General features: G+C 57.5%; 87 protein-coding genes, 2 rRNA genes and 2 pseudogenes (2 of these 91 running past the window's edge). 54 read left to right on the top strand and 37 right to left on the bottom strand.

Translation table 11 applies throughout. The features are described 5' to 3' along the window. The 3 genes from AB4O11_RS28230 to mrdA form a co-directional block, all read left to right on the top strand. Positions 1 to 429, top strand: a 23S ribosomal RNA gene (locus tag AB4O11_RS28230) (it extends 2,465 nt beyond the left edge of the window). A 152-nt stretch (positions 430 to 581) separates the two neighbouring features. Next, positions 582 to 697, top strand: a 5S ribosomal RNA gene (gene rrf, locus AB4O11_RS28225). 223 nt (positions 698 to 920) lie between these two features. Continuing rightward, positions 921 to 2,813, top strand: a complete 1,893-nt coding sequence (gene mrdA, locus AB4O11_RS28220) for a penicillin-binding protein 2 (protein WP_034156458.1) — start codon at positions 921 to 923, stop codon at positions 2,811 to 2,813. 65 nt (positions 2,814 to 2,878) lie between these two features. On the opposite strand, the gene AB4O11_RS28215 is transcribed toward mrdA, so the two are convergent. From AB4O11_RS28215 to AB4O11_RS28195, 5 genes are all read right to left on the bottom strand, one after another. Continuing rightward, positions 2,879 to 3,550, bottom strand: a complete 672-nt coding sequence (locus AB4O11_RS28215) for a hypothetical protein (RefSeq protein ID WP_460129616.1) — start codon at positions 3,548 to 3,550, stop codon at positions 2,879 to 2,881. 85 nt (positions 3,551 to 3,635) lie between these two features. Further along, positions 3,636 to 3,842, bottom strand: a complete 207-nt coding sequence (locus tag AB4O11_RS28210) for a helix-turn-helix domain-containing protein (protein WP_007910409.1) — start codon at positions 3,840 to 3,842, stop codon at positions 3,636 to 3,638. 9 nt (positions 3,843 to 3,851) lie between these two features. After that, the gene (locus AB4O11_RS28205; protein ID WP_093433623.1) at positions 3,852 to 4,457 is read right to left on the bottom strand and encodes a hypothetical protein; all 606 of its coding nucleotides are present in this window, start codon (positions 4,455 to 4,457) and stop codon (positions 3,852 to 3,854) included. 604 nt (positions 4,458 to 5,061) lie between these two features. Next, the gene (locus AB4O11_RS28200; protein WP_093433626.1) at positions 5,062 to 5,466 is read right to left on the bottom strand and encodes a lysozyme inhibitor LprI family protein; all 405 of its coding nucleotides are present in this window, start codon (positions 5,464 to 5,466) and stop codon (positions 5,062 to 5,064) included. A gap of 57 nt (positions 5,467 to 5,523) precedes the next feature. Continuing rightward, positions 5,524 to 6,444 (bottom strand): ADP-ribosylglycohydrolase family protein, encoded by a 921-nt coding sequence (locus AB4O11_RS28195; RefSeq protein WP_257355674.1) that lies wholly within the window; start codon positions 6,442 to 6,444, stop codon positions 5,524 to 5,526. A 196-nt stretch (positions 6,445 to 6,640) separates the two neighbouring features. On the opposite strand from AB4O11_RS28195, the gene AB4O11_RS28190 reads away from it, so the two are divergent. After that, positions 6,641 to 7,129, top strand: a complete 489-nt coding sequence (locus AB4O11_RS28190) for an SRPBCC family protein (RefSeq protein ID WP_093433632.1) — start codon at positions 6,641 to 6,643, stop codon at positions 7,127 to 7,129. 443 nt (positions 7,130 to 7,572) lie between these two features. Here AB4O11_RS28190 and acnA read toward each other — a convergent pair whose 3' ends face one another. After that, positions 7,573 to 10,314: an aconitate hydratase AcnA gene (gene acnA / locus AB4O11_RS28185; RefSeq protein ID WP_460091634.1), complete on the bottom strand. Its 2,742-nt coding sequence runs from the start codon at positions 10,312 to 10,314 to the stop codon at positions 7,573 to 7,575. 222 nt (positions 10,315 to 10,536) lie between these two features. Here acnA and rlmM point away from each other — a divergent pair, with 222 nt between their 5' ends. Then, positions 10,537 to 11,610 carry a 23S rRNA (cytidine(2498)-2'-O)-methyltransferase RlmM gene (gene rlmM / locus AB4O11_RS28180; RefSeq protein WP_093433641.1) on the top strand — a complete coding sequence of 358 codons (1,074 nt, stop codon included), beginning with the start codon at positions 10,537 to 10,539 and terminating at the stop codon, positions 11,608 to 11,610. A 182-nt stretch (positions 11,611 to 11,792) separates the two neighbouring features. After that, positions 11,793 to 12,044, top strand: coding sequence for a sulfurtransferase TusA (tusA, locus tag AB4O11_RS28175; protein WP_007910424.1), 252 nt, complete (start codon positions 11,793 to 11,795; stop codon positions 12,042 to 12,044). 138 nt (positions 12,045 to 12,182) lie between these two features. Here tusA and AB4O11_RS28170 read toward each other — a convergent pair whose 3' ends face one another. After that, positions 12,183 to 13,592, bottom strand: coding sequence for an MATE family efflux transporter (locus tag AB4O11_RS28170; RefSeq protein WP_099756799.1), 1,410 nt, complete (start codon positions 13,590 to 13,592; stop codon positions 12,183 to 12,185). Positions 13,593 to 13,751: 159 nt separating this feature from the next. Between AB4O11_RS28170 and pdxB the strand changes: the two genes are divergently transcribed. Further along, the gene (gene pdxB / locus AB4O11_RS28165; RefSeq protein WP_460091632.1) at positions 13,752 to 14,894 is read left to right on the top strand and encodes a 4-phosphoerythronate dehydrogenase PdxB; all 1,143 of its coding nucleotides are present in this window, start codon (positions 13,752 to 13,754) and stop codon (positions 14,892 to 14,894) included. Between the two features lie 168 nt (positions 14,895 to 15,062). Here the strand turns inward: pdxB and AB4O11_RS28160 are convergent, their stop codons facing one another. Next, positions 15,063 to 15,242, bottom strand: a complete 180-nt coding sequence (locus AB4O11_RS28160; protein WP_093433652.1) for a PA1571 family protein — start codon at positions 15,240 to 15,242, stop codon at positions 15,063 to 15,065. 256 nt (positions 15,243 to 15,498) lie between these two features. On the opposite strand from AB4O11_RS28160, the gene AB4O11_RS28155 reads away from it, so the two are divergent. Beyond that, positions 15,499 to 17,304, top strand: coding sequence for an ABC transporter transmembrane domain-containing protein (locus AB4O11_RS28155; RefSeq protein ID WP_186624467.1), 1,806 nt, complete (start codon positions 15,499 to 15,501; stop codon positions 17,302 to 17,304). 82 nt (positions 17,305 to 17,386) lie between these two features. On the opposite strand, the gene AB4O11_RS28150 is transcribed toward AB4O11_RS28155, so the two are convergent. Next, complete coding sequence (locus AB4O11_RS28150; protein WP_093433658.1) at positions 17,387 to 19,315, bottom strand: transglycosylase SLT domain-containing protein; 1,929 nt, start codon at positions 19,313 to 19,315, stop codon at positions 17,387 to 17,389. A 214-nt stretch (positions 19,316 to 19,529) separates the two neighbouring features. On the opposite strand from AB4O11_RS28150, the gene AB4O11_RS28145 reads away from it, so the two are divergent. Next, the gene (locus AB4O11_RS28145; protein WP_093433660.1) at positions 19,530 to 21,452 is read left to right on the top strand and encodes an ATP-binding cassette domain-containing protein; all 1,923 of its coding nucleotides are present in this window, start codon (positions 19,530 to 19,532) and stop codon (positions 21,450 to 21,452) included. Between the two features lie 174 nt (positions 21,453 to 21,626). Here AB4O11_RS28145 and AB4O11_RS28140 read toward each other — a convergent pair whose 3' ends face one another. Then, positions 21,627 to 22,064 carry a universal stress protein gene (locus AB4O11_RS28140; RefSeq protein WP_093433662.1) on the bottom strand — a complete coding sequence of 146 codons (438 nt, stop codon included), beginning with the start codon at positions 22,062 to 22,064 and terminating at the stop codon, positions 21,627 to 21,629. Positions 22,065 to 22,167: 103 nt separating this feature from the next. On the opposite strand from AB4O11_RS28140, the gene AB4O11_RS28135 reads away from it, so the two are divergent. From AB4O11_RS28135 to AB4O11_RS28105, 7 genes are all read left to right on the top strand, one after another. Then, positions 22,168 to 22,605 carry a hypothetical protein gene (locus tag AB4O11_RS28135; protein ID WP_460129611.1) on the top strand — a complete coding sequence of 146 codons (438 nt, stop codon included), beginning with the start codon at positions 22,168 to 22,170 and terminating at the stop codon, positions 22,603 to 22,605. Positions 22,606 to 23,123: 518 nt separating this feature from the next. Beyond that, complete coding sequence (gene fadB, locus AB4O11_RS28130) at positions 23,124 to 25,271, top strand: fatty acid oxidation complex subunit alpha FadB (RefSeq protein ID WP_122607489.1); 2,148 nt, start codon at positions 23,124 to 23,126, stop codon at positions 25,269 to 25,271. 29 nt (positions 25,272 to 25,300) lie between these two features. Then, positions 25,301 to 26,476: an acetyl-CoA C-acyltransferase FadA gene (gene fadA, locus AB4O11_RS28125; protein ID WP_460129609.1), complete on the top strand. Its 1,176-nt coding sequence runs from the start codon at positions 25,301 to 25,303 to the stop codon at positions 26,474 to 26,476. 99 nt (positions 26,477 to 26,575) lie between these two features. Continuing rightward, positions 26,576 to 26,812, top strand: a complete 237-nt coding sequence (locus AB4O11_RS28120) for a DUF1653 domain-containing protein (protein ID WP_007910467.1) — start codon at positions 26,576 to 26,578, stop codon at positions 26,810 to 26,812. Positions 26,813 to 26,926: 114 nt separating this feature from the next. Continuing rightward, a complete protein-coding gene (gene topA, locus AB4O11_RS28115) occupies positions 26,927 to 29,557 on the top strand; it encodes a type I DNA topoisomerase (protein WP_414926290.1) in 2,631 nt (876 codons plus the stop codon). A gap of 145 nt (positions 29,558 to 29,702) precedes the next feature. Further along, positions 29,703 to 30,227, top strand: a complete 525-nt coding sequence (locus AB4O11_RS28110) for a DUF6586 family protein (protein WP_460129607.1) — start codon at positions 29,703 to 29,705, stop codon at positions 30,225 to 30,227. 106 nt (positions 30,228 to 30,333) lie between these two features. After that, a complete protein-coding gene (locus AB4O11_RS28105; RefSeq protein ID WP_007910471.1) occupies positions 30,334 to 30,567 on the top strand; it encodes a hypothetical protein in 234 nt (77 codons plus the stop codon). A 92-nt stretch (positions 30,568 to 30,659) separates the two neighbouring features. On the opposite strand, the gene sulA is transcribed toward AB4O11_RS28105, so the two are convergent. Next, entirely contained in the window at positions 30,660 to 31,133 is a 474-nt protein-coding gene (gene sulA / locus AB4O11_RS28100) for an SOS-induced cell division inhibitor SulA (protein WP_460129605.1), read from the bottom strand. 10 nt (positions 31,134 to 31,143) lie between these two features. Continuing rightward, positions 31,144 to 31,752, bottom strand: a complete 609-nt coding sequence (gene lexA, locus AB4O11_RS28095) for a transcriptional repressor LexA (protein WP_003226590.1) — start codon at positions 31,750 to 31,752, stop codon at positions 31,144 to 31,146. A gap of 229 nt (positions 31,753 to 31,981) precedes the next feature. On the opposite strand from lexA, the gene AB4O11_RS28090 reads away from it, so the two are divergent. The 4 genes from AB4O11_RS28090 (at position 31,982) to AB4O11_RS28075 (ending at position 37,910) form a co-directional block, all read left to right on the top strand. After that, the gene (locus tag AB4O11_RS28090) at positions 31,982 to 32,689 is read left to right on the top strand and encodes a TetR/AcrR family transcriptional regulator (RefSeq protein WP_007910473.1); all 708 of its coding nucleotides are present in this window, start codon (positions 31,982 to 31,984) and stop codon (positions 32,687 to 32,689) included. Between the two features lie 158 nt (positions 32,690 to 32,847). Then, on the top strand, positions 32,848 to 33,858 hold the full coding sequence (gene nagZ, locus AB4O11_RS28085; protein ID WP_460129603.1) for a beta-N-acetylhexosaminidase: 1,011 nt from the start codon (positions 32,848 to 32,850) through the stop codon (positions 33,856 to 33,858). An 11-nt stretch (positions 33,859 to 33,869) separates the two neighbouring features. Further along, the gene (locus AB4O11_RS28080) at positions 33,870 to 34,607 is read left to right on the top strand and encodes an S-methyl-5'-thioinosine phosphorylase (protein WP_460091627.1); all 738 of its coding nucleotides are present in this window, start codon (positions 33,870 to 33,872) and stop codon (positions 34,605 to 34,607) included. 9 nt (positions 34,608 to 34,616) lie between these two features. Next, a complete protein-coding gene (locus tag AB4O11_RS28075; RefSeq protein ID WP_460129601.1) occupies positions 34,617 to 37,910 on the top strand; it encodes a DEAD/DEAH box helicase in 3,294 nt (1,097 codons plus the stop codon). Positions 37,911 to 38,079: 169 nt separating this feature from the next. Here AB4O11_RS28075 and AB4O11_RS28070 read toward each other — a convergent pair whose 3' ends face one another. Genes AB4O11_RS28070 through mfd form a run of 3 tightly spaced genes read right to left on the bottom strand, consistent with a single transcriptional unit; the run spans position 38,080 to position 44,808 of the window. Next, complete coding sequence (locus AB4O11_RS28070; protein WP_460129599.1) at positions 38,080 to 40,770, bottom strand: SNF2-related protein; 2,691 nt, start codon at positions 40,768 to 40,770, stop codon at positions 38,080 to 38,082. An 11-nt stretch (positions 40,771 to 40,781) separates the two neighbouring features. Further along, complete coding sequence (locus tag AB4O11_RS28065; RefSeq protein ID WP_093433687.1) at positions 40,782 to 41,348, bottom strand: CsiV family protein; 567 nt, start codon at positions 41,346 to 41,348, stop codon at positions 40,782 to 40,784. Between the two features lie 10 nt (positions 41,349 to 41,358). Next, complete coding sequence (gene mfd / locus AB4O11_RS28060; protein ID WP_460091623.1) at positions 41,359 to 44,808, bottom strand: transcription-repair coupling factor; 3,450 nt, start codon at positions 44,806 to 44,808, stop codon at positions 41,359 to 41,361. Positions 44,809 to 45,162: 354 nt separating this feature from the next. Here mfd and AB4O11_RS28055 point away from each other — a divergent pair, with 354 nt between their 5' ends. After that, positions 45,163 to 46,626 (top strand): glyceraldehyde-3-phosphate dehydrogenase, encoded by a 1,464-nt coding sequence (locus tag AB4O11_RS28055; protein WP_186624461.1) that lies wholly within the window; start codon positions 45,163 to 45,165, stop codon positions 46,624 to 46,626. 170 nt (positions 46,627 to 46,796) lie between these two features. Here the strand turns inward: AB4O11_RS28055 and tcuC are convergent, their stop codons facing one another. Continuing rightward, positions 46,797 to 48,098 (bottom strand): MFS transporter, encoded by a 1,302-nt coding sequence (gene tcuC, locus AB4O11_RS28050; RefSeq protein ID WP_016986740.1) that lies wholly within the window; start codon positions 48,096 to 48,098, stop codon positions 46,797 to 46,799. Between the two features lie 162 nt (positions 48,099 to 48,260). Between tcuC and AB4O11_RS28045 the strand changes: the two genes are divergently transcribed. Next, complete coding sequence (locus AB4O11_RS28045) at positions 48,261 to 49,205, top strand: FAD:protein FMN transferase (RefSeq protein ID WP_460129596.1); 945 nt, start codon at positions 48,261 to 48,263, stop codon at positions 49,203 to 49,205. Positions 49,206 to 49,402: 197 nt separating this feature from the next. Further along, the gene (gene sthA / locus AB4O11_RS28040) at positions 49,403 to 50,797 is read left to right on the top strand and encodes a Si-specific NAD(P)(+) transhydrogenase (protein WP_064117858.1); all 1,395 of its coding nucleotides are present in this window, start codon (positions 49,403 to 49,405) and stop codon (positions 50,795 to 50,797) included. Between the two features lie 42 nt (positions 50,798 to 50,839). On the opposite strand, the gene AB4O11_RS28035 is transcribed toward sthA, so the two are convergent. Both AB4O11_RS28035 and AB4O11_RS28030 read right to left on the bottom strand, forming a co-directional pair. Beyond that, positions 50,840 to 51,562 (bottom strand): glycerophosphodiester phosphodiesterase, encoded by a 723-nt coding sequence (locus AB4O11_RS28035; protein ID WP_007910500.1) that lies wholly within the window; start codon positions 51,560 to 51,562, stop codon positions 50,840 to 50,842. Between the two features lie 14 nt (positions 51,563 to 51,576). Continuing rightward, complete coding sequence (locus tag AB4O11_RS28030; RefSeq protein ID WP_460129593.1) at positions 51,577 to 52,158, bottom strand: PilZ domain-containing protein; 582 nt, start codon at positions 52,156 to 52,158, stop codon at positions 51,577 to 51,579. A gap of 94 nt (positions 52,159 to 52,252) precedes the next feature. Between AB4O11_RS28030 and AB4O11_RS28025 the strand changes: the two genes are divergently transcribed. The 3 genes from AB4O11_RS28025 to AB4O11_RS28015 all read left to right on the top strand — a co-directional run bounded on the left by AB4O11_RS28025 (position 52,253) and on the right by AB4O11_RS28015 (position 55,502). After that, positions 52,253 to 53,503 (top strand): lipoprotein-releasing ABC transporter permease subunit, encoded by a 1,251-nt coding sequence (locus AB4O11_RS28025; RefSeq protein WP_034156426.1) that lies wholly within the window; start codon positions 52,253 to 52,255, stop codon positions 53,501 to 53,503. After that, positions 53,496 to 54,194 (top strand): lipoprotein-releasing ABC transporter ATP-binding protein LolD, encoded by a 699-nt coding sequence (gene lolD / locus AB4O11_RS28020; protein ID WP_007910506.1) that lies wholly within the window; start codon positions 53,496 to 53,498, stop codon positions 54,192 to 54,194. The genes AB4O11_RS28025 and lolD overlap by 8 nt, the downstream gene beginning before the upstream one ends. Before the next feature lie 63 nt (positions 54,195 to 54,257). Next, complete coding sequence (locus AB4O11_RS28015) at positions 54,258 to 55,502, top strand: lipoprotein-releasing ABC transporter permease subunit (RefSeq protein ID WP_186624459.1); 1,245 nt, start codon at positions 54,258 to 54,260, stop codon at positions 55,500 to 55,502. 119 nt (positions 55,503 to 55,621) lie between these two features. Here AB4O11_RS28015 and AB4O11_RS28010 read toward each other — a convergent pair whose 3' ends face one another. After that, positions 55,622 to 56,968, bottom strand: a complete 1,347-nt coding sequence (locus AB4O11_RS28010; protein ID WP_460129590.1) for a heavy metal sensor histidine kinase — start codon at positions 56,966 to 56,968, stop codon at positions 55,622 to 55,624. Next, complete coding sequence (locus AB4O11_RS28005; protein WP_093433705.1) at positions 56,968 to 57,648, bottom strand: heavy metal response regulator transcription factor; 681 nt, start codon at positions 57,646 to 57,648, stop codon at positions 56,968 to 56,970. Before AB4O11_RS28005 ends, AB4O11_RS28010 begins: the two co-directional genes overlap by 1 nt. A gap of 164 nt (positions 57,649 to 57,812) precedes the next feature. On the opposite strand from AB4O11_RS28005, the gene copI reads away from it, so the two are divergent. Both copI and queF read left to right on the top strand, forming a co-directional pair. Then, on the top strand, positions 57,813 to 58,346 hold the full coding sequence (copI, locus tag AB4O11_RS28000; protein ID WP_093433708.1) for a copper-resistant cuproprotein CopI: 534 nt from the start codon (positions 57,813 to 57,815) through the stop codon (positions 58,344 to 58,346). 61 nt (positions 58,347 to 58,407) lie between these two features. After that, on the top strand, positions 58,408 to 59,238 hold the full coding sequence (gene queF, locus AB4O11_RS27995) for an NADPH-dependent 7-cyano-7-deazaguanine reductase QueF (protein ID WP_460129588.1): 831 nt from the start codon (positions 58,408 to 58,410) through the stop codon (positions 59,236 to 59,238). A 188-nt stretch (positions 59,239 to 59,426) separates the two neighbouring features. Here queF and AB4O11_RS27990 read toward each other — a convergent pair whose 3' ends face one another. Both AB4O11_RS27990 and AB4O11_RS27985 read right to left on the bottom strand, forming a co-directional pair. Further along, a complete protein-coding gene (locus AB4O11_RS27990; protein WP_116256590.1) occupies positions 59,427 to 59,690 on the bottom strand; it encodes a DUF4404 family protein in 264 nt (87 codons plus the stop codon). Between the two features lie 108 nt (positions 59,691 to 59,798). Beyond that, on the bottom strand, positions 59,799 to 60,419 hold the full coding sequence (locus AB4O11_RS27985; protein ID WP_460129586.1) for an HAD family phosphatase: 621 nt from the start codon (positions 60,417 to 60,419) through the stop codon (positions 59,799 to 59,801). A gap of 197 nt (positions 60,420 to 60,616) precedes the next feature. Here AB4O11_RS27985 and AB4O11_RS27980 point away from each other — a divergent pair, with 197 nt between their 5' ends. Then, positions 60,617 to 61,306 (top strand): MlaA family lipoprotein, encoded by a 690-nt coding sequence (locus AB4O11_RS27980; protein ID WP_093433716.1) that lies wholly within the window; start codon positions 60,617 to 60,619, stop codon positions 61,304 to 61,306. 52 nt (positions 61,307 to 61,358) lie between these two features. Here the strand turns inward: AB4O11_RS27980 and AB4O11_RS27975 are convergent, their stop codons facing one another. Continuing rightward, positions 61,359 to 61,658, bottom strand: a complete 300-nt coding sequence (locus tag AB4O11_RS27975; RefSeq protein ID WP_460129584.1) for a PilZ domain-containing protein — start codon at positions 61,656 to 61,658, stop codon at positions 61,359 to 61,361. 275 nt (positions 61,659 to 61,933) lie between these two features. Here AB4O11_RS27975 and rssB point away from each other — a divergent pair, with 275 nt between their 5' ends. Together rssB and rssC are read left to right on the top strand one after the other, a co-directional pair. Beyond that, positions 61,934 to 63,115, top strand: a complete 1,182-nt coding sequence (rssB, locus tag AB4O11_RS27970) for a two-component system response regulator RssB (protein WP_016986724.1) — start codon at positions 61,934 to 61,936, stop codon at positions 63,113 to 63,115. After that, positions 63,115 to 63,597: an anti-sigma factor antagonist RssC gene (gene rssC, locus AB4O11_RS27965; protein WP_460129582.1), complete on the top strand. Its 483-nt coding sequence runs from the start codon at positions 63,115 to 63,117 to the stop codon at positions 63,595 to 63,597. Before rssB ends, rssC begins: the two co-directional genes overlap by 1 nt. Before the next feature lie 198 nt (positions 63,598 to 63,795). Here the strand turns inward: rssC and tal are convergent, their stop codons facing one another. Both tal and AB4O11_RS27955 read right to left on the bottom strand, forming a co-directional pair. After that, on the bottom strand, positions 63,796 to 64,722 hold the full coding sequence (tal, locus tag AB4O11_RS27960; RefSeq protein ID WP_460129580.1) for a transaldolase: 927 nt from the start codon (positions 64,720 to 64,722) through the stop codon (positions 63,796 to 63,798). 202 nt (positions 64,723 to 64,924) lie between these two features. Then, positions 64,925 to 65,879, bottom strand: a pseudogene (locus AB4O11_RS27955) (cellulase family glycosylhydrolase). A 293-nt stretch (positions 65,880 to 66,172) separates the two neighbouring features. Between AB4O11_RS27955 and AB4O11_RS27950 the strand changes: the two are divergent. The 8 genes from AB4O11_RS27950 to AB4O11_RS27915 all read left to right on the top strand — a co-directional run bounded on the left by AB4O11_RS27950 (position 66,173) and on the right by AB4O11_RS27915 (position 75,878). Continuing rightward, a complete protein-coding gene (locus AB4O11_RS27950) occupies positions 66,173 to 66,613 on the top strand; it encodes a low molecular weight protein-tyrosine-phosphatase (protein WP_093433725.1) in 441 nt (146 codons plus the stop codon). A 39-nt stretch (positions 66,614 to 66,652) separates the two neighbouring features. After that, a complete protein-coding gene (locus AB4O11_RS27945) occupies positions 66,653 to 68,881 on the top strand; it encodes a polysaccharide biosynthesis tyrosine autokinase (RefSeq protein ID WP_093433728.1) in 2,229 nt (742 codons plus the stop codon). 40 nt (positions 68,882 to 68,921) lie between these two features. After that, on the top strand, positions 68,922 to 70,004 hold the full coding sequence (locus AB4O11_RS27940; protein ID WP_095050484.1) for a glycosyltransferase: 1,083 nt from the start codon (positions 68,922 to 68,924) through the stop codon (positions 70,002 to 70,004). 15 nt (positions 70,005 to 70,019) lie between these two features. Then, positions 70,020 to 71,132: a polysaccharide pyruvyl transferase family protein gene (locus AB4O11_RS27935; protein WP_414926296.1), complete on the top strand. Its 1,113-nt coding sequence runs from the start codon at positions 70,020 to 70,022 to the stop codon at positions 71,130 to 71,132. Next, complete coding sequence (locus AB4O11_RS27930; RefSeq protein ID WP_460091611.1) at positions 71,129 to 72,361, top strand: MATE family efflux transporter; 1,233 nt, start codon at positions 71,129 to 71,131, stop codon at positions 72,359 to 72,361. The genes AB4O11_RS27935 and AB4O11_RS27930 overlap by 4 nt, the downstream gene beginning before the upstream one ends. After that, complete coding sequence (locus tag AB4O11_RS27925; RefSeq protein WP_016986717.1) at positions 72,352 to 73,455, top strand: hypothetical protein; 1,104 nt, start codon at positions 72,352 to 72,354, stop codon at positions 73,453 to 73,455. Before AB4O11_RS27930 ends, AB4O11_RS27925 begins: the two co-directional genes overlap by 10 nt. A 12-nt stretch (positions 73,456 to 73,467) precedes the next feature. Then, positions 73,468 to 74,514: an acyltransferase family protein gene (locus tag AB4O11_RS27920; protein WP_460091609.1), complete on the top strand. Its 1,047-nt coding sequence runs from the start codon at positions 73,468 to 73,470 to the stop codon at positions 74,512 to 74,514. Between the two features lie 233 nt (positions 74,515 to 74,747). Next, positions 74,748 to 75,878 (top strand): SGNH/GDSL hydrolase family protein, encoded by a 1,131-nt coding sequence (locus tag AB4O11_RS27915; RefSeq protein WP_460091607.1) that lies wholly within the window; start codon positions 74,748 to 74,750, stop codon positions 75,876 to 75,878. A 142-nt stretch (positions 75,879 to 76,020) separates the two neighbouring features. On the opposite strand, the gene AB4O11_RS27910 is transcribed toward AB4O11_RS27915, so the two are convergent. Continuing rightward, positions 76,021 to 76,425, bottom strand: a complete 405-nt coding sequence (locus AB4O11_RS27910) for a mannose-1-phosphate guanylyltransferase (protein ID WP_460129577.1) — start codon at positions 76,423 to 76,425, stop codon at positions 76,021 to 76,023. Between the two features lie 29 nt (positions 76,426 to 76,454). Continuing rightward, on the bottom strand, positions 76,455 to 77,288 hold the full coding sequence (galU, locus tag AB4O11_RS27905) for a UTP--glucose-1-phosphate uridylyltransferase GalU (RefSeq protein ID WP_093433753.1): 834 nt from the start codon (positions 77,286 to 77,288) through the stop codon (positions 76,455 to 76,457). Between the two features lie 389 nt (positions 77,289 to 77,677). Between galU and galE the strand changes: the two genes are divergently transcribed. The 6 genes from galE (at position 77,678) to AB4O11_RS27875 (ending at position 83,878) form a co-directional block, all read left to right on the top strand. Then, entirely contained in the window at positions 77,678 to 78,694 is a 1,017-nt protein-coding gene (gene galE, locus AB4O11_RS27900) for a UDP-glucose 4-epimerase GalE (RefSeq protein WP_414926300.1), read from the top strand. 230 nt (positions 78,695 to 78,924) lie between these two features. Continuing rightward, a complete protein-coding gene (locus tag AB4O11_RS27895) occupies positions 78,925 to 79,161 on the top strand; it encodes a hypothetical protein (RefSeq protein ID WP_007910552.1) in 237 nt (78 codons plus the stop codon). A gap of 90 nt (positions 79,162 to 79,251) precedes the next feature. Next, positions 79,252 to 80,370 (top strand): polysaccharide biosynthesis/export family protein, encoded by a 1,119-nt coding sequence (locus AB4O11_RS27890; RefSeq protein WP_175559610.1) that lies wholly within the window; start codon positions 79,252 to 79,254, stop codon positions 80,368 to 80,370. 9 nt (positions 80,371 to 80,379) lie between these two features. Continuing rightward, positions 80,380 to 81,045 (top strand): YjbF family lipoprotein, encoded by a 666-nt coding sequence (locus AB4O11_RS27885; protein WP_414926301.1) that lies wholly within the window; start codon positions 80,380 to 80,382, stop codon positions 81,043 to 81,045. Then, a complete protein-coding gene (locus AB4O11_RS27880; RefSeq protein WP_034156403.1) occupies positions 81,045 to 81,803 on the top strand; it encodes a capsule biosynthesis GfcC family protein in 759 nt (252 codons plus the stop codon). The genes AB4O11_RS27885 and AB4O11_RS27880 overlap by 1 nt, the downstream gene beginning before the upstream one ends. Beyond that, positions 81,800 to 83,878, top strand: a complete 2,079-nt coding sequence (locus AB4O11_RS27875; RefSeq protein WP_116256603.1) for a YjbH domain-containing protein — start codon at positions 81,800 to 81,802, stop codon at positions 83,876 to 83,878. The genes AB4O11_RS27880 and AB4O11_RS27875 overlap by 4 nt, the downstream gene beginning before the upstream one ends. An 874-nt stretch (positions 83,879 to 84,752) precedes the next feature. Here the strand turns inward: AB4O11_RS27875 and AB4O11_RS27870 are convergent. The 3 genes from AB4O11_RS27870 to AB4O11_RS27860 form a co-directional block, all read right to left on the bottom strand. Beyond that, positions 84,753 to 86,147 carry an undecaprenyl-phosphate glucose phosphotransferase gene (locus AB4O11_RS27870; RefSeq protein WP_007950006.1) on the bottom strand — a complete coding sequence of 465 codons (1,395 nt, stop codon included), beginning with the start codon at positions 86,145 to 86,147 and terminating at the stop codon, positions 84,753 to 84,755. Positions 86,148 to 86,536: 389 nt separating this feature from the next. Further along, positions 86,537 to 87,169: a winged helix-turn-helix domain-containing protein gene (locus tag AB4O11_RS27865; RefSeq protein WP_093433774.1), complete on the bottom strand. Its 633-nt coding sequence runs from the start codon at positions 87,167 to 87,169 to the stop codon at positions 86,537 to 86,539. Between the two features lie 279 nt (positions 87,170 to 87,448). Further along, positions 87,449 to 88,189: a winged helix-turn-helix domain-containing protein gene (locus AB4O11_RS27860; RefSeq protein WP_460129574.1), complete on the bottom strand. Its 741-nt coding sequence runs from the start codon at positions 88,187 to 88,189 to the stop codon at positions 87,449 to 87,451. A gap of 505 nt (positions 88,190 to 88,694) precedes the next feature. Here AB4O11_RS27860 and AB4O11_RS27855 point away from each other — a divergent pair. Beyond that, positions 88,695 to 89,528: an undecaprenyl-diphosphate phosphatase gene (locus AB4O11_RS27855; RefSeq protein WP_099756770.1), complete on the top strand. Its 834-nt coding sequence runs from the start codon at positions 88,695 to 88,697 to the stop codon at positions 89,526 to 89,528. Here the strand turns inward: AB4O11_RS27855 and AB4O11_RS27850 are convergent, their stop codons facing one another. Continuing rightward, a complete protein-coding gene (locus AB4O11_RS27850; RefSeq protein WP_460129571.1) occupies positions 89,529 to 89,948 on the bottom strand; it encodes a DUF2388 domain-containing protein in 420 nt (139 codons plus the stop codon). Positions 89,949 to 89,975: 27 nt separating this feature from the next. After that, positions 89,976 to 90,995 carry a tRNA dihydrouridine(20/20a) synthase DusA gene (gene dusA, locus AB4O11_RS27845; protein WP_460129570.1) on the bottom strand — a complete coding sequence of 340 codons (1,020 nt, stop codon included), beginning with the start codon at positions 90,993 to 90,995 and terminating at the stop codon, positions 89,976 to 89,978. Positions 90,996 to 91,097: 102 nt separating this feature from the next. Between dusA and AB4O11_RS27840 the strand changes: the two genes are divergently transcribed. From AB4O11_RS27840 to AB4O11_RS27825, 4 genes are all read left to right on the top strand, one after another. Then, positions 91,098 to 92,198: a site-specific integrase gene (locus AB4O11_RS27840; protein ID WP_460129568.1), complete on the top strand. Its 1,101-nt coding sequence runs from the start codon at positions 91,098 to 91,100 to the stop codon at positions 92,196 to 92,198. Between the two features lie 111 nt (positions 92,199 to 92,309). Continuing rightward, positions 92,310 to 93,002, top strand: a complete 693-nt coding sequence (locus tag AB4O11_RS27835; protein WP_460129565.1) for a helix-turn-helix domain-containing protein — start codon at positions 92,310 to 92,312, stop codon at positions 93,000 to 93,002. Beyond that, positions 93,002 to 95,293, top strand: a complete 2,292-nt coding sequence (locus tag AB4O11_RS27830; protein WP_460129564.1) for a KGGVGR-motif variant AAA ATPase — start codon at positions 93,002 to 93,004, stop codon at positions 95,291 to 95,293. Before AB4O11_RS27835 ends, AB4O11_RS27830 begins: the two co-directional genes overlap by 1 nt. Continuing rightward, complete coding sequence (locus AB4O11_RS27825) at positions 95,290 to 96,186, top strand: hypothetical protein (protein WP_460129562.1); 897 nt, start codon at positions 95,290 to 95,292, stop codon at positions 96,184 to 96,186. Before AB4O11_RS27830 ends, AB4O11_RS27825 begins: the two co-directional genes overlap by 4 nt. Before the next feature lie 585 nt (positions 96,187 to 96,771). Here the strand turns inward: AB4O11_RS27825 and AB4O11_RS27820 are convergent. From AB4O11_RS27820 to AB4O11_RS27800, 5 genes are all read right to left on the bottom strand, one after another. Continuing rightward, positions 96,772 to 97,035 carry a pyocin activator PrtN family protein gene (locus AB4O11_RS27820; RefSeq protein WP_460129560.1) on the bottom strand — a complete coding sequence of 88 codons (264 nt, stop codon included), beginning with the start codon at positions 97,033 to 97,035 and terminating at the stop codon, positions 96,772 to 96,774. Next, positions 97,032 to 97,274 carry a pyocin activator PrtN family protein gene (locus tag AB4O11_RS27815; protein WP_460129558.1) on the bottom strand — a complete coding sequence of 81 codons (243 nt, stop codon included), beginning with the start codon at positions 97,272 to 97,274 and terminating at the stop codon, positions 97,032 to 97,034. The genes AB4O11_RS27820 and AB4O11_RS27815 overlap by 4 nt, the downstream gene beginning before the upstream one ends. A gap of 12 nt (positions 97,275 to 97,286) precedes the next feature. Next, the gene (locus tag AB4O11_RS27810; protein WP_460129556.1) at positions 97,287 to 97,652 is read right to left on the bottom strand and encodes a hypothetical protein; all 366 of its coding nucleotides are present in this window, start codon (positions 97,650 to 97,652) and stop codon (positions 97,287 to 97,289) included. Further along, positions 97,649 to 97,921 (bottom strand): hypothetical protein, encoded by a 273-nt coding sequence (locus AB4O11_RS27805; protein WP_460129554.1) that lies wholly within the window; start codon positions 97,919 to 97,921, stop codon positions 97,649 to 97,651. Before AB4O11_RS27805 ends, AB4O11_RS27810 begins: the two co-directional genes overlap by 4 nt. A gap of 527 nt (positions 97,922 to 98,448) precedes the next feature. After that, a complete protein-coding gene (locus AB4O11_RS27800) occupies positions 98,449 to 99,084 on the bottom strand; it encodes a LexA family protein (protein WP_460129552.1) in 636 nt (211 codons plus the stop codon). Positions 99,085 to 99,210: 126 nt separating this feature from the next. Here AB4O11_RS27800 and AB4O11_RS27795 point away from each other — a divergent pair, with 126 nt between their 5' ends. From AB4O11_RS27795 to AB4O11_RS27780, 4 genes and pseudogenes are all read left to right on the top strand, one after another. Beyond that, on the top strand, positions 99,211 to 99,399 hold the full coding sequence (locus tag AB4O11_RS27795; RefSeq protein ID WP_460129550.1) for a helix-turn-helix domain-containing protein: 189 nt from the start codon (positions 99,211 to 99,213) through the stop codon (positions 99,397 to 99,399). A 143-nt stretch (positions 99,400 to 99,542) separates the two neighbouring features. After that, positions 99,543 to 100,031 carry a phage regulatory CII family protein gene (locus tag AB4O11_RS27790; RefSeq protein ID WP_460129548.1) on the top strand — a complete coding sequence of 163 codons (489 nt, stop codon included), beginning with the start codon at positions 99,543 to 99,545 and terminating at the stop codon, positions 100,029 to 100,031. Next, positions 99,952 to 100,230, top strand: coding sequence for a TraR/DksA C4-type zinc finger protein (locus AB4O11_RS27785; protein WP_460129546.1), 279 nt, complete (start codon positions 99,952 to 99,954; stop codon positions 100,228 to 100,230). Before AB4O11_RS27790 ends, AB4O11_RS27785 begins: the two co-directional genes overlap by 80 nt. Continuing rightward, positions 100,227 to 101,553 (top strand): annotated as a pseudogene (locus AB4O11_RS27780) (DUF5906 domain-containing protein); it runs 1,372 nt beyond the window's last position. Before AB4O11_RS27785 ends, AB4O11_RS27780 begins: the two are co-directional and overlap by 4 nt.

Below are 101,553 nucleotides of genomic sequence, written 5' to 3'. Positions count from 1 at the left end.
ATATCGACGGCGGTGTTTGGCACCTCGATGTCGGCTCATCACATCCTGGGGCTGAAGCCGGTCCCAAGGGTATGGCTGTTCGCCATTTAAAGTGGTACGCGAGCTGGGTTTAGAACGTCGTGAGACAGTTCGGTCCCTATCTGCCGTGGACGTTTGAGATTTGAGAGGGGCTGCTCCTAGTACGAGAGGACCGGAGTGGACGAACCTCTGGTGTTCCGGTTGTCACGCCAGTGGCATTGCCGGGTAGCTATGTTCGGGAAAGATAACCGCTGAAAGCATCTAAGCGGGAAACTTGCCTCAAGATGAGATCTCACTGGAACCTTGAGTTCCCTGAAGGGCCGTCGAAGACTACGACGTTGATAGGTTGGGTGTGTAAGCGCTGTGAGGCGTTGAGCTAACCAATACTAATTGCCCGTGAGGCTTGACCATATAACACCCAAGCAATTTGCGTCGAAGAGACCAGATTGCGGTGTGTGAAGACGAAACGAACCGAAAGTTCGATGTTCACAAAACACCGAAAGCTGTCACATACCCAATTTGCTGAAGCGAGGCCATCTGGTCACGAGTCAGTACCCGAATTTCTTGACGACCATAGAGCGTTGGAACCACCTGATCCCATCCCGAACTCAGCAGTGAAACGATGCATCGCCGATGGTAGTGTGGGGTTTCCCCATGTGAGAGTAGGTCATCGTCAAGATTAAATTCCGAAACCCCAATTGCGAAAGCAGTTGGGGTTTTGTTTTGCCCGCAGGAAAGTTTTCACAGGACAACGCTGTCCCAGCCGTCGCAAGAAATGGCCATTGGGGAAATTCCTTCTGAAATGACCGGGCAGTTTTTGGTATGGTGCAGCTCGTTTTTTTAACGGACTGATGTCATGCCCACGGATCGGTACTCATTTATGTCGAAGAGTTGCTGTAGAAATGCCTGAACCGATCCCGATCAAAGACCACGAAAAAGAGACGCGCCTGGTCAACAAACGTTTGATCGCCTGCGCCTTGTTCGTTTTCGCCATCAGCTGCGCCCTTGTCGTGCGCCTGTACATCCTCCAGGTGGTGGAGTTCGACTACCACTCCACGATCTCCGAAAACAACCGCGTCCACGTATTGCCGATCCCGCCGACACGCGGCTTGATCTACGACCGCAACGGCGTCTTGCTCGCCGATAACCGCCCCAGTTTCAACCTGACTATCACCCGCGAGCGCGCCACCGACGTCAATCAAGAACTGGACGAGGTCATCAACCTCCTGCACTTGCCTGCAGAAGATCGTACAGTCTTCGATAAAGCCATGAAGCAGTCCCGTCACCCGTTTACGCCGGTCACGCTGTTCTATGAGCTGACGGAAGAGCAAATTGCTGTATTGGCCGTCAATGAGTTCCGCCTCCCGGGCCTCGATGTCGAACCCCAGTTCGTCCGGCATTACCCGCTCGGCGCGCATTTCGCCCACTCGATCGGCTACGTCGGGCGGATCAATGAAAAAGAGTCGAAGAGCCTCGACTCGGTCGAATATCGCGGTACGCAATCCATCGGCAAAACCGGCATCGAACGCTTCTACGAGGCGCAACTACACGGCCACGTCGGTTACGAAGAAGTGGAGACCAACGCTCAAGGTCGCGTACTGCGTGTGCTCAAACATACCGACCCGGTCCCGGGCCAGAACATCGTCCTGAGCCTCGACATCAAACTGCAGGAAGCCGCCGAAGCCGCGCTGGGTGATCGTCGTGGTTCAGTGGTAGCGCTCGATCCGTCGACGGGCGAGGTATTGGCCATGGTCAGCAATCCGAGCTTCGATCCGAATCTGTTCGTCACCGGTATCAGCTCCAAGGAATACTCGGCACTGCGAGATTCGATCGACAGGCCGCTGTTCAACCGTGTGCTGCGCGGGCTCTACGCACCGGGCTCGACGATCAAGCCAGAAGTGGCAATCGCCGGCCTCGACGCCGGCGTCGTGACACCGCAGACGCGCGTCTTCGACCCCGGTTATTACCAACTCCCGGACTTCGATCACAAGTACCGCAACTGGAACCACAGTGGCGACGGCTGGGTGGACATGGACGCGGCGATCATGCGTTCCAATGACACCTATTTCTACGACCTTGCGCATAAGCTCGGCATCGATCGCCTGCACGATTACATGGCAATGTTCGGCTTGGGTGAGAAGGTCTCGCTGGACATGTTTGAAGAGTCGCCCGGCCTGATGCCATCGCAAGCGTGGAAGCGCGCGACCCGCCGTCAAGCCTGGTTCCCGGGCGAAACGGTCATCCTTGGCATCGGCCAGGGCTATATGCAGGTCACACCGCTGCAACTGGCTCAGGCCACGGCATTGATCGCCAACAAAGGTGTCTGGAACCGGCCGCACCTGGCCAAGACCGTCGACGGTGTCGCTCCTGTCGACGAACATCCGATGCCGAACATCCTGCTCAAGGATCCGCGAGACTGGGAGCAGGTCAATCACGGCATGCAGATGGTCATGCACGATGCGCGAGGCATTGCTCGTGCGGCCGCGGCCGGTGCGCAATATCGCATCGCTGGCAAGAGTGGTACCGCGCAAGTGGTGGCGATCAAGCAGGGCGAGCGCTACAACCGCGAGAAAACCCTGGAGCGCCACCGCGATAACGCCTTGTTCGTTGGCTTTGCGCCGGCCGAGCATCCGAAGATTGCGATTTCGGTGATGATCGAGAACGGCGAGGCCGGTGGTCGTGTTGCCGGCCCTGTGGTGCGGCAGATCATGGACGCCTGGCTGCTTGATCAGGACGGTCATCTCAAGCCGCAATACGCCGCGCCGACGAAAGCGCCGGGTGACCCGCACGTTTAACTTTCAACAGTTCACAGTAGCGACTCATGCAAGCTGAGCCGTTACTGTGAACTGTCTTGCAAAGCCTATTTGCAGCGGTAACCCTCGGGCATCGTGACGGTGTAGTTGCGCTGCACGCGATCCTCGAAGTTCAGGTTCTGCAAGCCCTGTTCTACCAGAAAGGCTTCAACCTTGGTGGATTGGCAGTCTTCGTTATAGGACGACGCGCGAAGCAGGTAGACCGGGCGCTTGCTGACTTCGTCGCGGACAGTGGCAACGAAGGTGCTGAGCGTGGTGTAACCGGTGCGCTCCGAGGTCCCTACCGGTCCATAGGTGGTGTTCGGTTTACTCGTACAGGTCAGTCGGTCGTCTTTTTTCTTGCTGGTCTTGCACACGGTAGAGGTGCTGGTCGGCACTTGCCCATAGTCGGTGGCGGTATAGCGGTAAGTCACTTGTCGACTGCCAATATCGAGGCTGACAGTCATTTTTATCGGCGCGTGGTTCTTTGGCAGACTGGCGTCGGTATAGACCTCCTGGAAACCCCTGTCTTTCAGCGCGTTAACCATGTCGCGAAGATAATAGCGGGCATTAAGAGCGTTTTCGTCGCTGCCACTCGCAGACGTCACCAGCACAGTCGCCTTTCGGTCAAAATGATAGTCCGGATCGGGTGTGGCATTTAGCGCGACGTCCATTTGCGTGGCGCAGCCGCTGATCAACGCTGTCAGTAAAAACAGCGCGCATAGTAAAAACCGGGTCATGAGAAAGCCGCCTTACAAACTAAGGATTGAATAAGAGTTAAACGGTGTGGACTGGCGACAATTAACTTGCACGCCTGCGCAAGGCTCAGTCTTTCTGGTATTCCAGCAAATCGCCTGGCTGGCAATCGAGTGCTGCGCAGAGCTTGTCCAGGGTGGCCATCTTCACGCCCTTGACCTTGCCATTCTTCAGTAATGACAGATTGGCCTCGGTGATGCCCAGCAGGCTGGCCAACTCTTTCGAGCGAATTTTTTGCGTGGCCATGACAACGTCAAGGCGGACGATAATGGTCATTGTATTGTTCTATATGTATTGGCTTTGCTCATCGCTGAGTACTTTTGCATCGCGCATGATAATTGAAAACAAACAGAGCAATACGCCTTTGACAATCTCGTAGGCAGAAGTGGAAGACAGGCCGATCGAGAACTGAAAAATACGATCCCCTGGCGGCAGATCAATAGACAGGGCCAAACCTTGCAAGGTCTCTATCAGGGGGTAGGCGGCCGGAGAAATGATGCACAGAATCCCCACTCGCCATAACACCTTGATGTTGCGCTCGGTCCAGGTTTCGCCGCGGGACAAGCGCAGGAAAAACAACCCTGTCAGCCAGAGCACGTAGGTCGAAAGCAGGACGGGCAGGAAATCCAAAACGACGAGCAGCGCAGTGACCAGTGGCGAGAGCCATGTATCGGGGGCAAGCAGGGCACCTTCGACAAACGGGTCAAGTAATTGCGGCGAGTTTTCGGCGAAGGCGTAGAGCAGAGCCGCGAGCATTTCATCCGTTTGGAAGAACCAGATCGAAGCGTTGCCACCGACCTCGGTCACCGCTAAGACCCAGACAAGAATCGCTGCCAGTAATCCCACCCAATGCATGCGCTGCAGTGCCAATCCGTTGTTACGAGTACTCATGAAAAATCCTTGCGGTGTCATTGGGAATGACTAATTCTCGATGTTAAATTATCGAATGGCAATAATAAATTGTTCTTGTTTTGTGAAGGGCGTTGTTGGCATCGGACGCAGTGGTCATAGAGTGAACCTCAGTTCAATCGATTTGCGGGGATTTCTATGTCGATAGATTTTCGAGTTCGAAGCAAGTCGAGAGCAGGGGAGGGCCGCGACCTACGCGGTGGCCGCTGATATCGATGACGGGTTCTGCGAATGATTGGAGCGGGGGGCATGCGCCACAAGCATGCTTCAGTCCCCGCTCTAACCGGTCTTACTTGATCTCGGTAATGAAGTTTTCCCGCGAGCGCCGAACCTTTTTCAAGTTGACCAACCACTCTCCCTCAGTGGCTCTATGCCCTAGCGGCAGAATCACTACACTGCACAAGTTGCGGGCCGTGAGTCCGAGGATTTCATCGATGGCTGCCGGGTCGAAACCTTAGGTCTGATCAGTGTGCTCGTCATCAAATTCCGTAAAGGTGAAAGATGTTCTCCGCCCCCACATTTGAAATGCATTCCAATGTGGGAGCGAGCCTGCTCGCGAAGGATCCTCAAAGCCGCCGCAAAAAAATCAGGCCCCAGGCACCGGGCAGCTCATGTCACCTTCTTCACACTTCAAATACTGTTTCAGCGACTCAACCCGCAGCTTGGTCACCCCCGTCAGACAACTGCTGTAAACCCACGGATAAACGCTCCCGCCAGTAACTCCCGACGATGAAAACTTGCACTCGGCATCCCGAAACCCGAGCCACGCCCGCTGCGCGCTGACCAACAGCTTCTTGCCATCCGGGTTGTCCTTCAATCGCCCGATGATCTGTTGATACACGGTGTTCAACTCTTTGTCCGCCGCTTTGAAATCCTGCCCGGCGCACTGATTCATCGTCGCCTGATCGCTGGCATTGGCGCAGTCGACGGCGGCGTGGGCGAGGGGAGTGAACAGAAAGGGGGTGAGGGCCAGAAGCAGGCGTGGGGACATGGTCAAGTCTCGCTGTATCGAAGATAAGTGCCGAGCAGTGTAGCGGCTGCTTCGCACTTATTCAGGCAGGCGCATTCGGGAGGCGTCGAGCAAACGGTCGGCGATGGCCGCAATCTCTTCACCATCGTGCAGCCTTTCCAGCCAATGTGCAGGAATGCCCCGCACGCCGTAATAGGCGCCGGCCAACTGACCGGTGATCGCGGCGGTGGTATCGGCGTCATCACCCAGGTTGGCCGCTCGCAAAATGGCCGCTTCGAAGCTGTCCGTCTGGTGAAAGCACCACAGCGCCGCTTCCAGGGACTGCACGCTGTAGCCATTGCCTTTGATGTCCGTCTCGGACTGAACGAGGTATTCGCCACGCGCAATGGCGGCGACCTTGGATTGCGAGAAGCTGGCGGAAGGCAACTGACGCAGTTCTGCTTTGCTTGCGCCTTCAAGCGCTCTGGCAATCAACCCGGCCAACAATTGGCAGCATTCGATGGCTTCAGGTGCTGCGTGGGTGGTTCGCGAACTGTCGGCGGCAAAGCTCTGGATTTTCCGGGCATCGGGAAAGTAGAACAGCACCACCGGCACCAGACGCATCAGCGAACCGTTGCCGGCGCTGTACGGATCGGTCGAGCCGGCGAAGGGATCAGCGGTTTGTTGATACTGCGCGAGCGCCTGGCTGACGGTCATGCCGACATCGAAACATTCACCGGTCGAACTGAGGTAACCCCATTGCCACCAGTTGAGGTAGCGGCCCATCTGGTCGGCAGCGTTGAATCCATTCTTGTTCAGCAGGCTTTCTGCCAGACAGAGGGCCATGGAAGTGTCATCGGTCCACTGTCCTGGCTTGAGGTGGAACGGGCCACCGCCGACCATATCGGTCAATGGTGGGAATGATCCCCGTGGTTTGAACTCAACCGTAGTACCGACAGCGTCGCCGCACGCAAGACCGAGCAGGGCTCCGCGGTAACGTTCAGCGAGGGATGGCGGCATGATTCGTCCTTGTAGATTCAAATTCGCTGGAGAAGGTAACAGTTTCGTTGGGCAGAGGGTGCCTGGATCCATCACAGCAACGGTCAAAAAGTGCAGCTTGATGTGTCTTTGCTGATGAATGACTGCACCGCCTTGATACAACTTCACATTGGACATGTGGTCATACAGGCCTAGTGTTCAAAACAGGAGGTGACGTATGAAACCAGTACCCAATAGTTTCGAACGCAAAATCACGCTCAAGGCGCCGCGTTCGCATGTCTGGCGTGCATTGGTCGATGCCGAGGCGTTTGGCCAGTGGTTTGGGGTGGCGCTGGAGGGCAGGCGTTTTATTGCCGGTGAATGGACGCAAGGGCAGGTCACGTATCCGGGTTATGAACACGTGTTGTGGAACGTGCTGATCGAGCGGGTCGAGCCGCAGCAGTTGTTTTCGTTTCGCTGGCATCCGTATGCGGTCAATCCGAAGATCGACTACTCCCAGGAGCCGACTACGCTGGTCAGGTTCGAGCTGGAAGACTTCGAGAGCGGTACGTTGCTGAAAGTGTCCGAATCCGGCTTCGCGCACATTCCTGACATTCGCCAGAAAGAGGCGTATTACATGGACAGCCGTGGCTGGGAGGAGCAGTTGAGCCGGCTCGAACAGTTTCTTGCCGAGAGCGCCAAGGCCCGCGAGCGTGACGGTGGCTGAGACCTTCGAATCTTGCCTGAACGACAGCGACAGCCGGCCATGTGCACGGTGGTGCTGGAAACAGGCCCCAGGACAGCTGAACGTCGCGTAGATCGTGGCTTCCATGCTTGCTGCCTGACACGGCTAGGGGTTTTCGGAAGGGTTGCTATGGCGAATGTCCTACACGCGCTGGTAGCTTTTACGACTATTGGCGATTGGATCCACCGCGTAATCTACACACATCAACTGAGACACAGGGAGTGTTTCAGGATCAAGGATGATCGACCATTTGCAAGGATCGCTGCCGACAGGGAGTCGATAATGGTCTTGGGAAAAACCCGCTTCGGCGGGTTTTTTTTCGCCTGTATGTAGGAGCTGCCGCAGGCTGCGATCTTTTGACTTTGGCTTTTAAAAGCAAGATCAAAAGATCGCAGCCTGCGGCAGCTCCTACTTTGGTTTGTGCGTTACGAGGCGATCAATTGGCGCAGGACGTAATGCAGGATCCCGCCCGATTTGAAGTACTCCACCTCATTCAACGTATCGATCCGGCACAACACCTCGATCTTCTCCTGGCGCCCGTCCTCACGGGTGATCAGCAGCGGCAGATTCATCCGCGGTGTCAGCTCGACGCCGGTCAGACCCTGGATTTCAAAGGTTTCCTTGCCGGTGAGATTGAGGCTCTTGCGGTTCTGATCAAGCTTGAACTGCAGCGGCAACACGCCCATGCCCACCAGATTGGAACGGTGAATTCGCTCGAAGCTTTCCGCGATCACCGCTTTGACCCCCAGCAGATTGGTGCCTTTGGCCGCCCAGTCACGGCTAGAGCCGGTGCCGTATTCCTGTCCGGCAACCACCACCAGCGGCGTTCCCGAAGCCTGATACTTCATCGCCGCGTCGTAGATCGCCAGTTTTTCGCCGGTCGGAATGTAGATCGTGTTGCCACCTTCTTCACCGCCGAGCATTTCGTTGCGAATACGGATGTTGGCGAAGGTGCCGCGCATCATCACTTCATGATTGCCGCGACGTGAGCCGTAGGAGTTGAAGTCCCGTGGCTCCACGCCTTTTTCGCGCAAATAACGCCCGGCCGGGCTGTCGGCCTTGATGTTGCCGGCGGGGGAGATATGGTCGGTGGTCACCGAATCACCCAGCAGGGCCAGCACCCGTGCACCTTTGACATCCTTGATTTCAGGCAACGGGCCGGAAATGTCGTCGAAAAATGGCGGATGCTGGATGTAAGTCGAATCGTCCTGCCACACATACGTCGCCGCTTGCGGCACTTCGATGGCTTGCCACTGTTCATCACCGGCGAACACTTCGGCGTATTCCTTATGGAACATTGCCGTACTGACCTGATTGACCGCGTCGGCGATCTCTTTGCTGGTCGGCCAGATATCGCGCAGGTACACCGGATTGCCTTGCTGATCTTCGCCCAGCGGTTCGCTGCTGATGTCGCTGCGCACGCTGCCGGCCAGGGCATAGGCGACCACCAGCGGCGGTGAGGCCAGCCAGTTGGTTTTCACCAATGGATGCACGCGGCCTTCGAAGTTGCGGTTGCCGGAGAGCACGGAGGCGACGGTGAGGTCAGCTTTCTGGATGGCTTTCTCGATCGGCTCCGGCAGTGGCCCGGAGTTGCCGATGCAAGTGGTGCAGCCATAGCCGACCAGGGAAAAGCCGAGCTGATCGAGGTATTGCGTCAACCCCGCAGCCTTGTAGTAGTCGGTGACCACTTTCGAACCCGGTGCCAGCGAACTCTTCACCCAAGGTTTGCGGGTCAGACCTTTTTCCACCGCTTTTTTCGCCAGCAGGCCGGCGGCCATCATCACGCTCGGGTTCGAGGTGTTGGTGCAAGACGTGATCGCGGCGATGACCACGGCGCCGTTTTTCAGGCGATAAGTGTGGCCTTCATATTCATATTCGGTTTCGCCGACCAGATCGGCATTGCCCACCGCGACACCGCCACCGCCTTCACTTTCCAGACGTCCTTCTTCTTTACTGGTGGGTTTGAATTGCAGATCCATGAAGTCGCTGAACGCTTGTGCGACATTCGGCAGCGAAACGCGATCCTGCGGGCGTTTTGGCCCTGCGAGGCTTGCTTCGACGCTGCCCATGTCCAACGCCAGGCTGTCGGTGAACACCGGCTCTTGACCGGGCAGACGCCACAGGCCTTGAGCCTTGGTGTACGCCTCGACCAGTTTCACCACTTCCGGTGGCCGCCCGGACAGGCGCAGGTATTCCAGCGTTACGTCGTCAACGGGGAAGAAACCGCACGTCGCGCCATATTCCGGGGCCATGTTGGCGATGGTCGCGCGGTCGGCCAGCGGCAGGTCGGCGAGGCCGTCACCGTAGAACTCGACGAACTTGCCGACCACACCTTTCTTGCGCAGCATTTGCGTGACGGTCAGCACCAGGTCGGTGGCCGTGATGCCTTCCTTGAGCTTGCCGGTCAGTTTGAAACCGATCACTTCCGGAATCAGCATCGACACCGGTTGCCCGAGCATCGCCGCTTCGGCTTCGATCCCGCCGACGCCCCAGCCGAGTACGCCGAGACCATTGATCATGGTGGTGTGCGAGTCGGTGCCGACCAACGTGTCGGGGAACGCGTAGGTGCGGCCGTCCTCATCCTTGGTCCACACGGTGCGGCCGAGGTATTCGAGGTTGACCTGGTGACAGATACCGGTACCCGGCGGCACCACGCTGAAATTGTCGAAAGCGCTCTGGCCCCAACGCAGGAAGGCGTAACGTTCGCCATTGCGCTGCATTTCGATGTCAACGTTCTGCTCGAACGCGCTGGCGGTGGCGAACTTGTCGACCATCACCGAGTGGTCGATCACCAGATCCACCGGCGACAACGGATTGATTCGCTGCGGATCGCCACCGGCCTTGGCCATCGCCGCACGCATGGCGGCAAGGTCGACCACGGCGGGCACGCCGGTAAAGTCCTGCATCAACACCCGGGCAGGGCGGTATTGAATCTCGCGGTCGGAGCGGCGCTCCTTGAGCCAGGCGGCAATCGCCTTGAGGTCGGCGCCGGTGACCGTTTTTTCATCTTCCCAGCGCAGCAGGTTTTCCAGCAGGACTTTCAGCGACATGGGCAGCTTGTCGAGGTCGCCCAGGCTTTTGGCGGCATCCGGCAAACTGAAATAGTGGTAGGTCTTGTCATCGATTTGCAGGGTTTTGAGCGTTTTCAGACTATCGAGGGACGGCATTACGATCACTCCTTTGAATCCGCACGGCTACGGATTGAGGGGACGAATAGAGCTTTAAACCTAGCCCTGTTTTAGGTAGCTGGCTAATAACTGGACTCTATGAGCGGAACCAAGGTTCCGACATCGGCTATCATGCGCCGGTTTTCGTGACAGGCTTTGCTTCAACGCAAGGCCTGAGCATCGCGCGGCGGCCGAATGATCGCCCGCTGCCCAGGAGTAAGAATGAACACCCTATTCATGCATTGCCGGCCAGGCTTCGAAGGCGAAGTCTGTTCGGAGATTTCCGACCTCGCCGCGCAACTCAACGTGGCCGGCTACGCCAAGGCCAAAGCGGCTACCGCCTGCGCCGAATTTGTCTGCACCGAAGAAGACGGCGCCGAGCGCCTGATGCGCGGTCAGCGTTTCGCTGAATTGATCTTCCCGCGCCAGTGGGCGCGCGGGGTTTTCATCGATTTGCCGGAAACCGACCGCATCAGCGTGATCCTCGCGCACATGGCCGGATTCCCGGTGTGCGGCAGCCTGTGGCTGGAAGTCGTCGACACCAACGACGGCAAGGAACTGTCGAATTTCTGCAAGAAATTCGAAGGCCCGCTGCGCAAGGCCCTGACCGGCGCCGGCAAACTGGTGGATGACGCCAGCAAACCGCGTCTGCTGCTGACCTTCAAGAGCGGTCGTGAAGTGTTTCTCGGCATGGCCGATGCCGGCAATTCGGCGATGTGGCCGATGGGCATTCCGCGGCTGAAGTTCCCGCGTGAAGCACCGAGCCGTTCGACGCTGAAGCTGGAAGAGGCATGGCACCACTTTATCCCGCGTGATCAGTGGGAGGATCGTCTGCACAGCGACATGACCGGCGTTGACCTCGGCGCCGCGCCGGGCGGCTGGACCTGGCAACTGGTCAATCGCGGCATGCTGGTGACCGCGATCGACAACGGCCCGATGGCTGAAAGTCTGATGGATACCGGACTGGTTCAGCATTTGATGGCAGACGGTTTCACCTTCAAGCCCAAGCAACCGGTGGACTGGATGGTCTGCGACATCGTCGAGAAGCCGGCGCGCAATGCCGCGATGCTGGAAGAGTGGATCGGCGAGGGGCATTGCCGCGAGGCGGTGGTCAATCTGAAACTGCCGATGAAGCAGCGTTACGCCGAGGTGAAGCGTTTGCTCGAACGCATTGCCGATGGTTTCAAGGCACGCGGGATCAAGGTCGATATCGGCTGCAAACAGCTGTATCACGACCGCGAAGAAGTGACCTGCCATTTGCGCCGTCACGACACCAAGAAAGCCAAATCCCGCTGACACAACACATAACCCCTGTAGGAGTGAGCCTGCTCGCGAAAGCGCTGCGTCATTCAGCATTGATGTTGGCTGACACTACGCCATCGCGAGCAGGCTCACTCCTACAGGGGTGTGGCGTAACGCCACAGATGACCGAATACCCGGCAATGCGCGACAATGCCGGCCAGTTTCAGGAGTGAATCATGAGTGAAATGATCGATACCCCGGTCGACGGCACCCTCGACGCCACCGGTCTCAATTGCCCGGAGCCGGTGATGATGCTGCACCAGCACATTCGTGATCTGGTGCCCGGCGGCCTGCTCAAAGTGATCGCCACCGATCCCTCGACCAAGCGCGATATTCCCAAGTTCTGCGTGTTTCTCGACCATGAACTGGTGAGCCAGCACGAAGAGGCCGGTACTTATCTGTACTGGATCCGCAAGAAACACGCCTGAGTCCCAGGCGAACGCAAAACCAAATGTGGGAGCGAGCCTGCTCGCGAAAGCGGTATCTCAGTCACTATTAATGGCGACTGATACACCGCATTCGCCAGCAGGCGGGCTCCCACATTTTTTTGTCCCGGTTTAAAGGGTTTAGCCCGCCGAGCGACTGATCCGAATACGCTTGCGCGCACTGCGCGTCAGGCGAATCGACAGCATCAACGCCGCACAGCTCAAGCCCACGATCAAACCCTGCCACAAACCACTCGGGCCGCGTGGCTCGCCGAGCCAGTCGGTCAGACCAAGGGCGTAACCCACCGGCAAACCAATGCCCCAGTAGGCGAACAGGGTCAGGATCATGGTCACGCGCGTGTCCTGATAGCCACGCAGCGCGCCGGCGGCGGTGACCTGGATCGCGTCGGAAAACTGGAACAGCGCCGAATACACAATCAGCATCGCCGCGATGTGAATCACCGTCGGGTCAGCGGTGTAGATTGCCGCAATCGGCTCGCGCAGCAACAGCATCATGCTCGCCGACAGGCAGGCGTACGCCAGCGCGGTGCCCATGCCGACACCGGCAGCAAACCGCGCCTCGCGTGGTTCTTCGCGGCCCAGCGCCTGACCGACACGCACGGTAACGGCCATGCCCAGCGAATACGGAATCATGAACACCAGCGAACTGACATTGAGGGCAATCTGGTGCCCGGCCACCACGGTGGCGCCAAGACTGCCGATCAGCAGGGCGATCACGGCAAAAATGCTCGACTCGGCAAACACGGCGATACCGATTGGCAGACCAATCGCCAGCAGACGCTTGATCACTGTCCATTGTGGCCAGTCGAAACGGCTGAAGATTTCGCTCGAACGATAGGCCGGTGCCCAGCGCTCATAACCGGCCAGCCCCAGCGCCATCACCCACATCACGATGGCCGTGGCCCAACCGCAACCGACGCCGCCCATCGCCGGCACACCGAAATGGCCGTAGATGAAGATGTAGTTCAGCGGAATGTTCAGCGCCAGACCGCACAGGCCCAACACCATTGCCGGGCGGGTACGGCCGATGCCGTCACTGGTGCAGCGCAGTACGTGATAGAAAGCCACCGCCGGCAGACCACTGGCGATGCCGTGCAGGTATTGCATGCACGGGCCGATCAACTCGGGATCGACCTTCATCAGGTGCAGCACCGGCTCGGCGGCTACCAGCATGGCGGTGGCGATCAGTCCGACCACCAGCGCCAGCCACAACGCCTGACGGACGATAGGGCCGATTTCGCTGTGGGTACCGGCGCCGAAGCGCTGAGCGACTTTCGGCGTGGTTGCCAGCAGAGTGCCGGTCATCAGCAGAAACACCGGCACCCAGATCGAGTTGCCCAGCGCCACCGCAGCCAGATCCTTTGGCCCGACGCGGCCAGCCATCACCGCGTCGACGAAGCCCATGGCCGTAGTCGCCAGTTGCGCGATGATGATCGGCAATGCCAGGGCGAGCAGGTTCTTGAACTCCAGGCGAATCCGCGCGGGGCGAGTGAGGGAGACGGCGACAGGTTGATCAGTTACAGAATTCACGGGAAAAACGTCCACAGGTGTTGATGCGCAAGGCGCCGCATTCTACGCCGCTGACGCCTTGGTCAGGAAAAATCCTCTGTTGCGGATTTGTAAGCGCAAAGCCCGCTGGCCCGGCGACCGATCTGCACCTAAACTGCCGATCCGCCTAAGGAGCCCGCCATGCTGATTGTTGCCGACGAAAATATCCCGCTGCTCGATGCCTTTTTTGCCGGTTTCGGCGAGATCCGCCGGGTGCCGGGCCGTTCCATCGACCGTGCGACGGTCGCGCAGGCCGACGTGTTACTCGTGCGCTCGGTGACCAACGTCAACCGCACGTTGCTTGAGGGCAGCAAGGTGCGCTTTGTCGGTACCTGCACGATCGGCACCGATCATCTGGATCTCGACTACTTCAATGAGGCCGGCATCACCTGGTCGAGTGCACCCGGCTGCAATGCCCGAGGCGTGGTCGATTATGTGCTGGGCAGTCTGATGACCCTCGCCGAAATCGAAGGTGTCGATCTCACTCAGCGGACTTATGGTGTCGTCGGCGCCGGTGAGGTGGGAGGGCGTCTGATCAAGGTTCTGAAAGGGTTGGGCTGGAACGTCAAAGTCTGCGATCCGCCGCGTCAGGCTGCCGAGGGCGGCGATTACGTGAGCCTTGAGCAAATCATTGAGCAGTGTGACGTAATCAGTCTGCACACACCGCTGACACGCAGCGGCGTTGGTGCGACCTGGCATCTGTTCGATCAGCAGCGTCTGCAGCAGCTCAAGCCCGGTGCATGGCTGATCAACGCGGCGCGTGGTCCGGTGGTGGATAACGCCGCGCTGCGCGAAGTGCTGCTGGAGCGTGAAGACCTGCAAGCCGTTCTCGATGTCTGGGAGGCCGAGCCTGAGGTTGATGTTGCATTGGCCGAACTTTGCGTACTGGCCACTCCGCACATTGCCGGTTACAGCCTTGATGGCAAACAGCGCGGAACGGCGCAGATCTATCAGGCTTACTGCCAATTCATCGGCCAGCCAGCAAGCATTCAACTCAGTGAGCTGCTACCGGCGCCGTGGTTGTCGCAAGTGACCTTGCATGGCGACAGCGATCCGGCTTGGGCGCTGGCGATGTTGTGCCGAGGCGTGTACGACCCGCGCCGTGATGATGCGGATTTTCGCCGCAGCCTTGTAGGTAATGTTGGCGAGCAGCGGGTGGCGTTCGATGTGTTGCGTAAACAGTATCCGGTGCGGCGCGAGATTGAAGGGCTGAAGGTGCGGATTGAAGGGGATTCGCCGGCGTTGGCGAAGATCGTCGCGGCGCTGGGGGCGGTGACGCTCTAGAAACCGGGTCGGCCCTTTCGCGAGCAGGCTCGCTCCCACAAGGATCTCGCACTCACTGACGATCTCCTGTGGGAGCGAGCCTGCTCGCGAAGGTCTCACCACAAATGCCGGATTTACAGACAGAAAAAACCCGGCCAAAGGGGCCGGGTCAGGAAGACGGTGGCTATATCACTTTTGTTTGGCAGGCTTGACCAATCGCTTGTCCAGTTCGCGGCACGCGTCCTGGATCATGTCTTCGGTGATCGGTACTTCACGCCCATCCTTATCGATAATCGAGCAACCCAGAGGTTGGCCGGGCTTGGTGCGGATCACTTCAATCTTGTCATCGCTGCTGTGTTGCAAGGACATGGCCTGTCTCCTCATCAGGTTGTTTACCCAGATTAAAACCGCCACGTGACCAGGCTGTGACAGCGCCTTTCGATCCGTCATGAGCGGCCATTCCAGTCCAACAGAAATGACCGTTCGTCTCAACCTTGACGTTAGACCGATAGCAACTATGGCCTAGTCTTTGGGGGCATATTTAACCTGACTCATTGTGATTTACAGAGTTCCACCCCAAAGAAGGTTTACGCTAGCCCTTTCATCAACACGGATGTACACCTGAATGACCCCGAAGCTTTCTTCACGACACCGTCGCGCGCTGCGTCTGACCAGTCGATTTCTGGCCCCTTACCGCTGGCAGGTCATCGCTGCGCTGCTGGCATTGATCGTTACGGCCGCCGTCACTTTGTCGATGGGGCAGGGGATCAAACTGTTGGTCGACCGGGGCTTCATGACTCAGTCGCCGCACCAGCTCAACCAGAGCATCGGCATCTTCATGTTGATGGTGCTGGGTCTGGCGGTGGGCACGTTTGCCCGGTTCTACTGGGTGTCGTGGATCGGCGAGCGCTGCGTGGCCGACATCCGCCGCGAGGTGTTCAACCATCTGGTCTATCTGCACCCCGGGTTCTACGAGAACAACCGCAGTTCCGAGATCCAGTCGCGGCTGACGGCCGACACGACGCTGTTGCAATCGGTGATCGGCTCGTCGTTGTCGATGTTCCTGCGCAACCTGTTGATGGTTATCGGTGGCGTCATCCTGCTGTTCGTGACCAATGCGAAACTCACCAGCATTGTGGTGATTGCCTTGCCGTTCGTGGTTGCGCCAATCCTGATTTTCGGCCGGCGCGTGCGCAATCTGTCGCGGCTGAGCCAGGACCGGGTCGCCGATATCGGCAGCTATGTGTCGGAAACCCTCGGCCAGATCAAAACCGTGCAGGCCTACAACCACCAGGTCCAGGATGAGCGGCGTTTCGCGACGACGGTCGAGGACGCGTTTGACACCGCGCGAAAACGCATCTTTCAGCGTTCGTGGATGATCACCATGGTAATCGTGCTGGTGCTCGGCGCCGTGGCGGTGATGTTGTGGGTCGGAGGCATGGACGTGATCGCCGGGCGCATCACCGGGGGTGAACTGGCGGCGTTTGTCTTTTACAGCCTGATCGTCGGCAGTGCGATTGGCACGTTGAGTGAGGTGATCGGCGAACTGCAGCGCGCGGCGGGGGCCGCCGAACGTATCGCTGAACTGCTGGGTTCGGAAAACATCATCCAGCCGCCCGTCAGCGGGTTGATGACCTTGCCGGAGCGCGTGCGGGGTGAATTGCAATTGCAGGACGTGCGTTTTTCCTACCCTTCGCGTCCGGAAAGCTACGCCGTCAACGGTTTGAATCTGACCATTCGCGCTGGCGAGACACTGGCGCTGGTGGGGCCGTCCGGCGCTGGCAAGTCCACCGTGTACGACTTGCTGTTGCGTTTTTATGATCCGCTGGAAGGGCAGATCCTGATTGATGGCGTGCCGTTGACCAGCCTCGATCCGCTGGACCTGCGCCGTCACTTCGCTCTGGTATCACAATCGCCGGCGCTGTTTTTCGGCAGTGTTGAAGAGAATATTCGTTACGGCAATCCCGGGGCGACGCTGGAGCAGGTCAAGGACGCGGCAAAAATTGCTCACGCCCACGACTTTATCGAGAAAATGCCCAACGGTTACCAGACCCATCTCGGCGATGGTGGCCTCGGCCTGTCCGGCGGCCAACGTCAGCGCTTGGCGATCGCCCGGGCGTTGCTGGTCGACGCACCGATCCTGCTGCTGGACGAAGCCACCAGCGCCCTTGATGCGCAGAGCGAACACCTGATTCAGGAAGCCCTGCCGAGCCTGATGCAAAACCGCACCACGCTGGTGATCGCGCATCGACTGGCCACGGTGAAAAACGCTGACCGGATTGCGGTAATGGATCAGGGCAAGCTTGTGGCCATTGGCACCCATCAGGAACTGATTGCCAGCAATCCACTGTATGCGCGGTTGGCGGCTTTGCAGTTCAATGATGGCAAGAGTGCTTCAACGAATCCTGTCACCGATCCTGCCATTCACTAAATAGCCGCTCAGGTTGTGCCCATAAAAAATGCCCGTATCTCGCGATACGGGCATTTTTCTTTAGTCGGCGTCAGTCGGGTGATCACTGATCGTCGAAGTAGCGCTCATGCCAGTCCACCAGCGGCTGCGGCGAGTTGAGCTTCTGGCCGTAGATCACCGAGTACGACAGCACGTTCTGCACATACTGACGGGTTTCGTCGAACGGAATGCTTTCCACCCACACGTCGAAGCTCAGGTGATCGGCGCCGCGCAGCCATTGGCGTACGCGACCAGGACCTGCGTTGTAGGCGGCGGAGGCGAGGACGCGGTTGCCGTTGAACTGGCTGTGCACCTGGCTCAGGTAAGCGGCGCCGAGCTGGATGTTCTTGTCCGGGTCCAGCACTTGCTGCGGCGAGGCCAGCGGAATGCTGAATTTGCGCGCGGTTTCCTTGGCGGTGCCGGGCATCAATTGCATCAGGCCACTGGCGCCGACGCCGGAGCGGGCGTCGTCCATGAAAGCGCTTTCCTGGCGGGTGATGGCAAACACCCAGCTCGAATGCAGGCCACGTACCTTGGCTTCACGCACGAGCGTTTCGCGGTGGGCCATCGGGAAGCGGATATCCAGATCGTCCCAGTACTGCGCCTGACTGATGGTGCGGATCGCCGGGAAATACCATTTCAAGTCGTAAGCGAGTTTCGCCTGGGCAACCATTTCATCGCGATTGAAATGGCGGCTGACGTGATACCACTCGCGACGACCGTCGACGATTTGCCCACGGGCATGGAATTCCAGCGCGCGGCGTACACCCGGCGTGTTGCGCACCTTGTTGATCAGCGCCTGGCTGAGGACCAATGGCTTGTTGTTCAGCGAGTACGGCGATTGCGAGCGGTCGGCGGCGAGGAAACCGTAGAAGTCACGTTCGCGCGCAAGGTTTTTGTACAGGGTCTGCGCTTCCGGGTTTTGCGGCTGGGCCAGTTCCAGGCTGCGTGCCTGCCAGTAGCGCCAGCGGTTGGTGGTGGCCAGATCCTGCGGCAGACGGCGGGTCAGCTGGTAGGCGTCGTCCCAACGGGCCAGACGCAGGAGAAGGCGCAAGCGCCATTCCGAGACGGTGTTGTCGCGCAGCTCCGGGTCGTATTTGGTCATCACGTCCAGCGCGCGGCTGTCGAAACGACGGGCAAGGGTCAGGCCGATTTCCCGGGCAATCGCGACTTTTTCATCGCGGGAGAAATGCATGCTGCTGGCGTAACCGTCGAGCAACGCCATGGCCTTGTCCGGATCCTGACGGGCCAGTCGGCGCAAGCCGAGGCTGACCACATCGGACATCGGTTCATCGGCCGGGGTGAAGCGCGAAGGCTGATTGAGCAACTCCGGTTTTTGCGCCACATCCACCAGCAAACGACCGCGCGGGGCGAGGGTGGTCAGGCCGTTGACCAGACTGTTGGCCAGTGGATAGTTGCGTGCCTGAGCGGCAAGTTTGGTGCGCTCCCAGCGTTTCTGTTCAGTGAGCTGGCCATCGGCTGCCCAGATGCCGAACAGCGCGTCACACGCCGCAGGTTGCGATTTACCGGTCAGCCAAAGCTTGTCGGCGTTGGCGTAACCTTCGGCCTTATGGTTGCTGCTGATCTGGTACTGCGCATTCAGGCAGTCCAGTTCAGTGAAGTTGAGTTTCGGGTCGTAATACTTGACGAAGGTCGCCCAGTCGCCACGGTCGGCGAGCCAGCGCAACCAGCGCAGTTTCATCCAGTTGGCCTGGGGCAGGTCACCGTGTTCGGCGAGGAACTTCTCGATTTCCGCGTTGCTCGCGGTTTTCAGCCGCGCGGTCAGTTCGTCGTAGGCCAGATACGGTTCCAGCGGGTAATCGGCCAGCGCCTGGCTGTAACGGAAATACGGGCCGGTATCACCCTTGGCCAGGGCGCGCTTGGCTTCATCGTAATACTGGCGTTGGGTGGACAGGTCCACCGCCTGGGCGGATTGAGCGGCAGCGGCGGTAAGTAGCAAACAGGACAAGACACTGAAAAGGCGACTGCGCATGAGACATCCGGGCAGAGAAATCATGACAAGTGCCGACCTCGGTCAGCACTGAATTGTCTGTAGCTTAGCCTTTTGCCAGCAAGCGGCGAAAGCTTTGCCGGCCTCGCAGCACAAGTTCGCAACAAATGTTGTGCAGAGTGCTTCGACAGACAAATTGCCGGCCTGTTGAAGCCCTAACTCAGGTAGAATGCGCGCCCGGTTTTTGGAGAAGCTCATGACCCTGCTCAAATTCAGCGATGTGTCCCTTGCGTTCGGCGCTATGCCGTTGTTGGACAAGGTGTCCTGGCAGATCGCCCGTGGTGAGCGGGTGTGCATCATCGGCCGCAACGGCACTGGCAAGTCCAGCATGATGAAACTGGTCAAGGGCGACCAGAAGCCCGATGAAGGCTCGGTGTGGCGTGCCCCCGGTCTGAAAATCGGCGAATTGCCGCAAGAATTGCCAGTGGCCGACGATCGGACGGTGTTCGACGTGGTCGCTGAAGGCCTTGATGGCGTGGGCGCGTTGCTCGCCGAGTACCATCACCTTGCGCAGAACTGCGTTACTGAAGATGACCTGAACAAGCTGATGCACGTTCAGCAAGACCTCGAAGCCCGTGATGGCTGGCGCTTGCAGACTCTGGTCGAAAGCACTTTGAGCCGTCTGCAACTGCCGGCCGACAAGACCCTCGCCCAGTTGTCCGGAGGCTGGCGTCGTCGCGTGCTGCTGGCGCAGGCGCTGGTGTCCGAGCCCGATCTGCTGCTGCTCGACGAACCGACCAACCACCTGGACATCGGTGCGATTGCCTGGCTCGAAGAAGCCCTGAAAGATTTCCAGGGCGCCGTGCTGTTCATCACGCACGACCGTTCCTTCCTGCAAAACCTTGCCACGCGCATCCTCGAACTGGATCGCGGCGGCCTGATCGACTGGAACGGCGACTACGCCAGTTTCCTTGTGCACAAAGAAGCCGCGCTGGCCGCCGAAGAGACCGCCAACGCGCTGTTCGACAAGAAACTGGCCCAGGAAGAAGTCTGGATCCGCCAGGGTATCAAGGCGCGCCGCACCCGTAACGAAGGCCGCGTCCGCGCCCTGAAAGCGTTGCGCGTGGAGCGTAGCGAGCGTCGTGAGCGCACCGGCAAGGCCAACATTCAGCTGGACACTGCCGACAAGTCCGGCAAGCAGGTGATGGTCCTCGAGAACGTGAGTTTCGCTCACCCGGGCGGCCCGTTCCTGATCAAGGATTTCTCGATGGTGCTGACGCGCGGCGACCGTATCGGTCTGCTTGGCGCCAACGGCACTGGCAAGACCACGTTGCTGAAACTGATGCTCAGCGGTCTGCAACCGACCAGCGGCAAAGTGGAAGAGGGCACGCGGATCGACGTGGCGTACTTCGACCAGTTGCGTCATCAACTGGATCTGGAAAAGACCGTGATCGACAACGTCGCCGAAGGTCGCGACTTTATCGATATCGATGGTCAGAGCCGTCATGTGCTGAGCTACCTCGGCGACTTCCTGTTCAGCCCGCAGCGTGCCCGCACGCCGGTCAAGGCGCTGTCGGGTGGTGAGCGTGCGCGTCTGTTGCTGGCCAAACTGTTCAGCAAACCGGCTAACCTGCTGGTACTCGACGAACCGACCAACGACCTCGACGTGGAAACCCTCGAGCTGCTCGAAGAAGTGCTGCTGACCTTTAATGGCACTGTGCTGATGGTCAGCCACGACCGGGCATTCCTCGACAACGTGGTCACCAGTACTCTGGTCTTCGAAGGTGAAGGCAAGGTGCGTGAATATGTCGGTGGTTATCAGGACTGGATCCGTCAGGGCGGTTCGCCGCGTCTGCTGGGCGTAACCGAAAGCAAATCCGGCAAGGCTGACCTGAATTCGGCGGTGGTCACTGCCGAACCTGCTGTAGTTGCCGCGCCTGTGGCGGCTGCCCCGGCCGCCAAGAAGAAGCTCAGCTACAAGCTGCAACGCGAGCTGGAAGCGTTGCCGGGCGATATCGACGCCAAGGAACAGCAAATTGCTGCCGTGGAAGCTGAAATGGCTGAAGCCGGTTTCTATCAGCGTCCTGCGGCTGAAACGGCCAAGGTGATTGCTTCGCTGGAGCAGTTGCAGGCTGAGCTGGATGCGTTGCTGGAGCGTTGGGCTGAGCTGGACGCCTGAATGATCTTGATGTGAAAAAGCCCGGCGCTCAGTGATGAACGCCGGGCTTTTCACATGTAAGCGCAGTCCCAATGTGGGAGCGAGCCTGCTCGCGAATGCGCTGTGTCAGGCGGCATTAATGCTGAATGTGCCGACGCCTTCGCGAGCAGGCTCGCTCCCACAATGATCAGTGTTTCAACGTTTGACCAGGTGGACGGCGAGGACGTCGCATGGTGCGCCGTGCAGCACGTCATTGGCGGTAGAGCCGAGCAACAGCGCCAGGCCGTGACGACCATGACTACCGACCACGATCAGATCGCACTGCTGTTCTTTGGCGAAGTGATGGATTTCCTGACGCGGCTGGCCGTAGGTCAGGTGGCAGTTGGCGCCTTCGAGTTCGGAATACTTGAGTTTCAGACGCTCAAGACGTTCCTTGGCCTGATCGAACTGCTGTTGTTGCAGTTGTGACAGATCCATCGGCACGTCGCCGCCGAATGCCATCGCCATTGGTTCGACGATATGCACCAGCGACAGTTTGGCGCCATTGCTCACCGACAGCTCGCGGGCGCGGTGAATCACTGGGTCGCACTCTTCGGTCAGATCTACGGCGACCAGGATGTGGTGGTAGGGCATGAGGTGCTCCTCGTGAGGTTTCAATATTGTTAAGTATGGCTGGTTTCAAGCGCATTGGTTCCAAAGTGACACAATGCGCTCACCAAGAATTGGGAATAGAGATATGACGGTCTGGTTGGTGGTGTCAATCCTGCTGGTGGTTTTGAGTCCGTTGGCGTGGTTGCGCCCATCGCGCGCGCAAAGCGGTCGCATCGCCTTGCGCATGGAGGCGCGGCGCATGGGGCTGGCCATGCAACTGGCGCCTCAGGAATGGCCGCACTGGCTGGCGCAAGAGGCGCCGAATCCGTGTGCGCAGTATCATCGGCCGCGCCGTGGCAAGTCGCCTGCCTGCTGGACTTACTGGCAAAAATCGCCGGGTGTGTGGGTCAATCAATGGCAGGAAGTCTGCGAAGATCGGGCGCTGCTCAATCATTTCGAAAAGTTGCCCGGCAACGTTTTCAAAGTCGAAGCAGACAAGCAGATGATCGCCTTGTACTGGGGCGAGAAGGGCGAAGCGTCGGTGTTGCAGGACATCGACACCACTCTGAAAGCACTGGCGTGACGCGCGGACTTTTCCCACTGCAACGGTGGGGAACGTCCGGCAGACGCGCAATAAAAAGCCCGACATGATTCATCGGGCGGGGTTGGCCAGGCAGGCCGGAAATCTTTTTTGATGCAGGTTCTGTCAACGCATTTCCCTGTCGTCCACCCAGCGTAGCCCTTTAAACAAGGGCTGCTGCGAATTAGGGCGACTTTTCTAACTATTGATTCTATGAATGGCTTCACATGCAGACGCGTGTTGCGGGTCTTCGTCTTACAGAAATGACCGCAAAGTCGCATTTCAACCCGTATTTTGGGCGATTGACAATTGTCGGAAATTCCGTGAAGGTGACGTACCCAAATCAAACGGGCGTATGAATTGAGCGTTTGTCTTACAGACTGCTCCTACAGAATCCCGACTATCGCGTTGGCGGGTGTGCCGGGTGGATTGGCGTTAGCATCGACGAAAAAGCGTCCTGCCGAGCCATTCGCCTGCGTCCGACGTGTACTGTTCAGCTTCCATATCGTGGAGATCAGTTGATGATTTACGAAGGTAAAGCCATCACGGTTAAAGCTCTTGAAAGTGGCATCGTCGAATTGAAATTCGACCTCAAGGGTGAGTCCGTCAACAAGTTCAACCGTCTAACCCTGAACGAACTGCGTCAGGCCGTAGACACCATCAAGGCAGATGCTTCGATCAAGGGCGTGATCGTCAGCAGTGGCAAGGACGTGTTCATCGTCGGCGCCGACATCACCGAATTTGTCGACAACTTCAAGCTGCCGGATGCCGAGCTGGTTGCTGGCAATCTCGAAGCCAACAAGATCTTCAGCGATTTCGAAGACCTCAACGTCCCAACCGTAGTGGCCATCAATGGCATCGCCCTGGGCGGCGGTCTGGAAATGTGCCTGGCGGCTGACTATCGCGTCATGTCGACCAAAGCCAAGATCGGCCTGCCGGAAGTCAAGCTGGGTATCTACCCAGGCTTCGGTGGCACCGTGCGTCTGCCGCGCTTGATTGGTGTCGATAACGCCATCGAGTGGATTGCCTCCGGTAAGGAAAACCGCCCTGAAGACGCCCTGAAAGTCAGCGCCGTCGACGCCGTGGTTGCTCCTGAAAAACTGCAGGAAGCTGCCCTTGAACTGATCAAGCGCGCCATCTCCGGCGAGTTCGATTTCAAGGCCAAGCGTCAGCCGAAACTTGAAAAACTCAAGCTGAACGCTATTGAACAGATGATGGCTTTCGAAACCGCCAAAGGTTTCGTCGCCGGCCAGGCTGGCCCGAACTACCCGGCGCCGGTTGAAGCGATCAAGACTATCCAGAAAGCCGCGAACTTCGGTCGTGACAAGGCGCTGGAAGTCGAAGCTGCCGGTTTCGTCAAACTGGCCAAGACCTCTGCCGCGCAGAGCTTGATCGGTCTGTTCCTGAACGATCAGGAGCTGAAGAAAAAGGCCAAGGCCTACGACGAAATCGCCAAAGACGTGAAGCAGGCCGCTGTACTCGGCGCCGGCATCATGGGTGGCGGTATCGCTTATCAGTCGGCCTCCAAAGGTACGCCGATCCTGATGAAGGACATCAACGAGCACGGCATCGAGCAGGGTCTGGCTGAAGCCGCCAAACTGCTGGTTGGCCGCGTTGATAAAGGTCGCATGACCGCTGCGAAAATGGCTGAAGTGCTCAACGCCATTCGTCCAACTCTGTCCTACGGCGACTTCGGTCACGTCGATCTGGTTGTCGAAGCTGTCGTCGAGAATCCTAAGGTCAAGCAAGCTGTGTTGGCTGAAGTGGAAGCTCAGGTTAAAGAGGACACCATCCTCGCGTCCAACACCTCGACCATTTCCATCAGCCTGCTGGCCAAGGCCCTCAAGCGTCCGGAAAACTTCGTCGGCATGCACTTCTTCAACCCGGTGCACATGATGCCGCTGGTGGAAGTGATCCGTGGCGAGAAGTCCAGCGAGCTGGCTGTTGCCACCACCGTTGCCTACGCCAAGAAAATGGGCAAGAACCCGATCGTCGTCAACGACTGCCCGGGCTTCCTCGTTAACCGCGTGCTGTTCCCGTACTTCGGCGGTTTCGCCAAGCTGGTCAGCGCCGGTGTCGACTTCGTCCGTATCGACAAAGTCATGGAAAAATTTGGCTGGCCGATGGGCCCGGCGTACCTGATGGACGTGGTCGGCATCGACACCGGTCACCATGGTCGTGACGTCATGGCTGAAGGTTTCCCGGATCGCATGAAGGATGACCGTCGTTCGGCCATCGACGTGCTGTACGAAGCCAAGCGCCTGGGCCAGAAGAACGGCAAGGGCTTCTACGCCTACGAGGCCGACAAGAAAGGCAAGCAGAAGAAAGTCGCCGACCCTTCGGTGCTGGAAGTGCTCAAGCCGATCGTTTACGAGCAGCGCGAAGTCACAGACGAAGACATCATCAACTGGATGATGATCCCGCTGTGCCTGGAAACCGTGCGTTGCCTGGAAGACGGCATCGTTGAAACTGCCGCCGAAGCCGACATGGGTCTGGTCTACGGTATCGGTTTCCCTCCATTCCGTGGCGGTGCGCTGCGCTACATCGATTCGATCGGTGTTGCCGAGTTCGTTGCCCTGGCTGACCAGTACGCTGATTTGGGCGCGCTGTACCACCCGACCGCGAAGCTGCGCGAAATGGCCAAAAACGGCCAGAGCTTCTTCGGTTAAGCGCCCCCAACTAGAGTGAGAGTGAACTTATGAGCTTGAATCCTAGAGACGTCGTGATTGTCGACTTCGGTCGTACTCCGATGGGCCGCTCCAAGGGCGGCATGCACCGCAACACCCGCGCCGAAGACATGTCGGCGCACCTGATCAGCAAGTTGCTGGAACGCAACGCCAAGGTCGATCCTGCAGAAGTCGAGGACGTGATCTGGGGCTGCGTCAACCAGACCCTGGAGCAGGGCTGGAACATCGCGCGCATGGCTTCGCTGATGACCCAGATCCCGCACACCTCGGCCGGTCAGACTGTCAGCCGTCTGTGCGGCTCGTCGATGAGTGCGCTGCACACCGCTGCGCAAGCAATCATGACCGGCAACGGTGACGTGTTCGTGGTTGGCGGCGTCGAGCATATGGGCCATGTGAGCATGATGCACGGTGTCGATCCGAACCCGCACATGTCGCTGTACGCGGCGAAAGCCTCGGGCATGATGGGCCTGACCGCTGAAATGCTCGGCAAAATGCACGGCATCACTCGCGAACAACAGGACGCTTTCGGCGTGCGTTCCCACCAGTTGGCCCACAAGGCTACCGTGGAAGGCAAGTTCAAAGACGAAATCATCCCGATGCAGGGCTACGACGAGAACGGTTTCCTGAAACTGTTCGACTACGACGAAACCATTCGTCCGGAAACCACCCTGGAAAGTCTGGCGGCCCTCAAGCCTGCCTTCAATCCAAAGGGCGGCACCGTGACTGCCGGTACTTCGTCGCAGATCACCGATGGTGCTTCGTGCATGATCGTGATGTCGGCGCAGCGTGCGCAGGACCCGGGTATCCAGCCAATGGCGGTGATCCGTTCGATGGCAGTGGCGGGTGTGGATCCGGCAATCATGGGCTATGGTCCAGTTCCGGCGACACAAAAAGCCCTGAAGCGTGCGGGCCTTGGCATCAACGATATCGACTTCTTCGAGCTCAACGAAGCTTTCGCCGCACAGGCCCTGCCAGTGCTGAAAGATCTGAAAGTACTCGACAAGATGAACGAGAAGGTTAACCTGCACGGCGGTGCGATCGCCCTGGGTCACCCGTTCGGTTGCTCCGGTGCCCGTATTTCCGGCACTTTGCTGAACGTGATGAAGCAGAATAGCGGTACCTTCGGGGTGGCCACTATGTGCATTGGTCTCGGCCAAGGCATCTCCACCGTCTTCGAACGCGTTTAAGCGTCTCGTCGATGGAAGCCGGGGCCAAGTGCCCCGGTTTTTGTTTTTGTGGATTTATTTTGTTTTTATTTTTGAAAAAATTTGAGTGAGGGCCGAAGCATGCCGATACAACCTGGGCTCTACCAACATTACAAAGGTCCGCAGTACCGCGTATTCAGTGTTGCGCGGCATTCCGAGACCGAAGAAGAAGTGGTCTTTTACCAAGCCCTGTATGGCGATTACGGCTTTTGGGTACGCCCTCTGAGCATGTTTCTCGAGTCAGTCGAGGTTGACGGCGAGCAGGTGCCACGCTTTGCTTTGGTGCAAGCCGAACCGAGCCTTTTTTCCAAGGCATAAGGCGAGTGCGCACAGAACCCTGTGCTTGACCTCACCTTGTATCAACTATATATAGCGGTGCCGCGTCAGGCGCCAACCGCCTTTCACTTCTAGAATTCAGGAATTTTCTGATCCATGGGCAAATCGCTGGTCATTGTGGAATCCCCGGCTAAGGCCAAGACCATCAACAAGTATCTGGGTAACCAATACGTGGTGAAGTCGAGTATCGGCCATATCCGAGACCTGCCCACCAGCGGTTCGGCTAGCGCCAGCAAAGAGCCAGCCGCCAAGCGCGGCAAGGCTGCTGCGGGCGAAGGTCCGGTGCTCTCGCCGAAAGAGAAAGCGCGCAAGCAGCTGGTCTCGCGTATGGGTGTCGATCCTGATCATGGCTGGAAAGCCCAGTACGAGATCCTTCCGGGTAAAGAGAAGGTCATCGAAGAGCTGCGCCGGCTCGCCAAAGATGCTGACACCATCTATCTCGCAACCGACTTGGATCGCGAGGGGGAAGCCATTGCCTGGCACCTGCGCGAAGCCATCGGTGGTGACGACAGCCGCTACAAGCGTGTGGTGTTCAACGAAATCACCAAGAAAGCGATTCAGGAAGCTTTCTCGGAACCGGGTGAGCTGGACATTGATCGTGTCAACGCTCAACAGGCGCGTCGCTTCCTCGACCGCGTTGTCGGTTACATGGTCTCGCCGCTGCTGTGGGCGAAGATCGCTCGTGGCTTGTCCGCCGGTCGCGTGCAATCGGTTGCCGTGAAGCTGGTGGTTGAGCGTGAACGTGAAATTCGCGCGTTCAACCCGGAAGAGTACTGGGAAGTGCATGCCGATCTCGGCACCACCAAAGGCTCCACCGTGCGTTTCGAAGTGGCTCGCGAAAAAGGCGAAGCGTTCAAGCCGCTCAACGAAGCTCAGGCCATGGCCGCGCTGGAGAAACTCAAATCTTCCAGCTACAGCATCGTCAAGCGCGAAGACAAACCGACCAGCAGCAAGCCGTCGGCGCCGTTCATCACATCGACCCTGCAACAGGCAGCGAGCAATCGCCTGGGCTTCGGCGTGAAGAAAACCATGATGATGGCCCAGCGTCTGTACGAAGCCGGCTACATCACTTATATGCGTACCGACTCGACCAACCTCTCGGCTGATGCTGTGGCGATGGCGCGTACTTACATCGAAGACGAGTTCGGCAAGAAGTACCTGCCGGAAACGCCGAACGTCTACAGCAGCAAGGAAGGCGCACAAGAGGCTCACGAAGCGATTCGTCCTTCTGACGCCAACACCACGCCAAGCAAGCTGGCGGGTATGGAGCGTGACGCTGAGCGTCTCTACGAGCTGATCTGGCGCCAGTTCCTCGCTTGCCAGATGCTGCCGGCGCAATACCTGTCGACCACCGTCAGCGTAGGCGCTGGTGACTTCGAGCTGCGCGCCAAGGGCCGTATCCTCAAGTTTGACGGTTACACCCGTGTCATGCCGCAGATTGCCAAACCGGGTGATGACGACGTTCTGCCTGATATGGCGCAGGGCGACGTGATGAAGCTGATCAAGCTCGATCCATCGCAGCACTTCACCAAACCGCCGGCCCGCTACTCGGAAGCCAGTCTGGTGAAAGAAATGGAAAAGCGCGGTATCGGTCGTCCTTCGACTTACGCTGCGATCATTTCGACCATTCAGGATCGCGGTTACGTGACTCTGCACAACCGTCGTTTCTACTCGGAAAAGATGGGCGACATCGTCACCGAGCGTCTGTCGGAAAGCTTCTCGAACCTCATGGACTACGGCTTCACCGCAGGCATGGAAGAGAACCTCGATGACGTGGCGCAGGGCGAGCGCGACTGGAAAAACGTACTGGACGAGTTCTACGGCGACTTCAAAAAGAAACTCGAAGTAGCCGAAAACCCGGACAGCGGCATGCGTGCCAACCAGCCGGTCATGACCGATATTCCGTGCACGACTTGTGGTCGTCCGATGCAGATTCGTACCGCGTCGACAGGCGTTTTCCTCGGTTGTTCAGGCTACAGCCTGCCGCCGAAAGAGCGCTGCAAGGCCACCGTCAACCTGGTGCCGGGCGATGAAATCGCTGCGGACGACGAGGGTGAGTCGGAATCGCTGGTACTGCGTGGCAAGCACCGCTGCCCGATCTGCAGCACGGCGATGGACGCGTACCTGCTCGACGAAAAACGCAAGCTGCACATCTGTGGTAACAACCCGGATTGCGCAGGCTACGAAATCGAAGAGGGCAGCTATCGCATCAAGGGCTACGAAGGTCCGAGCCTGGAATGCGACAAGTGCGGCAGCGAGATGCAACTCAAGACCGGACGTTTCGGCAAGTTCTTCGGTTGCACCAACCCGACCTGCAAGAACACCCGTAAACTGCTCAAGAGCGGTGACGCGGCGCCGCCGAAAATGGATCCGGTGAAGATGCCTGAGCTGAAATGCGAAAAGGTCAACGACACCTACATCCTGCGTGACGGTGCGTCCGGTCTGTTCCTGGCTGCCAGTCAGTTCCCGAAAAACCGTGAGACCCGTGCTCCGCTGGTGATCGAGATTCTGCCGCACAAGGACGAGATCGATCCGAAGTACCACTTCCTCTGCGACGCTCCACAGAAAGATCCTGATGGTCTTCCGGCGGTGATTCGCTACAGCCGCAAGACCAAGGAGCAATACGTACAGACCGAAGTCGATGGCAAGCCTACCGGTTGGAAGGCGTACTTCGATGGCGGCAAGTGGACGGTTGAAGACAAACGTACGAAGGCCAAAGCTGAGTAAGCGTTAGCCTGATACTGAAAGGCCGCATGATGACCCCTCCGGGTTTTCATGCGGCCTTTTTGTTTTGTGCTTGCGGTGGGATCGGCTGATCCACGACACTGTCCGGCCTGTGTGAAGCAAATATTTCGTTGTGGAGAGCGCCGTCATGGCTCACGAACTCTATACCCGCACCAACCAGAAGATCTATTTCGCCGGACTGTCGCTCGAAGCTCTGGCTCGCGCCGAAGAGGGGCGAGCGATGAATTCGCTGGCGTTGATTCAGGCGGGGCGTGAATCGGCGTTGTTTCACCTTTACGGCGCTTTGCTCGGTCTTTGTCACGAGATCGCTGGTTTCTATCGTCTACCGCACGCCAATGCACCACGCGCCGAGATGCTGCTGACACGTGAGGTGCTGGAGTCGATCGCGATTCCCGAGTTGGCCGAGATGGTCGAACTCGCGGGAAACTCTGAAACCTGGCTGGCAAAACTGCTGGCTGCGCATTCGGCGCTGTTCCAGCCGCCACGGGTGCCACACAAGCCCAAAGGGGACGTGACTCAGCCGCTGATTCAGGCGATTAATCTGGATGAAGAACAAGCGCCAGAAGAGTTGAGTCGAGAGGAGCTGGAGAGCTGGCGGCAAAATCTGAAAGGCTTGGCGATTCGCTTTCGCGAAGGCTTGAACGAGTGCTGAGGGTGATTGACACGGTGGCAATCTGAAACATGCTGCTGGTCAAGATCCCGAGCGAAGCCTGAATGATGTCTATATAATCCCTGCCTTTCGTGGAGAACAGACCTATATGCCAACGTCCTTTCTAGAAATTGTCGAGTTACCAGACGGCCGAATCGAACTGCGCAGGGCTGAGGACGAGGGTTCTCTGGTGACGCTGGATTTCTCCGACGATGCCAAGGCGTTCCTTCAAGGTCAGCATGTAGAAATCGCCAAGGCGATGCTAAGCGTCGGCGTGCAGATGGCCGGTCGTATGGTCGAAGGCGAGTTTGATAAGGAAGAGGGGCCGCGGGTTCTTCATTGATCCGCGCCTTTGCTTTTTAATGTTACCGCTTCAGATCGGCTTCTCTGTCCCTGGAGAAGCCCTGCGCTTCACACAGCGCGTAGTAGCAACCCTCAACCCAAGCGAATATTCAAGCTCTGAGCTTCGCCCGTGCGTGCGGCGCTGATCAGTTGTTGCCGCGAGTGGGTGTTTAGCGGGTTGAGCCAGGTGACCACAGTGTGGCTGCGCCCCAACCGCAGAGCTTCGCACGCCAGTTGCTGGGCGCTTTGAGCACCCCGTGGTTGCAGTAGCAGAATACGTTCGCGGTTCAGGCCGGCATCCCGCAGCCAGGTTTGAGTCAGGCTGGCAGGTGGTGCGATCAATGTCAGCCAGCGTGCGTCCTGATCTTCGCTGAGTTCGCGAAGAATCGGGGCGAGCAGGTTCAGGCAGTTCCCGGCCGCACCACGCAGTGACAGCTCACTGAATACTTCGGGTTCGGCATTCCAGGGGCGTTCGACCGCGTCTTTCAGGATCGGCGCCATCGGTTGCGCCAGAAACGCTTCGAATAAAGGCAGTTGTGTTTGCTGAGGGGTGTGTGGGAACTGCATAAAGCCTCCTTTAGCGGCGGATTACGCCGACACTCAAGCCTTCGATCACCAGTTCCTGATCTTTCAGGTCGACTTCGATAGGGGCGAACTCGGGGTTTTCGGCAATCAGCCAGACCTTGCTACCTTCACGCTTGAAACGTTTGACCGTCACTTCGTCGCCGATACGGGCAACGACGACCTGGCCATTACGTGCTTCGCGGGTGGTGTGCACGGCAAGAAGGTCACCGTCGAAAATACCGATGTCCTTCATGCTCATGCCGTGTACGCGCAGCAGATAGTCGGCGCGCGGATGAAAGAAGGCCGGGTTGATGTTGCAGGATTCTTCGATGTGCTGCTGGGCGAGGATCGGCGCGCCGGCAGCGACCCGGCCTATGATTGGCAGGGTAGAGTCGTCTGCCTTGGCTTCAAAGCCGGGTATGCGAATACCGCGAGAAGCGCCCGGTGTCATCTCGATGGCGCCTTTTCGGGCCAGTGCCTTGAGATGTTCTTCAGCCGCGTTCGGCGACTTGAAGCCCAGTTCCTGAGCGATTTCCGCACGGGTCGGCGGATAGCCGTTGTCTTCGAGGCAGCGTTTGATAAAGGCCAGAATCTCGGCTTGGCGTGGCGTCAGCTTTAGCATATTGATCGCTCTGTCTTTTTATACAGTGACTGGGATTATATACAGTGAAGCGTCCTTGGCAATGCCCGTTTTTTTGCAGGCCGCCAGACGGTCGGCATTCGTGCTTATTAATGAGTTGGGCTTGTGTGGTTAAATAGCTGACCGACCATTCCCAAAACGAACCGGCAGGCTTGACAAGGCACAGGCTGAAACGTATGTTTCAAACAAGTGTTTGTCAGGCGGAGTAGCCATGGCCCAGTCGGAAACCGTTGAACGCATTCTTGATGCTGCCGAGCAGTTGTTCGCGGAGAAAGGTTTCGCCGAAACCTCATTGCGTTTGATCACCAGCAAGGCCGGCGTCAACCTGGCAGCGGTGAACTATCACTTCGGCTCGAAAAAAGCGCTGATTCAAGCGGTTTTCTCGCGCTTCCTCGGGCCGTTCTGCATCAGCCTCGATAAAGAGCTGGAGCGCCGTCAGGCCAAGCCTGAAAACAAGCCGACGCTTGAAGAGCTGCTCGAAATCCTCGTCGAGCAGGCCCTTGTGGTGCAACCACGCAGCGGCAATGACCTGTCGATCTTCATGCGTCTGCTCGGCCTCGCGTTCAGCCAGAGCCAGGGCCACTTGCGCCGTTATCTGGAAGACATGTACGGCAAGGTATTCCGTCGCTACATGTTGCTGGTCAACGAAGCCGCACCACGCATTCCGCCGATCGAGCTGTTCTGGCGCGTGCACTTCATGCTCGGCGCCGCGGCGTTCAGCATGTCTGGCATCAAGGCGTTGCGCGCAATTGCCGAGACCGATTTCGGCGTCAACACCTCCATTGAGCAAGTGATGCGCCTGATGGTGCCGTTCCTCGCTGCGGGCATGCGTGCCGAAACCGGCGTCACTGACGCCGCGATGGCCACCGCGCAACTGCGTCCGCGCAGTAAATCAACGCCGGTCGCCGCCAAGGTTTAACCGCGCACGGGTGGGCGCGGCAGCTTGTATCCGCTAAGCTAGCCGCCCATGCCGACTCTCGTTCTGAACCCGAAATCCATAGAAATTGCCGACCTGCCGAGCATTGCTCAGGGTAGCGATTTGCTGCGGATCGGGTTTTTCGTTTTCAAGGAATCTCTATGACTGCTGGCCTGCAAGGCTCGTTGATGGTGGACGTCGCCGGTACCTGGCTGACGGCCGAAGATCGCCAATTGTTGCGTCAGCCCGAAGTGGGCGGCCTGATCATTTTCGCGCGCAACATCGAGCATCCGCGTCAGGTGCGTGAGCTCAGCGCGGCGATTCGGGCGATTCGTCCGGATCTGCTGCTGGCGGTGGATCAAGAGGGCGGTCGCGTGCAGCGCCTGCGTCAGGGCTTCGTGCGCCTGCCGGCCATGCGTGCCATCGCCGACAATCCGAACGCCGAATACCTCGCAGAGCAATGCGGCTGGATCATGGCCACTGAAGTGCTGGCGGTCGGTCTCGACCTGAGTTTCGCCCCGGTGCTGGATCTGGATTACCAGCGCAGCGCTGTTGTCGGCACCCGTTCATTTGAGGGCGATCCGGAGCGCGCCGCAGTGCTTGCCGGAGCGTTCATTCGCGGCATGAACAGCGCGGGCATGGCGGCCACCGGCAAGCATTTCCCCGGCCACGGCTGGGCCGAAGCCGATTCCCACGTGGCGATCCCGAACGACGAGCGCAGCCTGGACGAGATCCGCGCCAACGATCTCGTGCCCTTCGCCGGGCTCAGCAAACAATTGGCCGCTGTGATGCCGGCCCACGTTATCTACCCGCAAGTCGACTCGCAGCCTGCCGGCTTCTCCCGGCGCTGGTTGCAGGACATCCTGCGCGGCGAATTGCAGTTCGACGGTGTGATCTTCAGCGACGACCTGTCGATGGCCGGCGCCCACGTGGTTGGCGATGCCGCCAGTCGTATTGAGGCCGCACTCACGGCCGGTTGCGACATGGGCCTGGTATGCAACGATCGCGCCGCTGCCGAACTGGCCCTGAGCGCCGCGCAGCGCATGAAGGTCAAGCCTTCAGACCGCATCGCGCGCATGCGCGGTCAGGCATTCGCCAGCACCGATTACCGTCAGGATCCGCGCTGGCTCACCGCCGTTGGCGCCCTCAAAGATGCTCAACTCATCGATTAAGGATTTTCGCTATGACGGTTTACGCAATCATCGGTGGCACCGGCCTGACCCAGCTCGAAGGCTTGACCATTCGCCAGTCACTGGCGGTGGACACTCCCTACGGCGCGCCATCGGCCGACGTGCAGATCGGTGAATACGCCGGCAAGGAAGTGCTGTTCCTCGCCCGTCACGGCCATCCGCATCGTTTCCCGCCGCACAAGGTCAACTACCGCGCCAACCTGTGGGCGCTGAAGCAGGCCGGTGCCGAAGCAATCATTGCCGTTAACGCGGTGGGCGGTATTCATCCAGCGATGGGCACCGGTCATTTCTGCGTGCCGCACCAGATCGTCGACTACACCAGTGGGCGCGAGCACACTTTCTTCGCCGATGATCTGGAGCACGTCACCCATATCGACTTCAGCTTCCCCTACAGCGAGCCGCTGCGTCAGCAGTTGATTGCTACGGTGGCTGCCGAAGGCTGCGAATACAGCGATCAAGGCGTGTATGCCTGCACTCAGGGCCCGCGTCTGGAAACCGTGGCGGAGATCGTGCGTCTGGAGCGCGATGGCTGTGACATCGTTGGCATGACCGGCATGCCGGAAGCGGCGCTGGCGCGTGAGCTGGATCTGGATTACGCCTGTCTGGCGCTGGTGGTGAACCCGGCGGCGGGCAAGACCACCGAAGTGATCACCATGGCCGAGATCGAGCAGGCGTTGCATGACGGCATGGGCAAGGTGAAATCGGCGTTGGCGCGGGTGTTGGCCGGCTAAGGACTGCCCATGAGCATTTTCATCGAAAGGCTAAAGTCGTTGGCCTGGACTCAGGCATTCAGTAGCAAGGCGCTGGCCAAGGCTCGGGCTTATGCCGCCGAAGATCGGGTAGAGATCATCGAGATCGATGACAGAAAGGTCGAGGCGTTCTGCGTCGGTTCGGAAGATCAGGCGTATGAACAAACCATTTACCTGTCCGAAGATCGGCTGGGTTCCGTCAACGTGCGTTGCCTGTGCAGCTGTCCTGTCACAATTGACTGCAAACACTGCGCTGCGGTGCTCTATCACCTGCAGGGCAGTGATCATAATGCGTCTGAAAGTGACGCACAGATCCCGTTGGGTCGGGCGCTGGAACATTGGCTTTCGACCATTCCCGTGCCGGCCAAGCCCACCGAAGAAGGCGCGCAAACCGCAGGCACGCGCCTGTTTTACAAGCTCAAGCCAACGTCAGTGAGCGGCAAGTGGCTGCTCGATATTTTCAAGGTCTCCCAGCTCAAGAGCGGCGAGTTGCGCGAAGTCAAACCGATGTATTCGCTGGCGGAAATGCTCATGCGTCAGCCCGGCTACCTGTCCGAGCTGGATCTGCGCGTCGCCAGGCTGCTGGTTGCCATGCACTCCCATCACGCCTATTACAGCGGCTATCCGCTGGAAGGCAGCAGCGGCGCCGAACTGCTGGAAATGCTCCTGCGCACCTCGCGGCTGTTCCTCGATTTCGAGGATCTGCAACCGTTGATGTCTGGCGCGAAACGCATCGGCCAGTTCGCCTGGGCCGAGCAGGCCGACGGCGGGTTCCGCGCGCAGTGGAGCAGTGCCGAGGCTACGCAGGAAACCGTGCTGGCGCTGGAGCCGCTTTATTACCTGGATCGTGAACAGCGGCAGATTGGCCCTCTGTTCAATGAACTGGAAGAAAAACTGGCCAGTCATTTGACTCTGGCGCCGGACATTCCGGCGCGTCAGGCCATGCAGTTCAGTCATCGCATGAGCGCCGCAACGAGAATCCCGCCGCCCCACCAACTGACCGAACGAATCATCGACGACGTACTACCGCAGCCGCAACTCACCCTCGTCAGCGGTCGGGAGCGCTCGCGCTGGGAATACGTTCTTGAGCACCGCGCCGCCCTGGTGTTTACCTACAACGGCCAGCCGACGGTGGATCGCAACCCGGAAGTAATGATCCTCAACGGTACCGAAACCCAGCGCATTCAACGCCAGCCGGCAGTGGAAAAGAAACTGCGCCAGATCCTGCAAAAGCTCGGCTTCAAGAAAACCACGCGCAAGAGCTCGCTGGATCGTCCCGGCGAGATGTTCACGTTGCCGGATGATTCCGCCTGGCTCGGGTTTATGCACGAAGGGCTTGCCACGTTGCGCGCCTCGAACTGGGAAGTCGAGATGAGTCCCGGCTTTCATTTCAATGTGCAACCGGTTGAGCATTGGTACGCGGAGGTCGAGGAAGAGGCCGGGCATCAGTGGTTTGATTTGCAGTTGGGTATTGTCGTCAATGGCCAGCGCTACAGTTTGCTACCGATCCTTCTGCACTTGTTGCGCACCCAGCCGCGCTTGCTTGACCCGGTCAATCTGGCGCAACGCAGCGATGACGAAAAACTCCTGATCGAACTGAAACCCAGCGGTTTTGGCGACCCATCGGGCGCCAAGGTCGCGCTGCCGCTGAGTCGGATCAAACCGCTGATGGCCACGCTGGGCGAGTTGTACCTGGGCGGTCATCAGGGCGATGCACTGCGCTTGAGTGTCCCGGATGCCGCGCGCTTGAGTATGCTCGATGGCGTGCCGCTGGATTGGCAGGGGGGCGAGCGGCTGCGCACCTTCGCCAAGCGCTTGCAGAATTCCAGTCACACCCGTGTCGCTGCGCCGGCCGGCCTTAACGCGCAACTGCGCCCCTATCAGCTCGAAGGCCTGAACTGGATGCAGACCCTGCGCGAGCTTGAGGTCGGCGGCATTCTGGGCGATGACATGGGGCTGGGCAAAACGCTGCAAACCTTGGCGCATCTGCTCACGGAAAAACACGCCGGACGCCTCGATTGCCCGGCTCTGGCGGTGATGCCGACCAGCCTGATTCCCAACTGGCTCGACGAGGCCGAGCGCTTCACCCCCCAGTTGAAAGTGTTGGCGCTGCACGGCTCTGGGCGGCAAAAGGATTTCGCTGATCTGGCTGAATACGATCTGGTACTGACCACTTACGCTTTGCTGCCGAGGGATCTCGAGGTTCTACAGCCGCAGTTGTGGAGCGTGCTGATTCTCGACGAAGCGCAGAACATCAAGAACCCGCTCAGCAAAGCCGCGCAGGCCGCACGCGATTTGCAGGCCCGCCAGCGCTTGTGCCTGAGCGGCACGCCATTGGAAAACCACTTGGGCGAGCTTTGGTCGCAGTTTCATTTCCTCATGCCCGGTTGGCTCGGCGACAGCAAGTCCTTCAATCGCGATTACCGCACGCCAATCGAGAAGCACGGCAATGTTCAGCGCATGCAGCACCTGACAGCGCGCATCAAACCGTTTTTGTTGCGCCGCAAAAAGGATCAGGTGGCCACCGAACTGCCGCCGAAAACCGAAATTGTCCATTGGGTCGATCTCAGCGACGGCCAGCGGGATGTCTATGAAACGGTGCGCGTGGCGATGGACAAAAAAGTCCGCGACGAAATTGCCCGCAGTGGTGTGGCGCGCAGTCAGATCATCATTCTGGATGCCTTGCTCAAGCTGCGGCAGGTCTGTTGCGACTTGCGTCTGATCAACATGCCGATGACAGCGAAGGCGCTGCGCTCCGGCAGTGGCAAGTTGCTCAGCCTGATGGAGATGCTCGAAGAGTTGCTCGGCGAAGGTCGAAGAATCCTGCTGTTTTCGCAGTTCACCTCGATGCTCGCCTTGATCGAGGAAGAATTGCAGCAACGTGACATTGCCTATTCGCTGCTGACCGGGGACACCACGGATCGACGCACACCGGTGAAGGATTTTCAGGGCGGCAAGGTGCCGCTGTTTCTCATCAGTCTCAAAGCGGGCGGTACCGGGTTGAACCTGACCGCTGCGGACACGGTGATTCACTTCGACCCTTGGTGGAACCCGGCGGTGGAGAATCAGGCCACCGATCGTGCGTATCGAATCGGGCAAAACAACCCGGTGTTCGTTTACAAGCTGATTGCTCGTGGCACGGTAGAGGAAAAAATACAGGCGCTGCAGCAGGAGAAAGCGGCGTTGGCCGGAGCGGTGCTTGAGGGCGGGACGACCGGTGGCTGGAAGCTGGAGCAGAGTGACATTGAGGCGCTGTTTGCACCGTTGCCGGTTTCCAAGAATTGAGCCTGGGTTTTAAACGTTATACCGAGGTGAGCCATTCGCGAGCAGGCTCGCTCCCACATTAGATTTGTGTGATTCACAAGATCCCTGTGAACACTGGATTGGTGAATGCCACCGATCCAGTGTGGGAGCGAGCCTGCTCGCGAAAGCTATCTAACAGGCGACGTAGATATCAACGCTTGTCGGACTTATCCGGCAACGGCGCAAACAACGCCTCGATATCATCACTCTGCAACTTCCAGTCCCCGGCCTTGCGCCCATCCAGCACGCCCGCTGCCAAGTCGGATTTTTCCTTTTGCAGGTGCTGAATCTTCTCTTCCACGGTGCCCCGGGCAATCATCTTGTAGACGAACACCGGTTTCTCCTGGCCGATCCGATAGGCGCGATCCGTCGCCTGATTCTCGGTGGCCGGGTTCCACCACGGGTCGTAATGAATCACCGTGTCGGCCTCGGTCAGGTTCAAACCGACGCCGCCGGCCTTCAGGCTGATCAGAAAGATCTGACGCTTGCCGCTCTGGAATTCCTTCACCGGCGTGCGCCGATCCCGGGTCTGGCCGGTCAGTAGCGCGTAGGACACGTTACGTTTTTTCAGCTCTTCCTCGATCAACGACAGCATCGAAGTGAACTGCGAAAACAGCAGAATCCGCCGGCCTTCCTCGAACAACTCCTCGAGCATTTCCATCAAACTGTCGAGCTTGCCTGACGTGCTGCCGCGAGCGGGCAGGGTGGCGTCATTGACCAGGCGCAGATCGCAGCAGACCTGACGCAGTTTGAGCAGCGCCTCAAGAATGATGATCTGGCTGCGCGCCACGCCTTTGCGGGTGATCTCGTCGCGGACCTTCTTGTCCATCGCCAGGCGCATGGTTTCATACACATCGCGCTGCGCTTCGTTGAGATCGACCCAATGGATGATCTCGGTTTTCGGCGGCAACTCGGTCGCCACTTGTTCCTTGGTGCGGCGCAGCAAGAACGGTTTTATCCGACCGTTGAGGTGCTGAAGCCTGACTTCACTGCCGCGCTTTTCAATCGGCACGCGGTAATCGGCGTTGAAGCTTTTTACGTCGCCGAGCCAGCCGGGCAGCAGGAAGTGAAACAGCGACCACAGCTCGCCCAAGTGATTTTCCAGCGGCGTACCGCTGAGGCACAGGCGCTGACGCGCATTCAGCTCGCGCGCGGCTTGAGCGGCTTTGCTGTTCGGATTCTTGATGTACTGCGCTTCATCCAGCACCAGCACATGCAGCGGCTGTTTGGTCAGACGTTCGACGTCTTTCGGCAGCAGGGCGTAGGTGGTGAGGATCAGGTCGAAGTCGGCCAGATTATCGAAATGCTTTTTGCGAGTGGCGCCATACAGGGCAACCACTTTCAGTTGCGGGGTAAAGTGCGCCGCCTCATCGAGCCAGTTCGGAATCAGGCTGGTCGGCATCACCACCATGCACGGGCGATCGAGACGTCCGGCGTTTTTCTCGCTGAGAATATGCGCCAGGGTCTGTAGGGTTTTACCCAGGCCCATGTCATCCGCAAGAATCCCGCCGACTTCCAGTTGCCGCAGCGATTGCATCCAGCTTAAGCCTTCGAGCTGATAAGGCCGCAACGTCGCATTCAAGCCTTCAGGCGCCTCTGCGCTGAAATCACGAATATCGCGCAGGCGTTGGGCAAACGTGCGGATCTGCTCGCCGCCCTCCCACAGCAGCGGAAGGCCTTCCAGCGAATTCAGGCGGGTGGCGTCGGCCTTGCTCAGGCGCAGGGTGGTTTCGCCCGGCTCTTGCAAATAGAACTCGCCGAGCGTCATCAATACCGGCTTCAACCGGCCCAACGGCAAAGCCACTTGCAGCGGCCCATGCTCGCTGGTGCGTTGCGGGATGTTGACCAGAATCAGCTCGTCATCGCGACGGCGCGCCAGGCGTTCCGGATTGAGGATTTCCGCGTGCGAGCGCATCAGATTGAGCAAGATAGGCAACAGACTCAGGCGCTCACCATTGACGATGATCCCCAGTTCCAGATCAAACCAATCGCGTTCCGGCACCTGCTCGACGGTGGCGTACCAGTCATCCACAGCGGTCAGATCGAAGCCGAATTCCTCATCGATCTGCAATTCCCAGCCTTGGCTGCGCAGTTTCGGCAGGTCGTTGAGGGTGAACGTCAGCCAGGCGCTGTCATTGACCATCTCGTACAGCTCACCGGCGCTTTCCGGCAGGGCTTTGCTCTGGCGGGTGGCGATGCGAAAGCCGAGGATGCGCAACTGTTCGCGGTACGACTGCTCGATATCCGGATGGCGTTTGACGCGCAGCGTCTGGCTTTCCTGGCGAATCAGGATATCGCTGTTCTTCTGCCCGCTGACGTACTCGTCAAGGTAGCTGAACGAAAGCGCCGCGCGATGCTGAATGTAGCGCTGCATCTTGCCGTTGCGCGGTTCGAAGGCACTGAACTCGACACTGGCCAGCCATAGGCGTGGCAGTGGCTGCACATTGTCGACCAGCACTTGCGGTGGCGCCTTCGGGCTGCGATTTTCCAGCACGGCTTGCAGCTTTTCCAAGAGTTCGGCGTCTTTGGCGGCGGCCGGGTAATCGAGGGTTTCCTGCACTTTCAGCAGCACCGCTGCGCAGTGTTTGCAGTTGCTGCGAACCGGGCACGTGCAGCTGGCATCGACCAGCAGCAAGGTGTTTTTGGCGGATTCGCGCAGCTGGATGGTCTGGCGGTAAACGTTACCGCCAGAGCCTTCGCAACTGGCGGTGATGGTCGCATCGCCGACCTGGGCGATGCGTACCCGGTTTTCCAGGGCATAGCGGCGGCCACGCTCCAGGCTCTGTTCCTTGAATCGGCTGACCCAGGAGGGTGCCAACGGTTTACTCAGGGGCGGGGACATAAGGACTTCGATCAGTCCGGAATCGCTTCAGGCGCTTCCCGTGGCGCTGGCGCGGTCAGGGAAGTGATCTTGATCAGCAAGGCCAGATGGCCGTTGTCCAGGTAGTTGAGTTGGCCATTTTTGGTGTGGCTGTCCTGCTTCAGGCGCTCGCTGGCGGTGACCAGGCCATTGGCGTCGATCTGATTGACCCAGAAATCGGCGTTCACATCGGTGAAACGCCCCAGTTTCATTTCCAGCGTGCCCTCGATCGGGAATTGACCGAACTGCTCCTGACCGTCGCTGACCGCCACTTTTGCCGGTGCTTCGCCAAGGGTTTGCTGCCAGGCCTTGTGCATCAGCACGCTGTAGTCGCCGCTGGCGGTGAGTTTGCTGACAACGTCGTTCAACGCCGGTGTGCGTTTGCTGTCGTCGCTCAAACGCTGGGCCCCAGCGGCCCAGTCTTCCGGCGCGGCGCGGCTGACGATTGCCGGTACGGCGTTCTGGCGCACCAGAATCATTTCGACCTGATACAGGTCATCGGCGAAAGCCGAAGGGGCTACCAAAGCAAGTAGCAAAGTCACTGAGCGGAACAGGCGCATTGGGCGTCCTTCAAACAGATTTCGGGAGGAGGCGCTCAAACAGCGCCTCTACAGTATTAAAGCGCTCTTCCGGACGTTCCATCGGTACCTGGAATTTGAACATCGTCGCGCCTTCGAATTTGTAGCGTTTTGGCTGGCTCTGGATCAGCTTGATCAGCGTCATCGGGTCGACCGGCGTCTGCGCTTCGAACTCGATGCGCCCACCTTGCGGCCCGCCATCGACCTTCTTGATACCCAGTTGCTCAGCCTGCAATTTCAACGCCGTGATGCGCACCAGATTCTTCGTCGGTTCCGGCAACAAGCCGAAACGGTCGATCATCTCGACTTGCAGATCCTTGAGGCCTTCCTCGTCGGTGGCCGAAGCGATGCGTTTGTACAGAATCAGACGCGCGTGAACATCCGGCAGGTAGTCTTCCGGAATCAGCGCTGGCACTCGCAAGTTGACTTCCGGGCCACCGCCCAGCGGCTGATCGAGGTTCGGTTGTTCGCCCTTACGGATCGATTTCACCGCGCGTTCGAGCATCTCCATATACAGCGTGAAGCCCACGGCCTGAATCTGCCCGCTCTGGCCATCGCCGAGCAGTTCGCCGGCGCCACGGATTTCCAGGTCGTTGGTCGCCAGGACGAAACCGGCACCGAGATCCTGAGTGTTGGCGATCGCTTCCAGACGCTTTTCCGCGTCCGAGGTGATTTGCTGGCGCGGCGGTGTCAGCAGGTAGGCGTAAGCCTGGTGGTGACTACGGCCGACACGACCACGCAACTGGTGCAGTTGTGCCAGGCCGAACTTGTCGGCGCGCTCGATGATGATGGTGTTGGCGCTCGGCACATCGATGCCGGTCTCGATGATGGTCGAGGCGATCAGCACGTTGAAGCGCTTGTGATAGAAGTCGCTCATCACCTGTTCAAGTTCGCGCTCGCGCATCTGTCCGTGACCAATGCCGATGCGGGCTTCCGGCACCAGTTCGGCGAGATCGGCGGCGCACTTCTCGATGGTTTTCACATCGTTGTGCAGGTAGTAAACCTGGCCGCCGCGCAGCAGTTCACGGAGCAGGGCCTCTTTGACCGTGCTCTTGTTCTGCTCCATGACGAAGGTGCGCACCGACAGGCGTCGCGCTGGCGGCGTAGCGATGATCGACAGGTCGCGCATGCCCGACACCGCCATGTTCAGCGTGCGCGGAATCGGCGTGGCGGTCAGGGTAAGAATGTCGACTTCGCTGCGCAGGGCCTTGAGCTGTTCTTTCTGACGGACACCGAAACGGTGTTCTTCGTCGATGATCACCAGCCCGAGGTTTTTGATTTTTACATCGTCGGACAGCAGCTTGTGCGTGCCAATGACGATGTCGATTTTGCCTTCAGCCAGATCGGCGATCGCCGCGTTCACTTCCTTGGCCGATTTGAAGCGGCTCATTACTTCTACTGTCACGGGCCAGTCGGCGAAGCGGTCGCGGAAGCTGTTGTAGTGCTGCTGGGCGAGCAGGGTGGTCGGCACCAGAATCGCCACCTGACGACCGCCGTGCACGGCGATGAATGCCGCACGCATGGCCACTTCGGTCTTGCCGAAACCGACGTCGCCGCAGACCAGGCGATCCATCGGTTTCGGCGCGAGCATGTCTTCGCGCACGGCTTCGATGGTCGATTGCTGGTCCGGGGTTTCTTCGAACGGGAACCCGGCGCTGAACGTCGCGTAATCGGCTTTCGGGTCGGCGAATGCATAACCTTCGCGAGCGGCACGCCGGGCGTAAATATCGAGCAGTTCAGCGGCAACATCGCGCACCTGTTCGGCGGCTTTGCGCTTGGCCTTCTGCCAGGTTTCCGAACCAAGGCGGTGCAGCGGGGCCAGCGCATCGTCGCTACCGGTGTAACGCGCGATCAAATGCAGGTTGGCTACGGGCACGTAAAGCTTGGCGTTCTCGGCGTATTCGAGGGTGAGGAATTCGGCCGCCTGATTGTCGATTTCCAGAATCGTCAGGCCCAGATAGCGGCCGACACCGTGATCGATGTGCACCACCGGCGCGCCTTCGCGCAGCTCGGTGAGGTTCTTGATCACCGCGTCATTGCTGACGTCGCTGCGTTTCTCGCGGCGACGACGTTGCATCACACGCTGACCGAACAGCGGACTTTCCGCGACGAGTGCCAGCGCCGGCTCATCCAGCATCAGGCCTTCGTCGAGCGGGGCAATGGTGATCGCCAGACGATCCTTGCTCGCGACGAAATCAGGCCAGCTGTCGACATTTTTCGGTCGCAGCTTCAGGCGCTCAAGCAACTCCAGCAGGACTTCACGACGGCCCGCGGATTCGGCGGTGAACAGCACGCGACCGGGGAACTCATCGAGGAACGCCGACAGCGCCGCCAGCGGTTGCGTGGCTTTGGCCTCGATTGCCAGATTCGGCAGTGCTTGCGCGGGGAAGCGCTCGCGGCCGACGCCGGTTTCCACGTCTTGTTGACTGGCGATCACACGTGGCCAGCTCTTCAAACGGGCGAAACAGTCTTCCACCGGCAGGAACAATTCTGCCGGCGGCAATAAAGGACGCGAAGGGTCGACGCGGCGCTCTTCATAACGATTGCGCACGTCGTTCCAGAAATTCTCCGCAGCTTGTTCGATGCCGGGCAGCGAGAACACTTGCGTGTCTTGCGGCAGGTAATCGAACAGCGTCGAGGTTTCGTCGAAAAACAGCGGCAGGTAATACTCGATCCCGGCCGGGGTGATGCCGCTGCTCAGATCCTGAAAGATCGGGCAGCGACGGAAGTCGACGTCGAAACGCTCGCGGAAACGCGCCTTGAAGCGGGTGACTGCGTCTTTCTGCAGTGGAAACTCACGGGCCGGCAGCAGCTTGACCGAATCGACCTTGTCGATGGAGCGCTGGTTTTCCGGGTCGAAGGTACGCAGGGTTTCGATTTCGTCGTCGAACAGGTCGATGCGATAGGGCAGTTTGCTGCCCATCGGGAATAGATCGATCAGTGCGCCGCGAACGGTGAACTCGCCGTGCTCATAAACCGTGTCTACGTAGCGATAGCCACTGGCTTCGAGCCGCGCACGCATCTGTTCAACATCGAGCTTCTGGCCGACATCCAGCACCAGGCTGCTGCCGAGCAGGAACTTGGTCGGCGCCAACCGGTGCAACGCTGTGGTGATCGGCACCACCAGCACGCCATGCGCCAGCTCTGGCAGCCTATACAAGCTGGCGATGCGCTGGGAAATGATGTCCTGGTGCGGCGAGAACAGGTCGTACGGCAGGGTTTCCCAGTCAGGGAAATGCAGAACGGGCAAATCCGGGGCGAAGAAACTCAGCTCCTGTTCCAGTCGTTCAGCACTCTGGCTGTCGGCGGTCAGTAGCAGGGTGAAGCGCTTGGCAGCGCTGGCAGCCTCGGCAATCGCGAGACTGAGGGCAGCACCGGGCAGATTGCCCCAATGCTGTTTACCTGCCTCGGCAGGGAGTAGCGGTAGACGCAGAACGGGCACGGAAGGTTGAGCTCCAGGCTTTGCGACAAAGTCGGTAATTGTAGCGGCGTCCGGTGCCGCCTGTCAGTTGCAGACTACGTCTATCTTCGATGTTTGCGCGAAATGTAGTGGTAACCATAAAAACCAGCGGTTTTTTAGCGATTATGTAGTGCCGAAAGTGGCTGGTGTTACGGAGGGTTACAGACATCGTCTAACAGTCGTCGAAAAATTGACTGCGCTGAAAGCCCCGGTTTTACTGGGCTGGCGCGAGGCGTAATTTTTTTGAACGGGATTTTGTTACCGATTTCGCGACAAGCGCGCATTGCTGAATGAGGTTGTCGGCGGCATAATGTAGCCCCTTTTTTCTGCCCCTACATGTGGAAGGTTACCGTGACTCAGAAGCCCGACCAGTGTCTTGGTGAATGGATCGACCGTGAAGCACTCGCAGAAGCGATGATTCCGCTTATCGGTCAGCTCTACCGCAATAACAACGTGGTGAGCTCGATCTATGGCCGCAGCCTGATCAACCAGTCTGTCATCGCGATTCTCAAAGCTCACCGCTTTGCGCGCCACCGTTCTTCCGACGACAGCGAACTCTCCGTCCACGAAACATTCCCACTGCTCAAGGCCATGAGCGAGCTCAAGCTCGGCGCGGCTTCGGTAGATCTGGGCAAGTTGGCGTTCAAATTCCGTAACGAAGGCAATGGCCGCAGCGCCGAGCAATTCGTTCGTGAAGAAATGGCTGACGTGGTTGGCCAGCAAAACGCTTCCGCACGTAAAGGCACCGACGTTGTGCTGTACGGCTTCGGTCGTATCGGCCGTTTGCTGGCGCGCATCCTGATCGAGAAAACCGGTGGTGGCGACGGTCTGCGTCTGCGTGCCATCGTCGTGCGCAAAGGCGCCGACAACGACCTGACCAAGCGCGCCAGCCTGCTGCGTCGCGATTCGGTCCATGGTTCGTTCAACGGCACCATTACCATCGACGAAGAAAACAACACCATCACCGCCAACGGTAACCTGATCCAGGTGATCTACGCGAAGAACCCGACCGAGGTGGATTACACCCAGTACGGCATCAAAGACGCGCTGCTGGTGGACAACACCGGTGTATGGCGTGACGCCGATGGCCTCGGTCAGCACCTGGCCTGCCCGGGTATCGACCGCGTTGTTCTGACCGCGCCTGGCAAAGGCAAGCTGAAGAACATCGTTCACGGCATCAACCACAACGAAATCACCGCTGACGACAAGATCGTGTCCGCCGCTTCCTGCACCACCAACGCCATCGTGCCGGTGCTGAAAGCTGTGAATGACAAGTTCGGCATCATCAACGGTCACGTCGAAACCGTTCACTCGTACACCAACGACCAGAACCTGATCGACAACTTCCACAAGGGCGATCGCCGTGGCCGTAGCGCCGCGCTGAACATGGTGATCACCGAGACCGGTGCTGCCACCGCTGCTGCCAAGGCCCTGCCTGAGCTGGCCGGCAAGCTGACCGGTAACGCGATCCGCGTTCCGACGCCAAACGTGTCGATGGCCATTCTCAACCTCAACCTTGAGAAAGCCGCTACCCGTGAAGAGATGAACGAGTACCTGCGCTACATGGCGCTGCACTCCGATCTGCACAAGCAAATCGACTTCGTCAACTCGCAGGAAGTGGTTTCGACTGACTTCGTGGGCTCGCGCCACGCCGGTGTGGTCGACGCTGAAGCGACCATCGTTCAGGACAACCGCGTTGTTCTGTACGTCTGGTACGACAACGAGTTCGGCTACAGCTGCCAGGTGGTTCGCGTGATGGAAGACATGGCCGGTGTAAACCCGCCAGCGTTCCCGCGCTAAGCACTCGTTGCAAATGAAAGCGCCCCGACTTAGGTCGGGGCGTTTTTGTTTGTGTGCCGTTTAGAGCTGTGTTGTCAGTAGCGGCCTCTTCGCGAGCAGGCTCGCTCCCACATGGGGATTTGTGAACGACACAGATCCAGTGTAGGAGCGAGCCTGCTCGCGAAAGCGTTCTATCGAGCGCCGCCGGGTATGGCCGCTTGCGCGGTGCGCAGTTCATGCTTATTGCCGCGGAACAACACCAGCGTTGCAATCAATCCCAACACCGCCGCACCACTGAGCCAGATCCCCGGCGCAGCCTTGTTATCCAGCACATGAATCAGATACGTACACGCCGCCGGGGTAAACCCGCCGAACGTCGCGGTTGCCAGGCTGTAAGCCAGCGAGAAACCGGTCGTGCGCACCTCCACCGGCATGATCTCGGTCAGCGCCACCACCATCGCGCCGTTGTACGAACCGTAGAGGAACGACAGCCACAACTCGACAATCAGCAAATGGCTGAAGCTCGGGTTCGCCACCAGCCACGACAGCGCCGGGTAGGCGGTCAGGATCGCCAGAATCGTCGCCGCCAGCAGTAAGGGTTTACGGCCGATCTTGTCAGACACCGAGCCCATCACCGGCAACCAGAAGAAGTTCGACAGGCCGATGCACACCGTCACCAGCAACGCGTCGAAATCCGACAGGTGCAGCTCAGCCTTGCCGAACGTCGGGGTGTACGCGGTGATCAGGTAGAACGACACCGTGGTCATCACCACCAACGCCATGCCGGCGATGACGATGCCGAAGTTCTGACCGATCGAGCGGACGATTTCCCGCAGGGTAGGGCGGTGTTTTCTGGCCTGGAACTCCGGCGTCTCCTCCAGCGAGCGGCGAATGACGAAGATTACCGGCACAATCATGCAGCCGATCAGGAACGGCACGCGCCAGCCCCAATCGCCCATTTGTTCCGGGCTCAGCCAGTGGTTGAGGCCGACCCCGAGCAGGCCGGCGAAAACCACTGCCGCTTGCTGACTGGCGGATTGCCAACTGACAAAGAAGCCCTTGCGGCCCGGGGTGGCGATCTCTGCCAGATAGACAGATACGCCGCCCAGTTCTACGCCAGCGGAAAAGCCTTGCAGCAAGCGACCGAACAGCACGATCAGTGGCGCGGCGACGCCGAGGGTGGCGTAGCCCGGCACACAGGCAATCAGCACCGTACCGGCAGCCATCAGTGCCAGCGTGATGATCAGACCTTGGCGACGGCCATGGCGGTCGATATAGGCGCCGAGGAAAATCGCCCCGAGCGGTCGCATCAGGAAGCCGGCGCCAAAGGTTGCCAGCGAAAGCATCAGCGAAGCGAAGGCGCTGTCGGTGGGGAAGAAGGTCTTGGCAATGGCTGTGGCGTAAAAGCCGTAGACCATGAAGTCGAACATTTCGAGGAAGTTGCCGCTGACAACGCGAAAAATCGCTTTGCCTTTGCCCGTGGTGGAGGACATGTTCAGGTACTCACTATTGGATTTTGTATAAAGATGTTGCAGATCCTTTAATTCATAATGGCCGTCGCGGTTTTACGGAGAGATGAATAATTGTTCACTGGACGGTTGCTGGGGCTTGTGATTCTGGCTGGCATATTGGCTGGCTGCGGCAATGGCGATTCCATGGAAAGCTTTGGTGGGCCGACCATGGGCAGCACGTATTCAATCAAGTATGTGCGCCGCGCCGGCTTGCCCGAGCCGAAGCAAGTTCGCGGTGAAGTGGAGGGGATCCTCGGCGAAGTCGATCGGCAGCTATCCACCTATCGCAACGATTCGGACATCGAGCACTTCAACGCTTTGCCCGCCAACAGCTGTCAGAAAATGCCTGCTGCGGTAATCGAACTGGTCCGCACAGGCGAACAGCTGTCAGCGCAAAGCGAAGGCTCCTACGACCTGACTGTCGAACCGCTGATGAATCTCTGGGGGTTCGGCCCGCAGGGGCGCGAAGAGAAAGTCCCCGGCGCCGCCGCACTCGCCGAGGTGATGTCGCGCGTCGGTTATCAGCACTTGCGCATCAATGGCGATCAGTTGTGCAAGGACGCCGCCGTCGAAGTCGATTTCAACAGCATCGCCGCCGGTTATGCCGTCGACACCATCGCGGCACGGCTCGATGCCATGGGCATCCACGATTACCTCGCTGAAGCCACGGGTGAGTTAAAAGCCAAAGGCAGAAAACTCGACGGCTCACCTTGGCGCATTGCTCTGGAAGAACCTCGTGATGATCAGCAGGTCGCCGAGCGCATCATCGATGTCGACGGCTACGGCGTTTCCACCTCCGGCGACTACCGCAACTATTTCCTGCAGAACGGCCGGCGTTATTCCCACACCTTCGATGCGCGCACCGGTGCACCGGTCCTACACGACCTGGCGTCCGTCACGGTGATTCATCCTTCAGCGTTGATGGCCGATGGCCTATCGACGCTGTTGCTGATTCTTGGCCCGGAAAGGGCGTGGGACTATGCGGAAAAACATGACATTGGTGCATTCTTTGTGATTCGTGCCGATACAGGTTTTGTCGTTCGTACCAATACGGCTTTCGAGCGCCTCACTGGCAAGAAAACTGACTGAGAACAATACGAAAGCTGGCGTTGTAGTGCAGGCAAAAGTAGCCTACGACGCGACCAAGGGTTAATGTGCGCGGCGTTGACGCTTCTATAGACTGTGTCCGGGTTCTTGATTGACCCCCAATTGTTCCTTCGCGCCGCCGTTCGGCGTGATTTAGCCGCCGGTGCTGCTGGCACCGCGGCCTGTTCTGAGGAGTACGCATGGCTGTCTACAACTACGACGTGGTGGTGCTGGGTTCCGGCCCGGCGGGAGAAGGCGCGGCAATGAACGCCGCCAAAGCAGGGCGCAAGGTCGCGATGGTCGACAGCCGTCGCCAGGTCGGCGGCAACTGCACCCACCTCGGCACCATCCCGTCCAAGGCACTGCGTCACTCGGTGCGGCAGATCATGCAGTTCAACACCAATCCTATGTTCCGGGCGATCGGCGAGCCGCGCTGGTTCTCCTTCCCGGACGTGTTGAAAAGCGCCGAGAAAGTCATTTCCAAACAAGTCGCTTCGCGCACCGGCTACTACGCCCGTAACCGCGTCGACGTGTTCTTCGGCACCGGCAGCTTCGCCGACGAGCAAACCATCGAAGTGGTTTGCGCCAACGGTGTGGTCGAGAAACTGGTGGCCAAGCACATCATCATCGCCACCGGTTCGCGCCCGTATCGCCCGGCGGACATCGATTTCCACCACCCGCGTATCTACGATAGCGACACCATCCTCAGTCTCGGCCACACCCCGCGCAAACTGATCGTTTACGGCGCCGGCGTGATCGGTTGCGAATACGCGTCGATCTTCAGCGGTCTGGGTGTACTGGTCGAGCTGGTTGATAACCGTGGTCAGTTGCTGAGCTTCCTCGACTCGGAAATCTCCCAGGCGTTGAGCTACCACTTCAGCAACAACAACATCACCGTGCGCCACAACGAAGATTACGATCGCGTTGAAGGCGTCGACAACGGCGTGATCCTGCACCTCAAGTCCGGCAAGAAGATCAAGGCCGATGCCTTGCTCTGGTGCAACGGTCGTACCGGCAACACCGATCAGCTCGGTCTGGAAAACATCGGCGTCAAGGTCAACAGCCGTGGCCAGATCGAGGTCGACGAGGCTTACCGCACCTGCGTACCGAACATCTACGGTGCCGGTGACGTGATCGGCTGGCCGAGCCTGGCCAGTGCCGCTCACGACCAGGGTCGTTCGGCTGCTGGCAGCATCGTCGATAACGGTAGCTGGCGCTTTGTGAATGACGTGCCGACCGGCATTTACACCATTCCGGAGATCAGCTCGATCGGCAAGAACGAACAGGAACTGACCCAGGCCAAAGTGCCGTACGAAGTCGGCAAGGCGTTCTTCAAGAGCATGGCACGTGCGCAGATCGCCGGCGAGCCGCAAGGCATGCTGAAGATCCTGTTCCACCGTGAAACCCTGGAAGTGCTGGGCGTTCACTGCTTCGGTTATCAGGCGTCGGAGATCGTTCACATCGGCCAGGCGATCATGAGCCAGCCGGGCGAGCTGAACACCCTGAAGTACTTCGTCAACACCACGTTCAACTACCCGACCATGGCCGAAGCCTATCGGGTAGCGGCGTACGATGGCCTCAACCGGCTTTTTTGACGGGCTCCGGCCGGTGGCCTGAGCCGGCCGGGGAGACCGATTTCAGCAATTCTCGAGGGTGGCAGTGGCCAAACCGGGAAAGTCTGTAATCAGGCTGTCAACGCCGAAGTCGGCGAGTCTGCGCATCAGCGCAGGCTCGTTGACGGTCCACACCGACACATGCAGCCCCTGACGCTGCGCCTTCTGCAGGCGTTCCGGCGTACACAGCGTCCAGTTCAACGCGAGAATCTCACAGCCATAGCTGGCCGCGACTTTCAATGGGTCGAGCCAGGCGTATTCGGCCACCAATCCGCGTGACACATCCGGCACCAGATCCAGCGCCGCTTTCAGCACTTCCCGCGAACTCGAGGTGATCGTCACCTTGTCGAGCAGGCCATGCCGTTGCGCCATTTCACGAATCGCCAGCACCGTGGTTGCGGCGCGAGTACGTGAAGCGCTTTTGACCTCCAGTTGCCAATGCTCGAAATCACACTTCTCGAACAACTCTTCCAGCGTCGGAATCGGGCACGGCTTGATCCAGCCCGGGCCACCCTTGCGCGCGTCGTAAGTGACCAGCTCGGCGGCGGTGTGTTCGACGACTTTGCCGCGCCGCTCCGTAGTGCGTTTGAGGGTCGGGTCGTGGATGACCATCAACTCGCCGTCCTTGGACAGGTGCAGATCGAGTTCGCAACGGCGCACGCCGTGCTTGAGACATTCCTGAAAACTGCTCAGGGTGTTTTCCGGTGCTTCGCCCTTGGCGCCGCGGTGGCCGTAGATGAGGGTCACGGTGCTTCCTTAAATTAAATGCCTGATTCGTTCTGTTCGCGGGCCAGACGTCGTTCCTGGGCCTGCTTCTGCAAGATATAGCGGGCGAGCAACTGGCGCTGGGCATCGGTCAGGTGTTCGAACTCGGTACCGATGTCATAACCTTCGCCCTTGCGGTCGCAATGGGTGACGCGGGCACGCAGCAACAGGCCGAGCGCTTGCGGCATCAGCACCAGTTTCACTGACAGGTGAGCGCCGGTGGCAATCGGTGTCGGGTGCTGAAAGTCGATCCCGCCTTCGGAGATGATCACCGGTTGCGGCTCGCCGATCTGGCCCAGCACGGTCAGGGCGACCACCTGGCTGAGCAGGTCGATGCGCTTGTTCTGGGATTTCAGGAACGCGGCAATGGCCCGGTCGCGCTCGCTGATCTGCCGCAACAGGTGTTGCGACTCGAATTCACTCAGGTGCAGTTCGCTGAGCAGGTTGAACAGTGGGGAAGCATCCTGCAACACTTCCTGGCCTGCGGCTTCGGGAGCAGACAGGGGCCGAATTTCCAGTGCGATCGTGTCCTCGATACGGTAGTATTCGCGGCGATCTTCTTCATCTAATGTCGACATGGCGAACCCATGGTAGCGGCGGTGGTCTGAGTGTAAAGCTGGTTATCGACCCCCGCCACAAGGACGTTCCTTTTCCCTCCGAACAAGCCCCGACATGTTCAGACCTCTCTTCGTATTTATCGGCACGCGTTATACCCGTGCAAAGCGTCGCAATCATTTTGTGTCATTCATTTCCCTGACTTCGATGATCGGGCTCGCCCTTGGCGTGGTCGTGATGATCGTCGTGTTGTCGGTGATGAACGGCTTCGATCATGAGATGCGCACCCGTGTGCTGGGCATGGTGCCCCACGCGACCATTGAATCCACTGAACCGATCAACGATTGGCAAAGCCTGGCCACCCAGGTCAAGCAGAACCCGCAGGTGACGGCGGTTGCGCCGTTTACGCAGATGCAGGGCCTGCTGACCAATAACGGTCAGGTGTCCAAGGTGTTGCTCAACGCCATCGACCCTGCGCTCGAGCGCAATGTGTCGATCATCGACAACTTCATGAAACAGGGCAAACTCGACGATCTGACGCCGGGCAGTTTCGGCATCGTCATCGGCGACAAGGCTGCGACCAAGCTCGGCGTCGGCATCGGTGACAAGGTCACCTTTGTCGCGCCGGAGGTCAGCGTGACCCCGGCCGGGATGTTCCCGCGCATGAAGCGCTTCACCGTGGTCGGCATTTTCCATGTCGGCGCTGGCGAACTCGATGGCTATCTGGGCGTGACCAACCTGCAGGATCTGGCGAAGATGCACCGCTGGAAACCGGATCAGGTGCAGGGCATTCGCCTGAAGTTCGACGACCTGTTCCAGGCGCCGCGTGTGGCATGGAACATCGCCCAGCAGCTTGGCGAAGACCATTACTACGCCCGTGACTGGACCCGCACCCACGGCAATCTGTATCAGGCGATCCGTATGGAAAAAGCCATGATCGGCCTGCTGTTGTTGCTGATCGTCGCCGTCGCTGCGTTCAACATCATTTCTACGCTGGTGATGGTAGTCAACGACAAGAAGGGCGACATCGCCATTCTGCGCACGTTGGGCGCGACGCCGGGCACGATCATGCGCACGTTCATGGTGCAAGGCACGGTGATCGGTGTGGTCGGCACGGCGATTGGCGCGGTGGTGGGTATTTTCGCCGCGCTTAATGTCAGCGCCGCGATCTCGGCACTGGAAGGCCTGATCGGCCACAAATTCCTTAATGCTGACGTGTATTTCATTGATTATCTTCCGTCGCAGGTGCAGAGCCAGGATGTGGTCATGGTCTGCGCCGCTGCGTTGGTCCTGAGTTTCCTCGCCACCCTGTATCCAGCCTGGCGTGCCGCGCGCACCCAGCCGGCGGAGGCGCTACGTTATGAGTGAGTCGGGCATGAGTGAACAAGCAATCCTGAGCTGCCGCAACCTGGGCAAATCTTACGAGGAAGGCCCGGAATCGGTAGAAGTACTGGCCGGCCTGCAACTGGAGTTACACCCGGGCGAGCGCGTCGCGATCGTCGGCACCTCGGGTTCGGGCAAAAGTACCTTGCTCAACCTGCTCGGCGGCCTCGATACGCCGACCAAGGGCAGCGTCTGGCTCGACGGTGAAGAGTTGTCGGCGCTGAGCGAGAAGAAGCGTGGCCTGCTGCGTAACCGTGCGCTCGGTTTCGTTTACCAGTTCCACCACTTGCTGCCGGAATTCACCGCACTGGAAAACGTCTGCATGCCGCTGCTGATCGGCAAGACGCCGATCCCGGAAGCGCGTCAGCGCGCCACGGCGTTGCTGGAACGCGTCGGCCTCGGTCATCGCCTGGAGCACAAACCGGCGGAACTGTCCGGCGGTGAACGTCAGCGTGTAGCCATCGCCCGCGCCCTGGTGAACAAGCCGGGCCTGGTGATGCTCGACGAGCCAACCGGCAACCTCGACTCGCACACCGCGCAAGGCATTCAGGATTTGATGCTGGAACTCAGCACCTCCATGCGCACGGCGTTCCTGGTGGTGACTCACGACATGAACCTGGCCCGCCAGATGGATCGCGTACTGCACCTGCAAGAAGGTTGCCTCACGCCTATCTGACTGGCTGAAACCCGGCGCCTGTAAAGGCGTCGGGTCTTTTATTTTTATACGGTGCCCCAGCGAATGTTCAGACCGTTATCGATCTTTATCGGCACGCGCTATACCCGCGCCAAGCGCCGCAATCGCTTTGTTTCGTTCATTTCGATGACCTCGATGATCGGCCTCGCCCTCGGCGTGCTGGCGATGATCGTGGTGTTGTCGGTGATGAACGGCTTCCAGCGCGAAATGAGCTCGCGCATCCTCGGCATGGTGCCGCACGCCACCATCGTGGGCGTCAAGCCGATCGATGACTGGCAGCCGGTGGCCGCCGCCGCGATGAAAAACCCTGAAGTGACCGCCGCCGTGCCGTTCACTGAGATGGAAGGCATGCTCTCCTACAAGGGCTTGATGCAGCCGATCCAGATCAGCGGCGTCGATCCGGAGCAGGAAGGCAAGGTCTCTATCGTTGCCCAGCACATTGTGCAGGGCCGTCTCGATGCCTTGAAGCCGGGCGAGTTCGGCGTGGTGATTGGCGAAATCACCGCCCGCCGTTTCCGTCTCAATGTTGGCGACAAGATCACCCTGATCGTCCCGGAAGTCAGCACTGCGCCGGGTGGCATCACCCCGCGCATGCAGCGTTTGAACGTTGTTGGCGTGTTCAAGGTTGGCGCCGAACTGGACGGCTCGATGGGCCTGATCCATGTGGCTGACGCCGCGACCATGCAGCATTGGCAGCCGAATCAGGTGCAGAGCGTGCGTCTGGCGGTGAAAGACCTCTACGCCGCGCCGAAAGTCTCTTCGGACATCGCCGCCGGCTTGGGCGCCGAGTTCAAGGCTGATGACTGGACCCACACCCAGGGCAGCCTGTTCAGCGCGATGAAAATGGAAAAAACCATGATCGGCCTGCTGTTGCTGATGATCGTCGCGGTGGCGGCGTTCAACATCATCGCAACGCTGATCATGGTGGTGAACGACAAAGGCGCGGACATCGCGATTTTGCGTACCATCGGCGCCACGCCACGGCAGATCATGGCGATCTTCATGGTGCAAGGCACGGTGATCGGTATTGTCGGCACGATCATTGGCGGCGTGTTGGGCGTGATCGCCGCGCTGAATGTCAGTCAGATCGTGGGCTGGATCGAGCGAGTCAGCGGGCAGCACATCTTCAGTTCGGATGTGTATTTCGTCAGCAATTTGCCGTCGGAATTGCAGGGTGGGGACGTGCTGTTGATCTGCTCGGCGGGCTTTATTCTGAGCTTTCTGGCTACGGTGTATCCGGCTTGGCGGGCGGCGAAGATCGAGCCGGCTCACGCCCTGAGATATTCGTAAGCGACTCCATGCTCGTTCCCACGCTCTGCGTGGGAACGCCTCAACGGACGCTCCGCGTTCGGCTCTGGAAGGGACGCGGAGCGTCCCGGGCTGCATTCCCACGCAGAGCGTGGGAACGATCAGGTTCGAGGTAGCTCAATCACAAACCGCGTCCATCCTGCTTCAGATTCGCAATGAATCTGCCCACCATGGGCGCGGACGATCGACTGAGTAATCGCCAGCCCCAGCCCTGCATGCTCACTGCTGCCTTCCTGCCGCGCCGGATCGGCCCGATAAAACCGGTCGAACAAGCGTGGCAGCAGCTCCGCAGAAATCCCCTCGCCACTGTTCTCTATTGAAACGCGCACAGCGTTCGGTTGCTCAACGATCCGCAAGCTCACATAGCCCTCAGCCGGGGTAAACCGCAGTGCGTTATCCAGCAAATTCGACAGCGCCCGGCGTAACATGCTGCGATCACCCTCGATCCGCGCACGGCCCTCGCGCCTCAGCTTGACCCCGGCGTCCTCCGCCAGCGGCGCAAAAAACTCCAAAAGCACATCCGTTTCATCCGCCAGTTCCAGCGCTTCGCGCTTGGGCATCAGCAAACCGTGGTCAGCCTTGGCCAGGTACAACATGTCGTTGACCAGTTGCGCCATCCATTGCAGCTCTTCGAGGTTGCTGTGCAGCGCTTCGCGGTAATCCTCGATCGGCCGAGGGCGGGTGAGGGTGACTTGAGTGTGGGTTAGCAGGTTCGACAATGGCGTGCGCAACTCATGAGCGATGTCGGCGGAAAACGCCGAAAGCCGCTGAAACGAGTCGTCGAGGCGTGCGAGCATGGCGTTGAAGCTGTGGGCCATTTCCGCAAGCTCGGGCGGCATTTGCGCTTCCGGCAGTCGGGCATTCAGCGATTGGGCGGAAATCCCACGGGCGACCGCGCTCATGCGCCGCAATGGACGCAAGCCGCTGCGGGCCGCCCAGGCGCCGAGCAAGGCAGTGGCCAGCGCCGAGAGACCGACCGTCAGCCAGATCAGGTGCTGCATGCGTTGCAGGAAGTGTTGGTGATGGGTGATGTCGAGCAACAAGGACAATTGCGGTGAATCGGCTTTGTCCGGGTAGAGCGGGGCGTTGAGCACGCGGTAATCGGTGCCGTCGTTGCTAACAGTCGACAGGCCGGATTGTTGCGGTAAATCCTTGGGGATTAGCGTCGAACTGTCGTACCAGCGTTGGCCGTCGCCGCCAGTGATGCGCAGCGACAGATCGGCCTGACGACTCAACTCATCCGCCAGCCGTGCTTCACGTTGGCCGGGTTGAAGATCCTGCAAGGCGCGGCGCAGGCCGATCAGCTTGCCGTCCAGTTGTTGCTGGTCGAGTTCGATGAAGTGCGCTTCGCTGGCACGGTTGAACAACACCCCGGCGAACAGCGAAACCACCGCGGTGCAGGCGGCAAACAACAAGGCCAGGCGTGAACTCAGAGACAAACGACGCATCAGGCGCCACGCTCTTCGAGCACGTAACCCATGCCGCGCACGGTGTGGATCAGTTTGTTGGGGAATTCATCGTCGATTTTCAGACGCAAACGGCGGATCGCCACTTCGATGACATTGGTGTCGCTGTCGAAATTCATGTCCCAGACCTGTGAGGCGATCAGCGATTTCGGCAGCACCTCACCCTGACGACGCAGAAGCATTTCCAAAAGCGCGAATTCCTTGGCGGTGAGATCAATGCGTTGGCCACTGCGTTCGACCCGACGGCGAATCAGGTCCAGACGCAGATCGGCCAATTGCAGGCTGGTTTCTTGCGGTGTAGCACTGCCGCGACGCAACAGGCTGCGCACCCGCGCCAGCAGTTCGGAGAAGGCGAACGGTTTGACCAGATAGTCGTCGGCGCCCAGTTCCAGGCCATGCACCCTGTCTTCCACGGCGTCTTTGGCCGTCAGAAAAAGTACCGGCGTATCCAGCCCGGCGCTGCGCACCGCTTGCAGAATCTGCCAGCCGTTGCGGCCCGGCAGCATCACGTCGAGGATCAGCAGCGCAAAATCACCGCTCAGTGCCAGTTGCTGACCGCTGTTGCCATCGGCCACCAGCTCCGTATTGAACCCGGCCTCGGTCAGGCCCTGGCGCAGGTATTGGCCGGTTTTCGCTTGGTCTTCGACGATCAACAGTTTCATGGGCAACTCGGTTTTGTTCGGGGTGTAGAAACGAAAGCTTTATACCTTGAGAGCAGGCGACAGGCGCCAACCTGACAAAGTTGTAATCTGCCTGTCAGGTAGATGCCAGCGCAGGCCGGCTAAAGTTTCCCACAGGCTGAACCTTATCTTGTTGGAGAACGACCATGTTTTTACGCCAATCCCTGACGTTGGCTGCCTGTCTGTTGGCGCTGAGTTCGCCAGTGTGGGCCGCGCCAGCTCACACCTACGATTTTGGCCAGCCAGCAGCTGCCGCCAACGCCACGCGTAGCATTGAAGTGGTGTTGAACGACATGTCGTTCGACCCCAAGGCGATTCAGATCAAGGCCGGTGAGACCGTTCGTTTTGTGCTGGTGAATAAAGGCCAGTTGTTGCACGAATTCAACCTCGGTGACGCAGCGATGCACGCCAAACACCAGCAGGAAATGTTGCAGATGCAGCAAAGCGGCATGCTTACGCCTACCGGTATGAAGGAAATGTCCCACGATATGGCTGGCATGGATCACGCAGCGATGGGCCACGGCATGAAGCACGATGACCCCAATAGCGTGTTGGTCGAGCCGGGCAAAACTGCCGAGCTGACCTGGACCTTCAGCAAGGCCACGAGCCTGGAATTCGCCTGCAATATTCCCGGGCATTATCAGGCGGGCATGGTCGGCAAACTGACGGTCAGTCAGTAAGCACTCAAAGGCGCGGGCAAAGACTGGTAGAATCCGCTGATTCTTCAGTCAGGTTTCCGCCATGCATCCCGCAGCCGAACATTCGCCGCTGGGCAAATCCAGCGAATACATCGCCACATACACGCCGTCCCTGCTGTTCCCGATTCCGCGCACCGCGAAATGGGCCGAACTGGGCCTGACCGCCGAAACCCTGCCGTATAAAGGTGTGGATTTCTGGAACTGCTTCGAGCTGTCGTGGCTGCTGCCGTCGGGCAAGCCGGTGGTGGCGATCGGCGAGTTCAGCATTCCGGCGGATTCGCCGAATATCATTGAGTCGAAGTCGTTCAAGTTGTACCTGAACTCGCTGAACCAGACGGCGTTTGCCGACGTTGCGAGCCTGGAGGCGACGCTGGTCAAGGATTTGTCGGCCGCCGCCGGTAAACCGGTGGGCGTTCGGGTCCGCAGCCTGAAGGACGTTGAAGCGGAAGGCGTCGTGGCATTGCCCGGCGTGTGCATTGATGATCTGGATATCAGCGTCAGCAACTATGAGCATCCGCGCCCGGAATTGCTGCGCTGCGATGATTCGCGGATTGTGGAAGAGAGCGTGCACAGCCATCTGCTCAAATCCAATTGCCCGGTGACCAGCCAGCCAGACTGGGGCACGGTGGTGGTGGAATATCGTGGCTCGGCACTGGATCATGCGAGACTGCTGGAATACATCGTCAGCTTCCGCCAGCATTCGGACTTCCATGAGCAGTGTGTGGAGCGGATTTTCCTCGATCTGCAGCGCTTGTTGAAACCCGAGAAATTAACGGTATTTGCACGTTACGTGCGTCGTGGTGGTCTGGATATCAATCCGTATCGCAGCACCGAAAGCGTACAGCTGCCGAACCACCGGCTCGTACGTCAATAAAGATCCAGAATGTGCGATATCCCATGAGGGAGCGAGCTTGCTCGCGAAGGCGTCGTGTCAGTCGACATCATCGTTGAATGACTCACCGCATTCGCGAGCAAGCTCGCTCCCACAGGGAAGTGTGTTTCAAGTCCGGAAATGAAAAAGCCCTGCCAGTGATGGCAGGGCTTTTTGCGTTTCGGGGGGAATCAGATCCCCATGCTGCCCAGCGCGTTGACGATATTGCGCAAGGTGCCAGCTATGGTTGGATGGTCAACTTCAAAGCGTTCAACGGCGAGGTTCACGCCGTCGGCAATGTTCGAATCGTTGGTCTTGGTTTCGAGTTCAAGTTCCAGTTCAATCTGCGCCATCAGCGCGTGCAAATCTTCCCGTTCAGCTTCCGACAGCGGCGGATTCTGCTCCAGCTGCTCGCGCAGGGTCTCGAGCTGTTTTTGCAGTTCTTGGGCGGGCATGGTGTTTTCCTTTTATCAATAGGCACTGGCATTGACCGCAGCCGCGCGCCAAAGGTCTATGGCTGACCTTTAGATTAATCCACTCCCGGCAAACCTGCATGATCCCGGTCAGGGCTTTTCGCCTTTGAGGCGGCGCAGGCGGATGTCCGCCAGGCAAGTGTCGAGTTCACCCAGGTGATCGATTACCGAATGCACGCCCAGCCCGAATAACTGCACGGTGGCCTTGCCACGCAAGTGTTCGCGTTCTTTCTGGCTCAAGGCTTGCCATTCCTGAGGTGCCAGGCCGCAGAGCGAGCCGCAGGAGGCGAGGCCGATGGTCCACAGGCCGGCATTCAGTCCAGCTTCCAGCAGGCGCGGTTCGCCACTGACCAGCACGCAACCGTCCAGGCTGTCGACGTTCAGCGTCATCAATGCTTGCCAACAGGCGTTCGGGGCGGGCCATGGATTGATTGTTGCCGAATGTTGCGCGGGTTTGATCCACGCTGGCAATGAGACCGACAACGCTTGCGCGAGGGGCGGGGGCAATTCATCTAGCCAGGCGCAGGGAATCTGCTGGCGCTGCAGGCTGTGCAGGCTGTCGAGTGCGCCGGGTGTGGGCTCGGCATGCTCGGGCAGGGCGATCGTCTGTTGCCGGGCGCGAGCACCGAAATCCACCAGACAACCGCTGAGTCCGAACAGTACGGCCGTCAGGCTGGGGGCGGCGACGGGCAAGGTTTCGGCGTGTGTCATGGCAACGTCCCTGAAATAACGATCAGGCTAGGGCGTCTCAGTGACAGTTGGATGACAGCGGTGTGAAGGCGACGCGCGAAGCGTCCTACAGACTGCTTCATTGCGCAGACTGTCCAAACGAGCTTTTGCGCTTATACTAGCGACCTGAATACCCGGACCCAGAGGTCCGCGACAGTACCATTCCAAGGAGTTTTTCTATGCGCTGGAGCAATCCGCTCGCTCAGCTTTGTGTATGTGCCGGCCTGTTGCTGGCCCCGTTTGCCTCTCAGGCGGCAACGGAAGAAGACCCTTGGGAAAGCGTCAACCGTCCGATCTTCCAGTTCAACGACTTCGTTGACACCTACGCGCTGAAGCCATTGGCGCAGGGCTATGAGTTCGTTACACCGCAGTTTCTCGAAGACGGCATTCACAACATGTTCCGCAACGTCGGTGACGTCACCAACCTTGCAAACAACATCCTGCAGGCCAAACCGGCTGCCGCTGGCGTCGACACTGCACGTCTGATCTTCAACACCACGTTCGGTCTGCTCGGCTTCTTTGATGTCGGCACCAAAATGGGCCTGAACCGCAGCGATGAAGACTTTGGTCAGACCCTCGGTTACTGGGGCGTCGGCAGCGGTCCGTACGTAATGCTGCCATTGCTCGGCCCAAGCACCCTGCGTGATGCACCGTCGAAATACGTCGACAGCTACACCGGTATGTACCGCTACATCGACGACGTGCCGGCGCGTAATTCGATCTTCGGCCTGAACATCGTCGACACCCGCGCGAGCCTGCTGTCGAGCGAGAAGCTGATCAGCGGCGACAAGTACACCTTCATCCGCAACGCTTACTTGCAGAACCGCGAGTTCAAAGTGAAGGATGGCCAGGTCGAAGACGATTTTTAATCTCGACCGGTAAAAAGAAAGGCGACCTCAGGGTCGCCTTTTTTGTGTGTAGCTATTTCATCTTCAGGATGGTCAGACCGAGTTTCTGGCCGCCGTCATCCTGTGCTCGAATCCAGACCACTTCGGTCTCGGCCTCAAGGCCAGTGAGTGCCGCGTGGTCGGAGTCGATGCGTACGCTCAAACGGTCGCCGACCGTAAACTGGCGCGGCGCTTCGACCTGCATGCCGGTGCTGGAGAGGTCGATGCACACCCCTGAAACTTCATCACCTTCATGAATCAACACGACATCGGCATCGACCCGCATGCGGATGAAATCGCGCTTTTCGCTGTAGTCCCGACTGGTTTGACTCATAGGTTCGTCCTTCCATTGGGTTACGGTTTGAGCTGTTCTTATAACTCTCGGTGATTTGACAAGTAAAGTCGTCAAGCGACCATCGGCGCATGCTTGAAACGCTCTGCGGATGGGAGTACCGTCTGCGCCTTAGAAGGGCACCTCTGGTGCAACCGCGTTTGCAGTCAATGCTCGAAAGCGGTGCAGCAGAGAGGCTAGAAAGCGAATCCAGTAGTCTGCGCAGGGCCAGATGCCCCGCCAACTACGCCAACCTAATTCTGGCGCCGTTTGCCCACATGCCAAAAACCAGTGCCACGCTGCTGATAATCGATGATGACGAAGTAGTGCGCGCGAGCCTCGCGGCCTATTTGGAAGACAGTGGTTTCAGCGTCCTGCAGGCCAGCAACGGCCAACAGGGTCTTCAGGTATTCGAGCAAGACACGCCCGACCTGGTCATCTGCGATCTGCGCATGCCGCAGATGGGCGGTCTCGAACTGATCCGTCAGGTCACCGAGCGATCGCCGCAAACGCCGGTGATCGTGGTGTCGGGTGCCGGCGTGATGAACGACGCGGTCGAGGCCCTGCGCCTGGGCGCGGCGGATTACCTGATCAAGCCTCTCGAAGATCTGGCTGTGCTCGAGCACTCTGTGCGCCGGGCCCTCGATCGTGCGCGCCTGCTGCTGGAAAACCAGCGCTATCGCGAGAAGCTGGAGAAGGCCAACCGCGAGCTCGAGGCCAGCCTGAACCTGCTCCAGGAAGACCAGAACGCCGGTCGCCAGGTGCAGATGAACATGCTGCCGGAAAGCCCGTGGAGCATCGACGAGTTCAAGTTCGCGCACCAGATCATCCCGTCGTTGTACCTGTCGGGTGATTTTGTCGACTATTTCCGTGTCGACGAGCGCCGGGTCGCGTTTTACCTGGCCGATGTATCCGGGCATGGCGCTTCTTCAGCCTTCGTCACCGTGCTGCTGAAGTTCATGACCACGCGCTTGCTGTTCGAATCCAAGCGCAACGGCACATTGCCGGAATTCAAACCTTCTGAAGTCCTTGGTCATATCAACCGGGGGCTGATCAGTTGTAAGCTGGGTAAACACGTCACAATGGTCGGTGGAGTCATCGACGAGGAGACCGGTTTGTTGACCTATAGCATCGGCGGCCATCTGCCGTTGCCTGTGTTGTACACGCCTGACAGTGTTCGTTATCTCGAAGGGCGTGGTCTGCCGGTGGGCCTCTTCAATGAAGCCACCTACGAAGACCACGTGCTTGAGCTGCCGCCGACATTCAGCCTGACGCTGATGTCCGATGGCATTCTGGATCTTTTGCCAGAACCTACGCTCAAAGAAAAAGAAGCCGCTTTGCCTCAACGGGTGAAGTCGGCGGGCGGCAGCCTGGATGGTCTGCGGCAAGTGTTTGGATTGGCCACGCTAGGGGAGATGCCGGATGATATCGCCCTGTTGGTGTTGAGCAGGAATCTTTAATGAGTACCGGTAGAATCCAGTTCGCCGAGCAGGACGGCACCTTCGTCCTGAAGTTCGTCGGTGAAGTTCGCCTGACCCTGTGTTCGGCGTTGGATGCGACTATTGAGAAAATCTTCACCGCGCTGAATTTCAACGCGATCGTGATAGATTTGACCGAAACCCGCAGCATCGACAGCACGACGTTGGGCCTGTTGGCCAAACTGTCGATCCTGTCGCGGCAGAAGGTCGGCCTGCTGCCGACCGTCGTTACCACCCACGAAGACATCACCCGTTTGTTGCAATCGATGGGTTTCGAGCAGGTGTTCAACATCGTCAACCACCCGGTGCCATGCCCGGAGTGCCCGGACGACCTGCCTGATCAGGACCAGTCGGAAGAAGTGGTGCGGATCAAGGTGCTTGAAGCGCACAAGATCCTCATGGGCCTGAACGATTCCAATCGTGAAGCGTTCCATGACCTGGTGAATGCCCTCGAGCGGCATTGATCTCATGACGTGATGTTGTCTGGGCCGGCCTCTTCGCGAGCAAGCTCGCTCCCACACTGGATCAGTGTCGATCACCAATCCCCTTGTGGGAGCGAGCTTGCTCGCGAAGGCTTAAGTTCAGTCAACGCGGCTCCCAATGCAGAATAAAAAAAGGGCGAACCTGTGAAGGTTCGCCCTTTTGCATTTCAACCGCTCAAATCACAGCTTGGCCTGCAACAGCGCCTCAAGCTTCTCCTGGTCGCGAGCAAACTGACGGATGCCCTCAGCCAGTTTCTCGGTAGCCATCGCGTCTTCGTTGGACAACCAGCGGAACTGCGCTTCATTGAGGCTCAGACGGGCTTCACCGGCGTTGCCCGGTGCCAGTTTACGCTCCAGCTTGCCGGTATCGGCCGCCAGCTTGTCGATCAGGTCCGGGCTGATGGTCAGGCGGTCGCAGCCGGCCAGTTGCTCGATCTGATTGAGGTTGCGGAAGCTCGCGCCCATGACCACGGTCTTGTAGTCATTGGCCTTGTAGTAGTTGTAGATGCGGGTGACCGACTGCACGCCCGGATCATCAGCGCCGGTGTAGTCGTTACCGTTGGCCTTCTTGTACCAGTCGTAGATGCGGCCCACGAATGGCGAAATCAGGAACACGCCAGCGTCGGCGCAAGCGGCGGCCTGGGCGAAGGAGAACAGCAGGGTCAGGTTGGTCTGGATGCCTTCCTTCTCCAGCACTTCGGCGGCGCGGATGCCTTCCCAGGTCGAGGCGATCTTGATCAGTACGCGATCGCGGCCAATGCCGGCCTTGTCGTACAGCTCGATCAAGCGATGCGCGCGTTTGAGCACCGCATCCTTATCGAACGACAGACGCGCATCCACTTCAGTGGAGATACGGCCCGGGATCACTTTGAGAATTTCCTGGCCGACCGCGACGCCGAAACGGTCGCTGGCCGGGCCGACATCGCCCTTGCAGTCGCTGACGCAGGCGTTCAGCAGCTCGGCGTAGGCCGGAATGGCTGCCGCTTTGAGCAGCAGGGACGGGTTGGTGGTGGCGTCGACCGGTTTGACTCGGGCGATCGCTTCGAAGTCGCCGGTGTCGGCAACTACGGTGGTGAATTGTTTGAGTTGTTCCAGCTTGGAAGTCATGGGCGTGCTCTGTCCTATGGGTCTGATGACATTACCCGAGCGCTGACGGCCACTCAAGGGTAGGTGCGTGTATCGATGGCCCCTGCAGCAACAACCTGAAAACGATTGTTTGGAAGGCGGGACGCGGTATCGATGAATACGATGCCAAAACAGCCAACAGGTTCAAAGCAACCGACCTGCGTACAGGCCGGTTGTGCATGCGCTACTGGGCGTTCAACAGGGCTTCGACGGACATACGCGCCGGTTTCGGCTGCCCGTCAGAGGTCAGCAGGCCGAAGTTCTTCTCGCGATCGTTGCTGCCCGAATCACTGTTCTTCCATTCATAAATGGACGTCAGCGGAATATTGAGTTTTTTAACATCGCCAATAAACGTGTTGATCTTGCTCGCTTGTCCTTCAGGCCCACCATTGGAGGCGAGTGCCGAGATGCCCCATTCACTGATGACTCCCGGTAGATGGAAGTTTTGCTGAATGAAGTTTTGCGCATTGCTGATCTGCGTGGCGGTCATGCCGTAGGGGTGGTAGGACACGGCGCTCAGGCATTTGGGGTATTCGCTGACGATGCGGTTCAGCGCCACGGTTGCAGCCGAGCCTGCGCTAGGCGGGCGAGCGAAGCCGTAACCGATCACGGGCGTCGATGGAGGCTGCTCCTGCAGCGCCTTGCACACGCCGCTCATGAACGGCACAAACGTGGTGTCGAAATTGCGCGTCGGCCAGTAGGTTTCCAGTGTCCGGCTCATTCCATAACTCGATCGCCACCAGTTGCGCGCTGTACGACTGTTGCAGCCCCGTCACGGCTTTGGCGAAGCCTTCACCGGCAGTGCTCAGCTCGGCGCTCGAGGTGGCGGGCAACGCCTTGATCGCGCGGACCGTCAGCAACACAGGCAGGCCCGCAGACTGGGCTGCGGCGAAGGCATCGCTGACCTGTTTCTGATAAGCCTTGGCTGTCAGGCTGTCGCTCCACACACCGAAGCGGACAAAACCGAAGCCTGCCGATTTGATCTGCGCGGCGTCGGCGGCCGTGAAGTTCTGGATCTTCACCTGCACACCGATGTTCTTGGCTGGAAGGTTGGGAAACAGGGTGCTGGCGTGAACCTGAGTTGCACCCAGCGCCATCAACGCCAAAGCGCCGAGTCTTTTGAGATGTGTTGGTTTCATGTCTGCTCTCCCGAAGAGAAGTGACAACTGCGAATAAATGATCTCGTTTCTCAATTTTCGAGTGAGGTGATGGCACTTAGTGCGCGAATGTTAGTTTTTGTCGGAAAACAATCACTCGAAAATCACAGTTATTTTTAGTCCGTTAATAGTGGTTGGGGGGCTTTTAAACGCTGTGGTACTTAATGCTTCGGTACTAACAGGGCGAATCTATTTCTGAGTGCAGGAAGATCTTGAGGGTTCATTCAATTGCTCTCGGATGTTGGCCGTTTGACATTACACAGGAAAGTAAAACCTTGTTCAGAAAGATCCTTGTCGTTTGCGTGGGCAATATATGCCGTAGTCCGACGGCAGAACTGATGCTGCGTAACGCGCTGGCCCCCTCAGCGATCACCGTTTCCTCCGCAGGCCTGTCGGCGCGGGTGGGCGAGGGTGTAGAAGCGTCCGCGCGGCAAGTGCTCGAAGACCATGGCCATAACGCCGAAGGCTTCATGGCACGGCAACTGACCGCAGACATCGTCAATGAATCAGACCTGATTCTGGTCATGGAAAAACAGCATGTTAATCAAGTACTGAAGATTGCCTCTCACGCCAGAGGCAAAGTGTTTCTGCTCGGCAAGTGGCAGAGCGAGCGCGAAATACAGGACCCGTATCGTCAAGGCAAGGCCGCTTTTATTCATGCCCATGCATTGATTGAAGATGCTGTTAGTTCATGGGCGCAGCGCCTCGGGCATTGATGAATATTCTTCAGATCAGTGAATGGTAAGAACAGACTTATGCAGTTACCGTCAGTAATCGGCACCCGTGACAACGATCAAGACAGTATTGATCTGCTCGGCATATTTGGCAGCCTGATCGATCAGAAATGGTTGATCGGCGCGCTCACCGGCGCCTTCATGGTGACCGGTGTCGCGTACGCGGTTTTGGCCACGCCCGTATACCTGGCCAATGCGTTGGTGCAGGTCGAGCCGAAAAAGAACGACATGCTCGGTTTCTCCGACCTCAACAGCATGCTCGGTGGGCAATCGCCGTCGGTGACCGAAATCGGCATCATCAAATCCCGCGCGGTGATCGGCAAAACCGTCGACGACCTGCGGCTGGACATCGATGTCACCCCCAACACCTTCCCGATGATTGGCGGCTTTCTCGCCCGGCGTTATCGCGGCGAGACCGAAACCAGCGTTGCTGCGCCGCGTTTCGGTCTGAACAGTTATGCCTGGGGCGGTGAGCGCCTGGAGTTTGCCCGGCTCAATCTGCCCAAAGAGTTGTTGGGCAAGAAACTCACCCTGATCGCCGGCGAACAGAAGCACTTCCAGTTGCTCGATGACAACGACAATCTGCTGGTCGAAGGCGTCGCCAGCGAAGCGTTCGCGCAGGACGGCGTAGAAGGGCAGATCACTCAGTTGTTGGCCAATCCCGGTACGCGTTTCGAAGTGGTGCGCAATCCGCGAATCGTGACCATTCAGGGTTATCAGGACGCGCTGGATATCTCCGAGCAGGGCAAGGAATCGGGAATTATCAAACTGGCGCTGGCCAGCAGCGACGCCGCTGAAGCGGTGAAGATCCTCAACAAGATCGCCGCGCTGTACGTCGATCAGAACGTGCGCCGCACCTCGGCCGAAGCAGCGCAGAGTCTGGCTTTCCTGCAAAGCCAGTTGCCGCAGGTCAAGCGTGATCTGGCCAAGGCCAGCGATGCGTTGAACGCCTATCAGACCCACGGCAAGACCGTGAACATCTCGCTGGAAACCCAGTCGGTGCTCGGTCAGTCGGTAGCGCTGGAAACGCGGATCTCCGAGCTGAAAATGCAGCAGGCGGAGATGGATCGCAAGTTCACCAAACAGCACCCGGCCTATCGCGCGTTGATGAGCCAGATTGGTGAGTTAACCCAGCAACAGAAGTCGCTGGAAGGCAAAGTCGGCGATCTGCCCGCGACCCAACAAGAGCTGCTCAACCTGACCCGCGATGTCGAAGTGGCCTCGCAGATCTACACGCAGTTGCTGAACAAATCCCAGGAGCTGGACATCGTCCGCGCCGGTGCCGTGGGTAACGTGCGTCTGGTCGACGCAGCGGATGTCGACCTGACCAGTCCGGTCAAACCGAAAAAAGCCCTGATCGTGCTGATCGCCACCTTCCTCGGCGCTTTTGTCGGCGTGGCGCTGGTGCTGCTGCGCAAATCCCTGAGTCGTGGTCTGGAAGGCCCGGAAGCCATCGAGCAACTCGGTTTGCCGGTGTACGCGTCGATTCCGTACAGCGCCTTGCAGGATGAAGAAGACAACAAAAAAGGCCGCGCCCGCGACGGTGTCGACAAACCGGCGTACCTGCTGGCCTTGCGCAATCCGACGGATCTGTCGATTGAATCGATCCGCAGCCTGCGCACCTGCCTGCACTTCGCCGGGCTCGATTCGACCAACAACCGCATCATGATTTCCGGGCCGAGCCCACAGGTCGGCAAGACCTTCGTCTCGTCCAACCTCGCCGCGGTCATGGCTTTGAGCGGGCAGCGCGTGGTGCTGATCGATGCCGACATGCGCAAAGGTCACCTGCACAAAACCCTCAACACACCGATCACCAACGGCTTGTCCGATCTGCTGGTCAAGCGCTGCAGCATCGATCAGGCAATCAACAAGGTCGAAATCGACAACCTGCACTTCATCAGCCGTGGCCAGGTGCCGCCGAATCCTTCCGAGCTGTTGATGCACGCCAACTTCCGCGAGCTGTTGGCGGAACTGAGCGAGCGCTACGACCTGGTGATCATCGATACGCCGCCGCTGCTGGCGGTGACCGATGCGGCCATCGTCGGCCGTGAAGCCGGGATCAGCCTGATCGTCACGCGCTTCGGGGTGAACCCGGCCAAAGAGATCGAACTGACCATTCGCCGCTTCGCGCAGAACGGCATCGAGTTGAAAGGCGCGGTGTTCAACGGCGTCGAGAAGCGTGCGGCCAGCTACTACGGCAATGGCGGTTACGGCTATTACAACTACGAATACGCGTCCGACAAATCCTGACTGTCAGCGACTGTTTTTTCCTGTTTGAAGTGGGTGATTTGTGAAGAAAATACTGCACGTGGCAGAGACGATCAAAGGTGGCGTCGCGACGGTGATCCGGACGATTTCGGCTTCGCCTGAAGGTGATGCGGCGAACTACGAGCTGGTGTACCTGGTCCCGGACGATCAGGCCAAAGAGTTGCACGGCATCGGCGCGCAGCAGATCCGCACCTTTCCCCGCACTGGACGCAATGTGCCGTCGTTGCTGCGTTTCGCCTGGCGTTTGACCCAGGTGATGCTCAAGGAAAAACCCGACGTGGTGCATTTGCACAGCACCTTTTCCGGCGTGATCGGGCGATGCGTATGTGTGCTGTTGCGACCGTGGCGCAAGCCGAAAATCGTCTACTGCCCGCACGCGTTTTCGTTCCTGATGGAAAGCTCGCCGACCAAGCAAAAAGTCTATGCATGGATTGAGCGGGTACTGCAGAAAGTCACCGATGTGATCATTTGCGTCAGCCAGTATGAACTCGATAAAGCCGCGCGCTTCGGTATCGAGCGCAAGCGCATGAAGCTGATCTACAACGGCATTCACCACAAGGATGACGCGCCGAAAGCGGCGAGTCCCGAGCCGATTCATCTGCTCTTCGTCGGTCGCCTCGATTATCAGAAAGGCTTCGACGTGTTGCTCAAGGCCTTCGCCAACGTGCAGCGCAAAGACTTGAAGCTGACCGTGGTCGGCAGCGCGGTGAACGAGGACGCGGTGGAGTGCCCGCCGATGGACTCTGTTGAATACCTGCCATGGGTCACGCCGAGCGAAGTGCAGGCGCTGTACCAGAAAGCCGATGCGCTGATCGTGCCGAGTCGCTGGGAAGGTTTCGCCATGGTGCCGCTGGAAGGCATGGCCATGGGTTTGCCGGTAATCGCCAGCAACTGCACCTCGCTGCCGGAACTGGTCACCAATGAAGTCTCCGGTTATGTCTTCCCGTCCGGTGATCACCAGGCATTGGCCGACGTGCTGACGATTATCCAGAAACCACGCTTGCTCGACCTCGGCAACGAAGGACGGAGCATTGTCCGCGAGCGTTTCAGCGCCGCGTTGATGATTCGCCAGACCTACGACCTGTATCGCGCTCCCACTTTTTAAGTAGAACTCAAGCATATGAACGTAACGATTTTGCATGGCTACAGTGCGTCCAACTCCGGTGACGGCTTGCTCGTCGATCTGGCCATTGCCCTGGTGCAGCGCAACTTTGGCGAAGACACCGCGATCAGTGTCGTGGCTTCCGATCCGGATTCTTTCAGCTACTTGCCGCACCCGCGTTTCGACGCGCCGGTGATGGCGGCCAAGGGTTTTGGCCGGGTCAAGCAAGCGGTGTTTCTCAATCAGTCCTACGCCGGGCTGGCGGATCTGTTGAAGAAAACCGACCTGATCGTCGGCGTCGGCGGCGGCTACATGCGCTCAAAAAGTGCTTTCGAACATATCAAGTTGAAACTCGGCCACGCCAAGCAACTGGAAACCGCGATCCTCAGCAAAGTGCCGTCGGTGTACCTGCCGCAAAGCATCGGCCCGTTCCACGGCGAGAGCAGCAAAATCGTCGAGCACTACGCCAGCGCCGACGCGGTATTCGTCCGTGACAACCGCTCTTCGGCGATTTTCGATGCCTGCGCCAACGTCTACCGTGCGCCGGATCTGGCGGTGCAATCGCTGGCGAGCAAAATCCTCCAGCAAGCAAAATTCACCCGCTGTGCGTCATCGCCAGCCACGGTGTGCGTGGTACTGCGCAAGCCGCCGGAGTGGAGCAAGGAAAAGAAAGTCGCTTACGTCGCCAATCTGAAGTTGCTGCTGCAGCGCCTGAAGAACAAAAGCAAAGTGGTCTGCGCCGTACAGAGCGCGGTACGCGGCAACGATGACGGTGCGTTCTATCGCGAACTGGGCATTAGCGAAGACTTGCTGTCGTTGAAGGCGACGATTGCCAAGTATCAGCCGGACCTGGTGATTTCCGTACGCCTGCACGGCGCTATTGAATCGCTGCTTTCCGGCGTGCCGGCGTACCACATCAGCTACGAACGCAAAGGCTTCGGCGCCTATCAGGACATGGGCGTGGAAGACTGGGTGATCAACGGCGGCGACATCAATGTCGACACCATCATCGACACGGTTTACGCGCCGAATGCGTTGTCGAATTTCGGCAAGCGCCTGACCGATACCTGCCGTGAAATCGAGGCAAAAACCGTGGCCATGGACGAGATCATCAAAGGTGTCGTTCGATGATATTTCGGCTACTGCTTCGCGGCGGTGCATTGGGCGCGAAGTTTTTGCTGGTGTTGGCGATCACCCATTACCTGGGGTATGAAGCGCTGGGTTTTTACGGTGTGGTGGTCGCCGCTTCGTTGATCGCGTCGAAGTTCTACAGTGTCGGGTTCAGTTCCGAGATCAATCGCTTGATCAGTGTCGGCGGCAGTTCGCGCCGCGTGGTCGACAAGGTGCTGCTGCTGTACCTCGCCGTTGGCGTGATCTTGTCGGTGGTGACGGTGCTGATTTATTCGCTGTTCCAGCAAGTCGAAGCGAGCGCCGCGCTGATCCTTTGTGTGACGTTGGTGTTGCTCACTGAGCATCTGTCGTTCGAGATCAACTCGTTCGTGTTTTCCGCGCAGAAAGCCACGGCCGGTGCGCTGCTGTTTTTCATCAAGACTGGCCTGTGGGCGCTGTTGGCGGTGGGCGGGATGATGCTCGACTGGGTCTCGGGAATTGCCAGTGTGTTGTGGTTGTGGGTCGCCGCCAACGTGCTGGTGATCATCGCCGGTTACCTGATCGTGGTGAACGTTCATCACGGCCGGGAAACCGGGACACTGGCCACTGCTACTGTATGGAAAGCGGGATTACCGTTTTACCTCGGCACCGGGTTGATCGCGTTGAGTCAATGCGCCGAGCGGTTTCTGATCGCCGACCTCGAACCGTACGCCAAACTGGGTCAATACGTGTACGCGTGGTCAGCAGCCAACACCTTGCAGGCGCTGTCGTATGCGGTAGTGGCGGTGATCGGGATTCCGTTGTTGGCCAAGCGTTTTCAAGCCGATCAGCAGGCGTTCACGGTCAAGCAGTTGTTCGTCAACAAGTGGGTCATGCGCTCGCTGGTGGTGTCGGCGGCGGTGGCGGTGGCGATCTATGTGTTTTTCAACGTGGTGCTCGATTACGTCGCCACCAGCGTGCCGCGTCCGGACAATGTGATCCTCGGCGTGCTGATTTTTTCCTTCGCTTTGCGCGCGATTGGCGACATCGTCTGGGGCGGTTTGATTGCCTCGAAAAACAGCCGCGTATCGCTCGCCAGCGCGGCGATCTGTCTGCTGGTTTCGGTGCCGGTCAGCTATGTGTTGATCAAGCACTATTCGATTTACGGCGCCGCTTGGGGCAATGTCTTCGCGATCATCGTGCAACTGCTGGTGATTGCCGTGCTGACCCGCGCAACGGCCGGGAAAAAGGCTGCGTTGTCATGGGCCTGAAACTGCCGTGCATCGAGTTTCGCGGCAAGCGACTCGATTCGTATGTCTCGTTCCTGATCCTCTTCACCGGGCTGTTTCTGTCGGTGGCGATGCCGCTGTTGATTCCACGTGATCCGGGGCCGGATGCGATGACGTTGTGGTCGTCCTACGCCCGCGCCGACAACTGCAATTTCTGGAACCCGTTCTCGCCGGATCGTTCGTCCTACGAGTGTTCGGCGTTCCTGCTGCGGCCCACCGGGATCAACCTGACCAATGCCTGGGCCTACGGCATGTTCTGCAATTTTTTCCTCACGGCGATTCCGGTGGTGGTTTTTCGGCGCATGCCGTTGGCGATCTTCGGCACCCTGTGCCTGTGGGGCATCGTGCGCTCGTTCTTCCTTGAGAACCTGACCAAGGAAATCATTGTGTCGGTGGCGGTGTTGAGCATTTTGCTCAGCTCGCTGACGCGAAAATATCGCGGCGGATTTTTCCTCTCGGCAGTGATCTACGGTGTGCTGATTCGGCCCTACTGGATTTTGTTTTCGCTGTCGTGGGTCGGCGTCTGTGTGATGAAAAAGTACGTGTCGCGCACGACGTTCTTTCTGATGCTGTTCCTGTTTTATCTGGCGGTGGCGATGTCGATCCAGCTCGCCCTGGGCTTTCCGGTGTCGTCGATCCGCGCCAGTAACAACGAGTTGCGCACGGCGGGCGAGGAGGGCTCGAAATCGTTGATCGTGTCGTGGCTCAGCGGCAGCGACTTCGTTTCGCAGGCGCTGGACTCGATGATCATCTTCTTCCGCCTGTCGTTCCCGGTGGAGCTGATTCTGCTGTCGGGGCCGGGGCAGGTGATCTTCGTCGCGTTGATGATCATGACCGCGTTGCTGCTGTTCAAAGTCATCACCTCGACCGATTACAAAGGCGCGCCGATCCAGACCAAACCCAAGGAACTGATCGCGATTCCGCTGGCGTTTCTGCTGGTGCAAGGCCTGTTCGAGCCGGACTTCGGCTCCTTCGCCCGGCACTTCTCGATGGTGGTGCCGGTGTTGTTTGTCGGTCTGGGCTTGATGCTGCGGGCGAACAAACCGGTGCAGGTTGAATCAAGAATTCTGAATTGAGGCAGGTGCTTTATGTCGAGCAAGAAAAAGTCCCTGGAGATTGAAACCCTGCGTGGCCTGGCGTGCCTGTTGCTGGTGCTCTATCACGTCATCGGCCCGCTGGGCGGCGGGTTGAAGATCGATGTCGGCTCGCCGTTCCGGGTGCTCGCCGATTCGATGGTGTACGTGCGCATGCCGTTGTTCACCTTCATCTCCGGGTACATCTATTCGATTTACAAAATCCGCGGCAATGACTTTTCCGCGTTCTTCAGCGGCAAGGTGCGTCGCTTGATCGTGCCGCTGTTTTGCGTCGGTGTACCGTTCTCGGTGTTGCAAGCGGTGGGGCCGGGGGTGAACAAGGATGTCGGGGTGATCGACGCGCTGTTGTCGTTCTGGGTGCCGATCAACCACTTTTGGTTCCTGCAGGCGGTGTTCATCATTTTCATGTTCGTCGGGCTGCTGGAGTGGCGCGGGATGCTGCGCTCGGCGACGCGCTTGTATGGGCTGTTTGCGTTTGCGGCAGTGTTGTTTCTGCTGCCGCCGTTCAAGTTCGACGCGTTCGGGATCAACGGGGCGATTTATCTGTTGCCGTTTTTTGTCGCGGGGATGATTGGCCAGGAGAACGTCGATGCGCTGAAGCAACGCTTCAAGGTGATCGGGCCGTTGGTGTTTGTGTTGATCTCGCTGACGTTGTTGTATGTGGCAGCGATTGATCGTGAGTTGATTGTTGATCGCCGTAGCCTGATCGGTCTGACCGTGGGTTGCGTATCGTGCATCGCCTTGCTCTCGAGTGATATGCGCTCGAAAGCGCTGACCTGGCTGGGTGGCTATTCCTATGCGATCTTTCTGTTCCATGTGCTGTTCGCGGCGACGTCGCGGTTGGTGCTGGGGCGGTTGGGGGTGAAGGATGAAAGTTTGCTGGTGCTCGGTGGTTTGACCTTTGGTTTGCTCGGGCCGGTGCTGTTGTCGATGATTTTCAGCCGATTCAATTCCACCTCGGTGTTGTTCCTTGGGGAGCGGGCGGCGAAGAACAAACCGGCGGCGCCTGTCACCCCGGTGGTGCAACCACAAAACAGCTAAGAGCTTCGCGAGCAAGTCGAATCGTCGCACCGTCGCTCCCACAGGTTTTTTTGGTGTACACAGATTTAGCGGATGACCGCGACAAATGTAGGAGTGAGCCTGCTCGCGATAGCGTTGTGTCAGTCAATGCATTTGTATTGGATAGACCGCAATCGCGAGCAGGCTCACTCCTACAGTTGATCTCTGTACATCCCGGCATTCAGTGGGCCATTTCAGACTGAAGGAAATTTTGCATGTTGGCAGTAGATGACGCGCAACCCGTCGCAGCGTCGGTGGTTCAGGTAGGTGACGCCCGCGAGCGTTTCGCGCAGTGGCGTGAAGGCAAGGCCGGTAAGGTTTTGTCGGTCTCGGTGATCGGCGACAGCTACAGCGCCGGGCAGGATTTCTACCTGAACAAACTGGTGCAGCGCGTGGCCGGGGAGGTGGGTTTTGCCGGGCCGGGTTACGTCGGTTTCAATCACGGTGCCGCGCTGGGCGGCACGCACTTCAAATACACCCGCAGCAGTGACAAGTACTTCGGCGGCGACTGGAAGGTTTCAGAGTTGGGGCAAGCAAGCCCGGACAGCCGCACAGTGACGGGCCGGTCCGGTGCGTGGTTGCAGGTGGATGCCAATCCTTCGCCGCGCATCGATACGGCGGTCACTCAGGCGAAACTGCTTTACCTCGGCACTGGCGAATCCTCTGAGATCCGTTACCGCTGGTCACCTTCAGAAGATTGGCAGCCGATGACGCTGACAGGCGCCGGGGTTCAGGAAGTGCCATTGGCAGGCCTGTCTGCAGCGAAAGACTGGTCCTTCAAACTGGAAGTGGTGAAAGGCGCGCCGACGTTGTTCGGCCTGTGGATGAGCAACGATCAGAACGGCGTGCGCGTATCGAAACTGGCGGCCTCCGGTGCGGCGTCTGCGGATTTCTATCACCAGGATCCGCAATGGCAGGTGCAGTGGAAAGCTGCCGTGTCGAAGATCCCCGCTGATGTTTACCTGATCATGCTCGGTGGCAACGATCAGGGCTTCGGCGTGAAGCCCGCGCAGTATCTGCAGAACGTTCAGGGGCTGGTGGGCATGTTGCGTGAGATTCAACCGCAGGCGAGCATCAACCTGATCATGCGGCAGGACACCACGCGCTCCAGCGCTTACCCGATGTCGGCGTATGCGCAGGTGCTTGAGCCGTGGGCGCGAGAGCAACGTCTGGGCTACGCCAATCTGCAATGCGCGTTCGGCCCTGACGTCAAACGCTACGCGGCAGCGATGATCGGCCCGGACAAGATTCATCCGGTACCGGCCACGGGCGGGAAGGTGATTGCCGATTACTTTTATGGCTGGATTACCGGCGCCAAGGATCGGTGCGACGCCTCCCCTAAATAACACGCAAACCCCAGAGCGGTGATCGTTCCCACGCTCTGCGTGGGAATGCCGCCCGGGACGCTCCGCGTCCCTTCGCTGGGTGACGCAGAGCGTCACTGGATGCATTCCCACGCAGAGCGTGGGAACGATCAGGTGAGGGGAGTTATTCGAAGGCGTCGACCTGCTCGAGCAACTCCGCAATCTTCTGCGGCATCAACCGCGTATCGCACCGTGTCTCAACGTTGATGATGATCGCCGGGTCGTTGCAGCAAATCCGCACGCGAAAGCGCCAGTCGCTGAAGATCACTTTCAGGCCATCCTGGTCATCCATCTCCAATGCCTGCTCGCCATACAGCTTTTTCAGATGAGCAAGCAGGGGATAGGGATCACGCAGCGGCCGGCGGATATCACCGGACGCCGGAAATACGCCAATCCGCTCCACCAGCAGAGTCGTGCCCAGCCAGGACTCGTTGGCGCTGGGCAACGGTTGATGGCGCGACAGCCAGCTCATCACCCCGAGGTTACCCACCTCGCGTTCAATCTCTACGGAATGTTGTGCAATGTTCATGGTGGCCTCGTTGGGTGAAGGGAGCCGTCTCAGCGGCCCTTGAGATAGACGTTTTCGTAGCAGAAATTGGTCGCCTGCAAGTAACCCTCGGCGTCACCGCAGTCAAAGCGCAGGCCTTTGAATTGGTAGGCCAGCACGCAACCGTTCTGCGCCTGTTTCATCAGTGCGTCGGTGATCTGGATTTCACCGCCCTTGCCCGGTTGGGTGTCGGCGATCAGGTCGAAAATGTCCGGGGTGAGGATGTAGCGGCCGATGATTGCCAGGTTCGACGGCGCGTCTTGCGGGGCCGGTTTTTCCACCATGTTGTTGACGCGGTAGATGCCGTCGGACATCAGCTCGCCGGCGATCACCCCGTACTTGTGGGTCTGGTCGGCCGGGACTTCCTGGATGGCGACGATCGAGCAGCGGAATTTCTTGTACAGCTCAATCATCTGCGTAAGCACGCCGTCACCTTCCAGGTTCAGGCACAGGTCATCGGCCAGCACCACGGCAAACGGCTCATCGCCGATCAGCGGACGACCGCTGAGAATCGCGTGGCCCAGACCTTTCATTTCCACCTGCCGGGTGTAGGAGAAGGTGCAGGTGTCGATCAGCTCGCGGGTGCCGGCTAGGAATTTCTCTTTCTCGGTGCCGCGAATCTGGTGTTCAAGTTCGTAGCTGATGTCGAAATGGTCTTCCAGCGCACGCTTTCCGCGACCGGTGACGATGGCCATGTGTTGCAGGCCGGCGTCCCGCGCTTCTTCAACGGCGTACTCGATCAACGGCTTGTTGACGATCGGCAGCATCTCTTTCGGCATGGCTTTGGTGGCCGGCAAGAAACGCGTGCCATAGCCGGCAGCGGGGAACAAACATTTACGAATCATAAAAGTATCCTGGACAGTCATGGAACACAGGCGACGGATGCGAGCCATAAACAATGGCTGCAAGTTTCAATGTTGATTGAAGGCCTACTTTAATACCTGAGTCAGGTTGTTAATGGCAATTAGTTGGGCTGGTAAAACATGACAATGTTATGAGATGTCGGCGAATGCTTTATTAGTTATTTTTAGTCGGTATCGGTTGATAGTGATGAGCGCACAGGGAGTGCTAATAAGTAGCGGGCAATACAGTGTGACCTGCAAAAATATTTATTGCCAGTCATTGAACTAGTTTTGTTTTCGGTTGTTGTCGCCTGTTTGTGTGAGTTGTGACACATCTTCAATAAAACAGGCTTGACACGCTACTTGTCACTCATCCAAAGACGGATAGCACTATGAAGATTCTGGTAACGGGTGGCGCCGGCTATATCGGCTCGCACACCACACTTGCTCTACTTGAAGCAGGTTATGAAGTTGTCGTACTGGATAACCTTTGTAACAGCAGCGAAGCCGCGTTGCACGCCGTTGAGGGCATTTGCGGCAAGAGTGCCTGGATGATCCGCGGCGATGTCTGTGACCGGGCATTGCTTGACCGGATTTTCCGCGAGCACAACATCGAAGCGGTGCTGCATTTTGCCGGCCTGAAAGCGGTCGGCGAGAGCGTGCGCAAACCGCTCGAGTACTACGAGACCAACGTCAGCGGCAGTATCAATTTGTGTCAGGCGATGGCGGCGGCGGGGGTGTTCCGGCTGGTGTTCAGCTCGTCGGCCACGGTGTATGGCGAGCCCGAGCAGATGCCGATCCGCGAGGACTTTCCCACCGGCAATCCGACCAATCCCTACGGCCAGTCCAAGTTGATCGTCGAGAATGTCCTGCGTGACTTGAGCCTGGCCGAGCCACGCTGGAGCATCGCCTTGCTGCGCTACTTCAACCCGATCGGCGCCCACGCCAGCGGGCACATGGGCGAAGACCCCAACGGCATCCCGAATAATCTGGTGCCGTACATCAGTCAGGTGGCGGTCGGCAGCCTGCAAGAGTTGTCGATCTTCGGCAACGATTACCCGACAATCGATGGCACGGGCGTGCGTGATTACATCCACGTCGTCGATCTGGCCGACGGCCACTTGAAGGCGTTGCAGTCGATCTCCGAACGCAGCGGCATTCATACCTGGAACCTCGGCACCGGCGATGGTTACAGCGTGCTGCAGGTGCTCCACGCGTTCGAGCAGGCCTGCGGGCAACCGGTGCCGTACCGAATGATGCCGCGCCGCTCCGGGGATATCGCCGAGAGTTGGGCCGACGCCTCCAAGGCGGCAAAAGAGCTGGGCTGGAAAGCTACGCGCAACTTACAGGACATGGTCACTGATACTTGGCGCTGGCAATCGAACCATCCCCAAGGCTACTCGCGATGATGGCCATTTAGTCCAATGTTATTTTCAGTCAGGTTGTTAGATAACGTCGGGAAATTACACTGGCAATGCCTTTTGCAAATCCGTAGATATAAACCTGCCGTTCGACTTTTATCAGTTGGGTAAGACTGTGAAAGAACGACGGATCATGTTCGCGCTTTTTGCGGACTTGAACTCACCACCGCTAACTCAGGCCGGTTTTTTAACAGGTCGAATGTTAGAAAGGAGTTGATATGAAAAAAGTGATGGCAGTTGCCCTGTTGACGATGTTGAGCAACTGGGCTGCCGCCGCTGAAGCACCGTTGACAGCGGTAACCAATGTAGGTGGCAACGTGGCGGCTTCTCAAGCGCCCGCAGCCAGTACTGCAATGGTTGCCAGTGCTGTAGCGGCGTCTAACAGCGGTGGCAGTGCCAACGGCGGTACCACCGGTACGACGGGTACCACCGGTACAACCGGCACGCATAACTAACAGGAAGTTCTGTTAGTGCAGTACAGGGTCGCCCGACGCAAGTCGGGTGACTTTGTTTTTGGATTCGCCCTTGAATAGCGTAGTGCCATTATGACTCGTAGTGTTTATCTTTTAATGTTGGCAAGTCTCGCTTTGCAAGGTTGCATGTTTTCCCCCGGTCAATACCTCAGCACCAGTGACATCACCCGCCAGGGTGCCAGCGAAAGCAGCCGGGTCGAGCTGATTCCGATCACGCCGAAGCTGATTGCCATGAACCGCGCCACGCAAAAGCGTGAGTCGCTGCCGCCGGAGCTGCTGGCGACGCCGGCCGAATACCGCATCGGCAACAACGATGTTCTGTACATCACCGTGTGGGATCACCCTGAGCTGACGGCCCCGTCCGGCGCGCAACAACAGATCGATGCCAACGGCCGTCTGGTGCGCTCCGATGGCACGCTCTATTACCCGTTCATCAAGGAAGTCCAGGCCACTGGCCGGACCATCCAGCAACTGCGCTCGGACATTGAACAACGGCTGTCGGCATTCATCGCCGAGCCGCAGGTAGATGTCGCGGTGTTGCGTTTCGCCAGCCAGAAGGTCGTGGTCACCGGCGCGGTGGCCAAGGCCGGCCCGCAAGCGATTTCCACCAATCCGCTGAGCGTGGTCGAAGCCCTCGGCTCGGCCGGCATCGACACCAACAACGCTGATCTGTCCGGGTTGTTGCTGACGCGCAAGGGGCGTACTTATCCGCTCAATCTCGACTCGCTCAATCAGGCGGATTCCGAGTTGCAGAACGTTTACCTCAAGGGCGGCGATCAGCTGTATCTGCCGTACAACGACAACAAGCGCATCTACGTGATGGGCGAGGTCAACCAGCCGCGTGCGCTGAGTTTCAAGACCGCGACGATGAACCTCACCGACGTGCTCGGTTCGGTTGGCGGCCTGGCCCAGACCACCTCCAATGGCAACGCGGTCTATGTCATTCGTGGCGTGGAAAACCTTGATGTCGAACCGGCCAAGATCTACCAGCTGGAAGCCGAATCGCCGACCGCCATGGCGCTCGCTTCGCACTTCGAAGTTCGCCCGCAGGACGTGGTGTATGTCGGGCCTGCCAACGTGACTCGCTGGAACCGTCTGATCAGCCAGTTGGTGCCGTCGGCATCGATTGTCGGCACCGGCGCTTCCGCTGCGAAGAACTGGAGCGAATACAGCAACAACAACGCCAAATAAGGTCCGACTTTGAACATTTTGAAAGTTGGCCTGTGCCTGATGGCGGCCTCGTTGCTGTGCGGCTGTAACCCGCTGATGAGCGCTTCGTTAAATAACCTCAAGGCCGCAGTCGTCGGCCCGGATGAGGTCGATGTGTCGGTGGCCGAAGTGGCGGGGGTCAACTATCCGCAAATGAAACTGACCACGCCTTCCGGCTCCGGGGTGCTGGCGCTGGTGCGCGAGCGTGAAGACCTGCAGTTCTGGGTCGCCTCGGGCAAACAGGTTCTGCTGCTGCGCAATGGCCTTGCCGTGCGCTCCATTGGCCTGGGTCTGGAAGGCGATCTCGATGGCACGCGGCTGGCCGACGACTCGCCGTTCAAACAGGGCCTGCATCACGTTGCCGACGGGTTCACCACGCGGCGCTGGATCGACCTCTACAAAGGTCAGGAAGTCGGGGTGATCGTCAACAGCCGCTTCTCCCGCCGCTCGGAACAGACCCTGAAGATTCTCGAAAAGGAATACACCGTGCTGCGTGTCGATGAACACATTGACGCCCCGGCCATTGGCCTGAGCGCGACCAATCGTTACTGGGTCGACCCGCGCGACGGGTTCATTTTGCAGAGCGAGCAGCAACTGACGTCGCAGTTGCGCGTCAAGGTTGTGCAACTGACCCCTGATCGCAGGCACCTGCCGTGATGCGCCTGAAAATGTTGTCGGCGAGCTTGATGCTGGTCGCGAGCGTGAGTCAGGCGGCTGTCACGGTGTCGGGCGATGTCGCCAATCCCGGGCCGGTCGCGTTGCCACCGGGTGGGCGCTTGCTCGATGTGATCAGCGAAGCCGTGCCGAATGCCGAAGGCTATTGGCTGGCGGGCGGGTTGCTGCGGCAGTCGCTGATTGAGGCGCAGACACGGCTCAAGGTCGGTGTGTTGTTTGATCTGGATGTGCTGCAACGCATGTCGATGCTGTTCGACCGGCCGAGTCGGGCGGCACTGGCGCAGCGCATTGCCGAAGAAGTGCGGCAGATGCCGGTAACGGGGCGGCAGATCGCCGATCTTGATCCGGTTGCATTAGAAGTCGGCTTCGCGCGCAACATTCGCCTCGATGACGGTGATCGTCTGATCTACCCGAAACGCGTCGACGAAGTGCAAGTGCTCGGTGCCGTCGCCGAGCCGTGCCACTTGCCGTATCAGCCGTTGCAGGAGGCCCGTGAATACCTGCAAGGCTGTTCGATCCTGAGCGATGCCGAAGCCGATTACCTGTGGCTGATCCAGCCCAACGGCGTCTCGCGGCGTGTCGGCATCGCCCACTGGAATCGTGAGTCCGGGCAGTTTCCGGTGGCCGGCAGCAAGATTCTGGTGCCGGTGAAAAATGATGATCTTGATCCGCCTCTTCCTGAACTGAATCAGCAGTTGGCCGAATTCATTGCCACGCAGCTGGCCGAGGTGGTTCGTTGAAGTTACGTTTTGCAGCTGTGTTGTTATTGCCCTGCGGTCTGGCTCATGCCGAACCGCGCATTACCCAGAATGATTTCGGTGGCACCGGGCTGTTGCAGACGCCGACGGCGCGCATGGCCCCGGCCGGCGAGTTGAGCGTCAACGCCAACCGCACCGAACCGTACAGCCGCTATAGCGTTTCGCTGCAGCCGCTGGACTGGCTCGAAGGCTCGTTTCGCTACACCGCGATCACCAACCGGCCATACGGCTCGGAGGCCCTCAGCGGTAGTCAAAGCTATAAGGACAAGGCGGTCGACGTCAAAGTCCGGCTGTGGCAGGAGAGTCACTGGCTACCCGATGTGGCGCTGGGCTTCCGAGATATCGGTGGTACCGGTTTGTTCTCCAGCGAATTTTTCGTCGCCAACAAACGCTACGACAACTTCGATTTCAGTGCCGGGATTGCCTGGGGTTACCTCGGTAATCGCGGCGACATGGACAACCCGTTGGGCTACGTCAGCGATCGCTTCGATACCCGTCCGGCCCTGGAAGGCACCGGTGACGTCAACTCCGGCTCGTACTTTCGTGGCCGGCCGTCGTTCTTCGGTGGCGTGAGCTATCAGACGCCTTGGGATCGTCTCAGCCTGAAACTCGAATACGAAGGCAACGATTACAAAAACGAACCGAAGGACAACGAGATCAAACAGGACTCGCCGATCAACCTTGGCGCGGTATTCAAGGTGACCGATTCGGTCGATGTCAGCGCGGCGTGGGAGCGCGGTAATACGGCGATGTTCGGCGTGACCTTTCACACCAATTTCGTCAGCCGCAAGGCTCCGGCGAAGACTTACGATCCGACCCCGGAACCGCTGCCGGCGAAAGCGCCGAACACGGCGATGGATCAGGTCAACTGGGCCAACGTCTCGCAGCGTTTGCAGCAGAATGCCGGCTACAAGGTCGAGCGCATCACCCAGCGTGATTCCGAGCTGATCGTGTATGGCGAGCAGCAGCGTTACTTCCATTCGTCCAAGGCTGTCGGGCGGGCGAGCCGGATTCTCGACAACAGCGTCAACGACGACATCGACTGGTTCACCGTGGTCAACAAGCGCTACGACTTGCCGCTGGAAGAAACCAGCGTGCCGCGTCAGACCTTCCGCGAAGTGATCAACAACGAAGAGCCACTAGAGTCGCTGCACCGCACCACCGAGATCAACCCGGCGATGCCACACAACGAGAAGACCCTCTACACCGAGGCACCGCAGCATTTCAGCTATGGCGTGGGTTTGGGCTTCAAGCAGAACGTTGGTGGTCCGGATGGCTTGCTCTATCAATTGAGTGCCGATGCCGACGCTGAATACCGCTTCAACCGCAACACCTGGTGGAGCGGGTTGCTCAGTGCCAACCTGGCCAACAACTTCGACAAGTTCACCTACGACGCGCCGAGCGGTTTGCCGCGTGTGCGCACGGATTTGCGTCAGTACCTGACCACGTCTAACACGACCATGCCGTTGTTTCAGGTGAGTCATGCCGAGCAGTTGGATAAAGACTGGTATGGCATGGTCTATGGCGGTTATCTGGAGTCGATGTTTGCCGGTGTCGGCGGTGAGGTGTTGTTCCGCCCGACCGGTGAGCGCTGGTCGGTGGGCGCGGATCTGAACTGGGTGCGGCAGCGCGATTTCGATCAGGGTTTTGCCCTGCGTGATTACTCGGTGGTGACCGGGCATGTCACGGCGTATACCGATTTGCCGTTCGATACGCTGGCGGCGGTGAGCGTCGGGCGTTATCTGGCCGGGGACTGGGGCGGTACGCTGGACATCTCGCGCGAGTTTTTCAATGGCGTGCGCTTTGGTGCGTGGGCGACGATCACCACGGCGGGCAGTGCCGAGTATGGCGAAGGTAGTTTCGACAAAGGCATCTACCTGTCGATCCCGTTCGACGAAATGATGAGCATGTCGACCATGCGCCGCGCCAACCTGGTCTGGGCGCCGCTGACCCGTGACGGTGGTGCGCGACTCAGCCGCAGTTATCAACTGCACTCGATGACCGATAGCCGGGAAGGGGACATGTTTTATCGCAATTTCGAGAAGATCACAGAGTAAGCGCAGATTTCCGAAGCACCTCTGAAACCTGTGGGAGCGAGCTTGCTCGCGAAGACGTCAGCACATCCAGCATCAATGTTGCCTGACCCACCGCTTTCGCGAGCAAGCTCGCTCCCACATTGGTTATTTGTCACGCCACAAATCCCAAGCCAACCACAAACCCCCTGTGGGAGCGAGCTTGCTCGCGAAGACGTCAGCACATCCAACATCAATGTTGCCTGGCCCACCGCTTTCGCGAGCAGGCTCGCTCCCACATTGGCTATCTGTCTCACCCAAAATCCCGATGCCATCCCAGATCCCTGTGGGAGCGAGCCTGCTCGCGAAGACGTCAGCACATCCAACATCAATGTTGCCTGACCCACCGCTTTCGCGAGCAAGCTCGCTCCCACATTGGATTTTCATCACGCCACAAATCCCAAGCCAACCACAAATGCCCTGTAGGAGTGAGCCTGCTCGCGATAGCGTTCGTTCAGTCGACATCCCCGTTGCCTGACCCACCGCCATCGCGAGCAAGCTCACTCCCACATTGGCTATTTGTCACACCACAAATCCCCTGTGGGAGCGAGCTTGCTCGCGAAGGCGTCAGCACAGTCGACATCCCCGTTGCCTGACCCACCGCCATCGCGAGCAAGCTCACTCCCACATTGGCTATTTGTCACACCACAAATCCCAAGCCAACCACAAGCCCCCTGTGGGAGCGAGCTTGCTCGCGAAGGCGTCAGCACATCCAACATCAATGTTGCCTGACCCTCCGCTTTCGCGAGCAGGCTCGCTCCCACAGGTTTTTGCATCCCTCCACAATCCACTCTCGCTCCCAAATCCCACGCACAAAAAAAGGGGACTTTCGTCCCCTTGCGGTAATTAGCTTCGAACCTCAGTAAATATCCTTCGACAGCAACGTAAACGGTGTCTTCACCAGGATCTTCAGATCCAGCCACAACGACCAGCTGTTGATGTACTGCAGGTCAATCTCGACACGCTTCTGCATCTTGTCGATGGTGTCCGTCTCACCCCGGCAGCCGCTGATCTGGGCCAGCCCGGTGATCCCCGGTTTAATCCGGTGACGCGCCATGTACGCGAGGATTTTCCCCGAGTAGTAGTTGTTGTGCGCGACAGCATGCGGGCGTGGGCCGACCAGGGCCATATGCCCCTGCAACACGTTGAACAGTTGCGGCAGTTCATCCAGCGAAGTGCGGCGAATAAAGCGGCCGACTGCGGTAATGCGCGAATCATTACGGCTGGCCTGCTTCACGTCACGGTCATCGTGAACACGCATCGAGCGGAACTTCCAGACCTTGATCACCTTGCCGTTCCAGCCATGGCGGTCCTGTTTGAAAAACACCGGGCCTGGCGAGTTGATCTTCACCGCCAGCGCAATGATCAGCAGGATCGGGCTCAGCGCAATAATCGCCAGAAACGCCACGGTTTTTTCTACCAGACTCTTGCTCAAAGCAGCGGTAGGGCGACTGGTCAGCGGGCTTTCGTTCAAGTAGATCGCCGGCAGGCCGTCCACAACCTTCACCGAGTGATTGAGCAGGGTCAGACTGTTCAAGTCCGGCACCCACACCACGTCGACGTTGGCACCCAGCAAGTCACCATAAATCGCTTCGATTTTCGCTGCTTCACACAACGGCAGGGTGATGTACAAACGACGAATGTCATGCGCTTCGATCAGCTCCAGCAACTGTTCCTGATCACCCACTACACGCGGTGCATCCGAACCCAGTGCAGACACATCACCATTGCTGACCAAACCTACCAGCGGCAGGTTTTCCAGTTGGCTGAGCTTCTTCGCCAGACCCAACGCCAGTTCGCCGGTGCCGACGATCAGCGTCTTGTGTTCGCTTTTACGCGACCGTTGGTAGTACTTGGAAAACGCATGCAGCGGCGCGTAGAGAAACGCCTGACCGAGGAAGCCATACACCGCCCAGCTCAGAATCACCTGCCGCGAAAACAGCTCATCGGCCTGGCAGACAAAAGCGATGCACGCCAGCGCCGCCATGGTCATCGACCAACCCATGAACAGGCGACCGAGACCGGTCAGGTAGTTGTCACGCTTGCGATAAACACCGCTAAACGTATACGCCGGCACCGACGCCAGTACCGCCAGGGTTGCACACATCCGGTAGTAGAACGCGACCGTCCCGGTGTGCTGCTCGGCGAGTATGAACAGCAGCGTCACCACAAAGCCTTGTGCCAGCGCCCATTGGCCCCAAAAGGTCAGTCCCTTGAGGCCTGTGCTTCGATTGATACTTAAAGAAAGATCCATACGGTATCCCCAAAAGACGTCCATTCAGGTTTCAACAGTTGAAAACCGAGTTGTTATCCAGACTTATTGTTTTTGTTTTAACGAGTGTCCTGAGGTAACAACATCGATATGCCGAACTGTCGTCAGTCAATAGACTAAGTTATTGGCTGGAATGGTGTCTGACGAGTTCTAACAAGATGGCACAGTGCCAACTTTTTAATAATTAAATAAAAGGGTGTTAGAAAAGGTCGTAGAGCGAGGGGTGAATAAAGTGTGTTGTATTTGTTACTGTTGGAGGGTGGAGGCAGGGAATATTTACTTCAGGGAGGAAGATCAAGCCAAACAGAGTGCTCTTGTTGTTTTTGTAATCGCACTTTTTCTGTTTGTTCTGTTCGTGGAGGTCTTGCGGGTTACGCGACGACTTCCTGAATCAGGCAATAACCGCGGTTTCTGACAGCACGAAACAGTCGCTCACCATTACTGGCGCTTTTGAATTTGTCTTGCAGGCGACTCAAGCACATTTCCAGGCCGCGATATTGTTCCGGTTCTCGACCGATGCTGAGAATCAGCTCGTCACGACTGACAACACGCTCTTCATGGCTGAGCATTTTTCTGACCAGTGCTGTTTCCAGGCCAGTCAGGCTGATTTCGACATCTTCTTTGACCAGTGCACCCTGAGCCGGGTCGAGATGCCAGGTTTCATTGCCGGGCATATCGCCTTCAACGGCAGGTGGCATGTTGCGGGATTCCCCGGTAATGACCGGGACATTCTGGAAAGGATTAGCCGATTGCGCGGCGCGCCATTCGGACTCGAGCGTGGCCACTATTCGCTGAGTATCGTGTTCGATACTGCGCGGGATATTTTTTCGACTGATGCCTGGATATGTGAACTCCATCACCATTGGAGCGGAAGAGGGCGAATCAACCCCTTCAAACGAATTGAAACGTTCACTGGACAGCATGCTCTCCAGTTCGCGTTGCGACGTTGTACTGTGAGTCACGACAACAAAATATTTCCTTGGGAGGGTTGTACTAGTTTCCATGTCTCTCTCCTGAATACATACCAAAATTGGCTAAAAGATAAATCGGCAGGCGAGCAATGACTTCCTCGGAAGTAATCGATAGGCAGGGTCTGGGCCCAAGATTGGCCCTCGATAAATTCCACTCGATCTGCTGCTATGTTATGGAGTTTTATTGTTATGGGGCGTGTTGTCGCGCTCATTCAATTGCTTGATTTCAAACAGGCGTGAAGCAGAACGGAAGCTATATGGTTGCATTAGACGATCCTTCGTACGTATGCAAATGGGATGGCTGCCCGAGAGTCAGACAGTCGATATCAGACCCCGCAGCAGGCGATAGCCATAGCCGCGAATGCTCTGAATCGCGTTTGTACCATACATGTCCTTGATTTTTCCACGCAAGCGACTGATTGACTTCTCCAGCGCTCGAGGGTCGTAGAAATTGGTGTTGAGGCCCATGATGCTGGCGATTTCATCATGGCTCAGAATGTGATTACTGGTTTGCGCGAAGGCTTCGAGGATCTTCATTTCGGCAAACGAGATATCGAGTTTCTTGCTGGTGCCCATCAGGCAGATACGCGTCGGATCAAGCGTCAGATCGATATCGCGTTGCCATTCTTCGCTGTTGAAGAACTCGCCCAGCAACTCGGCGCCATCGTCGGAAAGGGTATTGAGCTTGATACAAACATCCGCGCCAGCCAGATAATATTTGATCTTGTTGAAGGCGCCGCGACCGGTGATGACCGCGCAAATGATCGGTTTCAAGTTGTCGCTGCGCAGGTTCTCGACCAGGGCAAGATTGTCTTCGAGCGCCTGAGGGCTGTCGATAACCAGGAAGATCGCTCGATACGAACCAGACTGTTCATTCAACTGATATGAACTAGTGTACGCGCTGGCGTCGAGCGCCATATCGGTACGTATATGCTGGGCGACTAGCGCTTTGAAATGTTCAGCCACGCCACGGGTACGACCCAGAGTAAGAACACCAGGTTCGTCGTTTGTCGGGCGCGGGCTTCTAGTCGCTAAGTTCGCTGAGAGCATCATGCATTGACTCGAATTAAGTGCTGACATCGGGATGTTAAAGCACCGGTTCTCATCTGTGACTGACAATTGGTAACATTCACGCGATTTTTAGACGTGGCTCGCGAGTTTTCTAACAATAATTAAGCTTTTCAAGCTTTTAGTTGATTTTCTCGGAGGGGTGAACTACTGCTTAGATGGTGGCGATATGCAATGGTGCCACTATTTTGAGCTTATTGCGATAGCCTTATCCGTGTCCAATTGCCACTGTCTGGCCATCCTTGAATAATGTGATATTGATCACACTTTGTTGTCAGAGCAACTTTTTTCTGCAAAAAGGCCTAAATATTTTCTGCGTAGTTCGTCGGCCGACGATTACTAACATGGCTTGAGTGTGTCTTTTAATAAGACGTAATCTTTGTGGCTGATGAACTTTTGCGTTTATGTATGTCAATGGTCTCACTGCAGATACTCAACCCCTGAGTGTTATTACCCGGTCGCTCGCCACGAGCGCTCTGACGGAGGATTAATGGATTTCTGGACCCTTTTCCAGGTGTTGATATTAGGTGCGGTAGAAGGCCTGACCGAGTTCCTGCCGATCTCGAGTACCGGCCACCAGATCATCGTCGCCGACTTGCTGGAATTCGGCGGCGAACGCGCCATGGCCTTCAACATCATTATTCAACTGGGTGCCATTCTTGCCGTCGTCTGGGAGTTTCGACCGAAGATCTTCGACATCATCAAAGGCCTGCCCACCGAACGTAATGCACAACGCTTCACCCTCAACTTGCTAATCGCCTTTCTGCCCGCCGTGGTCTTGGGCGTGTTGTTCGCCGACGCGATCCACGAATACCTGTTTAACCCGATCACCGTCGCCGTGGCACTGGTCGTCGGCGGCATCATCATGTTGTGGGCCGAACAGCGCAGCCATGTGATCAGCGTCGAACACGTCGACGACATGCGCTGGTCTCACGCACTTAAAGTCGGTTTCGTACAATGCCTGGCGATGATTCCGGGCACCTCGCGCTCCGGCTCGACCATCATCGGCGGTCTGCTCTTCGGCCTGTCACGCAAAGCCGCCACCGAGTTCTCGTTCTTCCTCGCTATGCCCACCATGGTCGGCGCCGCCGTGTACTCCGGCTACAAATACCGCGACCTGTTCCAGCCCAACGACCTGCCAGTCTTCGCCCTCGGCTTCGTCACTGCATTCATCTTCGCGATGATCGCCGTGCGCGGCTTGCTCAAGTTTATCGCCAACCACAGCTACGCCGCGTTCGCCTGGTACCGGATCGCGTTTGGTTTGTTGATTCTGGCAACGTGGCTGTTTGGTTGGGTGAACTGGACAGCAGCGGCGGCCGCCTGATCACTGAGCGCTGATCAACGCCGCCACGGCGAGATCGTTTAACGCCGAATCCGACGACTCCTGGCGATAGCGCTGCAAGGCCGAGGTGAAATACGCGGCCTGCAGCATGCCGTCGCTGGCCAGATAGAGTCGCGCGTCTTCTTGCTCCTCGGCGGAGTAAACACGCTTGTGACTGTCGGTCGTTTCCTGGCTAGCCGAAAAAGGTGCGAGAAATAAAGACACCAAGGTGAGCCCGGAAATCTGCGTGACCTCCCACGGCGTATCGGTACGGCCCATGCAAAAGCCATCGCAGTGTGCATAAACGTCGGAAGTGAAGCTGAACAAGGCGAGGAGGGTGAAGCGCTTGAAAGCAGAAAAAGTAAACGCGGGCATAAACAAAAGACATCCTGTCAGTACAACAAAACAGCGGGCAACGCTCATGCGTCGCCCGCACACTCAAACCATCAATCAACGACCTTCAAGCAACTCAGCCGCCTGATCCAGCAACGCCAGCGGATCCTTGGCCTTGTGAATATCCACCGACAACAACTGACGGAATTTCCGCGCCCCCGGAAACCCCGTGCCCAACCCCAGCACATGCCGCGTGATGTGATGCATCGCCCCACCGGCCAGCAAATGTTCAGCTATATAAGGACGCAACTGCGCCAACGCCTCAGCCCGACTGATCACCGGCGCCGAACTGCCGAACAACTGCTGATCCACCTCCGCCAGCAAATACGGATTGTGATAAGCCTCACGCCCCAACATCACACCGTCGAACGTCTGCAAATGCTCATGGCAAGCCTCCATCGTCTTGATCCCGCCATTCAGCACAATCTCCAACGCCGGAAAATCCGCCTTCAACTGCGCCGCCACGTCATAGCGCAAAGGCGGAATGTCACGATTCTCCTTCGGCGACAACCCCTCCAGAATCGCAATACGCGCATGCACGGTAAAACTGGTGCACCCGGCATCGCGGACGGTGCCGACGAAATCGCACAGCTCCGCGTAACTGTCCCGACCGTTGATGCCGATGCGGTGCTTCACCGTTACTGGAATCGACACGGCGTCTTGCATTGCCTTCACGCAATCCGCTACCAGTTGCGGGTGACCCATCAGGCACGCGCCGATCATGTTGTTCTGCACACGATCGCTTGGGCAGCCGACGTTTAGATTTACCTCGTCGTAGCCGTGCTCTTGGGCCATGCGGGCGCAGGCGGCCAGATCCAACGGAACGCTACCGCCTAATTGCAACGCGAGAGGGTGCTCGGCTTCGTTGTGACGGAGGAAGCGCTCGTGATCGCCGTTGAGCAGCGCGCCGGTGGTGACCATTTCGGTGTAGAGCAGGGCGTTCTTCGACAGGAGGCGTAGGAAGAAACGGCAATGGCGGTCAGTCCAATCCATCATCGGGGCCACACTGAAGCGGCGAGACGGCTCGGAACGGGGATGGCTAATGTTTACGGGCGCTTCGGGTTTTTCGAAATTCATTGATACTGATCTTTTATACAGCGGTTTTTACCCATTTTTCCTTGTTTTCTGAAGTCGGTTGCTACAATGTAGCAAGCGAATTCGGCAATGTAGCAACTGGAAATGGGCACGATCACATCACGCAAGCGCAAGGACAACTCGACGGCCTACACGGCGCAGATACGGATCAATCGGGACGGGCGCACAGTTTATCAGGAAAGCCAAACCTTCGACCGAAAGCAGGTCGCGCAGGCTTGGATCAAACGACGTGAGACGGAGCTGGCTGAGCCGGGTGCGATTGAGCGTGCAAACCGTAAGGGTGTGACGATCAGGAAGATGATCGAGCAGTACCTAGACGAGTACGAGAAGATCCGGCCACTGGGCAAGACCAAGAATGCGACGTTGAAGGCGATCAAGGATACCTGGTTGGGCGACCTCGACGACTCGGCTCTGACCAGTCAGAAGCTTGTGGAATTCGCACAGTGGCGGATGAGTAAAGAGGGTGGCGGTGTTCAGGCGCAGACAGTCGGTAATGATCTCTCCCACCTGGGCGCGGTTCTGTCCGTGGCGCGACCTGCATGGGGCTACGAGGTAGATCCGCTGGCCATGCCCGACGCGCGCAAGGTGTTACGAAAGCTAGGTATGGTGAGCAAGAGCAAGGAGCGCAACCGTCGGCCGACGCTCGATGAGTTGGACAGGTTGATGAAGCACTTTTTCGAAATGCAGGTTCGTCGACCTGAGTCGATCAACATGCCGAAGATGATTGCGTTTGCTCTCTTCTCGACGCGCCGGCAGGAGGAGATCACTCGGATTCGCTGGGATGATCTCGACGAGTCTCGGCAGGCCGTCCTGGTGCGTGATATGAAGAACCCCGGACAGAAGATCGGCAACGACGTGTGGTGCCATCTGCCCGATGAGGCCTGGGCGATCCTGCAGAGCATGCCCAGGACTGAGCGGGAGATCTTTCCCTACAATTCGAAGTCGGTGTCGGCTTCATTCACGCGGGCTTGCCCAATACTCGGCATCGAGGACCTGCATTTTCATGACCTGCGGCATGAAGGTGTAAGCCGTCTGTTCGAGATGGACTGGGACATTCCAAGGGTTTCAAGTGTCTCAGGACATCGAGATTGGAACTCTTTAAGACGATATACCCATTTGAGGGGAAGAGGAGACATGCACCTCATGTCCAACTGGTTCAGAGAATTTTCGAAAAGGCGGGGTTGAGGCTGCGTTTCTAGGCTCGCTGTCATCCGAAAATCAAATACCCCTCAATGAGATCTGATTGATCGTTTCGGCACAAGTGCCTATAGTTGACATCTTCAAAAAGGAGTGTTTATGGCCAGTCGCGGTGAAAATCTGTTCGAAAGCTATATGGAGGGTGGCGAGAACCCCCTCAGGCTGAGATCCGAGATCATGCTCGTTATTGCGTCATATCTAGAGGATGCCATAACTTCTTCTTCTAGAAAGGAGATTTCTCATGTGTCAGAAAGCCTTGTAAATCTTTTAAATGAGTCTATTCGTCGCGCGCCAGATTCGTCAGTTGCGGCAGTAAGAAATTCAAAATTAGTTAACGATGGAGATAGAGCGTCATATCTGCTCGGACAAATAAGTTTTGCGCAGTTAATTGCCGCGCAGTTGGAGAATAACAGGGCGAGCGACGTTTTTGTTAGGTCCATGTATCACAAGGCGTATTCTCGATATGTATCTGCGTTGTTTAGGAATGACTTAACAAATACGGAACTCCAATCGATTGTTGGTGAGAGAGCAGAAACTGTAAGTAGAAAATTTAAGACGCTTCGTCAACTAGGGATAGCTGATTTTCGAAGAGATGGAAATAACATAGTTAATTTTCTGACTCCGTTAGCTCGCCATGCATTTGATGAGTCAAAAGTGACTGCTCCTAGATATCGAAATAAAGAAAGTAAAGAGAGTATGTTGAATCGTTTTACGGAAGAGTTGGCGGAACATATGAAGTCACCCCTGACTTTTGCCCCAGATAGCCTCAGTCGCAAAGAGTGTGCCTTGTGATGAAAAGTACAGATGGCTTGGGAAAGATCATTACTTTTTACTCCTATAAAGGTGGCGTAGGTCGAACTATGTCATTGGCAAACGTTGCGTTCTTGGCGGCGTTAAATGGCCAGCGAGTTTTGGTCATGGATTGGGATCTAGAAGCCCCAGGCGTAAATTACTATTTTCGTGGGCTCCTCGAGGCCGCGGAGGCTAAATCACTAAAAGACTCTGCTGGATTGTTAGATATCCTATGGAAGTGGAGTGATATTGTTAAGTCGGTGAAAAGTGAGAAGGACTTTGAGATAGAGTTGCGCTCGCTTAAAAATGGGGATATTTTTCGTGATTGTGTAAAGTCACTAATAACGCCTGGTTTTTTTGCCGGTGATCCAAAATTAGATCTCATTGGGGCTGGCGGCCGAATGATATCAACTCCCCAAATGGTTCCTTACGAAGAAGCGTTAGCTAGTTTTTCATGGTCAACTTTCTTTGAAAAAGAGGCAGGTGGACTTGTCTTGGATTCGTTAAGGAGTTGGGCGAAGCAAAATTACGATCTGATTTTGATAGATAGCAGAACTGGCCTTGCAGATGTAGCTGGAATTTGTACGATGCAGATCCCGGATACAGTTGCGCTTTGCTTCATCCTCAATAGGCAAAATATTGATGGTGTGGCTAAAGTATCGGCCGCTATACGAAGCAAAAGAAAAGATGAAGTAACAATACGAGCAGTACCCATGAGGGTCGCACGTCGAGATACGTCCGAAGAAAGTGACGCTAGGGCTCGAGCTATCGCAGAGTTAACGCGGGTTGGCGGATTCTCTCCTTTCTCCTCGCAAGAAGATATTAAAGCCCTCTCTGTTATTGCGGATGAAAATGTTCCATTTTATGAAACTCTAGCACCCTTTACCGCGCCCGATCCAAGCTTGGATTTACTTACTTTAAATTACGTCAGGCTTGCAAAAGAACTGATTGGAAAGGATATATCGATCCCTGAGTTCGACACTGAAGTTGTCGAAATCGTTCGCCGACGTCTAGTTCCCCGGCATGCCACAGTTGAATATTTGTCAAAACTCAACATGGTGGAACCGGCGAGAGCAGTCTCGGAGGTGTTGCACCTACTTGAAAGTGCGTTTGAAGCCGATTTAGAGGGGGAAGAATTAGAGGTAGAATATGTAAACGCGTTACTAGGCGCTATTGATGCAGTCGCAAGTGTTCCCGAAAACTCATTCAATGCGTCAGAAATGCGTTTAAAAGGTATGGATTTACTCCGCACTCTTTATGAGTCTAATAGCTCTAAATGGAAAGCTAAGCTTACTGAAGAGCTGGAGGTCTATGTCGAAGCCTATTCTTTTCTCATGGATACGGAAGAGGAGGTTGCAATTCTAGAGGAGCTTGACGTTTTATTGGCTGAATCGACAACAATAGGCGATAAACTTAAAAGGATAAAGTTTAGGCGCGCTGCGGCTAGAGTTTTTGTAGATTCCAGAGATGTCGCTGCCGCAAGTCAAACTCTCGGCGAGATCTTTTCTCTGGTTAATGGATTTGCAAAAAATACGAATAACTTAGCCCCTGATCAAGTTTCCGAACTGAACGATGCTGATGTGGATTTAGCATTGTTGGGGGGGGATATTGATGTGCTGAATGATAGATTAGGCGATGCGGCGCAAAAATACACTTCTGGTTTAGCGCGTATTGGAGTATTCGAGGTTAACGGTTTTAGCTCTGATAGAATTCGGATTAAGGTTGAACTGCATCTACGAATGGTTGAGATGCCGTCCGAGTATGTAAATGCATATGATGCGGCTGTTCATGCGATCAATGCCGTGACGTGGGGGAAAAATCTATTTTCCGTTGTCAGAAAGTTTAACCAACTTTCTTCGGCTATACTGAAGCTCCCTGAACGCCCCGATATAGCATTTCATTTTTGTCGCGGATTACTTGGTCCGAACGAACTGCGCAATCGTAGTAACTTGGCAAGCTTTCATGGGCGTCAGCCGACGTTTGCTCTCGATTTCCTGAAGAATGTTAACGGCCTTGCGGCGGTATTGCTCACTCGAGATTATGATGAAGAAACATATGCGGTATTCGAGTCCTTGGCTGATCTGATTAATCAGGTCTTACGTAACATGGTGAGAAGAAGTAAAACAGTTGGGGGGAGAAATCGAGAATTGATCGCTTTGCTAGCACAGGAAGCTAAAAGTATTTTTTCTCCACTAGCAATAGAGATTGATGTTGGGCTTCTCGATGGTGGGGCTGGCTACAAGGGAATGACCCGTAGTCATTACAGATTGAAGGACGGGGATGATCTATGATTGTTCGCGTTTACAATCCAGCTGACATTTTTGTCGAGTTATGGATAAATTGCGCTTGTCAGTTGCCAAGTAAGATTGCCACTGCTGCGAAACCTAACCCTGCGTTTGCAAAAAGTATTCGATCTGCACTGGGCTATGACGATGGTCAGAAGTCGTATGATGCGATTCATAGATTATTGTCAAACATTCCTTCCGGCCTGTCCTTGGGTGCTCAGCTGATTGTAATGGATGAAATTGATAGAGTTTTCTCGCTCATCCATCCTAGGAACTTGAATGCGGCAGGTGGTCATGTATTGACCTCTAAAATTCCTCGTTGGTTAAAGGCGCTGAAGATAACGAGATTAGGTGGCTCTGCATATGCCTTTCTCGAGGATCATAACCTTATAGCTCGAGGACCATTGTCAAGAATTCCTCGAGGTGAAACTGCAAGCAGCGCGATCTGCTTCGCTGATCGTTTCTCGGCTTTAACTGTCGTCCCGTTGAAGCTAAAGTTAAATACGGTCCCGATAAATGTTAAATACGAAGTAAAAGCTGGTGCAGCAGATGGGGCTTCGCCCGGTGGAAAGCTAGGTTCTGAACAAATAACTTTTATTCCGATAGCTATAAAAAATCAAGATCTAAAAATAACCGAGAGAAATTTATCAGGTAATATATTTGTCAAATATGAGGCGTCACCCACAATCGACGTTCCTGATAAAGTTATGAAAGCGTTAAAAGGCGCTGGTTTTTCAGATATAGCAATTGCTCCTGAACTAATTTGCTCAGAGCATGATGCCGATCGAATCAGTGAATTATTAAAAGAAGATTCCGGATCGCATAGGCTTCTGGTGTCAGGGTCGGGGTCTACAATCGATAGCCAGGGGGGCAGCACTGGAACGAAGCCCAAGTCGTAAACGGTATTGGTACAGTCGTTTGGCGGCAAAGAAAGATTTGGCCGGCTGGATTAAGTCGTCGACGTGCGTTGGAGTACAAACTCAGCGATCCTGGCACAGGTCTATCTTTGGAAGATAATTGTTCAGGTGACGAAATATGCGTTGTTGATATAGAAGGCATGGGGCGTTGTGTCATTTTAATATGTCAAGATTTAGAGGGAGACCCATTCGCGGGCGATTTAATTCGTAATTTTCAGCCAGACTGGGTTTTTGTTCCTATCCTTGATCGAGGTATTGAAACGGGACGTTGGGTTCATCAGCGAGCATTTACTTTGAGTTCAATTTCCCCCGCTAGGTTCGTCGTATCCTCAAGCGTTGCCCTTGCAGACCGCGCCTGTTTAGAAGGCGAGATAGCCTGCGGGATGGCAGTCGGTCCCAGAGATTCATTTGGTGAAGACAAAGGGCGAGCCCACGCTTTGGCATACCTATCATCTGATGCAGAGTTCACTACATTGAAGTGGCGTGAACGCTGGAAATTTACCATTTTGACTGGTGAGTAGTTTATCGCTTGTACAAAGGGGGTATTCATCCCCCTTATTATCTAGCTTAAGTATCGTTCAGTTTTTTTTGATCTTGTAGCGCTTTTGAACGTTGATTATCGATGTAATCTGCTAGGTCCGAAATATGGATGCCAAGTGCCGCTTTTTGCGTATTAGCCCCTAATCGTACAATTGGAATTCTGATTTCGCCACTTAGTTGTTTGGCCTTAAATTTCTCTACAGTTAGGCCCATGTAATCTTGACATATGGTACTAAGAGGGATCACTGCTTTTCCGTTGTACTGAGCCATTAGTAAAAAAAGAGTATTCAAGATAGCCCCCTGTCCTTATGAGAATCCAGATAGTCAGCTAGGTCATGTAGATATATGACAGGCTTGGCTCGTACTGAATTATGTAGGCGTGTGAGTTTCAATGAGACACGACCTGCATTGATTTCCTTAAGAAGGTGACGATCTGTTCTGATATGAGAAAAATACTGCTCGCGGACCATTGAAAGCGGTGGGCACGGAGTGTCGAACTGTTTTCTGAGTAAGTTAAGAGTTGTAGTCATGGCTTGTTTATCCTATTCATCGGCTCGGGATTGAAGCTTTAAACGAATCATTTCGGCCAATCCCTCCTTGCTACGCCCTATAGCTGCAGCACAGATTTGTCCTTTTCTATCCGCCACAACCGCGCCAAACGGGTATTCGGGAGAGTTAGTAGGTGTGACATAAGCTGTGTGATCCTCTGAGACAACTGCATTCACACATCGAAAGACCTCGGCGAGCTCCACGCTCATCGCTGGAATGCTCTCGAGCAGTTCAATGGCTTCTGTGGCTGCGCCAACGAGCGTTGCCCTGCTAATAACGCCAGGACAATTTAGATAAATCGGGATCAGCTTCAGTGCACCCACAGACTGGGTATATGCGTTGTAGTAATTGGTTTTCATGCCGCGACCTCCTTGTCCGTAATTGCGATGCCAAGTTTTTTTGCAAGCCATTGCACACCGTTCTCGGTAACCATCACGACTGCGTAATGTTTGAGACGATTTGGACCCAATTGAACACTTCGCGGATCTGAGAACAGGTGGCCGCTAGAGCGGTGGTGGCTTGCTAGATCACCCGTCGACGTGAGAATGCGAAGTTCTCGAAGTGCCTTGCGAAAGGCACGCGACTTGATGCCAAACAACGCTGCTGTCTGATCAAGGGTGCGATTCATGCTGAGCTCCCTCTAACTTGAAGTTTTCCACGATCTGGCGATTGGCCAATTCATGCATGAAGTCACGTAAGTGCAGGTGATTGGCTCGATCTCCGCGACGCAGTCTCACGTGATCTGTGTGCCCTGAGACATCGACTCGTACTATTGCGTGATCGTCAGTCAACTCAACGTCAAAACGGGCTTGAATGGTCAGTGCGGGGCGCTGCATTGAACAGCTCGCTTGCCCGCCTGTTTGCAGCATTTGATGTAGTAGTTCTTGTTGTATGAGAGGTAGCTGGAAGTGGTTCACTTTGTGTCACCACGCGAGGTTTGGCGGACCATCATTGGTGCGTCAACGTTCGAAAATGGAGTCTTAAAAGCAGGCGCTTTGGGTGTTGGAAAGGACATCGCAAGTACTCTGGTGAGAGGTTTACGACACGAACAATACAAATGCGTATGAGATAGGTCAATACGTTTATGTATTGATTTTGACGCGGGCGTAAAAAAACCGCCTAGGAGAGGCGGTTTTGTTTGTTGAAATTGTGGAGCTAGAAAATTTCTAGTTTTGAAATCACAACCCCACAAATCGCGGCGTCTGGGGGCAGTTCAATTATAGGTTCCGGCCATGATGGATTGAGGGGCTTCAAAAATTGACGGTGACCCTCCAAGACAAGTTGTTTGAAGGTTGCCTCATCGCTGTCCGTTAACTTGGCGATTACTAGGGATCCATTTTCTGGATCTTTCGCTGGATCGACGTAGATGATATCGCCATCTCGGAAAGAACGCCGCTCATGGGGATTGAACATTGACAGTCCACGCACGCGCAGTGCATAGGTTCTTTTGCTGTGAGAAACCGCGCACGGAAGCCATATCTCCGCGTCGCTTACGTTCATGATGTCTAGTGCTTCGCACCATGCTCCTGCTTGCACCCATGAAATCAATGGAACCGAACCTTTGATAGCGGGGCCAGGCTCAACGTTGGAGTGTGCAAACGCATTTGCATCGGTCCCTATGTTCTTGCCTGTCCACAACCAGTTGGAAGTAACAGCGAGAGCTTTCGCGATTTTTTCAACGTTCGACTGTCTCGGGCTCAGCGATTCACCGGTGATTATTCTGTGGATCGTAGGTTGGGGTACGCCGGATCTTCGCCCCAATTCACCCTCAGATAGCTGAAGCTCTGTCATGCGCTGAGCTATACGCGTGCCTATCACTTGCTGGCCCTCTGATTCGTAAACGTATTGGGAGTGTATTGCGCCAATCGATACGAATGCGTATTATCCGGTCAATGCGAAAGCGCATTGGTAAATCACATGACTATTCAAAAGATGCTCAGCGTACTTCTGGGGCTTGGCTATTCGCAGCGTGCGATTGCCGAGCGCGTCGGAACGACGCAACCAACAATATTTCGAGCTGCTAAAGGCGCGGATATTCGGTACGAAACTGGTAAAGCGATTGAACGGCTTTTTGAGCAAGAGAAAAGCTCAGAGGTACAGCAGTAGCAAGAAAAGGTGCCGAGCCGGGGCCTCTCACCAAAGATCCCCCGGCTTGGCGGCGATGACACACAGCAATGCATATCGGTCGCGGTCGTAGGATAGGTTGTGCCTGTTCCTAAGGCTAGACCGTAAAAGGAGTTTTTACGGTTATGAGTCGCAACGCAAAACTTCCGGCCGCTGAGCCGGTTCTTTCTTTACGTAAGGCGCTTTACCGGGCCGGCCATTCCTACAGGGGCGGGGTAACCGCTTTGGCGTTGGACATGGTCATCGATTACGACACCCTCCAAAAAAAATTGAAGCACGATTTCGACCAGCGTTGGCTTGATCCGGATGAGCTCGAGGAGGTCATTCGACTGACGGCTAGTCCGGTTTTGCTAGATGCCCTGATGCGTCCTGCAGGCATGGTTTGGTACAAGCCCGAAGCTGCGGCACCGACGAAACAAGCGCTTCTCGCGGTCAGTAAATTGCTACACGAGACCGGTTTGTTTGTTTCCAGCATGCACGAAGGTGCAGCAGACAACGTATGGGAACCGCACGAGGTCGCCGAACTGGAGAAGCATGGCGCAGATGTCATCCGTGCCGTGCTTGGCATCATGGCCGGCGCACGTCAGGCGATGGAGGGGCACGATCATGGCTGATGTGATCGATACAGCCAATGACCAAGCCGATTACTTTTTACAGATCGCGCTCAGCAGGCATCCGCGTCCGATAACTGGAATGGTCAGCGCAGAGTTCTGTGCAGATTGCGATGAGGCCATTCCGGTACTACGCCAGAAGTCTGTAGATGGTTGCCAGACTTGTCTTGACTGCCAAGAGCTGCGGGAGCGAGGCCGATGAGCGAGTTGGTCAAAGGCGTGCCAACAGCAGAGTGGGCGCAGCGTTACGTTGATGCGTTCAACCTTGCACTGGTCCCTATCGAACCGGGCGAAAAAGGCCCAAAGGGCATGGGCTGGAACAAGCCCGGCGGTTACATCATCGAGGCGGCGCAAGCCGCTCTTTTTTGGCAGAACAATCCTTCCCATAATCTCGGCGTGGTCCTTGAGCCGAGTCGCATCTGTTCGCTGGATGTTGATGATGTGCAATGGACCCGTCACATTCTCTATGAGTTGCTCGAGATTGATCTAGATGCAATGGCATTGGTATTTCCGACGGTGGTCGGTAACCCTGCGCGCTTTCGCATCATGTTCCGTGTTCCGGACGGACTCGATCTATCTCGCCACTCGCTGGCTTGGCCGAATGAGAAAGACCCCGACGGCTCGATTTACAAAGCGTTGATCGTGAAAGCCAAAGCGGCGAAAGCGGAGGGTGACATAGCGGGGGAGGTCGCAGCACGGGCCGAAGCTGAAGAATACAAACGCTTCACCGTTTTCGAGTTACGTGCGGGTCTTGTGCAAGACGTTTTGCCGCCTTCGATTCACCCAGGTACTGGTAAACCATACGTCTGGCGGACACCGCCTCGCGCGGATGGAGGCTTGCCAGATCTAACGCCTGAATTGCTTGCGATCTGGATCAACTGGGACATTTTCAAGCGTGATGCTGAGCAGGCCTGCCCGTGGGCGGTTAAACCAAAAAAAGCGCCGGGTAAGGTGATCAGGCGTTCGGCCCCTGCAGGTGGCAAGCAGCCTTCAGTCATCAATGAATTCAACCGCTGTCACGACGTTGAGGAACTGTTGCGCGCTCATGGCTACATTAAGCGCGGTAGTAAGTGGCTGTATCCGCAGAGCAGCACAGGGTTGCCGGGTATCAGTGTTGCTGAGGGCAAGGTTTATTCGCACCACGGTGCCGACCCACTGGCGAATGGTCACCAAAACGATGCGTTTGAAGTTTATTGCTTGCTCGAGCATAGCGGTGATCAGTCGCGCGCAGTCAAAGCTGCCGCCCGGTTGTTGGGTATGCAGCATTCCTCGCGTCCGGATGCGCACGATCTTCCCACGCCCCCATCGGATGAAGCGGGTAACGCCACATCCAACAATGCCACCGCTCTGAGCGCGGCGGCTCCTCCAGCTTCCGGGGGGCGGGGGAGGCGTTGACACTCGAGCATGTACTGCGTCGATTTGCATTGGTTGAGGGCACAACACATGTATGGGACTGCGATCATTCGAAGGTGATGAAGAAGTCGGCATTTGAAGCCCGTGTTGGCAAAGCGCTGGCCAAGTCTTG

This window comes from Pseudomonas sp. H1_D05, assembly GCF_054682705.1.
The sequence above is the reverse complement of the archived record's forward strand: the minus strand, read 5'-3'. Positions and strand labels throughout refer to the sequence as shown.

Bases quoted from the DNA above. Each gene is read 5' to 3' on its own strand.
- tcuC (WP_016986740.1), bottom strand. From the start codon at position 48,098: ATGTCCTCCACCACGGGCAAAGGCAAAGCGATTTTTCGCGTTGTCAGC.
- fadA (WP_460129609.1), top strand. From the start codon at position 25,301: ATGAGCTTGAATCCTAGAGACGTCGTGATTGTCGACTTCGGTCGTACT.
- AB4O11_RS28030 (WP_460129593.1), bottom strand. From the start codon at position 52,158: ATGTCGACATTAGATGAAGAAGATCGCCGCGAATACTACCGTATCGAG.
- AB4O11_RS27925 (WP_016986717.1), top strand. From the start codon at position 72,352: ATGGGCCTGAAACTGCCGTGCATCGAGTTTCGCGGCAAGCGACTCGAT.
- AB4O11_RS27935 (WP_414926296.1), top strand. From the start codon at position 70,020: ATGAACGTAACGATTTTGCATGGCTACAGTGCGTCCAACTCCGGTGAC.
- copI (WP_093433708.1), top strand. From the start codon at position 57,813: ATGTTTTTACGCCAATCCCTGACGTTGGCTGCCTGTCTGTTGGCGCTG.
- AB4O11_RS27880 (WP_034156403.1), top strand. From the start codon at position 81,045: ATGCGCCTGAAAATGTTGTCGGCGAGCTTGATGCTGGTCGCGAGCGTG.
- AB4O11_RS27785 (WP_460129546.1), top strand. From the start codon at position 99,952: ATGGCGCAGATGTCATCCGTGCCGTGCTTGGCATCATGGCCGGCGCAC.
- lolD (WP_007910506.1), top strand. From the start codon at position 53,496: ATGAGTGAGTCGGGCATGAGTGAACAAGCAATCCTGAGCTGCCGCAAC.
- queF (WP_460129588.1), top strand. From the start codon at position 58,408: ATGCATCCCGCAGCCGAACATTCGCCGCTGGGCAAATCCAGCGAATAC.
- AB4O11_RS27980 (WP_093433716.1), top strand. From the start codon at position 60,617: ATGCGCTGGAGCAATCCGCTCGCTCAGCTTTGTGTATGTGCCGGCCTG.
- rssC (WP_460129582.1), top strand. From the start codon at position 63,115: ATGAGTACCGGTAGAATCCAGTTCGCCGAGCAGGACGGCACCTTCGTC.
- AB4O11_RS27790 (WP_460129548.1), top strand. From the start codon at position 99,543: ATGAGTCGCAACGCAAAACTTCCGGCCGCTGAGCCGGTTCTTTCTTTA.
- AB4O11_RS27825 (WP_460129562.1), top strand. From the start codon at position 95,290: ATGATTGTTCGCGTTTACAATCCAGCTGACATTTTTGTCGAGTTATGG.
- AB4O11_RS28120 (WP_007910467.1), top strand. From the start codon at position 26,576: ATGCCGATACAACCTGGGCTCTACCAACATTACAAAGGTCCGCAGTAC.
- AB4O11_RS27870 (WP_007950006.1), bottom strand. From the start codon at position 86,147: ATGGATCTTTCTTTAAGTATCAATCGAAGCACAGGCCTCAAGGGACTG.
- AB4O11_RS28015 (WP_186624459.1), top strand. From the start codon at position 54,258: ATGTTCAGACCGTTATCGATCTTTATCGGCACGCGCTATACCCGCGCC.
- AB4O11_RS28150 (WP_093433658.1), bottom strand. From the start codon at position 19,315: ATGCGCAGTCGCCTTTTCAGTGTCTTGTCCTGTTTGCTACTTACCGCC.
- sulA (WP_460129605.1), bottom strand. From the start codon at position 31,133: ATGCAGTTCCCACACACCCCTCAGCAAACACAACTGCCTTTATTCGAA.
- AB4O11_RS27795 (WP_460129550.1), top strand. From the start codon at position 99,211: ATGACTATTCAAAAGATGCTCAGCGTACTTCTGGGGCTTGGCTATTCG.
- pdxB (WP_460091632.1), top strand. From the start codon at position 13,752: ATGCTGATTGTTGCCGACGAAAATATCCCGCTGCTCGATGCCTTTTTT.
- AB4O11_RS27945 (WP_093433728.1), top strand. From the start codon at position 66,653: ATGCAGTTACCGTCAGTAATCGGCACCCGTGACAACGATCAAGACAGT.
- AB4O11_RS28055 (WP_186624461.1), top strand. From the start codon at position 45,163: ATGTGGAAGGTTACCGTGACTCAGAAGCCCGACCAGTGTCTTGGTGAA.
- AB4O11_RS28210 (WP_007910409.1), bottom strand. From the start codon at position 3,842: ATGACCATTATCGTCCGCCTTGACGTTGTCATGGCCACGCAAAAAATT.
- AB4O11_RS27805 (WP_460129554.1), bottom strand. From the start codon at position 97,921: ATGAATCGCACCCTTGATCAGACAGCAGCGTTGTTTGGCATCAAGTCG.
- AB4O11_RS28105 (WP_007910471.1), top strand. From the start codon at position 30,334: ATGCCAACGTCCTTTCTAGAAATTGTCGAGTTACCAGACGGCCGAATC.
- AB4O11_RS27920 (WP_460091609.1), top strand. From the start codon at position 73,468: ATGTCGAGCAAGAAAAAGTCCCTGGAGATTGAAACCCTGCGTGGCCTG.
- AB4O11_RS28200 (WP_093433626.1), bottom strand. From the start codon at position 5,466: ATGTCCCCACGCCTGCTTCTGGCCCTCACCCCCTTTCTGTTCACTCCC.
- AB4O11_RS28080 (WP_460091627.1), top strand. From the start codon at position 33,870: ATGACGGTTTACGCAATCATCGGTGGCACCGGCCTGACCCAGCTCGAA.
- AB4O11_RS27915 (WP_460091607.1), top strand. From the start codon at position 74,748: ATGTTGGCAGTAGATGACGCGCAACCCGTCGCAGCGTCGGTGGTTCAG.
- AB4O11_RS27815 (WP_460129558.1), bottom strand. From the start codon at position 97,274: ATGACTACAACTCTTAACTTACTCAGAAAACAGTTCGACACTCCGTGC.
- acnA (WP_460091634.1), bottom strand. From the start codon at position 10,314: ATGCCGTCCCTCGATAGTCTGAAAACGCTCAAAACCCTGCAAATCGAT.
- AB4O11_RS27810 (WP_460129556.1), bottom strand. From the start codon at position 97,652: ATGAAAACCAATTACTACAACGCATATACCCAGTCTGTGGGTGCACTG.
- AB4O11_RS28070 (WP_460129599.1), bottom strand. From the start codon at position 40,770: ATGTCCCCGCCCCTGAGTAAACCGTTGGCACCCTCCTGGGTCAGCCGA.
- dusA (WP_460129570.1), bottom strand. From the start codon at position 90,995: ATGAATTTCGAAAAACCCGAAGCGCCCGTAAACATTAGCCATCCCCGT.
- AB4O11_RS27835 (WP_460129565.1), top strand. From the start codon at position 92,310: ATGGCCAGTCGCGGTGAAAATCTGTTCGAAAGCTATATGGAGGGTGGC.
- AB4O11_RS27830 (WP_460129564.1), top strand. From the start codon at position 93,002: ATGAAAAGTACAGATGGCTTGGGAAAGATCATTACTTTTTACTCCTAT.
- AB4O11_RS28135 (WP_460129611.1), top strand. From the start codon at position 22,168: ATGACGGTCTGGTTGGTGGTGTCAATCCTGCTGGTGGTTTTGAGTCCG.
- AB4O11_RS28065 (WP_093433687.1), bottom strand. From the start codon at position 41,348: ATGCGCCTGTTCCGCTCAGTGACTTTGCTACTTGCTTTGGTAGCCCCT.
- galU (WP_093433753.1), bottom strand. From the start codon at position 77,288: ATGATTCGTAAATGTTTGTTCCCCGCTGCCGGCTATGGCACGCGTTTC.
- fadB (WP_122607489.1), top strand. From the start codon at position 23,124: ATGATTTACGAAGGTAAAGCCATCACGGTTAAAGCTCTTGAAAGTGGC.
- AB4O11_RS27890 (WP_175559610.1), top strand. From the start codon at position 79,252: ATGACTCGTAGTGTTTATCTTTTAATGTTGGCAAGTCTCGCTTTGCAA.
- AB4O11_RS27800 (WP_460129552.1), bottom strand. From the start codon at position 99,084: ATGACAGAGCTTCAGCTATCTGAGGGTGAATTGGGGCGAAGATCCGGC.
- AB4O11_RS28045 (WP_460129596.1), top strand. From the start codon at position 48,261: ATGGAAAGCTTTGGTGGGCCGACCATGGGCAGCACGTATTCAATCAAG.
- AB4O11_RS28025 (WP_034156426.1), top strand. From the start codon at position 52,253: ATGTTCAGACCTCTCTTCGTATTTATCGGCACGCGTTATACCCGTGCA.
- galE (WP_414926300.1), top strand. From the start codon at position 77,678: ATGAAGATTCTGGTAACGGGTGGCGCCGGCTATATCGGCTCGCACACC.
- AB4O11_RS27855 (WP_099756770.1), top strand. From the start codon at position 88,695: ATGGATTTCTGGACCCTTTTCCAGGTGTTGATATTAGGTGCGGTAGAA.
- sthA (WP_064117858.1), top strand. From the start codon at position 49,403: ATGGCTGTCTACAACTACGACGTGGTGGTGCTGGGTTCCGGCCCGGCG.
- AB4O11_RS27860 (WP_460129574.1), bottom strand. From the start codon at position 88,189: ATGATGCTCTCAGCGAACTTAGCGACTAGAAGCCCGCGCCCGACAAAC.
- rlmM (WP_093433641.1), top strand. From the start codon at position 10,537: ATGAACACCCTATTCATGCATTGCCGGCCAGGCTTCGAAGGCGAAGTC.
- AB4O11_RS27865 (WP_093433774.1), bottom strand. From the start codon at position 87,169: ATGGAAACTAGTACAACCCTCCCAAGGAAATATTTTGTTGTCGTGACT.
- AB4O11_RS27930 (WP_460091611.1), top strand. From the start codon at position 71,129: ATGATATTTCGGCTACTGCTTCGCGGCGGTGCATTGGGCGCGAAGTTT.
- AB4O11_RS28190 (WP_093433632.1), top strand. From the start codon at position 6,641: ATGAAACCAGTACCCAATAGTTTCGAACGCAAAATCACGCTCAAGGCG.
- AB4O11_RS27850 (WP_460129571.1), bottom strand. From the start codon at position 89,948: ATGAGCGTTGCCCGCTGTTTTGTTGTACTGACAGGATGTCTTTTGTTT.
- AB4O11_RS27985 (WP_460129586.1), bottom strand. From the start codon at position 60,419: ATGACACACGCCGAAACCTTGCCCGTCGCCGCCCCCAGCCTGACGGCC.
- AB4O11_RS28145 (WP_093433660.1), top strand. From the start codon at position 19,530: ATGACCCTGCTCAAATTCAGCGATGTGTCCCTTGCGTTCGGCGCTATG.
- AB4O11_RS27910 (WP_460129577.1), bottom strand. From the start codon at position 76,425: ATGAACATTGCACAACATTCCGTAGAGATTGAACGCGAGGTGGGTAAC.
- AB4O11_RS28090 (WP_007910473.1), top strand. From the start codon at position 31,982: ATGGCCCAGTCGGAAACCGTTGAACGCATTCTTGATGCTGCCGAGCAG.
- AB4O11_RS27990 (WP_116256590.1), bottom strand. From the start codon at position 59,690: ATGCCCGCCCAAGAACTGCAAAAACAGCTCGAGACCCTGCGCGAGCAG.
- rssB (WP_016986724.1), top strand. From the start codon at position 61,934: ATGCCAAAAACCAGTGCCACGCTGCTGATAATCGATGATGACGAAGTA.
- topA (WP_414926290.1), top strand. From the start codon at position 26,927: ATGGGCAAATCGCTGGTCATTGTGGAATCCCCGGCTAAGGCCAAGACC.
- AB4O11_RS28195 (WP_257355674.1), bottom strand. From the start codon at position 6,444: ATGCCGCCATCCCTCGCTGAACGTTACCGCGGAGCCCTGCTCGGTCTT.
- tal (WP_460129580.1), bottom strand. From the start codon at position 64,722: ATGACTTCCAAGCTGGAACAACTCAAACAATTCACCACCGTAGTTGCC.
- AB4O11_RS28155 (WP_186624467.1), top strand. From the start codon at position 15,499: ATGACCCCGAAGCTTTCTTCACGACACCGTCGCGCGCTGCGTCTGACC.
- AB4O11_RS28205 (WP_093433623.1), bottom strand. From the start codon at position 4,457: ATGAGTACTCGTAACAACGGATTGGCACTGCAGCGCATGCATTGGGTG.
- AB4O11_RS28160 (WP_093433652.1), bottom strand. From the start codon at position 15,242: ATGTCCTTGCAACACAGCAGCGATGACAAGATTGAAGTGATCCGCACC.
- AB4O11_RS27975 (WP_460129584.1), bottom strand. From the start codon at position 61,658: ATGAGTCAAACCAGTCGGGACTACAGCGAAAAGCGCGATTTCATCCGC.
- AB4O11_RS28215 (WP_460129616.1), bottom strand. From the start codon at position 3,550: ATGACCCGGTTTTTACTATGCGCGCTGTTTTTACTGACAGCGTTGATC.
- AB4O11_RS28110 (WP_460129607.1), top strand. From the start codon at position 29,703: ATGGCTCACGAACTCTATACCCGCACCAACCAGAAGATCTATTTCGCC.
- AB4O11_RS27895 (WP_007910552.1), top strand. From the start codon at position 78,925: ATGAAAAAAGTGATGGCAGTTGCCCTGTTGACGATGTTGAGCAACTGG.
- AB4O11_RS28075 (WP_460129601.1), top strand. From the start codon at position 34,617: ATGAGCATTTTCATCGAAAGGCTAAAGTCGTTGGCCTGGACTCAGGCA.
- lexA (WP_003226590.1), bottom strand. From the start codon at position 31,752: ATGCTAAAGCTGACGCCACGCCAAGCCGAGATTCTGGCCTTTATCAAA.
- AB4O11_RS28140 (WP_093433662.1), bottom strand. From the start codon at position 22,064: ATGCCCTACCACCACATCCTGGTCGCCGTAGATCTGACCGAAGAGTGC.
- tusA (WP_007910424.1), top strand. From the start codon at position 11,793: ATGAGTGAAATGATCGATACCCCGGTCGACGGCACCCTCGACGCCACC.
- AB4O11_RS27840 (WP_460129568.1), top strand. From the start codon at position 91,098: ATGGGCACGATCACATCACGCAAGCGCAAGGACAACTCGACGGCCTAC.
- AB4O11_RS28010 (WP_460129590.1), bottom strand. From the start codon at position 56,968: ATGCGTCGTTTGTCTCTGAGTTCACGCCTGGCCTTGTTGTTTGCCGCC.
- mrdA (WP_034156458.1), top strand. From the start codon at position 921: ATGCCTGAACCGATCCCGATCAAAGACCACGAAAAAGAGACGCGCCTG.
- nagZ (WP_460129603.1), top strand. From the start codon at position 32,848: ATGACTGCTGGCCTGCAAGGCTCGTTGATGGTGGACGTCGCCGGTACC.
- AB4O11_RS28005 (WP_093433705.1), bottom strand. From the start codon at position 57,648: ATGAAACTGTTGATCGTCGAAGACCAAGCGAAAACCGGCCAATACCTG.